Source organism: Arthrobacter sp. HMSC08H08, assembly GCF_001807575.1.
GTDB lineage: Bacteria > Actinomycetota > Actinomycetes > Actinomycetales > Micrococcaceae > Pseudoglutamicibacter > Pseudoglutamicibacter albus.
Genome location: NZ_KV789375.1, coordinates 1 through 108273, shown reverse-complemented (window position 1 = coordinate 108273; position 108273 = coordinate 1). Strand labels below are relative to the sequence as shown.

Below are 108273 nucleotides of genomic sequence, written 5' to 3'. Positions count from 1 at the left end.
TCAAACGGAACAAAACCTGGGACACCTCACGAGTACTGCCATACCGGCTATGCCTTGGTTGACGGGCGTATAGAGGCAGGTGAGGTTCGTGGTGGGTAGATATGTAGAGAAGATCCTCGGTACAAAGAGCCGATATCGCTTTGTGCTCGTGGTGCTAGCCGTTGTGGTAGGCATGCTGAGCTGGGTAGCGACAGCTGACCGACAAATGTCGATGAAGCCTGCCGATGATGCCCAGATGCAGTTTGGAGACAGGGTAGCGCTACTACAGATTCCTCTTTATGCAAATGCTGGAGAGAAGGAATCTGTGCGGTCGGCACTGAACCGGCCAGGGGATGGCGTGATTGCTGTAGCCACCTCTGGTGACCTGTATTTGGATACTGATCAAGAGCGTCGTAGGGCCATGAGCGAAGGAGATTGGCCCCACATTGGTCAGGAGTTCGGGTATAGCCTCACTTCTGGACGGTGGGCTGATAAACCCGGCGAGGTCGTAGTTGCCGGTGAATCCGATCTCTCGGAGGGTGAAACAGTAGTCGGGCTAGACGGAAATCTAAAGCTGACGGTTGTGGGTAAAGCCGAGCATAGATTCTATCCAAGATTAGAGACCCTTCTGGCGTTCCCTGGTACGTGGAACACGATTGATCCTGCATCATCGGAGACCAGTGCTGCAGCCATGTCGACAACGTTGTATTCCGGCACTATCACTGACCGCGAGGCACTGGAGGAGTATGTTTATTCGCATCTTGATGAGAAAACGGCGGCGCAGCTCGAGTCACTTGACGGTGTCACGTTGGGGGACGGGTTCCTAGAACGTTCTTTTGTTGAAGACCGCCCTCACCGTGCAATAGCCGATCAATACTCCTTTGTGTTTGGTGTATTCGCACTCCTTTTGCCGATGTCCCTTGTCGCTTTCTTATGGGCCTGGTCTAAGAAACTTCTAGCGCCAGTAAATAACCAGTTGTATACGCTGGGTGTGAATCCAGCGCCTTTGTGGAAAGCTACATTCAGAAAGATCGGGCTTGCTGTCGCCCTTGCATCTGTCCTGAGCATGGCGCTGGGGGTTGGCGTTGCTTGGATGGTAGCTCCGGCGCTGGCTGATCTCGTAGGTATTCAAGGCCCGGGACCGCAGGTCCCAACGAAGTGGTTGGCCGTCATCGCAGTTGGGGTGATCGTCAGTTACGTAGCGGGTGGCATCATTACGCGTCCGCGAGTAAGCCGCTCCGTTGCCGTGGGCACCTCCGCAGACAGAGCCCAACGGGTATTTTCTTCCAAGAAATTGCTCTGGGGTACGGGTGTCATAGCAGTGCTCACGCTGGTAGGCGTGGGTGCCGCATCGGTGCAACTGGGAATTGATGTCCTCGAAACGTGGGCGCCGCTACCGGTAGCTGTGTGGTCTTTGTTCTTGTCGTTGGCAATTACTGGTTATGTGAGCCGAAAATCCCCTATCAAACCACGGCCGCTCGCGCAACGACTAGCTGCGTACCACCGAGCCTTGACAGTTTTTGCTATCGCTCTGCTCAGTCTCGCTATCGGTAATCTCATGTTCAGCTCGACTTTTGCTCAAAGTATCACGGTTGCCCAGAATAAGTCATTGATCTCACCGTTGCCTGACGATCAATTTGGTGTTGAGCAGGAGCACCCGAACGGGCTTAAAGTTAGCGAGAAGACAGTCAACGACCTCGCGCATAAGCTCGGGCTCAAGGAGCCGGTGGCAGTGACAATCGCAGGAGGTCAGTTCGACATCATAGAAGGCGTCTATGGGTCGTACGGTATCAGCGCTGTTGATGATGCGGACGATCTCGGGAGGATTCTTGGTCGCGAGCTAAGCAGTGAGGAAGCCGCCACCTTAGATAAGGGCGGTCTGCTTGTGCGTGATTCGGCGTTTCTAGACGGATCTGAAGCTCGTATATTTTCAGAGAACCTTCCAGATGGTGAGCTACTCCCCGCTGTGCAGGCAGATTTCGGCGAGCACTGGGAAGCAAACGCAGCTGCATTCATGCTTACTAAGACAGCTAAAGAGCACCGGTTGTCGCTTGAAGGTTTGAGGTGGGTCTTCACTGACCTGTCCGAATCGCAGCAGAAAGAGCTGCTGGCAGGGGCGTTAGAGAGCCGGATTTCCCGCGATCTCTTGCAGGTTCCTCTCAAGCAAGAAGCGAGTACGCCAAGCAACGTCTATTTCAGCTTGGCGTCAGCGTTGATCGGCTCCTGTGTGATCGTGATCATGGTGAGTCGCACTAACGCGAAGAGCTTGGAAGCATTGAAATCAACGTTCTGGACGCTGGGCCTGCCGGCCTCGTGGCAACGCTGGGTGCTCAGATGGAGCATCGGCAGTATTGCGGTCAAAGCGTTCGTGCTGGGGCTGATTGCAGGCCTTGGGCCCGCAGCCTTGATCTCACAACTCATGGGTGAAGTGCTGCCTTTCGCCATTGACTGGATGACCATCCTGTATGCTGCGGCAGTGCTCGTTCTCGGATCGGTTGTCGGCCTACTCATTGTGGGGCTATCGAGTCGGAAGAACAACGCTCACGCCTAGAAAAGGTATCTAAAATGGGCTGGCGGACACCCTGAAAAGGGGCGTCCGCCAGCCTATTTATTGTGACGCGTTTATTGTGCAGTGGTTCTAGCGGCGGTAGAGGCTCATTCGCTTGTAGTCCCGGACTGCCCGGTACCAGCCGCCAGCCACCGACCAGCAGATAATCGAGATAAGTGGCAGAACAGCCGTCAGCATGCCTCGGGACGGCCCGCTCAGCGAGCCGATGAGCGTCAAAGCCATAGTTATCGAGGCTCCGACGATACCGAAAATGCGCCAACCGTTACTGCCCCTGAACGCCAGGATTCCCGCGATCAGAGCGAAAACGCCCACAACAGCCAGGAACACGCCAATGAGAGGCACCATGATTCTGACAGAGCTGATGAACTGTTCCTCGCTAAGGCCCTGCTTTGCTGCCTCCATAAACACTTCAGGTCCCAGCGCCTGCCGCAGATCCTGGTCGCTTACTGCGCCGATAGCCGCCATGGCGACGATCGCACCAACGATCGTGAGGGCAGCCCACAACCAGGCCGCGATTGAAGCGAACACAACACTTGCTGGTCGCTTGGGTGGGGTTGTCGGAATCGAGTCGGCCGAATAGTTACCCCAGCCAGCAGCCTGTGCGCTATAGGTGTTCGGGGCGGCCTGAGGAGGCTGCGGATTTGGGCCGTCCCAGCCGAAGCTCTGCGGCTCCTGCGCAGGCGGTTGCTGAGAAGCCGGTGGTTGCGTGCTTGGCTGATTCTGGTCGTACGGTTCCGGTGCGTTAGGCGGGTGAGGGGTGTTCGTCATGTTTCCTCAATCGTCGGTTGTGAAGGGAAAGTGTTCTGCTTAGCGGCGGGCACGCTTGAGTTGTACTTGTTGCCGAAGCCACGCGTTTGTTGCCGGGGTAGTCCACCCAACAACCATGATGACGGTCGCCGCGAGCCACAGGATGGCCACAAGCGGATTTTCTGTGAAGCCGAAAAGAGCCAAGACTCCAGCTGCTGCAGCCAAGATCACCCCGACGATGCGCCACGCGTTCGAGCCAGTGATAATGAAAATCGCGGCAACAGAAAGCAGCGCGCAAAACACGAGGAGCCCGATGCCCAATCCGCGCATCAGCCCTGACAAGGCATCGAAGCCACCCATACTGTCCACACTGCGGTGGAACTCATCAATCAGCTCCGCCGGCATCTCCTCAACGAGGACGCGTTCAAGCTGTTGCGGCGAGAGGTTCGAAACCATCAACAGGCCGAAACTTGAAAGAAGACCGAGCGCGGACAAAACCCACGCGAGTACACAACCGGCGATCATGAGTCCGGGCCGGCGCATCGGCTGCTGCTGTTGTTGCCAAGAGTTGTTGACCGGCCAGCCGTTCTGGTCATAACCGGAAGCTGGTTGCCCCCAGCCAGGTTGCGGATTCGAATCCCAGCCGTTCATAGCGTTGTAGTTACCCTGCCGCGGCTCAGACGCACTCTGCTCAGGCATAGGCTGCTGCGGATTCACCGGTGGGGGATAACTGCCCGGAGGGAGATCCTCGCGCCGGACTCCGTAGCGAGGCTCATCCGGGGTGCCGCCAGCGGGTCCCTCAGGATTGCTACTGCGGTTAACGTCAGGGGTTTCGCTCATACCTCCATGCTACTGGTATGAGCGAAACCCCTTGAACCTTCCGTAACTCTTGAGGCAAAGCGCCGCAGTTACGGCATATGCGCAGCTGTTGGACTATGCGTTGTCCTTAATGAACTCCGCATCGATCTGTAGGCGGACCTTGTCTCCAACCATGACGCCGCCGGTTTCGAGCGCGGCATTCCAGGTCAACCCGAATTCCTTACGGCTCAGCTCCGCGGTCGCCTCGCCACCGCATCGGGTAGCGCCCATCGGATCAGTTACCACGCCGGCGAAATCAACTTCAAGAGTCAAAGGCTTGGTGGTGCCGCGGAGGGTGAACTCGCCTTCAACGGTTAAGGCGCTACCCTCGCCGCTGATCTTCGTGGAAACGAAGTGAGCCTTGGGGTGGGTTTCCGTGTCGAAGAAGTCGGCTGAGCGCAAGTGTTCATCACGGCCCTGGTTTGACGTGTTAACAGAAGCGACATTGAGGGTTACCTCTAGCTTGGTGTCATCCAAGGTCTCACCCACGGTCAGCACACCGGAATCGGCGGTGAAGCGGCCACGCGTGCGGGCGATTGCCGCGTGGCGAACCGAGAAACCAATCTCAGTGTGTGCAGCATCCAGATTCCAGGTGCCAGGTGTCAGGTTCAATGGAAGTGCGCTCATGGCGGTCTCTCCTTCATAAGATTGAGCTCAGAAGACCGAAAACAAACTTGATAGATCAACTGTTGATATATCAACTACTTTGGCTGAGCGAGGCTCACCTGTCCACCTAGAAGGAGCGGTTCAAGCCCTGGAGAGCTAAGAAAAACAACCTGAGCGTTCCCTGAATCTCCACCTGAGCGTTCCCTCTGAGACAATGAGAATTATGTCCCAAGCTGTTGTCCACCTTGTCCGCCATGGTGAAGTCGAAAACCCTCACCGCGTGCTCTACGGGCGCCTGCCCGGATACGAACTTTCACAACGCGGCCACAACATGGCCCGCCTGGTCGCCGAACACTTCGCGGAACAAAAAGAACACGGAACCAACCTCGTCTCGCTCATCAGCTCACCACTGATCCGTGCGCAACAAACCGCGGCCCCCATCGCACAAGCACTCGGCCTACCCATCACAACCGAACCAGGAGTCATCGAAGCCGAATCCCAACTCGAGGGATACAGCAACATTAAGGACACCCTGCTCTCAACGCCACGCCTCTGGCCGCTCGTACGTAACCCACTGACACCATCGTGGGGAGAGCCTTACGCCCACCAAGCCACCCGTATGGCCCAAGCCATCAGCAAACACCGTGACTATGCAATCCAACAACACGGGCCCGGCGCCAACATCGTGGTCGTATCCCACCAGCTACCCATCTGGGTCACCCGGCTAGCAACCGAAGGCCGCTCACTCGCGTTCAACGCATTCCGCCGCGAATGCACTCTGGCCTCGGTCACGTCCATCTCTTTCGACCGCAACGGTGCCGCCGTAGACCTCACCTATTCAGAGCCAGCAGCAGAACTCCTCCCAGGAACCATCAACGTTCCAGGGGCATAAACCATGAATCACACCGGAATGAACGCTCCACACACCCCGAACCCCCGCTACGGCCGCCGCGCAGTGCTCGGGCTCATGCTCGCAACAGCAGCCGCAGGGCTCGCCGCATGCTCGACCGAATCCAGCGACCTCGCCAACCAAAACAAAGAAGGAAGCGGGAAAGGCTATGTTGCTGGCGACGGCTCCGTGAGCGAATACGCCCCCGAAGACCGCAGCGAACCAGTCAAATTCACCGGCACAACCTTCAACGGAACAGACATCGACGCCGCAAGCTACGCGGAAGGCGACGTGCTGGTTTTGAACTTCTGGTACGCGGCGTGCTCCCCGTGTCGCGTGGAAGCCCCAGCACTGAAAGCCGTGGCAGACGAATTCAAGAACAAAGGCGTGACCTTCCTCGGCATCAACGTACGCGACGAAAAAGCCGCCGCAGAAGCGTTCGATAAAACCTTCAAAATCCCGTACGAATCCGTCCGCGACCTCGACGGCGGCGTACTGCTCGCGCTATCCCAATACGTTCCGCCGCAAGCGGTGCCCACAACACTCGTACTAGACCCAAACCGCCGCGTATCGGCACGGGTGCTGGGCGTTGTTGAAGAATCCACGCTGCGCGCCCTGATCAAAACCGCGCAAGAGACCCCCGCAGACGCCACATGATCAACACCGCACTGGCGGCAACAGCAGTCCCAGCAACCGCGGTCACGGCAACAACGGCCGCATCAACAGCAGGTAACCAAGCAGCCGCATCGATCGCCGACGGCTCGCTGCTGGTTGCGCTACCCATCGCCGCACTCGCAGGCCTCATCTCATTCCTTTCCCCGTGCGTGCTACCGCTTCTGCCCGGATACATGGGGTACGTGACCGGGCTGACCGGCATGGAACTCAACCAACACAAACGCGGCCGCGTCTTCGCAGGCATCGGCCTGTTCGTGCTGGGTTTCTCCGTAGTGTTCGTGCTAATCGGGGCGGTGTTCACGCGCGCCTACATCTGGATGATGCACGAAGGCCAATGGGTCACCCAAGCGCTCGGCGTTATTGTCGCCCTGCTGGGTGTTGTGTTCATGGGCGGCTTCGGCTTCATGCAACGCGAACGCCGCATCACCAAACGCCCACCCGCCGGGCTATGGGGTGCACCCCTTCTAGGGATGACGTTCGCACTCGGCTGGGCACCCTGCATGGGCCCCACCCTGGCTGCCGCACTAGCCCTGACAACCGGACCCAACGCGAACGTCCCCCGAGGCGCGCTGATCACATTCGTGTATTGCCTCGGGCTAGGCATCCCGTTCCTGCTCGTTGCGCTCGGCCTCACCAAAGTCACCCGTGCGGTGTCCTTCTTCCGCAAACACCAACTCGCCGTGATGCGTACCGGCGGCGTGATTCTGATACTCCTAGGGATAGTGATGGCCTCAGGCTTGTGGAACACGTGGATTACCGAACTGCAAAACTGGTTCGCTAACGAAGTGAGGTTGCCGCTGTGACCAAAAAGGATGCAGCGAAGAAAGCTGCGGCACACGAGACCGCCACGAAGAAAGCTAAGGCCAAGAAGAAAGCGAAGCAGCAGAAACAGCTGGCGCCAGCTCTCGGCCCGATCGGCATGATGCGGTGGGCATGGACCCAACTGACAACCATGCGCACCGCGATGGTCTTGCTGATGCTGCTCGCGGTAGCCGCGGTTCCAGGCTCCCTGTTCCCACAGCGCAACCAAGACCCACAGAGTGTGGCCCAGTACATCGCAGAGCACGAGGTCGCAGGCCCCATCCTGGACAAACTTCAGCTCTTCGATGTCTTCACATCCGTTTGGTTCTCAGCGATCTACCTGCTGCTGTTCGTTTCCCTCATCGGTTGCGTGATCCCACGCGCCCGCCAACACGCACGGGCAACGGTACGCCCGCCAGCACGCACACCAGTCCGTCTAAACCGGATGCCAGTCAACGGCGTCATCGAGCTGGAAGCCAACCAAGGCGATAGCGAAGAGATCGCGCAAACCCTGCGCAGCATCTTGCGTAAACGCCGCTACCGGACCTCCATAGAGGAAAACAAGGGGCAGGTCTCGGTTGCCGCTGAACGCGGCTACTTGCGCGAATGGGGCAACCTCACGTTCCACGTCTCGCTGATCGGCGTGCTGATCGCCGTGGCGGTAGGTGGCCTGTTCGGATACAACGGGCAACGCATCATCGTGCAAGGGGAGGGGTTCACGAACACGTTGATCGCCTACGACCAGTTCTCCCCCGGGCAACGGTTCAAAGCTGAAAACCTGCAACCGTTCCAGCTGAAACTCAAGGATTTCAAGATCCAGTTTGACCGCCAAGAACGAGCGGACGGCAAATACGGGCAACCGATCGACTATGAAGCGAACCTGGATGTTCGCCACAGCCCCGATGCCGAATGGGTCACCGAAAAGCTCAAAGTCAATGAGCCGCTCCGCGTAGCCGGAACGGACATTTACTTGCTCGGTAACGGTTACGCCCCGATGATCACCGTGACAGACGGGGAAGGCAACGTCGCATTCTCCGGCCCCGTGGTTGCCCAACCACAGGACCCGTCCTACATGTCGCTCGTGGTTTTGAAGGTCCCTGACGCCAAGCCAACCCAGCTGGGTTTCCAGGGTTTCTTCCTCCCAACAACGGTGATGGGCGAGAACGGGGTTGCCTATTCAGGCGACCCGGAAGCGCTCGCACCATCCCTGAACCTGGATTCCTACTATGGCGACCTCGGCCTTGAGACCGGCGCCCCGCAGAACGTGTATGTGCTCAAAACCGAGAAGATGACCCAGCTGAACTCCCGCAAACTAGAGGCCGGCGGCATCGTGCTGGGACTGAACCCGCAGAACCGCGAATATAAGCTGCCGGAAGGTAAAGGGACCATCCGGTTTGATGGGCTGAAGCGGTTCATCGGCATCGAGGTCCACCATGATCCGGGCAAGCCGTGGTTGCTCGGGTTCTCGATGCTCGCTGTCGCCGGTCTATTGGCCTCTCTGTTCATTCCGCGCCGTCGCGTATGGTTCAAGGTTTCAGACCCCGATGAGGCCGGCAAGCGTAGAATTGAGTATGCACTCCTAGCGCGCGGTGAAGACCCGCGCCTGCAGACTGAAGCGGAAGCGTTGGTGAAGGCTGTTTCCGGCCGGTACACGCTCGCTGAGTGAATGCAGTAGCTGAGGCATTTCAGCGGCTGAGTGAGGGTGCTGATCACCGAGAGAACGGATGACTGTGACGACTATGTTTTCTTATCTCCCCGCGTATACCCCTAAAGGGGAGTTGAACCTTTCTTTGGGTTCAACCTCCGAGCTGCTGATGCTTTTGGCGGCGATGGCATACTCGGTGACGTTCGTGGTGTTCGCCTACGACTTGGTGCGTTCCTCCCAGACGATTCAGGACATCGAGAAGTCCCTTGTTAAGCAGGAGAAGCGTGCCTTAGCCGCCGCGGCAGCAAACAAGGGATCCGCTGGGTCTGTCGCGCTCGCCGAACGTGAAGACAAGGAAGAAACCGGCCGTATCCGGCACCGCAACGCGACGGTGGATGGTCAGCTCGTCGATGACGACATGGACTATGACGAGAAAGCACCAACCCGTCGCTTGGCTCGGGTTGCTATCGCTTTGATGTGGCTTTCGTTCGCGATCCACGCCGCCGCTGTGGTGACGCGTTCGATCGCAGCGCAGCGCGTCCCGTGGGGCAACATGTACGAGTTCATGACCACGGGCGCACTCGTGGTCGTTGCGGTGTATTTGGTTGCGCTCATGATCAAAGACATCCGGTTCATGGGTGTGTTCATCTCTGGCTTGGTCGTTGCGATGATGTGCTCGGCCACCATGGCGTTTCCAACGCCCGTTCAGCACCTGCAGCCGGCGCTACAGTCGCCGTGGCTCATCATTCACGTTTCGATCGCGGTCCTGGCTTGCGCATTGTTCACGTTGACCTTCGCGATGGCTGTTCTGCAACTCATTCAGTCGCGCCGCCAGGCTGCTTTGATCGCTGGCCGTGAGGACAAGCTCCCGTGGCTGCGGTTGGTTCCTTCCGCCGTGACCCTTGAGAACCTCGCCTACCGCATCAACGCGGTCGCATTCGTGGCCTGGACCCTGACCTTGATCCTCGGGGCGGTGTGGGCTAACGAAGCGTGGGGCCGCCCGTGGGGGTGGGACACCAAGGAAGTCTGGACCTTCATCATCTGGGTTGTCTACGCAGGCTACCTGCACGCGCGAGCAACTCGCGGCTGGACCGGCGACCGCTCCGCATGGCTGAGCATCATCGGCTATGGGTGCATCATCTTCAACTTCACAGTGGTGAACACCGTGTTCGCGGGCCTGCACTCCTACGCAGGGATCTAGAAACCCTTCACCGCCCGCGGGCTGCTGACGCTACGCGCTTAGCTCGCACCAGTAACGACGTGTGGCCGGGGCTTCCGTACTGGAAGCTCCGGCCACACGTTTTGTGTATTGCGTGTTCTCTTGGGTTATGCAGAGTGAGGAATGGGCTTGCGCTTACGGACCACCACGATGCCGATGACCGCTAGTGATACCGCTAGAACGAGGTCCACAGGAGTGACGAAGTAGGCGTCATAGAGGACCTGTTCTGCAACGAAGAGTGCGCACCGCAGAACCGCCAGGACTGCCACGGTAGCCACAAGAGCCGGGGCGTAGCTGGTCTTATCGCGCGCCATGAGCGCTACCGCAATGAACGGGATAATCAGCGAGATACCCCAAAGGGTGAGCATGATGCCCCGCGGCGGAAGCGCAGAGCTCACAATGATAATCAGCAGGAACACGTGATACACAGCCGGCGCGAAAAGAAGCGCGGCCATCGTTTTAGAATTCACTTAGCTGCCGTCCCAGTTTGCGGTCGCAGTCAATACAGCTGACTGATAGATGTGGGTTGCCCCGTTGCAGTGACTTCTGCCTAGCGTGCCAGCGGGATAGAAGTATGCGCAGTTGGTCCGCAGGTTGGCGCCGAAACGATAGTCATGCATCCTTCGCTCATTACGCTTCTGCTCAAGGTTCATCGGCTTCTTCCTGGTTTCCTCGATCCCCAGGTCATGAATCGCGCAAGGGCCACGGAAGTCTGCTTTGAACCACTGATCAGGTGACCAGGTGCAATAGTCGTGAAGTGACTTCGGCTTGCACCAGTGTGGGCAGTACCTGTAGTGGCTAGGGACAGTCACGAGGTGGGCAGACGTGGTGCGAGGGTCCGGTCCCACCGATGAGCGCAGGCGCTCAGACGCCTTGGTGTTATCGAACGAGAATGACACGGAGCCAGACATTTCCTTGTTCGTCTTCCTGATGGAAGCTGACGCCTCTTTGATGATGAGCTCACTGTTGTCACTGATGACACCGGTGGCTAGCGCTTCGGCTTTCTCTGAAGCGTAGGTTAGGCCGAGACCTTCGGGAGTCGAGGTCAACGTCCACGGGATTTTGCTACCGTCAGCTCCCAGAACTATTGGTGCGAACTCTTTTGTTTCCCCATTGCATGTGAGTTTCACGCTACCGCTTTTCGCTGGAAGGTTCCCTTTCACGGTGCAGCCGTCGGGTAGATCGTACTGCAGGGAAACTTTCGCTTTAGGTTCGCTGACCATGGTCTCGAAGATCACCAGGTCTTCCGCGAGCCCGCTAGCATCTGTAGGGGCCAGGGTGATGATGTCCTCTTGTTGGACACTATTGGATGATTCTTGCTGAACACTATTGATTGGTTCCGCTTGATTAATGGGTTCCGCCTGAGCGGAAGGCAAGACCGCCAGAGAAGTGCTGAGCGCTGTAATAGATAGGACTGCCCAGACTCGAGAAGGTTTTTTCATGATGCCTCTTTAGTTTGGTAAGTAATCCACATCACCTGGTGGTGATGCAGATCACGCTACCGCTGGGCCTCAAAGGAAACCAGAGTTAGTCAGCAAGAATCGTGAAAACTATAGTTAATCAAAGCCAATTCTAAAATAGCTTAGATTCATAACGCCTAAAGATGTTGCTAGTCGGACAGGGCCATCGAATAACTAGCTGTCTGAGCTGCCGTGGTCGGTATGGTTTTTGCGTCGGAACTGTTCCTCGTATGGATTCTCCCGCGTCTCAAAGAACGGGGATTCCTCCATGTGCAGGCCCGCCTCTTTATCGCGTCGATCACCGCGCATCAGCCACACGATGAACGTCGCGAAAATCGCGATCAAAACCAGAACGCCCACAGCCCCCAAAATCACCGGCAACCACGTCGGCTGGCTATCGGTGACCGGCCCATCGTAATGGGTGGGATTGAACGGCAACCACACAGAAGGGAACAACACGGTAAGCGCGATCATGGCCGTTCACCGCCATCGGAATCCTCAACGTCGCCTGGCTGGCCGCTGCCCGGCTGGCCGTCGTCGTGCTGACCAGGGCCTGAACTATCACGGTGAGGGTTAACAGCTTCGGCGTTGCCGCGCTGGCGATCACGTTCGGCGGCCTGCTCCCGCTCACGCAACGCGGCCTCACGCGCTTCAAGTTCCTTCTCACGGCGCAACGCATCCTGCCGCATCTTCTTGCGGTCACGCTCAAGGTTCAACCGTTCAAGGAAAGCCGCATCATCATCCGGGCCCTGCCCGCGAGGAGTAGGCGCCGGCGCGGTCTTATCCGAACCCAACGTCAACCACAGCACCGCTCCAACCACCGGCAACACGATGATCGCAGCGATCCACACACCCTTCGGTAACGAACGCACACGATGCTGAGGCGTGCCGATCGCGTTGAACAACGCGTACAGAATGAAAACAAGAACCAGCGGAACGATGAAGACGAGCCAACGCATACCGTCCATTCTAGTTTGCGCCCAGTACGGGCACCCCGCTGCTCACCTATAGACTAGAGCGGTGAAGGTTTTTTGGATGGGTCTGATCCGCGCCGTCATCCTGATCGGCGTCTCGATGCTCGTGTACTATTTTTTCGCGTTCAACCGCTGGCCGGTCGGTGGGGCGATCGCGTCCGTAGTGGTAGGCGCGGTCTTCTCGTTCGCCGTGACGTTCCTCTTCATGAACAAAGCACAAGCTGAAGCGAGCCAACAATTCCGCCGCGCACTCAACCGGCGCAAAGCCGAAACCAAAACCGCCGGTGTAGCGCCTGAGGCGGACGCAGCAAGCGACGAACACGTTGAAGATGCATACCTCGACGCCCAAGAAGGCGGCGCCCAAGAAGACGATGGCGTGCGGGACAGTGACGGCGAAGAAGACGACGGCTTGCCAGAGAGTGCATCCCGCCAGAACAAGGCCGACACCACTGACCTCGCAGACCGCTGAACTACACGTATAAACAGCCTTAAACTGCGCGGCCGCGGCATCAACTCCTCGTTGATCCGCGGCCGTCGCCGTATTCAGCGGTTAGGTCATCAAAAGCTTATGCAACACGAGCGCAAGCGAGAACAGCACAGCGAAAACCACCTGGATCAGGCTCGTTTTAGCCAATGCAGGGATGAGGTCGCGGCGGTCTTCGGCAGTCAGGACCGCCGCACATGGCTTGAACGCAACCACGAACGTCAATAACACCATAAAGAACCACACGTTCGTGACAAACCCGAGTGCCACCGGCCCCACGATCGAAACAACGATCATCAGAACATAGACCAACCGCGCAAGACGATCCCCAAGACGCACCGCCAACGTCCGCTTCCCGGCAACACGGTCAGTCGGTAGGTCGCGGATGTTGTTGACCATCAGCAAGGCGGTCGCGATCAACCCAACCGAAATCGCGCCAAGCCAGGAATGCCCAGACAAATAACCCAACTGGGTGTAGGTTGTCCCGACGGTTGCTACGAGCCCAAAGAAAATGAAGACAAACAGCTCGCCTAAACCCAGGTAACCATACGGGTTCTTACCACCCGTATAACCCCACGCGGCCGCGATCGCGAGCGCCCCCACGATCAACAAAACCCACGTCTGTGTCATCCACACAAGCCCCAGGCCCGCCAGGGCCGCGAGCCCGAAGCATAGGAACGAGGCGTACTTGACCGCCCGCGGGCTCGCCGCACCAGACCCGGTGAGCCGGAACGGACCCACACGCTCGTTATCGGTGCCGCGCACGCCATCGGAATAGTCGTTGGCGTAATTCACACCGATCTGTAGCAGCAGCGAGACCACCAGGGCAAGCAACGCCGGAATCCACTTGACCGTACCCGAAGCCGCGAAACCAGCCGCGACACCCACCAGCACCGGTGAAACAGCCATCGGCAACGTCCGGAGGCGGGCGCCAGAGATCCATTGTGAGGCAGTGGCCACGAAGAACGAGGTCCTTTCGATAGGAGAGCGGGCGGACATACCCCGCCCGCTAGCTAGACTAGCGCGCTTAAACGCGAAACAGCGGTTTGACGGTCCGGTTTGTGATTACTTAAGCGTGGGACCGCATCAGTCTGGATCACGACGCGGGGCACAGCAACCGCTGAAACCTGCCGCCTCACAACCGTTGCGATCTCGTCCTCGGTTGCATCCCCGGAATAGATGAGCCCTACTGTTTGCCCCCACTCAGGATGGGGGACCGGAACCACGATGGCTTCACGAACCGACGGCATCGACTCGATCGCCGCGAGAATCCGAGCAGCAGACACCTTAACGCCGCCGGTGTTGATGACGTCATCGACCCGACCGCGGATCTGGAGCGTTCCACCAGGTAGCAACGTGCCGAGGTCATCCGTGGCATACCAACGCATCGGCTGGGCGTGCTTCAAACGAGGGTCAGGGGAGTAGGTCGCGAAATGCTGTTCGGTACGTTCAGGGTCCCCGATATACCCCGTGGCGACCTGCGGTCCACCAAGGCTCACCCGGCCCGCGGAATCGATCGAGATTGAAACACCCGGCAACGGCTTTCCGTCATACACGCATCCACCGCAGGTTTCTGCCGAACCGTACGTCAAAACGACCGGGACGCCCAACTCGCGTGCCCTTTGGAGCGTGGCCGGCGGGGTAGCGCCTCCACCCACCAGAACCGCTGTGTAGCGTTTGAGCGCCTCTACGCCCTGGGGTGATTCCAACAAGCGCCTCAGCTGGGTAGGTACGAGCGATGTCAACAGCGGCGGGTGCGAGGAAGAGGCGTTCGCGCCTGCTGAGCCTGTCGCTTGCGGGTGCGCCGGTTGGGAGCGCGCTGTTTGGGCAAGCCTTTCTGTCGCTTCGGCGAACGCCTCGACCGTGAAGCGCGAACGCAGGTCCATCGTCACCAACGCGGTGCCTGCGAGTACGGCACGCGAAACCACTGCAAGCCCAGCAACATAATGCAAAGGCAGAGCAAGCAACCAATGGCCCGAACCAATCCGCTGAGAAGTCGCGGCAGCCGAAGCCTTGAGTGCCTCAGCGCCTAAAGCGGTGCGCTTCGGCATCCCGGTAGAGCCCGATGTGCGGATCACCGCCGCCGTACCCTCCGGCGCATCTTCCGGATGCTCGACCACGAACGGGATACCGGCTTCCGTGCTTGTGCCAGCGGTGCCGGTAATGGAGCCAGCGGGCGCCTCAACGATCTCGACCGCAGGCCCAGTACCATCCAGCGCGGCGGCGAGCCTTGCACGCACATCCGCTACAGCATCTGCGAACGCATGCCCCGCATCGTCAGGCAAGACAGACACCGGATCAGAAATAGTACGGGTGAGCCGACCAGTCCGGGTCACGCTTCTCAAGGAACGCGTCCCGGCCCTCAACGGCCTCATCCGTCATATAGGCAAGGCGCGTGGCCTCGCCAGCGAAAACCTGCTGACCCGCGATGCCGTCATCGACCGCGTTGAACGCGAACTTCAACATGCGAATTGCCTGCGGGGACTGCCGCGCAATATCCGCGGCATACTCCAACGCGACCTTCTCAAGCTCGGCATGCGGAACCGCCGCGTTCACCGCGCCGGCATCCACCATGTCTTGAGCCGAATACTCGCGAGCCAAGAAGAAAATCTCGCGCGCCTTCTTCTGCCCAATCTGGCGCGCCAACAACGCCGAACCATAACCGGCATCAAACGAACCAACAGTGGCATCCGTCTGTTTGAACTTACCGTGCTCAGCCGAGGCGATCGTCAAATCCGCAACCACATGCAACGAATGACCACCACCAGCAGCCCAGCCGTTGACGACCGCGATCACGACCTTCGGCATCGTGCGGATCAGACGCTGAACCTCAAGAATATGCAGGCGGCCTGCGCGCGCAGGGTCGATCGTCTCCCGCGTCTCACCCGCGGCATAACGGTAACCATCACGGCCGCGAATACGCTGATCCCCACCCGAGCAGAACGAATGGCCACCGTCCTTAGGCGACGGGCCGTTACCCGTGAGCAGCACGGTCCCTACATCGCCTGTCATCCGAGCGTGATCCAACGCCCGGTACAACTCATCAACTGTCCCCGGACGGAACGCGTTACGCACCTCAGGACGGTCAAACGCAATCCGGACCGCACCCAGATCACGCACAATGCCGCCCTCGGCATCCCGCTCAACCTGGCGGTGATACGTGATGTCCTGGAAATCGAAACCCTCAACAACACGCCACGCGTTCGGGTCGAAAACGTCAGAAACCTTCTCAGGCAAAACGGAATCTTGATCAGTCACACGCCCAGTCTAGTTGACACAACACACAGCCGCCGGGCGCGCAGAAAAGCCGCAGAGGCTAGACTGTGACCCCAGACTGCAGTAGCGCCCACCACGCGAACCCGAAGATAGCGAGGTGATACGTGACCATCACAGCCACCGAGTTCGTTTGATCCCGGCTCACAAACTGCTTCCACCCCAGCAGTGCATCCGATACATAGAACAAAAGGGCCGCCCCGATAACCCACCAGCCACCAGGCTGACGAACATGCAGGGAAGCCGCCATAACCATCACTGAAATCAACACGATATAGAACGTGACCACCAGGCCCAGCCGGTCACGATGCGCGGCCCGAATCAACCGAATCCCCACAGCTAGGAAGCCAGCCACCACCACTACCGCGGCAACCCCCAGGCCAGTCCAGCCGCCCTCGGGGATCCCCGGGACAGAGTTCTGCTGAACCGGCCCAGCCCACGCACGCCACGCCAACGTCACCGCCAAAACGGTCTGCGCCCCCGCGAACGCCAACGCACCATACATGAAACGCCCGCGGTCCAACAGCAAAAGATCGCCCAGCAACGCGAAACACAGCGCACCCGCCACAAACGTTGCCGCCCACGCCGGATGCGGACGAGCCAACCCCGTCAACACCACGCTCGCCGTCAGCAACGCAGGAACCGAGGCCTTCGTGACCCAACGCCACGTATCATCAGTACGCGGAGTCAGAATCCAGTCCACAACCGCGACAACCCCGGCAAGGACGAAACAGACAATGGCTATAAGCGACATTCAGAACGCTCCTAGACGTCCAAAACGAACAGGCTCGACGTCGCGCTAGCCAGCAGCGTCCCGTCTTCTGCAAATAGCTTGCCAGTAGTCACCGCAACCGAGCGGCCAGACTTCTCCACCTCACCCACAACACGTAACACACCCGAGGCCAACGTGACAGGCCGAAGCATCCGCACATGCAGATCCATCGTCGTGAAAGCGTGCCCCGGTCGGGATACCGTATCCGCGGCCAGGCCGCACGCGTTATCCAAAAGACTCGAAATGAAACCGCCGTGCCCCGAACCGATCTTGTTCAGAAACTCTGGCTTCATCTGGCATGTCAGCTCCACTGCGCCCTCGCGGGCATCCACCAAACGCACCCCCAACAACTGGTTATACGGGGCCGGCTCGATATCACCATTGATCTGAGTGTGCAACACCTCAAGACCCGAACGAGTGATATGGAGATCGCGGTGTTTGGAATCTTCTAAAGCCATGAAACCTAGTTTAGGCGGCGCAGAGGCCTAGCTATTTCTCGGTGAACTACTACTCCTCGGCAGGGCATGGCTCAGCGACGGTTCACTGCTCCTCGACGAACTCCGGCTCCTCCACCGTTGCGTTGTCCGAGCGGTTACGCGCCAAACGGTCAACGATCATCGCGATGGCGCCATCGCCGGTCACATTCGCTGCCGTACCGAAGGAATCCAGCGCGATGTAGGTAGCGAACATCAACCCGATCTGGGCCTCGTTGAAGCCCAACATCGAACCCAACAAACCGGATGCGGCAGCGATCGCGCCACCGGGAACACCCGGGGCGGCGATCATCATGACACCCAACATCAAAACGAACGGCAAATACTGCCTGAACCCGGTGTCCACACCCGAAAGCATCATGACAGCCAACGAGAACAGAACGATCTTCACCATCGAACCCGAAAGGTGGATCGTTGCACACAACGGGATCACAAAGTTACACACCGGATCCGAAATCTTGTTCTTCTTAGCGGCTTCAATCGTGACCGGAATCGAGGCGGCACTCGAAGCCGTACCCAAAGCCGTCACATACGCCGACCGCATATTCCACAGCGAACGCAGCGGGCTGCGCCCCGCAACAGCACCAGCGATCAGATACTGAAGAACCAGAACCGCCAACGTCAAAACTAACGCGACCAAAGCAACCAGCAAGAAGTTTCTGACCACATCGCCCACAGCACCCGAAAGGGTCAGGTCCATGAAAATACCGAAAATGAACAACGGGAGACCAGGGATGATGATGTTGCGGATCAGCTTGTCCACAATCTTGCGGAAATCAATCGCCGCATCGAGCAAAGCATTCGACTTGATCGCCGTGAGCCCCAAACCCAGAATGAACGCCAAAACCAGCGCCGGCAAAACCTCAATAGCTGGCGGCAACACGATCTCCGGAACCACTGGCTCCTCGGAAGCCTGCTGAACAATCGCGAAATAAGGGTTGATGTCCGCGCTCGCCTCGCCGATCCTCGGGGCATCACCGCCCAAGAATAACGGGAACACCGAATGAGCCACCGCATAAGCCAACAAACCGGCAGCGATCGTGGAACCATAAGCGATCCCAGCCGTCATCCCCAAAAGCTTGCCCGCGCCACGACCCAACTCAGCGATCGCCGGTAACACCAGGCCCAGAATGATCAGAGGGATCGCGAACGTCAGAATCCCCGAAAACAGCGAGTTATACGTCATGAAAACCCGGGCAAGCCAGCCCGGCATAATCGAGGCCCGCTCAGCCCCCTCACCATAGGTCGGTAACGAAAACGCGATGCTCGCCGCAATAGCGAGCAACACCCACACCAGCAAAGGGATTCGACGCAACACAGACATGATTCCTTCTAACAATTGGAGCAACGAGCCGCCTGCGGTCAGCCTACTCACATTGATGCCGAATAGTCACAGATCTCCCACTGCGCCGCGGCTCGTGAAACACTTGAAGAAAACACCCATGACACCGTGGCAGTGAATCCTCTACCCAAGGTGTGAACCCTCTACTAAAGGAGAACCATGACTGAAGCGATGCTGGTGGGCGGCGTACGTACTCCCGTTGGACGCTACGGAGGTGCACTGTCCTCTGTCCGTCCCGACGATATGGCAGCCCTCGTCATCAAAGAAGCCATCGAGCGTGCAGGCATCGACCCAGAAGTAGTCGACGAAGTCATCCTCGGCAACGCCAACGGTGCAGGCGAAGAAAACCGCAACGTAGCCCGCATGGCATGGCTGCTCAACGGCTATCCAGACTCCGTGCCAGGCATCACCGTCAACCGCCTGTGCGCATCGGGCATGTCCGCGATCGCGATGGCAACCCAGATGATCAAAGCCGGCGACGCCGACATCGTGGTTGCCGGCGGTGTTGAATCGATGTCGCGCGCCCCATGGGTCATGGAGAAACCAGCCAAGGCTTTCGCAACCCCAGGCAAGGTCCACGACACCTCGATCGGCTGGCGCTTCCCGAACCCTAAGTTCCTCTCCGGTGAACTCTCCCGCGACGGCAAATTCACCTACTCCATGCCAGAAACCGCGGAAGAAGTTGCACGCCAGTACAACATCTCCCGCGAAGACGCAGACGTATTCGCCTCCGCATCCCACGAAAAAGCGCTCGCCGCAATCGAAGCCGGCCGATTCAAGGACGAAATCGTCCCGGTCTCCGTATTCGACCGTAAGGGCAATGAAACCGTCGTGGACACCGACGAAGGCCCACGCCCAGGCTCGACCCCAGAGGTGCTCGCCAAGCTGCGCCCAGTCGTCAAGGGCGGGGAAGTCGTTACCGCAGGTAACGCCTCGAGCCTAAACGACGGCGCATCCGCGATCATCGTCGCCTCCGAAGAAGCCGTCAAGAAATACGGTCTCAAGGCACGCGCACGCGTCGTATCCAACGCCGCCGCCGGCCTCGCGCCGGAAATCATGGGTATGGGTCCAGTCCCATCCACCCGCAAGGCACTCAAAAAAGCCGGCCTTGAGATTTCCGACCTTAAAGCAGTCGAAATCAACGAAGCCTTCGCAAGCCAGTCGCTGGCCTCGATCCGTGAACTCGGCCTCGATCCAGAGATCGTCAACCGCGACGGCGGCGCGATCGCACTCGGCCACCCACTCGGATCCTCCGGCGCGCGCATCGTCATCACCCTCCTGGGGCGCATGGACCGCGAACTCGGCGAAACCGAAGGCCGCAAACTCGGCCTAGCAACCCTGTGCATCGGCGTAGGCCAGGGGCAAGCGATCATCGTGGAGGCCGTCTAAACCATGAGCTTCGACGCAACGGGCTTCACGGCCCTTGAGATCACCGAAAGCGAAGACCGCGTTGTAGCACGCATGAATCGCCCAGAGGTTCTCAACGCGATCGACCAAACCATGGTCGACGAGTTCCATACCCTGTGCGGATACCTCGAACGCACCCCGAAGATCCTCATCATCACCGGGGTAGAAGCCAACGAAGAAACCGGCCAGAGGGGTATCTTCGCATCCGGTGCCGACATCGCCCAGCTACGCGAACGCCGCCGCGAAGACGCCCTCGCCGGCATCAACTCGCAGATCTTCTCCCGCATCCACCGGCTCCCGATGCCAGTGATCGCAGCGATCGACGGTTTCGCACTCGGCGGCGGCGCCGAACTCGCCTACGCGGCCGACTTCCGCATCGCGACCCCTAAAGTCAAGATGGGGCAGCCAGAAACCAACCTCGGCATCACCGCGGCGGCGGGTGCGCTGTGGCGGCTCAAAGAACTCGTGGGCGAACCAACCGCGCTCGAACTGATCCTCGCAGGCCGCATCCTCAACGCAGAGGAAGCGCTCGAGCTCAAGCTCGTGACCGAACTCCACGAACCATCCGAACTCATGGCTGGCGCCCACGCGCTCGCCGACCGCATCGGAAAGCAAGACCCGCTCGCGGTCCGGATCTCCAAGCGCGTGTTCACGATGCCGCGGGACGCCCACCCTGCCGTCGATGAGCTCGCCCAAGCGATCCTGTTCGAATCCCAAGCGAAGTTCGACCGCATGCAAGCGTTCCTTGATCGCAAGAAGAAGTAGACCGCAAAAGAAGTAGAAGGTTGCAACGTAGATGAGCGATTTTCCAGCACAAGTTGGTGTGATCGGTGGCGGCCGTATGGGGGCCGGCATCGCGCATGGTTTCTTGACCTCCGGCAGCGAGGTCATCGTCATCGAAGCGAATGACGATGCGGCCAAGGCGGCAACTGAACGCGTCGCTACCTCGGTCCAGAAGTCGATCGACCGCGGCCTGGACGGCAGCGTTGATGACTGGATGGCTAAGTTCAGCGTCTCCACGGACAAGGCTGACCTTGCAGGCCTCGAGCTCGTCGTTGAGGCTGTTCCGGAGATCTGGGATCTGAAGGTCCAGACTCTCCAGGACGCCGAGAAGAACATGGACGAGACCGCGGTTTTGGCCTCGAACACGTCCTCGCTCTCGATCGACGGGCTCGCTAAGGAACTGGTCCGCCCAGGCCGTTTCCTGGGCCTGCACTTCTTCAACCCCGTTCCAGCGTCCAAGCTGATCGAGGTTGTTGTAGGCCAGCAGACTGACGAAGAGCTCGTGGACGCGGCACGCGGCTGGACCGAAGGGCTCGGCAAGACCGCGGTTGTGGTCAAGGACGCCCCAGGTTTTGCGTCCTCGCGCCTCGGTGTCGCCTTAGCGCTCGAAGCGATGCGCATGGTCGAGGCCGGCGTGGCATCCGCCGAGGACATCGACAACGCGATGGTGCTCGGCTACGGGCACGCATCCGGCCCGCTCAAGACCACCGACATCGTGGGCCTGGACGTGCGGCTTGGTATCGCCGAATACCTCGAAGAAACCCTAGGCGAGCGTTTCGCTCCGCCGCAGATCATGCGTGACATGGTTGAGCGCGGTGAACTCGGCATGAAGTCCGGCAAGGGCTTCTACGACTGGGGCAAGAAATAAACGAACGCTCTCGGCTGGCACGTGAGGCACGTGTTAGCTACTAACTGATCAACGATGCGGGTCCGGTAGTAACCGGGCCCGCATCGTTGATTAACGGCGCTGTGACGGTGCGTTTGCGCCGCCAAAGAAGTTTCGCCTTGTGAGTGATCTGCGACTCATGCGCTGGTAGTCTGGTAAGGAAAACTGACCGATCGTTCAGGAAAGGGATGTTGCATCCTTATGAGCACTTCCACGGTGACCGACGTTCTGCCAAGTTACGCGTGCGACGAATGGTGGACCCCGGCTGCTGAAGCCAAAGCAACCCCGGTATATGATGCATCGACCGGTGAGGCTATTGGCTCCGTCTCCGCAGAGGGCCTCGACCTTGAAGCCATGATCAACCATGCCCGCACAGTGGGGCAGAAGAACCTCTCCGAGCTGACGCTGCACGAACGTGCACTGATTCTGAAGCAGCTCGCCCAGTACCTTCAGGCCAACCGTGAAGAAATGGACCGCCTGAACCTCACGACGGGTGCCACCGCTCGTGACGGCATGATCGATATCGACGGCGGTATCGGTACGCTCTACACGTTCTCATCCAAAGGCCGCCGCGAGCTCCCGAACTCGAACGTGATCGAAGAAGGCCCCGTCGAGGTCCTCTCGCGTGACGGCTCCTTCCTTGGTACCCACATCATGCAGGCCCTGCCGGGCGTGGTGGTGCAGATCAACGCGTTCAACTTCCCGGTGTGGGGCTTCCTTGAGAAGTTCGCTCCGGCCTTCGTTGCGGGCATGCCGACCATCGTGAAGCCAGCAACCCCGTCGGCTCAGCTGACCGTTGAGGTCGTGCGCCAGATGATCAACTCTGGCCTGCTCCCGAAGGGCTCGCTCCAGCTCATCACGGGATCGGCACGCACCGTGATCGATCACCTCGACTACCGCGACATCGTCGCGTTCACGGGCTCGGCCAGCACCGCCCACGCGTTGCGTGAACACCCGAATGTGACCCGCGGCGGCGTCCGCTTCACCGCGGAAACTGACTCGCTCAACGCAGCGATCCTCGGCACTGACGCGACCGAAGGCTCCCCTGAGTTTGAGGCTTTCGTCAAGGCCGTTGCCGTTGAGATGACCGCTAAGGCCGGCCAGAAGTGCACCGCTGTACGCCGCATCTTCGTTCCGAAGGGCCTCAAGGGCGCAGTTGTGAAGGCGCTTGGCGCTGAGCTGGATAAGCGCGGCAAGGTCGGCGATCCGCGCGTTGAGGAAACCCGCATGGGTGCCCTGGTTTCGATGGATCAGCTCAAGGACGTCCGTGGCGCGGTCCAGAAGCTCATCGACGCCGGCGCGAAGGTCGCCTACGGAACCCCGGAAAGCGCTGACGATGCGTTGGTTGCCGAAGGCGGCAAGGTTGAGGACGGCGCGTTCATGTCGCCAGTCATCCTCGACTTCGAGGACGCCGAGACCCCTGAGCTCCACTCGGTTGAGGCTTTCGGCCCGGTCTCCTCGATCGCCGAATACGAAGACGCAGCTTCCGCGGTACGTTTGGCCGCGATGGGCGAGGGCTCCCTGGTCGCGACCGTGTGCTCGAACGACCCGGAGATCGTCGCCGAGGTTTCCAAGGGCATCGCTGGCCACCACGGCCGTGTGCACGTGCTCAACCGTGACACGATGAAGACCTCGACCGGCCACGGCTCTCCGGTTCCACACTTGATCCACGGCGGCCCGGGCCGCGCTGGTGGCGGCGAAGAGCTCGGTGGCGTGCGCGCTATCAAGCACCACATGTCCCGCACCGCACTGCAGGGATCCCCAGACATGCTGACCGCCGTGACCGGCGTGTGGCACACCGGGGCGGAACAGCGCCTGGCTGGCGACCCAGAGTTCGGCGGCTCGGACAAGTACCGCCACCCATTCCGCATCCCGCTCAACGAACTTCGTGTGGGGGATGGCTTCGCATCCGGTCTGCGTAAGGCAACCCGCCAGGAGATCACCGACTTCGCGAACACGACCGGTGACACCTTCTACGCGCACACCAACGACGAGGCAGCGGAAGCCAACCCGTTCTTCCCGGGCATCGTCGCTCACGGCTACCTCTTGGTCTCTTGGGCGGCGGGCCTGTTCGTGGAGCCTAAGCCGGGCCCAGTGCTGGCTAACTACGGCCTCGAGAACCTCCGCTTCATCACCCCGGTGGGCATCGATGACTCGGTGCGTGTGACCCTGACCGCCAAGCGCATCACCCCACGCGTGACCGACGAATACGGCGAGGTCGCATGGGATGCCGTGCTACACAACCAGAACGGTGACATCGTGGCAACCTACGATGTGCTGACCCTGGTCGAGAAGGAAAACACGACCTATAAAGACTGGAAGTAACCTTCCATAGACACACGTAAGGGGCGTGCCAGCCAGCTAGCTGGCACGCCCCTTCAACGTTCAAGTCCGCTTAGTAGGCACCGTGGCTTTGCCGCTTAGTAGGCGCGACGGCTTCGCCGCTTAGTAAGCCTTGTGGCGCTGCGGGACCTTGAGGTGGATCAGCGCGAACTGCCCGCCTTCAACGGTTTCCACGGCGTTCTTGACGGCCTCTGGGAGCTGGTCGTTGGTTTCAACGAGGAACCCCTTACCGCCGAAAGCATCCGCCATTTTCGCGAAGTTCGGGTTCTTCAACTGGGTACCGGATACACGCTCTGGGTATTGGCGTTCCTGGTGGGTGCGGATGGTGCCGTATTCGGCGTTGTCCATCACCACCACGAGGATCGCGGCGTTGTACTGGGCGGCAGTTGCGAGCTCTTGGCCGTTCATGAGGAACTCGCCGTCACCTGCGATGGTCACGACGAAACGCTCTGGTTTATCCAGTTTGGCGGCCACCGCGGACGGGATCGAATACCCCATCGAGCCGTTGCGTGCGGAGATCATCGCGGTATAGAACTCGGTAGGGAAGTAGCGGTGCGCCCAGTTGGTGTGCTCGCCAGCGCCGAGGGTCACCATAGCGTTCTCCGGCAGTGCAGGGACCAGGTGCGCCATGAGGGCATCCATCGTGGCTTGTTCGTTGCGGGTCGAGGCCTCTGGAAGGGTAGCGAACTTCTCTTGTTCGCCGCGCATGCGCTGGGTGAACGCCTTCCATTCAGGCTTCACATCCAGATCCATGCGGACGAGGTCGCGCACGAACGTGTCTGGCTTAGCGACGATCTGGTGGGTCACTGGGCCGGAGCGGCCGCGCAGCGACGGGTCGATTGAGACGATGAAGTTCTTCTGCTCCCAATTCTGGCGGATGTTGAACCCGTCAGTGATGACGTCGCCCGGCACGGTTCCGACGAACACGAGCAGGTCGGTCTCTTCGAGGAGGTCATAGGTGGGGCGTGGACGTCCGTAGCCGATCGGGCCAACATAGGACGGGGAAGAGAACGGCACGAGGCCTTCGCAGCGCCATTCAGCGGCCGCTGCGAGCTGGTGGTCTTCAAGCCATGCGGTGAAGGTCTTAGCGCCTTCCTCGCTCCAGTCGTTACCGCCGAACACGAACAGCGGCTTCTCCGATTCCAGCAGCGCGGACTTCAGCGACTTCCAGTCCTCAACCGTCATACCTCCGGTTGCCACCGGGATCGGTGGGTGCACCGGAACGGAGACTTTCTCGCGGATCACGTCTTCCGGAAGACCAACGACGACCGGGCCGGGTCGGCCAGAAACCGCGGCGAACATCGCCTCGGCTACGATCTCCGAGGCACGCTCCGGGTGGTCGAGGACCATGACGCGCTTGGCGCCGGTACCGAACCACGCCTTAGGGTCGAATTCCTGGAACGCTTCGCGGTCCCGGTGCTGGAACGGGATCAAACCAACGAACAATACGAGCGGGGTCGAGTCCTGCCATGCGGTATGCAGGCCGACGTGTGCGTTAGCTGCGCCCGGCCCGCGGGTCACCATCGCGACACCGGGGACCTGGTTGAGCTTGCCTTCCGCCTCAGCCATGTAGGTTGCCCCACCCTCGTGGCGGCACACGATGCTTTCGATGCCGGAGTTGTAGAGCCCGTCGAGCACATCGAGGTAGCTTTCACCCGGGACCACGTAGGTGCGTTCTACACCGTGGGCCTTGAGCGATTCGACGATGAGGTGGCCAGCAGATTGCTCAACTGCCTGCGGCTTGGACATAGAGACCTCCCACTAGGTGTTCCTGCCACCGGCCCACATGGCACAGGTGGTTCTTGCGTTACAGACACTTTTGCAGGTTTTGAGGCAAAAAGGTGAAATCGTGTCTTGTGTGACGAGGTTTAACTTGTAGAGATTTCTAATCGTGCAATAAATATTGCCAACAAGCCGCGCTACAGGAACAAGCTAGGTCGTGAGAGCAGGCCATGCTGCAGAGACCGACTAGCGGCGAAGGCCGCTTTAGTCTTCGTCGTCTTCGTCTTCCGGCTGCGGGAGGGGTTCTGGGGTTGGGCGGAACCACATGAGCCACGCATAGATCGCGCTGATGGTCACCAAGACCATACCGAACAGTTGGCTCAGCAGCGGCTGCGGCCCACCGGTCAGGTGTGGCAGCAGTGCGGAGGCCACGGTCATGCCGATGCCGCCGATCGCGGTGAGCGACCACGCCCATCGTGATCCGAAAGCGACACCGAGCAAGCCCGCCATGATGAGGGCGTTGAGACCAAAGTTCAGCCACGCGATGTGCATGGTTTCGGAGAAGATCAGTTGCGGATAGGCAAGGTCTGGGCCGAACTGCAGAAGCGCTACCACGCCCGTGTAGATGAGCAGCATGATCGCGCCCATAATCGAGAAGTTCGCGACCGGTACCGAGCGGGTGAACTTACCTGCCAGCGGATGCTTAGCCCACAAAGCAAGACCCACCGCGCCAACGGCGAACAGCGGCACCGCGCCGAGCAAGAGCATCCAGTTGGCGCTACCCGGGTAGAGGGCCACCGAGATGAAACCGAAGAACGTTCCGAGCATGCTGAACCACCAACCGAGTTCGTTGCGGTGAGCAAGCATGAGGTTGCCGATCGCGACGAAGACGAGGAAACCGATGTTCAGCAGGGTCAAGTTGGAGGACACGCTACCGGCGGGCGCGCCGGAAAGCTCAGAAATCAGGTGATCCACAAGGGTCCATTCTATCGAGTGGGCTATTGCAGGGTTGGACGGGAGGTTTCGAGGCCTTCGAATAGCAGTGAGATAACGCCGCGTTTGGCGCTTTCGGTGGACATCGAGTCATCCACACGCAGCCATTCCACGAGCGAGTTGATGGTACCGAACATGTAGCGGGCAACGTTGCCGGGGTTCAGGTCGCCTCGGATGCTGCCTTCGGCGATGGCTTGCTCGACGATGGTTGCGGTGAGCCGGTCGAGCTTGCGGCGGCGCTGCATCGCTGCGACTTCGATCTCGGAATTGCCGCGCAACCGTAGCAGGAGCAGGACGTAGGGGCGGCGCTCGATGAGGACCTCGATGGTTTCGGCCATGAGCGCTCGCAGCGTCGCTAGCGCTGTGGGTTCGGGGTTGGCCAGATGCTGCTGGAACGCTTCTTCGAGCGGATCGAGCGCGGCGTCGAGGGCTTGGCGGAGGATGTCGAGTTTGGATGGCACGTGGTGGTAGATCGCTGACTTGGAGATGCCGAGCCGTTCGGCGAGCATCCCCATGCTGGTTGCGTCGTAGCCGTGTTTGGTGAACATGTCGACGCATATGCGCAGCACCGTTGCGGTGTCGTAGCCGGGGCGTCCGCGGCGCGCGCCGGTTCCCGCCGCTGGCTCTGAAGGGAGTTCGGAGCGGGGGTCAGAGCGGGGGTCAGTTCCGGGGGTGCTCGTCATATGTGTGCTGTCCTTGATCTTTAGCCCGTGTGGGTGGTAGCCGTGGGCTTTAAGCGTGTTGGGGTGGCTTCCGTCGTTGGAACGGAAGCCACCCCTCCTCTGTGACCTACCTTAGCGGGTAGGGCAGGGTTTTACTGGTTGCGCAGGTCGTAGATGCGCTTGAGCTTACCCATCGAACGTTCCAGGGTGGCTGGATCGACGACGTCGATGCGGCAGGAAGACCCGATGTGGATCTTGATGAGCCGCTGCAGTTCCTTGCCGGCTTCCTCGGCGCGGTCGCTCGTACAGTCGTCGCGGCGTTCGACCTTGACGGTGAGTTCGTCCATGCGCTTTGGTCGGGTGATCTCGAGCTGGAAGTGAGGGGAGAGGCCCTCGACCTTGAAGATGAGCTCTTCGATCTGGGACGGGAACAGGTTCACACCGCGCAGGATGATCATGTCGTCGGAGCGGCCGGAGATGCGGCCGATGCGGCGGTGGCCTTCGCGTGCGGTACCCGGCAGCAGACGTGTGAGGTCGTGCGTGCGGTAGCGGATGACCGGGAGGGCCTCCTTGGTGAGGGTCGTGAAGACGAGTTCGCCTTCTTCGCCGTCTGCGAGCTGGCGGCGCTCATCGAATGGGTCGATGATTTCTGGGGCGAAGTGGTCTTCCCAAATGTGGGAGCCGTCCTGCAGTTCGTAGTTTTCGCCGGCGACGCCTGGGCCCATGACTTCGGAGAGGCCGTAGATGTCGGATGCCTTGAGATCGAACATGTCCTCAAGCTCGTCGCGCATTTCCTGGGTCCACGGCTCAGCGCCGAGGATCGCGTAGCGCAGCGAGGTTTTGCGTGGGTCGAGGCCCTTCTTCTGCATCGCGTCACCGATGGTCAGCAGGTAGGTTGGGGTCGATGCGATCGCGTCTGGCTTGAAGTCTTCGATCAGGGTGATCTGCTTGTCGGTCTGGCCGCCAGACATAGGGATGACGGTTGCGCCGACCGCTTCGATCGCGGCGTGTGCGCCGAGGCCGCCGGTGAACAGGCCATAGCCGTAGGCGTTGTGGACCTTCATGCCTGGGCGGACACCAGCCATACGGAAGCAGCGTGCACCCAGGCGTGCCCACGTGTCGAGGTCGTTCTTGGTGTAGCCGACCACGGTTGCTCGGCCGGTGGTTCCGGAGGAGGCGTGGATGCGGGAGACTTGCTCCATCGGTACAGCGAACATACCGAACGGGTAGGTGATGCGGAGGTCTTCCTTGGTTGTGTACGGGAACTTCGCGAGGTCGGACAGTTCCTTGAAGTCGTCAGGGTGTACGCCCTGGTCATCGAACTTCTTGGTGTACAGCGGAACGTTTTCGTACGCGTACTTGAGGATCTTGGCGGTGCGTTCGGTCTGGAGTTCGCGGATCTGATCCGCGCTCATTTTCTCTTCTGGGTCCAGCTGACCCTGATCGGAGAGAGCGATCTTTGACATGGTGTCCTCCTGGCGGGGAGATAGGGGCGTCTTCTAGGTCTGTAAAAGTCTGTGGTGGGGCGGGCTGGCGCGGGTTGGTTAGCGCACGGTTGGTGGGGCTGCGTTGATGGTGCGGGAGCGGCCCCGGAACTCGAGGATGGTTTCGGTTGAACCGTCGGCACGCTGTTGGGTCACGGTGATGTCGTAGAGCCCGGAGCGGCCGGCTTGGTTCACGACGCGGGCGACGGCTCGCAGCGGGAGGTCGGGTAAGCCTGGCTTGAGGAAGTTCACGTCAACACCCTGGGCGACGGTGTAGCTGGTTTCGGAGCCTGCTGGTTCGTTGCAGGCCATAGCGAACGCGACGTCGGCGAAGGTGAAGAGCATTCCGCCTTGAACGATGCCGAAACCGTTGAGCATCTCTTTGCGGGGCGTCATCTCGACTTCTGCGTAGCCGGGCTCAACTTTGATTGGCTCGATCCCCATCCAGTGGGTGCAGTGATCGAATTCGAGGATCTTGTGGTGCTTAGCCAGACGCGAGCCGAGCTCGGTGTTCGTTTCTGTCATCGACGCACTCTTTCACATCGGTATACATTCAAGCGCTGGTTCGGCAACGCTGGATGTTGGATCGGTGTACGGAATCGGTGTGCGCCGGCGGGCGGCGCGTAGGCTATCCCGGCCGTGTTCGGGGTGGGTTTAAGGCAAGCTCATTCATCCAGCCTGAACGAACGGTCGGTTATTCGATCTTAAGACTGGCCCGGCAACGTGTCAAAAATCACGTTGCCGGGCCAGACATATATCAGCGGGCTGAGCTCACTTGGCGCGCATCGTGCCTATTGCGTGATGCCGATCGCGCTGAGCATGAACGCGTACTCCCACGAACGGTCCTTCCACAGCTCGTAACGCCCGGAGGCCCCACCGTGTCCACCGTGCATTTCACACGTGAATAGCACTGGCTTGTCGGAGGTCGTGTGCTCGCGCAAACGCTGAACCCACTTGGCTGGCTCAACGTAGAGAACGCGCGTGTCATGCAGCGATGTGCGGGCCGCGATGAGCGGGTAGTCCTGCTTCGTAATGTTCTCGTAAGGGGAGTAGCCGAGCATGTAGCGGTAGACCTCTTCGTCCTCGATCGGGTTGCCCCACTCTTCCCATTCGAGTGCTGAAAGAGGAAGGTCTGGGTCCAGGATCGAGGTCAGCGGGTCAACGAACGGAACCGCTGCCAAGACCGCCTGGTAGAGCTCCGGCGCCTGGTTCAGCACAGCCCCCATGAGTAGGCCGCCCGCCGAACCGCCGAATGCGGCGATGCGCTTTGGATCAGCCCATCCGGCCTCGATGAGCCAGCGGGTCGCGTCCACGAAGTCATTGAAGGAGTTCTCCTTCTTGAGCTTCTTGCCATCGAGGTACCAGTGCCGGCCGCGCTCGCCGCCGCCGCGGATGTGCGCGGTCACGAACACGACGCCGCGGTCCAACAGGCTCGGGACCATGTAGCCGAAGCGGGGGTCGTTCGAGATTTCGTAGGAGCCGTAGCCGTACACGATCGTCGGAGCCGTGCCGTCAGCTTTCACATCGCGGCGCCGCAAGACCGTGAGCGGGATCTGCTCGCCATCGCGGGCGGTGGCCCACTCGCGGGTCGCAACATAGTCTTCCGGTGAGTAGTTGTTGACCGGCCCGGTGTGCAGAAGCCGGCATTCGCGAGTGGCTGGGTCCGCATCGTAGGTCTGATTTGGGGTGGTGTCGCTTGCCTTCTGCAAGCGGATCACGGGTGCTTCGAAGCTGTTCGAGCTCGCTTCGACCGCAACCGGGGCATCGCCCGCGTCTTCAATAAGCGGCTCCCAGAACTCCAGCTCTGTACCAGAGGCGAGAGCTTCATCGCTGAGCGCGGTCAGCGGGAAGATGCGGATGCGTGGGGTCGTCTCAGCGCGGACCGAAAGCACAGCGTGGGTGCTGGTTGTTTCTAGACTGTTGAGCTTGGTCTCGGGGTGCTCGGCGATCACCGGACGCCACGTGGAGCGGTCCGTGACCGTTGCGAGGTCCGCGATGTCGAGGCGGCCGTTCGGAGCCTCCGCATCGTGGAGGATGAGGGCCTGGCGGCGGCCATCGACCGTCACCGGGGCCACGCTGTTGAGGATGCGCTCTTCGCGTGAAACCAGAAGACGCGGCTCGGTTCCAGCCTCCATGCCTTCCCAGATCCAGGTCTCAGCGTATTCGGAGTTACCGGCTACGATCACGAGGTCCTGCTCATCATCGCTCGGTGCCGCACCGAGCCACATCTGGGCGTCATCCTCTTGATACAAGACCGTGTCTTCGGCCGTATCCGTGCCGATCGTGTGGACCTTGATCTGGTGCGGGCGCCACGTCTCATCCACCACCGTGTAGACGATGCGTTGCCCGTCCGGGGTGAAAACCGGCTCATAGAACGCGCCCTCGATGCGGTCGGCAAGCAACTGCCCCGTCGTGAGGTCCTTAACAAACACAGTAAAGCGTTCATCGCCTGTGAAGTCCGCGGCATAAACCAGCTTGGTGCCGTCGAGGGACACATCGAGCCCGCCAAGCGCGAAGAACGTGTGGCCTTCGGCGAGCGCGTTGCCGTCCACGAGGATCTCTTCGCCCTCGACTGGCTCGCCTGGCTTGAGGGCTGGCGGAGTCCAGTCCGCGGCTAGGTTCCCGGTGTCCGCGGCCTTGACGCGTGCGTGGATCGGATACGCCGATCCCTCAACCGTCCGAGCGTAGTACCACCAGCCGCGCGAACGCTTCGGGACCGCAACATCCGTCTGTACGACGCGTGCCGCGATCTCTTCATAGATTGCGTCTCGCAGAGGCTTCTGCGCAGCGGTGACGGCATCGGCGTATGCGTTCTCAGCCTCGAGATGCTCGATGACCTTAGGGTCTTCCGAGTTCCGCAACCATTCGTATTCATCCGTGCGAGTATGGCCGTGATGCGTGACCGAAACGGGCCGCTTCTCAGCTACAGGTGGCTGCGAAGCGCTTTCCGTTGCAGCGGTGGCTTCCGGCGCGGTGGTGGCTTCCGGCGTAGAAGATTCAGAATTCGTAGTCATAGGACTTATCTAATAAAGAAGCCCTCGCAAGCGTCAACCAACTCCGCTCACGGCATAGCGCGCGGCTACACGAGAGTCAGGAGACCCACGATGCATGAAGCCGAGAGCGCAACCACGCCCACAGCCCCGCCGATGAGTGCACGCTTGCGCCGCCGCCTACCCTGCGCGGCGTGCGCGCGGGCGGCAACGACCGCATCGGGCGCTGGGCCCTTCAACCGCGGGGCGCGGGCGAAGACCTTATCCAGGTCCTCGCGCAACTGGCCATGGAAGGCCTCCGGAGAGCACACAACAGGCCGCATCGCAGCATCGAACCACGTATGCGGGCCAGACTCATCCTCGATCACAGCACCCGGGAGTTTGATGGACAAACCGTGCAACGACTCAACCTCAGACGTACTGCCGGGCTCCATGCGGGCCACCGCGAACGTGTCCTCGCCGATGGTCGCGAGCACATCCGTGTCCCATCCCCGGTATTCAGTAGGGAACTCGTCGATGTGCAGCGGCGGCACAATCCACTCTAAAGACCCGACCCGCCACTCTAAAGACCTGACCCAGTCCCGGCCTTCCGGGGCAGTGGTGCTACTGAACGGCAGATGGACGGTCTTGCGAGCCATCCCCACAACCTTCGCAACAGCATCCGCGTTGACTACTGGCTCAAACGGCCGCGAACTGAACGCCCGCTCAGGTGAGAAAGGCGGGCCGGAGAACGCACCGCGCTCGCCGGCGGCTGCGGTGGCCCCGGTGTGCCCGGCTTCGGCGGCCCCGGTGTGCACGGCTGCGGCTTCGGCGGCTAGGTCCTCGGATGGATTCGCGAAGGCGTGCTCAAGCAGTGCGGCGCGTTCCGCATCCGCTACCGGGGCGGGCGTGAGTGCGGTGACGCCGAGGGTGTCGCCGAGCGCGGTGAGTTCGAATTCGGCCTGGCCCGTGGCCTGTTGTGCTAGATGGGCGTTGAGCTGGGTGCGGATCACGTGGGCGGCGGCGAACCCGGTCTCGGAGTGGGGTAGTAGCGCTGTGAATGCTACCTTCGTGGGTTTCATCGCGAATAGCCCTGCCCGCTGGAGGTTTCCAGAAGTGCTAGTCGTACTGGATCCGCCGCGCAAAACCGACCCCGTAGCCGCATCATCTGCATGGGTGGTGGCGGGGCTGCTGAGGCTCACGAGGTTGTGCTCCTCGGGCGCATCGTGTCCCGTGAACGTGCACAGGCGAGCGACGCCGGGGCCGAAAAGTTCGGTCACCACGGAGGTTGACGGGGCGGTGCCCCGTTGCGGTTCGACGACCGGGAGGGCCTGCACCGTCCATTCCGTGAAGCCCGTGCGGATCGTTGCATCGGCGACCCAGTGCTGCGGGCAATGATGCGTGAGCGAGACCTGCTGAAGGGTAGCCTCGGTTGCGGCCTCGACCTCAGCATCTCCGGAAGCTAACCGAACGAGCCGTGCCCAAGCTGTCTCCACCTCCGATGCTGGCCCCGTGAAAGAGACGCGGTTATGCGTCGCGTGCACATCGACGTGCACATCGACCTGCGCATCGGCCTTGCCGGCAATGCACCAGGAGGCAATCGCGATCAAATTGTTGCAAAGCGAATCTTGCTCCTGGACCCGATAATGCGCAGAACCACGAGCGAACCACACGGAAGCTTGAATATTACGAGGCTCGATGACGCAAGAATTGCTAGCAGGCGTTAAGAGCCACCCTCCATGCAGTGCTGCATCCCACGGATTTCCTGGCATCGGACCTCTTCTCTCGAGCCTCAATACGGTGTCAAATCGACCGACAATGGACGGCTAGAAAACCGGTATAACCATCATCTCAAGTGGATTGAGAGCCTCAGAGCCGCTAGGCTTGCATCCTTGTGACCTTCCTCACCCACGGGTGAATGCCGTTGGTTCGTCATCGCCTCGGGTGTAGGGCCGCCGCGCTTTAGCGACGGATCGAACTTGAGACAAAAGAAACGGACCCGATATGAGTTACTCGCACTCTTATGCAACCGGGGCACAGAGTCAGGAAGGCAAGCTCCCGCTGACGCGGATGACCATCTGGGCGATGCTTGTCGCTCTAGTAGCAGCCATCCTGGTGCCAGCCGCAACAGCTCGCGCCGCCACTGGACTCCAGCCATCGGCAACCGTGCCGGCCACCGCATCGCCTGCTGAAAAACAAGGCGAAGACTCCGTGGAAGGCAAGACCTTCACGATTGCAACCGACACCACCTTCGCGCCATTCGTGTTCCGCGAACCAGGAACCGGCGAGATGATCGGTATCGACATGGAGCTGCTGGATGCGATCGCTCAAGACCAAGGCTTCAAAGTCAATCTCAAATCGCTTGGTTTCCAGGCCGCGGTCTCATCTCTGACCTCCGGCCAGGCCGACGGCGTCATCGCCGGTATGGGTGTCACGGACGAACGTAAGAAGATCTTCGACTTCTCGGATGCTTACTACGAGTCCGGCTCTGTGATGGCGATCAATGAAGACGATGACGAAACCAAGGGGTATGAAGACCTCAAAGGTAAGACCGTTGTCGCCAAGGGCGGCTCCGAAGGTGAACGCGCCGCCAAGAAGCTCGCTAAAGAATACGGCTTCAAAATCAAGCCTCTCGACCAGTCCGCCGCGATGGTCCAGTCCGTCAAGAACGGCTCCGCAGTAGGTGTCTTCGATGACGACCCGGTGCTGCGTTACGGCATCACCCAGGGCTCCGGCCTGAAAATCGTGACCCCAAAGATCCCAGGCGGCGACTACGCTTTCGCGGTCAAGAAAGGTCAGAATCAGGACCTGCTGAAGGCCTTCAACCGCGGCCTTGCCAACCTCAAGGCTTCTGGCGAATACCAGAAGATCATGAGCAAGTACCTCGACCCACAGGAAGCTGAAAACGCCGGCAACATCATCGGCCTGCTCAAGCAGTCCTGGCCAGCGCTTCAGAAGGGCCTCATCAACACCCTGGTCATCACCGGCGTCTCGTTTGTGATCGCGATGGTGCTGGGCCTCATCTTCGGGTTCATGCGCATCTCCGGCAGTATCGTGCTACGCGGCATCGCACGCGCCTACGTCGCGATCTTCCGCGGAACCCCGCTGCTTGTGTGGGCGTTCCTGTTCTACTTCGGTGTGCCACAGCTCTTCGACGTCAAGGGCGACGTCTTCGTTGCCGGTGTCGCAACGCTGGCCCTCAACGCGGGCGCCTACCTCACAGAGATTGTTCGCGGTGGCCTCCAAGCCGTGGACCCAGGCCAGATGGAAGCTGCGCGTTCCCTCGGCATGGGATGGGGTAAGTCGATGCGCCGGGTCGTAGTCCCGCAGGCAGTCAAGATCTCGACCCCATCGATCATCAACCAGTTCGTGATCACGCTCAAAGACTCCTCGCTGCTACTGACCATCGGTTTCGCAGAACTGCTCTACCAGGCGCAACAGATCTACGCAGCGAACTACCGCGTGACCGAAACCCTCATCATCGTCGGCATTATGTACTTTGTGGTCATCACCATCCTCACGTGGATTGCTGACCTCGTGGATAAGAAGGTGAACAAGTGAGTACCCAATCACACGGCAATGAAGCAACCGAGAAAAAAGTAGACGAGGCAGCCGCGCAGGATGCAGCGGCACAGGATGCGGCGGCGGAGGCAGCCGCGCTGGAGCCAACTGTGTCCGATGCGGCGGCCGAAACCGTCATCGAGGTCACCGACCTGCGCAAAGCCTTCGGCAAGAACGAAGTGCTTAAGGGGATGAACCTCAACGTCAAGCGCGGCGAAGTCATCTCGATGATCGGCCCATCGGGTTCCGGTAAGTCCACGTTCCTGCGTTGCCTCAACCGGCTTGAGGAAACCACGGGCGGGACCGTCAAGGTGCTCGGTCGAGACATCACCAGCCCCAAGGTCAACATCAACAAGGTTCGTCAGAACATCGGTATGGTGTTCCAGCACTTCAACCTGTTCCCGAACATGACAGTTGAAGAGAACGTGATGCTCGCCCCGGTTGAGCTGGGACGAGTGAATAAGCAGGAGGGTCGCAAAAAAGCCGCGGCACTGCTTGAGCGCGTAGGGCTTGGGGACAAAGCGAAGGCCCGCCCGCAGGAACTCTCCGGTGGCCAGAAGCAGCGCGTAGCGATCGCCCGCGCGCTCGCTATGGAACCGCAGATCATGTTGTTCGACGAAGCGACCAGCGCACTCGACCCTGAAATGGTCGGGGAAGTGCTCCAGGTGATCCGCGAACTCGCGCAAGAAGGCATGACCATGATCCTGGTGACCCACGAGATGGGCTTCGCCCGCGAAGTCTCCGACCGCGTGCTCTTCCTCTCCGACGGCGTCATTTGCGAAGAAGGCCCGCCAGAGGAGCTGTTCGGTAACCCGCAACAGGAACGCACCCAGAGCTTCCTCGCCAAGGTCCTCTAACAAGGTCCGCGACAAGCGGCCCACATGACGATGCGGTGGCCGGCACACCTAGCGTGTGCCGGCCACCGCATCGTTGTTTATAAGGCCACCGCATGGTTTACAAGGCCCACGCTAGGCGGCGATTATTAACAGTGTTAGCACCGCCTGAGCACAGCGAAATAACTTGCCTTGTGAGAGTGCTATCACATATCCTGAACGAACGGTCAGTAAATCTAACTGGCCCCTCATACCCTTATTCATCGGAAGCAGGAGCTGATCATGAGCACCACCGTGACCGAGCAAACCGGCCAGGACTTTGATCCGCAAGCCGAGTTTGAGGCCCTGATCGCACAAGACGGACGTGTAGAACCGCGCGACTGGATGCCCGAGGCCTACCGCAAGACGCTGGTGCGCCAGATCTCCCAGCACGCACACTCCGAAATCATCGGGATGCAGCCTGAAGGCAACTGGATTACCCGCGCACCAAGCCTCAAGCGCAAATCCATCCTGATCGCCAAGGTCCAGGACGAAGCCGGCCACGGCCTCTACCTGTACTCGGCAGCAGAAACCCTCGGTACTCCACGCGATGAGCTCGTTGAGCAGTTGCTCGACGGCACCGCGAAGTACTCCTCGATCTTCAACTATCCAGCCAAGTACTGGGGCGACATCGGCGCTATCGGCTGGCTCGTGGACGGCGCGGCGATCGCCAACCAGGTTCCACTGTGCCGCTGCTCCTACGCTCCATACGGCCGCGCGATGGTCCGCGTCTGCAAGGAAGAGTCCTTCCACCAGCGCCAGGGCTTCGAAGCCCTGCTTGCGCTCGCCCGCGGAACCGAAGAGCAGAAGCAGATGGCCCAGGACGCCATCAACCGCTTCTACGAGCCAGCACTGTGCATGTTCGGCCCACCAGATGCTGACTCGAAGCACTCCAAGCAGTCCATGGCCTGGAACATCAAGCGCTTCTCCAACGACGACCTGCGCCAGCGCTTCGTCGGCATGATCGCAGAACAGGTCAAGTTCCTGGGCCTAACCCTGCCAGACCCAGACCTGCACTACGACGAAGAAGCCGGCAAGTGGATCCACAAGGAACTCAACTGGGACGAGTTCTGGCGCGTCGTTAAGGGCGGTGGCCCAGCTAACGCCCAGCGCCTCGAGCACCGTCGCCAGGCACACGAGAACGGGGCCTGGGTACGTGAGGCCGCCGCAGCATACGCACGTAAGCAGCAGGAAAAAGTGAGGAAGGCAGCCTGATGAGCGCAGAGAACCCAACGAACGCAACCGGCGCATCGCTCGCAGACACCAACGAATGGCCTCTCTGGGAGGTCTTCGTCCGTTCGTCACGTGGCCTCTCCCACGTGCACGCCGGATCCCTGCACGCACCGGATGCCGATATGGCGGTCCGCAACGCACGCGACCTCTACACCCGCCGCAACGAAGGCGTATCCCTGTGGGTTGTTCAGTCCGACGACATCATTGCCTCGGACCCGCAGGACAAGGGCGCGTTCTTTGAATCGCCAAAGGGCAAGGACTACCGCCACGCCATGTACTACACCGAGTCTGAAGGGGTGAAGCACCTGTGAAGTCTGAGGAACTCGATGAGCAACTGGCTGGCTACGGCGACTCCGTCGCCTCCGCTACTCGCGTCACCCCAGGCCACGCTCTGCGCCCGGAAGACATCGCGTTCAAGGAAGCCCCAAGCTCCGAAGACGTCGCCGAATACGCGCTCTGGCTTGGCGATGATGCGCTTATCCTCTCGCAACGCCTGCAGAAGTGGGTCTCCAACGCCCCAGAAATGGAAGAGGACATCGCCCTAGCCAACATCGCGTTGGACCTGTTGGGCCATGCCCGCTCCTTCCTGACCTTCGCAGGTAAGTTCTGGGACAAGGACGAAGACGAGCTCGCATACTTCCGTGACGAAGACGACTTCCGTAACCTCGTCATGGTTGAACAACCCAACGGTCACTTCGGCGTGACCATCGCACGCCAGCTGCTGTTCTCGGTCTACCTTGAACTGCTGTACTCGCGGCTGGTGAACTCCGAAGACGAGCTGATCGCGGCGATCGCTGATAAGTCCCTGCGCGAAGTCCAGTACCACGTGGACCACGCCCAACAGTGGACCCTGCGCCTTGGCCTGGGAACCGAAGAATCACACGAGAAAATGGTCCACGCGTTCCGCGTACTGTGGCCACACGTCGAAGAGATCTTCATCGACCATCCACTGCAGGAACGCCTCGCCGAAAAGGGCATCGCCGTACTGCCATCAACCCTCCGCGAAGAGTGGGACACCCGTATCAAGGCCGTCCTCGAAGAAGCCTCGCTCGAGGTCCCAGAGGAGCCCGGTGCCCTGGTTGACGGCCGTTCCGGCAACCACTCTGAACACTTGGGCTACATCCTGATGGAAATGCAGGTGTTGGCCCGCCGACACCCAGGAGTTAAGTGGTGACAACTGATCGACGTAGCGCGCCGGCAACCGAGCAAGACACGGTAGCCGACAAGGACACGCTCTGGAACATCGCATCCAGCGTGAACGACCCGGAAATCCCGGTGCTCAGCATCCATGACCTCGGTATCCTGCGTGACGTTGAGCTCGACGGCGACACCGCCGTCGTGACCATCACGCCAACCTACTCCGGTTGCCCGGCCATGGATACGATCGCCGATGACCTGCGCCTCGCGTTCCGCGAAGCAGGCTATGCCGGCGCGCGCGTCGAACTCACGCTGAGCCCAGCGTGGACCACCGACTGGATGACCGAAGAAGGCAAGAAGAAACTCGCTGAATACGGTATCGCTCCACCAGCCGGGTTATCGAAAGATGGCGGCAAAGTGATGCTCGGGCTGAGCGTCAAATGCCCACGCTGCCACTCACTGAACACCCGCGAACTTACTCGTTTTGCTTCGACGGCATGCAAGGCGCTGTACCAGTGCAATGACTGCCACGAACCGTTCGACTACTTCAAGGTGCACTGACATGACTGAAGCTGCTTCCACTACACGTAAACGTGCCCGTTTTCATACGCTCAAGGTTTCTGAGATCCGCCGCCTGACGGCCAACGCTGTTGAAGTCACCTTCGATGTTCCAGAGGAAATCGCAGATGAGTTCGACTACGCGCCCGGCCAGTATGTAGCGTTGCGCGCCATGGTCCCGTCCTATGACGGCACCCCCGTCGAGCTGCGCCGCTCCTACTCGATCTCCCAGGCCCCTGTGCGCGGGGAGATCAAGGTGGGTATCAAGAAGGACCAGGGCGGCCTGTTCTCTACGTGGGCCAACGAAACACTGGCTGTGGGTGACGAAATTGACGTCATGAGCCCGCAGGGTACGTTCGTGTCCAAGAAGGATCTGGTCCGTCCAGGCGAGGCCCAGCACCTTGTAGCGATCGCGGCGGGCTCCGGCATCACCCCTGTGATGGCTATTACCCGCTCGGTTTTGGAAGCAGACGACCGTTCCCAGGTTGACCTCGTGTACGCGAACCGTTCCTCCTCAGACGTGATGTTCGTTGAGGAACTGGCTGACCTGAAGGATAAATACCCGTCCCGCCTGGCGGTGCACCACGTGCTCTCCCGTGAACAGAGGATCTCGCCGCTACTGACCGGCCGCCTGGACCAGGAGAAGCTTGAACTGCTGCTCAACAAGGTTCTGCGCACCGACTTGGCAGACGAGTGGTTCTTGTGCGGCCCGATGGAACTGGTTCAGATGGTCCGCGACAACCTCGCAGAGCAGGGAGTCGAGGCCGAACGCGTCCGCTTCGAACTGTTCACGACCGGCCAGGTGGGCGACCCAACCGGCCAGCACGGCAAGCCAGTCAAGATCGAAGAAGGCGAGCCGACCCGTGAGATCGAGTTCCAGGTCGACGGCCTCAAAGGCACCGTGGAATCGCCGATCGAAGCGCGCGAAACGATCCTCAACGCGGCACTGCGTGCCCGCCCGGACGTCCCGTTCGCTTGCTCGGGTGGCGTGTGCGGTACGTGCCGCGCCAAGCTTGTCAGCGGCAACGTGGACATGGCCGAGAACTACGCGCTTGAACAAGACGAACTGGATGCCGGCTACATCCTGACCTGCCAGTCCGTCCCAACGACCGATAAGGTCGCCGTCGACTTCGACGCCTAATCAACCTAGACGGCCCGCCCACCCGGCGGGCCGTCCGCTTTCCACCCGTGTTTTCATAACCGAAAGGTCCACTACACGACATGTCGATGATTCGCACCGAGAGCAACCAGCAAGGTGTTCTCGAGATTGTTCTGGATGCCCCGAAGAAGCTGAACTCGATCGACGAGGCCGGTCTTGAAGAACTCAAGACCACGCTCGCCTCGGTCTCCGAGCAGGTCAGCTCCGGTTCGGTGCAGGCCGTGATCCTTCGCGGTGAGGGCCGCGCGTTCTGCGCAGGCCGCGACATTTCCCAGGTTGATCCGCTCAAAGACGACGTCAACCACTACCTGGGTGAGCTCACCGCCCCAGTCATGGACGCGATCCACGAGCTACAGGTCCCGACGTTCGCCGTCGTCACAGGCGCATGCCTCGGTGTTGGCTTGGGACTCGCGGCATCCTGCGACGTCGTCTACGTCGCTGAGGACGCGAAAATCGGTTCCCCGTTCGCTAACCTCGGTGCCTTGCTTGATTCGGGCGGCCACCACTTGTTCGTGACTCGCTTGGGCACGCATCGTGCCCTGGACCTGATCTACACGGGCGAGCTGATCTCCGGTGAGCAGGCCGTGCGCGAAGGCTTGTTCTCCCGGTCCTTGCCGGCCGATGAGGTGCTCGAATTCACGCGCAAGACCGCCGGGCGTGTGGCCCGGGGTGCGCTGGATTCCTACCGTGCATCCAAGCAGCTCGTGTTCCAGATCCGGGACGAAGACCTCGGCTTCAACGCATCCGTTGCCGAAGAGGCCCGCTTGCAGGAAGTTCTGCGCACCACCGATAACTACCAGGAAGGCTTCAAATCCTTCCAGGAGAAACGCAAGCCGGAGTTCAAGCCGACGCCGCCACGCGAGAGCTGGTAGCCAGCAAGGACGCTAGCTAGATACTTCGAGGCTCTGGCCGGAGCATGAGCTCTGGCCAGAGCCTCGGCGTTTAGCAGCGCCGGTGTTAGCCGCTGGTTGCGTCCGGGTCGGTTTCGTCCCAGTGGCGTTGGCTTGCCTCCAAGATGAGCTCGATGGCGCCCAACACCTGCTGCGCTTGTTCAGCGGTGAGGCTCGCGGCTACTTCAGCGGCCCATTCCGCTTGGGCGGCTTGCGCGGCTTGAACCGCGGCGCGGCCTTTCTTGGTTGGCGCCAAGAGAGAAGCGCGGGCGTGCTTAGGGTTGGTGCGGTAGGCCGCCAGCCCTAGCTTGACCGCATCGTCGGCTACGCGCTGGACGGACTGGCGCGTGAGCCCGAGCACCCGGGCGATCTGAGAGACAGTCGCTGGGGTCTGGGCCGCGGCGGAGATCACCTGCCAGCGGGCGGGAGTGAGGTCATTGTGGGAGGCCACAACCTCGGCGGAATACACGAACTCGGAGTGCGCTTGAGAGACAGCAGAAATGAGCGCCCCGAAATCTTCAGGGTTCATAGGCTGAGTGGTCATGTGGCGGGAGTCTCGGGTTCGTGGTCTTCGAAGATCAAGTGGGTTTGGGTGTCCATGACCTCAGGCATCGGCTGGAGCACCTCGAAAATAAATCGCCGCAGCGCCTCGTTATCGGCCGCGCGCACCAGAAGCATCACATCGAACGTTCCGCCCACGAGGGCCACATGGTGGACCTCCGGGATCTGGCGGAGCTGCTCTTGCAGGGTGCGCCACGAATGCTGACGCAACTTGAGGGATACGTAAGCGGAAGAGCGCAGACCCATCGCGGCATGGTTCACGGTTGCCGTATACCCGGTGATCACGCCGCGTTCACGCAGGCCTGCGATCCGTTGATACGCGTGCGCCCGTGAGATGTGCACATTGCTTGCGATAGCGGAAACCGAGGCCCGACCGTCTTTGAGCAGTTCGGAGACGATAGCTGCATCCACCGCGTCTAAAGCGGGAGCAAACGCTGGGTTTTTAGCCACTGCACACAGCTCCTTGAAGCACTAGACAAAATGACAACAACCGCCAAGTTGCGTAGACAAATTTCTGAGCACGCACTGCGGAGCGACAAATCCTCTGATCATTTTCGCACACATGGCGACGAAAAGCTCAAGCAGGCATCATATAGACCATGACTGATCATGTGAGCCAAACCACAAGCTCGGGGGCTGAGGTGACTCAGCCGCTCGATGAAACGCGCGTAGGGGACTCGGTCTCCCGCGCATCGGACTCCTTCGGTATTTCCGTTGAAGACTACCTTTTGCCCACGCGCGGCCGCGTCCAGATGGTGGACGAGCAGGGGCGGTTGCGCCCGGTAGAGGAACAAGGGATCGCCCCGGGCCACGAATACCCACTGCCGGATGGTGCCCGGTTGCTTGACGCGTATGAAAAGCTCGTCATCGGCCGCCGCATCAACGATCAGAACGCGGCCCTTGTGCGGCAGGGCCGGATGGCGGTCTATCCTTCCAGCCACGGCCAGGAAGCGTGCCAGGTTGCAGTCGCGGTAGCCCTTGAGGAGCGCGACTGGCTGTTCCCGACCTACCGTGACACGGTCGCCGTGATTTCTCGCGGCGTTGTCCCGGAGGAAGTCATGACGGGCTTCCGCGGTGAATGGCATCAGGGCTATAACCCGTATGACCACAACACCGCTGTTCAGTCCACCCCTCTCACAACCCAGCTGCTGCACGCCGTGGGTGTTGCTCACGCGGCACGCATGCGAGGTGAAGACACGGTCGTGATCGCGCTGTGCGGTGACGGCGCGACCTCGGAAGGTGATTTCCACGAGGCGCTGAACTTCGCGGCCGTGTACAACCTGCCTGTGATCTTCTTTGTCCAGAACAACGGTTACGCGATCTCGGTTCCGCTCTCACAACAGTCCGTAGCGCCGTCGCTTGCCCACAAGGCTGTCGGTTATGGCATGGCAGGGGAACGCGTGGACGGCAATGACCTCGCCGCTGTTTTGGCTGTGCTGGACCGTGCCGTCACGATCGCCCGCGAAGGCTCCGGCCCGCTGCTGATCGAGGCGGAGACCTACCGCATGCAGGCGCACACCAACGCCGATGATGACACGCGCTACCGCGAATCAGACGAGGTCCAGGAGTGGCTAGCGAAAGACCCCGTGGTCCGTATGGAAGCGTACCTGCGTAACGAGGGCCTGCTCGATGACGAAAAAGCCGAGCAGATCAAGGCTCACGCCGAGCAGGTAGCCAAAGAGCTTCGCGACGCGATGAACCGCGAGATCACACCTGACCCGAAGGATCTCTTCACATACGTCTACGTTGAGCAGACCCCACAGCTCGCCGAGCAAGCCGCAATGCTCGCCGAAGAGCTGGAACGTGACTCTGCTTCCCAGGAAGGTGAGGCCAAGTGAGCCCCAAGCAAATGTCCCCTGAGGAAAAGCAGGCGGAATTCGGTGGTGTAGCGGATTCGGTGCGTGGCAAGGACGAGCCGGCGGTCCCGCCAGCCCGCGACCCGCGCCCGGCTGGCCCCACATCGTTCGCAGCGGCCTTGAACACCGCGCTCGCTGATGCGATGGAAGCAGACGATGCGGTGCTGATGTTCGGTGAAGACGTCGGTAAGCTCGGCGGCGTTTTCCGCATTACCGATGGCCTGCAGGAGCGTTTCGGCAATAAACGCTGCTTTGACACACCGCTAGCTGAATCCGGCATTGCCGGTATGGCGGTGGGCATGGCGATGAACGGTATGCGCCCAGTGATCGAGATGCAGTTCGACGCGTTCGCATACCCGGCACTCGAGCAGATTCTGAGCCACATCGCGAAGATGCACAACCGTACCCGCGGCCACGTGCGCCTGCCGCTGGTCATCCGCGTACCGCACGCAGGTGGCGTGGGTGGTGTAGAGCACCACTGCGACTCCTCGGAGTCCCTGTATGCGCACACACCGGGTTTGAAGGTTTTCATCCCGTCCGGTGTTGAAGACGCCTACCTCATGTTGCGTGAGGCGATCGACTCGGATGACCCAGTGGTGTTCTTCGAACCGAAGAAGCTCTACTTCGGCCGTGAACAAGCCGACCTAGAGGCCCTCAAGAAGGAATACGAAACGAAGAAAGCAGAGCGCCGCAACGGGACCGCGCGCGTGCTACGCGAAGGTAAGGACGCGACCATCGTGACCTACGGCGCTTCCGTTTCAACCGCGATGAAGGCCGCGGAAGCAGCCGTTGAGGAGGGCTTCGACCTCGAAGTCATCGACGTGCGCACCATCGTTCCCTACGACGACGCAACCGTGGACGCGTCGGTCCGTAAGACAGGCCGTGCGCTGGTGGTCGCTGAAACACCGGGCTTCGCATCGATCGCATCCGAACTTGTGGCGCGCATCCAGGAGCGGAACTTCTTCTCGCTCGCCTCGCCAGTCAAGCGCGTCACGGGCTTCGACATCCCGTTCCCATCACCGATGCTGGAGAAATATCAGCTGCCAAGCGTAGACCGCATCCTTGATGCCGTCGATGAGATGACGTGGGAGGACTAATGGCACAGACGTTCACTCTCCCGGACCTCGGGGAAGGACTCACCGAAGCTGACCTGGTGGCCTGGCACGTCGCCGAAGGCGACACGGTCGAGATCGACCAGATTGTCGCCGAAGTCGAGACAGCTAAATCCGTTGTTGAGATCCCGTGCCCGTTCGAAGGCACAGTCCTGAAACTCTATGGAGAACCTGGCGAGACGATGGTCGTGGGCGATTCGCTCATCACCGTAGGCGAGCAGGGTGAAACCACGGACGGCGGCGCTGATGACGACGGCGTCGGTTCTAGTAGCGGCGGCGCTGATGCCGGCGCGGCTTCCGGCGTTGAGGTGTTGCGTGAAGGTGCGCAGTCCTACCGCGAAGAAGAACGCGCCGGAACGGGTTCCGGAAACGTACTGATCGGCTACGGAACGAGCGAAGACGAAGGTGGCGCTCGCCGCCGCCGTCGCGGCCGTCACCGCGCCGAGGTTCCGGTTGCTACGGGCCAAAGCTCGGAACCTGTCAACCAAGGCACGGCACCTGTGAGCCAGGACTCGGCGCCTGTGAGCCAAAGCTCGGCTCCGGCACAGGACCACACCGAGCCCCAGCCAACACAGTCCCAGGTAACACAGCGTGAGCGGTTGGCGCCGCGAGTCATCAACCCGCTGGTGCGTAAGTTGGCTCGCGACAACGGCGTGGACATCGCCGCGCTGGAAGGCTCTGGGGCCGACGGTCTGATCATGCGCGCAGACGTTCAGGCAGCGATCGACGGCGGGGCACAGTCCGCACCTGGCGCGCAGTCCGCACCGCACACATCGGGCGCTATCCTGGGCGCCGCTGTACCGAGCAACGAAAAGGCACCGGCCGCATCGGAGGGTGCTGGCGCCGGCGAGGTCGATGCGCGTACCGGTTTGACGGTCGAGTCCCGCACCCCGATGACCGGGGTCCGGAAGGTTGTTGCGGAGACGATGTCGCGTTCGCGCCGTGAGATTCCGGAAGCGACCGTGTGGGTCGATGTGGACGCAACCGAGCTGCTTGAGTGGCGCAAGAAGCTCAAACCGAACGCGGAAGGCCGCGTTCCGGGTGTGCTCTCGCTGATCGGGCGTTTCGTCACGGCTGGGTTGATGCAGGTTCCAGAACTCAACGCCCGCATCGATGAGGCGGAAGACGGCACCTCGGAGATCGTTCGTTTCAAGGGCGTGAACCTGGGTATCGCTGCGCAGACGGACCGTGGGCTTGTGGTGCCAGCGGTGGCTGATGCGCAGAAGCTTTCGGCACGCGAACTGGATGCCGCGATCGGTGAGCTGGTCGCGACCGCGCGCGATGGCAAGTGCACCCCGAACGAGTTGATGCGTGGCACGTTCACCCTCAACAACTACGGCGTGTTCAACGTGGACGGTTCCGCGGCGATCATCAACCATCCGCAGGTCGCGATCATGGGCCTGGGTCGAATCAAGGAGCGCCCGTGGGTAGTTGACGGTGAGATCACGGTCCGCTCGATCATGGAGCTAACCCTGGCATTTGACCACCGCGTATGCGATGGCGGTGCCGCGAGCGCGTTCCTCCGCTACGTTGCCGACGCGATCGAGAACCCGGCGGAGGCCCTGGCAAGCCTCTAGCCGCTACGGTGCTTGAGCATCGAAGAGACGACTGCGGGTCCTGACACCTCATGTGTCAGGACCCGCAGTTCTACAGGACCCGCAGTTTTACAGGGCCTGCAGTTTTATGTGTGAGCGTACTGCCGGCTTCAGCGGGCAGTGCGGGCGGGCATCGCGAGCCGTTCGATAACACCGAAGAGTGCGAGCGCGGTGCCTACGATGAGGCCCACCGCGAGCAGGGTGAACAGTTGGCTGGCCATAGCCGCGGCGTCGTCGGCTGTTGTGGTGAGCGGGCGGGACTGGGCCACGTTCACGAACTCCGGCAACAACATGGCCGCAGCAGTCAGCGCGGCAAGCCCCATCCCCGTCACGGTGCATGCGATCGCGGAGAATGTGACGGCGGGGCGGTCGTTGTCGATCCACCCGATGATGCCCGCGGCGAGGATCGCGAAGAAGCCCACCACAAGGTAGGAGCCCACAATGTCTGCTGGCCGGTGCCAGGACATGATGAAGGTCACGGAGCCACCAGCAGCGGCGATGAGGGCGCCGATGATGCTGAACCATGTGCGTGAACGTGCCCGCATCGACAGCAAAGCAGCGAACATCCCGCCGATTGCGAGTGCTGAATGCCCGGAGGGAAAGCTATTGATGTATGCCTCGGAGACGCCGGTGAATGGTCGTTCGAGGAGGGTCTGTTTGAGGATCCGCACGCATACGATCCCGAAGCCTGCCGACGTCAGTGCGATCGCTGGGATGATCACGGAACGGCGGATGAATACTTGGGCGATGGCTACTGCAACCCCACCGATAGCGATCGCGAGGGGGATATAGGTGAACCACCCGAGTTCGTTGTGGAGCGCGGGGGTTTCTTGAACGAAGCGGCGCGCACCGAGTAGAGCGCGTTCGTCGAGCCATTGACCGCGGACTGTCTTGATGAAAAGCCAGTATGTGAGCGAGAAAAGCCCTAGGGTTCCGAGGCTGAGCACGGTGGTTGCTAGGGCGCGTGGCCAAAGCCTCGATTGTGACACGGCACGAATATGTGCGGTGTCTGTCGAGAGGTTAGGCATGTTCCTAGAGTGTCACGTTCTTCTGGGTGGAAGCTGATGCCGCGCCGGGTGTTGCATGCCTTGCGGGTGTGAGTTTGGATAGAGTGCGCCGGGCGAGCCATCGCCGCCGGATATCGTGTTTTTTATGAGTGAGTTTCGGGGGGAATAACATGCCGTGGGGTGCGAAAGTGGGGTTTCCTTCGCTGGAAGAGCTGAAGGACGCGGCGGTGGTGGTGCGGTTGCCGATGAATGTGCGTTTCCGCGGGGTCGTGGAGCGTGAGGTGTTGTTGTTTGAAGGGCCTGCAGGCTGGGGTGAGTTCTCGCCGTTCCTCGAATATGGGCCGGCGGAAGCATCCCGCTGGCTTGCTGCCGCGATCGAGGCCGCGTGGTGTGGTTGGCCCGATCCGGTGCGTGATGTGGTGCCGGTCAACGGGACCGTTCCTGCGGTTGAGGCGGGCCGGGTGCCTGAGGTTCTAGCGCGTTTCGACGGTGTGGGCACGGTCAAGGTCAAGGTCGCCGAGCGCGGGCAGTCAGTCGATGAGGATGTTGCCCGGGTTGCCGCGGTTGCCCGTGAGCTTCCGGGGGCCCGAATTCGGGTGGACGCGAATCAGGGGTGGGATCATCACACCGCGGTGGATGCGTTGACCCGGCTCGCGGAGTTCGATCTTGAGTATGCGGAGCAACCCGTCGAGGGGATCGAGGGGTTAGCCCAGTTGCGGGAGGCGCTGGACGCCCGGGGCGTGGACGTGCGGTTGGCCGCGGACGAGGCGGTGCGTAAGTCCGATGACCCGTTGAAGGTTGCGCGCATGGGCGCAGCTGAGGTGATTATCGTCAAGGCTCAGCCGCTGGGTGGTGTGCGTGCCGCGCTTTCGATCGTGGAGCAGGCCGGCCTGGATGCTGTGGTGTCTTCCGCTTTGGATTCCTCGGTGGGTTTAGCTGGTGGGATCGCTCTGGCGGCAGCGTTGCCGGAGTTGAAGTATGCGTGCGGGCTGGGTACAGGAGCGCTCTTTGCCGACGACGTGCTCACGCCTGGTCTGAAACCTCGCGGCGGTGTTCTGCCGGTGGGGCCGGTAGTTCCGGATCGTGGGAAACTGGAGGCCCTGGCAGTCGACGCGCATCGGCGCGCGTGGTGGATGGATCGGCTAGAGGCCTGCTATGCGCAGCTAATGATCTAGCGCTGGTGAGCGTTGATGAGGGTCTCGTTACCGCACACGAAAGCGGGATAAAATCGAGCTATGACTTCCCCGACCATCTGGATTGATTGGCCCGCCCCGGTCCCGAACGCCGCGGACTATGCGAAACGCCGCCGCATGATCACTTCACCGGTTACCACAGCGCTCCTTGTGGTGGTCACGGTCCCGGTGCTTGTCATCGGTGTTCTCAGACTTGCCGGAGTGGGGCTTTCGGGGGTCTGGATGGTCATCATGATCCTGTGCGGGCTTGTGGGCGGGTTCTTCGTTGCTCCACGGCACCGTACCCTGCATTTTTGCGGCAACGAATTGCATTTCACCGGCGGGGCACCTTTGGGTGCCAAGCTGCCGTGGCGTGACCTCGACCAGGTGGTGCTCTGGCTGGTCCAGGATCGCGAGCCAAACGGAGCGCCACGTGGCGACGGAACCTGGATGTTGAACATCTACGATCAGCATGGCCGGCTTCGTTATTCCCTCACCGAAGGGCCTCTGGTGCCTGCGAAAATGCTGTTTGATGCGATGGATGCCTTCCCCAGTCCGCGGCGTAGGCTGTTCTTGATCCCGATGCGGCCCGGGCTGGAAGGCATTGCGCCGCCGGGGTCCCACCCCGAGTGGGAAGCGATCGCCCGCATGGAGCCGACACCGCGGAAAGTCCAGGAGCTGCTGGCCCAGAAACAGGCACCTGGAGTGCCTCCGCACGCCTAACCCCGCTCATACACTGGGGTTATGCCTTCTATGTCTGTTGGGCCGTCTGTGCCTGCTGTTGAGTCTGCGCGGCTGGTCGTCCAGGGATGTGTCTCCGCCGGGATGCGGCATGTTGTGGTGGCGCCTGGGTCGCGTTCGGCGCCGTTGGCGTATGCGCTCGCCGAGGCCGAGCGCGACGGTGTGCTGTCGGTGCATGCGCGGCTCGATGAGCGTGAGGCGGGGTTCCTCGCGCTCGGGCTTTCTTTGGCCTCCAACGCGCCGGTTGCGGTTGTCACGACGTCCGGTTCCGCTGTAGCGAATCTGTTCCCGGCGTTGATGGAGGCTACGCACGCGGGCGTCAAGCTCGTGCTGTTGACAGCCGACCGGCCCGAACGTTTGCACGGTACGGGCGCATCACAAACTACCCAACAGGCCGGTATCTTCGCGCACCACACGCGTTCAAGCGTGCACATTCCGGCGGGCGAGGACCCTACAGCCGCAGTCGCTGAAGCCTTGGTGGCGACGCTTGGCAACAAGCAGCACGCTCCGGGCCCGGTACACATCAACTGTGCATTCGAAGACCCGCTCTACCCGCCGAATGACGCGATGATCACCGCCGCGGAACAACCCGCCGAGCGTGCCGCCCGCCAATACCCCGAACTCAGTGATGTTGAGCTACTCGAGATCGATGCGCTCGCAGCCGCAGTACCGGTCCCGCGCGCCCTATCCTGCGAAACACTCAGGGAAGCCGCGGCACGGCGTACGGAACACGGCGCTGAACACGGTACGGAACACTGCGCGGAAGGGACCACAGCACGCGGCACGGAAGAGAGCGCGGTACACCGCACAGGCAGCGAGCGCCCCGATGTTCACCGCAGGACTGTTGTGGTTGCAGGCCACGATGCGGGGGAGGAAGCCGCGCATTTCGCTCACGCTTTAGACCTGCCGCTTTTAGCGGAGCCCTCTTCGAATGCACGCCACGGCGAGAACGCGTTGACGGCGTATCAGTTCACGCTGGCGGCGTTCGCGGACCAGATCGAGGCGGTGGTCTTGTTTGGCCGCCCGACTCTCTCACGGCCAATCAACGCTCTACTTGCCCGTGATGACATCGACTCGGCGATCTATGCTCCGGGTCCGCTCGCGTGGTGCGAACTGTCCAAACGCCCGGAGACGCCCGTGCGTAGTTTCGCTCAAGCCGCCCAGTTCGCGGGTGTAGGCCCGCAAGGCTGGGTCGAGGCGTGGCGTGAGGCCGACGAACGTGTCGTGGCGGCCGTGAGCATGGTGGTCGCGGAACGCGAACACGTCACGGGTAGGCTCACGGGTCCATCGCTGGCAGCCGACGTGTGGTCCGGGCTATCCGGGCCAGCCGTGATCGGGTCATCCCGGCCAGTGCGAGACATGGACATCGCAGCAACCCCGCGGCGGGGCCGCGGCCCGCGCGTGTATGCGAACCGTGGGCTCGCTGGCATTGATGGCACTATCTCCACCGCCGCAGGGATCGCGCTCGCCGAACGCCGCCGCACGCTCGCGTTCATGGGGGACGTCACGTTCCTTTATGGGGCGGCGGGAATGCTGGTGCCCTCGCTCGAAGCGGTTCCCCAGCTCGACGTTGTGGTCGCCGACGACGGCGGAGGCACCATCTTCTCAACCCTGGAACACGGCACTGTCGCGGCCCGCGGCGGCTACCAGGAAGCCGTCGACAGGTTCTTCCGTGTCCCACACGGCCTCGACGCGGTCGAGCTAGCGCTCGCCTACGGTTGGGACGCGCAACGGGTCAGCTCACACGAACACGTGCGTGAATGGCTCGACGCCGGACGCACGGCGCACGGCTGCCGGCTGCTGGTAGTGGATACGGAACGCGAAAAGCCACGCGAACTACACCGCGCGCTCGCCGCGGCCGCGGCTGAAGCCCTCGCCTAGTTGCGGGCGGGGGGCGGCTACGCCGAGTGCTTGGAGCATCGGCCGCATCTTCGCCCATGTCTCCTGCAGTTCGGCGGCGGGCTCGGAATCCGCGACGATCCCGCAGCCGGCCCACAAACGGATCCGCTCCGGAACCGGCTCGCCAGTTTCACCATCGCCGGGGCGTGTCAGTGTCACCTCGGTCGGGAACGTGCCCTGGCCGACGTGCGCGGCCGTCGGCTCGGTGGGGCCGTAGCCTTCCAGGACCCCGCATCGCAAAGCGATACCGAATTCGCCGTTGCCGCGGGCGTCAACCCACCCGACGGGGCCGGCATACGCTCCGCGGTCAAGATGCTCGATCTCACGGATGATACGCCCCGCATGCAAACGCGGAGTCCCGCACACCGCCGCGGTAGGGTGCACGGCACGCAGCAGGTCCAGCACACTGTAGGGGCCGGTTTCGCTCGCGCCGATGCGTGCCCGCACGTCCGAGGCGAGGTGCCACACGTTCGGTAGCGTCAACACGAACGGGGCGGCGGGGGAATGTAGTTCGGTCACGAACGGTTCAAGTTCTTCGACGAGCGAGTCGATCGCGTACTGGTGCTCTTCAATCTGTTTCTGGTCGTTCGCCAGCTGGAACGCGCCGTCTTCGCCGTGGTTGGCGCGGTCGAGCGTCCCGGCGAGCACGCGGGCGCGCGCGATGCCCTCGTGTGCTTCGATCAGCATCTCCGGGGTCGCACCGATGATGCCGTCCACTGAATACACCCAGCAGTCGGTGTAGCGCGCCGCGAGCGCCTGCAGCGTGGGCACCACCTGCACGCCACCTGGCACGTCCACGGTGACATCGCGGGAGAGCACCGCTTTCGCTAACTCACCGGAACGGATCCTCTGGATCGCTTCGCGGACTCCGGCTTGGAAGCGGGCTTCGCTCGTGTGCGCATCATCGGCGATGCGGGCGCCGGCCCTGTCAGCTACCTCTCCGCCAGATGCCCCGCCGCCAGCCGCTTCGCCGCGCACCTGTGCGGCGTAGGCTTCGAGGTCGTCGCGGCTCGGGTCCGGCCCGAGCGCGTCGGCTTCTTCAGGGTCGAGGATGACCGTGATCCAGGCGAGGTCCCCGTTGCGGCCCCACACCACACGCGGGACAATCAGCACTGAGTCGCGGCCTGATGCGCGGGAGAAAGCCACCGAGGAGAATGCGGCGAGGCCCGTGCCGGAGGTCGCGACCGCATCGTCCACTGTGGCGGCGGAGCTCAAGGCGCGCCACGCGGATGCCAACGCATCGATGCGGCCATCCCCGCGGGCCTGCAGGCGAAGAACCTCGCCGGCGCCGACCATCGAGGTTTCGCCACGGGCCCACACGTGATCCCACGGGCCTGCAACATCGGCGAGGGTTGCTGGGGCGGCCATCGCCGGATGGGTGCCGCGGGCGCGGGTGATCACGCGCAAGTGGGGGAGGGACGGCAGGCTGAACGCAGGCTCGTCAGTGTTCACGGAAGTAGTCATGTCGGCACTCATTGTATTAGCCCGCCACAATCGAGCTGGATGTTCTTTGCCGCCGCACCCCATCTTTGGTGCTATCACAGGGGTTGTGTGGTGTGAACGTTCAGCTAGTTTCGGGCTAACGCACCGGGCCGATGGTTTCGACTGCGTGCGAGTCGTAAGAGACAATAGCTAGCGTGATGAGAGCTACTCTGCAGAAAAACCCGGATGACGTCGCCCGCATGTTCGATGGCGTGGCCGAACGCTACGACCTCACTAACGATGTGCTCACGTTCGGGCTGACCCCGTACTGGCGCCGTGTTGTGGTGCGCGCCGTGGATGCCAAGCAGGGGGAGAAGGTCCTTGACCTCGCTGCAGGTACCGGCACGAGCTCGGAACCGTACGCGGATGCCGGCATCGATGTTGTGGCATCGGACTTCTCGGAAGGGATGCTCGCGGTGGGGCGCCGCCGCCGCCCGGACATCAACTTTGTTCAGGCTGACGCGATGAACCTGCCGTTTGAGGACAACACGTTCGATGTTGTCACGATCTCTTATGGCATCCGCAACATCCATGACCCGCACAAGGCCCTCCGTGAGATGCTGCGTGTGGCTAAACCGGGTGGCCGCCTTGTGATCGCGGAGTTCTCTGACCCGACGTTCACCCCGTTCCGTGTGGTGTATAAGGAATACCTCATGAAGGCTCTGCCATGGGTTGCCTCCAAGGTGTCCTCGAACGCTGAGGCGTACCAGTACTTGGCGGAGTCGATCCGTGACTGGCCGGCTCAGGACGAATTCGCGCACTGGATTGAGGATGCAGGCTGGCAGAAGGTTCAGTACCGCAACATGACCGGCGGTATTGTGGCGATCCACCGCGGGTTTAAGGCTGCCCAAGATTCATGACCCTCAATGTTGTGATCGCAGGTGGTGGTCCGGCAGGTGCCACGGCCGCCACGTATTTGGCTCGCGCCGGGCATCGCGTCACGGTTTTGGAGAAGACGCGTTATCCGCGTGAGAAGGTCTGCGGGGATGGCCTGACCCCTCGTGCGGTGCGGGAGATGAACTACCTTGGCATGGCTCACGATGAGGCCGACGGCTGGCAGCGCACCCGAGGCCTGCGCTTCGTGGCTGGTGGGCGCGCATCGACGGTTTCGTTTGAGGGGTTCAGCTCGGACATCCCGTCTTATGGTTTGACGCGTACCCGCGCCGATTTCGATCAGCAGTTGGCGCGCATGGCGGCCGCGGCTGGGGCTGAGGTCCTGGAGGGCCACACCGTGCGCGGCGCGGTCCGGGATGACGCGGGCCGCGTTGTCGGCGTCACTGTTCAGCGAACCACACCTGAAGGTAGGCGTGCTGGTGAGCCGTTCACGGTCGCCGCCGATGTGGTGGTGGCCGCGGACGGTAACTCTTCCCCTGTCGCGAAGTCGCTGGGGATCCTGCCACGGTCCGACCGCCCGATGGGTGTGGCTCAGCGCGTGTACTACACCTCGCCGATGTCCTATTCACCGTGGATGGAGACCTGGCTTCAGCTACCGGACCGTAACGGGGATTTGATGCCTGGCTACGGTTGGGTTTTCGGTGTGGGGGATGGCACCGCGAATGTTGGCTTGGGGATTTTGGATACCGCTAAGGATTTCCGTAGCATCGACTTGCGCTCGACGTTGAGCGAGTGGGTCGATGTCATGCAGGAACACGAGCCGACCCGCGGTTTTGTCCCGGAGAACCAGGTGGGTGTGGTGCGCGGGGCGGCACTTCCGATGGCGTTCAACCGCACCCCGCACGTGGTTCCGGGGGCTGTGTTGCTGGGGGATGCGGCAGGTTTGGTTTCCCCGTTCAACGGTGAGGGGATCGATGCGGCGATGGAGTCGGCTCGGATCGCAGCTGATGTGATTGATGACGCGGTGATCGCGGCCCGCTACCGTGGCGGAACACCGGCTCAGGTGCGCGCCGCGTTCGATGCCGGGCTTCAGCGGTATCCTGAGCTGATTCAGCAGCACTTTGGTGCACATTATGGTGCGGGCAAGGTTTTCGCTCACATGGTGGGTAACCCGAAGATCATGCGTACCGCGGTCCGGTTGGGGATGGGCTCGAATGCGTTGATGCGTTTTGTTGTACGCGCCATGGGTAACTTGTCTGACCGGAATTCACCGGCTTTGGTGGATAGAGTAGTTCAAGCATTAGAACGTGTTGTGCCTCCCGTGCGCAATACTGTGAGCACTCCGGGGCGGAACTCGGGGAAGCACTCGGCGAAATTCTCTCCGGAAGAAGTAAGGCTGAAAGTATCGTGACAGAATCCTCTTGGACGTCTGCTGGCCATGACGTCGAGAAGTCGGTTGACTTGGATCCGCAGACCCAGGCTCTTGCTACGACTATCCAGTTGCCGCAGGGTTTCCGTGCTGTAGCGGATGATGTCGAGTTCGCGCCGCAGGTTTTCGAGGCTCTCGCGCGGGTCGAGAAGATGCTGTTGAACGCGGTCGCGAATTCTGATCCGATTATTGACCGTGCTTCGCGCCACCTCGCTGAGGCGGGCGGTAAGCGTGTGCGCCCGCTTTTGGTGGTTTTGTCTTCCCTCTTGGGGGAGCGGGGGATCACGGATGAGGTCGTTAAGGCCGCCTGCATTGTTGAGATGACGCACCTTGCGACCCTGTATCACGATGACGTCATGGATGATGCCCCGATGCGCCGCGGTGCCCCGACGGCGCAGCATGTGTGGGGGAATTCGGTTGCGATCCTCACCGGGGATCTGATTCTTGCGCGGGCTTCGGTGCTCGCGGCTCAGCTTGGTCCGGGCGCTGTTGAGGTTCAGGCCCGCACGTTTGAGCGTTTGTGCTTAGGTCAGTTGCACGAGTTCGCTGGCGTGCGCGAGGGGGAGGACCCCATCGCGCACTACATCCAGGTTTTGTCCGATAAGACGGCGTCCTTGATCGCGTGCGCCGGCTATTACGGCACGTTCTATGGTGGCGCGAGTGACGAGCTGCGCGATGTGCTGGTCGATTACGGCGAGAAGGTTGGCATTGCGTTCCAGCTGGCTGATGACGTCATCGACATCATGGGTCAAGAGAAGGCATCGGGGAAGATCAACGGTACGGACCTGCGTGAGGGCGTGGATACACTCCCGGTCCTGTATGCGCGCCAAGATGCCGCTGCCGGCGATGCGGAAGCTCAGCGGGTTGTTGAACTGGTCGATGGCGACCTCACTAGCGATCAGGACCTCAAGACCGCGGTTACCGCGCTGGCTGCTCACCCGGCAACGCAACGGGCGTGGGATGAGGCCCGCGCTTGGTCGCGTAAAGCAATCGAGGCGCTTGCCCCGCTACCGCACGGGACGGTGCGTTCGGCGCTTGAGGCGTTCGCTGACGCGGTGGTGACCCGCGAAGGCTAGCCTCACTATAGCCTCACTATGGCTCATGTCGTGAGGGCCTATCGCCGCGAAAACTACCGCGTTTAGCCCGTGATGATTCCGTTGCTGTCGCGGCCTTCTTCGTTGAGGACTTCGCGTAACGCGGCGGCGAGTTCGCGGGCTTTGAGCGCCCGGAAGTCAACCGGCAACCGGCGGCGTAACTGCCGGTACAAGTCATCTGCGGCCCAACGCGGAAACACGTGCTGGTGGTAGTGCCACACGTGCTGATTACCGGACGGCTCGTTGTGTTGGCGCGTTGAAATCCCTTCGGGGGCCCACGCGCGCTTCATCGCGACCGCTACCAGGCGGGTCATGACAGCTAAGGCCGCGTTCACATCGTCGGGTAAGTCATACAGCGCCTCATAGTGGCCCGAAGGGATCACCATCGCGTGCCCGGCGTGCTCACCGAAACCATCACAACCGATGATGACCGAGACCACCTCATCCCGGTACACCAAATCACTCGGCACACACAGGTTACCTTCCGAAAACGGCCGCACGCCGCCAACGATCTCGCAGAACGGGCACGCGTAATCGGCTGGAGCGTGCGAGGCCCATACCCGCGCGGAACCATGTGGAGTAGCGGTCACAGGTCTTCTTCCACCGCCGGCTCAACCTCGGTGAACACCCACTCGAAATAATCCAGGAGGTACTCGGAGATGGTCGCCCCGGTTTCAGCCCAGGAGTCTTTAGCGTTGAAACGCCGGAACACCAGCGGGTCAGGGACACTCAACGATTCGACGGGGAAACCCCACGTGTAACGGTCGTCTTCATCTTCCATGAAGCACACGTAACCGTCCTGGATCTCGAGCTCATCGGGATCCCACACGAAATAGTAGGCCTCCATGATGTCCTCGACAGCGCCCACGGAACGGTAAAACTGCTCCAACGCGGCAGGCAACACAGAGACATCAGATTCAGCCAAAGCGTCTGCGTATTCTTGCTCGCTCAGGCCGTCATCTGGTTCCCATTCACCTTCGAAATGGTCGGTCACAAGGTTCCGGTAGGACTGCGAAAACAGCTCAGACATACTTCCAGTTTGTCACGTTACGGGCACGCGTGGGGCACGAATGACGAAAAGAATCTCAGACAGCGCCACCGCAGAGAAACAGCGAAATAGAGCGTCGTTTAGTAGAACACCGCGTGGAATCGTCATAATGTATGGCGCATGTCGCAAGCAAGCACCAGTCCCGCTTCAGGTATGGCGGGGAGCAAAGGTAAAGCAGGGAACAAACGCACCAAGCGTGAAGCGTTCGGTTCCCGCAACGTCTTCATCCTGTCCGCGATCGGCTCCGCCGTGGGGCTGGGCAACATTTGGCGTTTCCCATCGGTCGCGTACGAATCCGGTGGCGGCGCGTTCCTCATCCCATACCTATGCGCGCTACTGACTGCGGGTATCCCGTTGCTGTTCTTCGATTACGCGATCGGGCACAAATACCGTGGCTCGGCGCCGCTTGCGATGCGCCGGCTCAACAAACGCACTGAAGCGCTCGGCTGGTGGCAGGTCCTGATTTGCGTGATCATCGGCATCTATTACGCCGCGATCGTCGCGTGGGCTGCCGTCTATACCGTCTACTCGGCGCGGCTAGCATGGGGTAAAGGTAGCGAACAAGAGTTCTTCCTCGAGAAATACCTGCAGATGGAAGCCCCGGAAGCTGGCCTTTCCACCTCGTTCCCTATGGGCGTGCTGATCCCGATGATCCTCGTGTGGGTTTTCATCATCATCGTGATGAGCGCCGGCATTCGTAAGGGCATCGGTCGAGCCAACAACATCTTCATGCCGCTGTTGACCGTGATGTTCATTCTGTTGGTCATCCAGTCGCTCATGCTCCCGGGGGCTGCAACCGGGCTCAACGAGTTCTTCACACCCAACTGGGAAGCACTCAAAGACACGAGCGTGTGGATCACCGCCTACGGCCACATCTTCTTCTCGCTGTCGATCGCGTTCGGCATCATGGTCACCTACTCGTCCTACCTCAAACGTAAGACGGATCTGACCGGTTCCGGCCTGGTGGTCGCCTTCGCGAACTCGTCCTTCGAAATCCTTGCCGGGATCGGTGTCTTCGCGGCCCTCGGGTTCATGGCCCAAGCGCAAGGGGTGAGCGTGAGCGAAGCCGTCACGAGCGGCCCGATCCTCGCGTTCGTAGCGTTCCCAACCATCGCATCCAACGCGTTCATGGGCCCAGTTTTGGGTGTGCTGTTCTTCGGCTCCCTGACCTTCGCGGGCGTGACCTCGATGGTCTCGATCCTCGAAGTCATCGTCTCCGCGTTCCAAGACAAGCTCGGTTGGGGCCGCGTCCAGACCACGCTGGCCGTGCTGCTTCCGCTGTCGATCGCATCGACCCTGCTGTTCGCCTCCACCACGGGCCTGCCGCTACTGGATGTTGTCGATAAGTTCGTCAACAGCTTCGGCATCACATTCGTCGCCGCCGTAACCCTGATCGCGGTTGCGTGGTTCTCCCGCAAGCTGCCGGTGCTTGCCGAACACCTCAACCACCGTTCCTCGTTCAAGGTCGGTAAGTTCTGGATGTTCCTCGTTGGCGGCCTGCTGCCGATCCTTCTGACCTACCTGTTGGCTTCCGAATTCGTGAAGCTCATCCGCAATTCGTATGCCGAAGCCAACGGATACCCTGAATGGTTCGTCTACGTGTTCGGTTGGGGCATGGCGGGTGCATTGGTCGTGGCCGCCATCCTGCTCAGCCTCATCCCGTGGTCGGCTAAGTCCAAGGACAAATTCGATCCAGAGTTCGAAGAGTACACTCGCCGCGACGCCGCAGAAAAAGACGCCGGCGACGAAGGTGCTGCAGGCAAAGACGACGCTGGAAAGGACGCTGTTGACAACGGCGACCAGAAAGGGGCAACAGCATGACACCGGCAGCTATCGGTTTTCTGATTCTTTCGATCGTGACAGTGTGGGGCGGGCTCGCGGCCGCCATCGTGAACCTCATGGTTCGCCCTGATGAAGCCAAAGAAGACGACCTCTAGCCTGGGCGGGATCAGTCCGTGCCCGATGCGCGCTGGGCTGCGGGGGACGGACCGCATCGGGCAGTTGCACCCCCAACGGCTGGGATGGATCGTTCCGTGAGGCCCGCCCATTAGAATAGTGCGCGGATGTTTTCCCCTCCCTCACCCCGCGCATCACGCGTGCGCGCCGGTTCGCAAGAGCGCGCTACAGAACGCAACGCTGTGGACCGCAGCTTTGTAGAACGTAGCAAGACGAGCCGCAACAAGCGTGCCCGCCAACCCGGTGCGCGGCACGAGGGACATTGCCGAAAGGATTGACGTTGAAGCAACACCTCAGCCAGCGTCCACTGCGTGTGGCGATTATCGGTGCCGGCCCGGCCGGTGTCTATGCCGCGGATATCCTCACCAAAGCGGAACGCGATTTTGAGGTCAGCATCGACTTATTCGACCAGCATCCGGCACCGTTCGGGCTGATCCGCTACGGTGTGGCACCTGACCATCCACGCATCAAGGGCATCATCAACGCCCTGCATAAGGTCCTGGACCGCGGCGATATCCGATTCATCGGGGACGTGACCTATGGCCGTGACTTGACCCTTTCTGACATTCGCGACCTGTATGACGCGGTGATTTTCGCCACCGGCGCCAATGACGATGCCGCTCTCGACATCCCGGGCATCGACCTCGAGGGTTCTTTCGGCGCCTCGCGCGTGGTCTCGTGGTACGACGGCCACCCTGACGTGCCACGCGACTGGCCGCTGGATGCCAAGGAAATCGCCGTGATCGGTAACGGCAACGTGGCTCTCGATGTGGCGCGTGTGCTCTCCAAGCACGCCGATGACCTCTTGGTTACGGAGATCGCAGACAACGTGCACGCGGGCCTGAAGAAGTCCCCGGTCACCGACGTGCATATTTTTGGCCGCCGCGGCCCGGCCCAAGTCAAGTTCACTCCGCTCGAGTTGCGTGAGTTGTCCCATTCCCGTGACGTGGACGTTGTCCTGTACCCGGAGGACTTCGAATTCGATGACGCATCGGACGAGGCGATCCGGACCAACAACCAGGTCAAGACTATGGTCAACACGCTGACGAACTGGGTTGTTGAGCAGGAAGAGGAAGAGCAGACCGCATCGCGGCGCCTGCACCTGCACTTCTTGCAGGCTCCTGTTGAGATCCTGGGGGAGGACGGCAAGGTCGTAGGTATCCGCATGGAACGCCAGGAGCTCGATGGCACGGGTAACGTGCGCGGCACCGGCGAGATGATCGACTATCCAGTCCAGGCCGTCTACCGGGCGGTGGGGTACTTCGGCACCGAAATCCCAGAGGTTGCGTTCGATGAGAAACGCGGCGTGATCCGCAACGAAGGCGGCCGCGTGCTGGACGAGGACGGCGCCGTGGTCCCCGGCGTTTACACGACCGGATGGATCAAGCGCGGCCCGGTCGGCTTGATCGGCCACACAAAAGGTGACGCCCTGGAGACGATCGGCAACCTGCTGGAGGATCACGAGAACCTGGCCCCGGCATCGAACCCTTCCGAAGACGCCGTGGTGGATTTGCTGCGTGAGCGTGGCGTTGAGTTCACCACGTGGGAAGGCTGGCTGGCCCTCGATGCGCACGAACGCAAACTCGGTGAAGAGTGGGCGGCCGCAGGTAAGGGGGACCGCGAGCGGATCAAGGTTGTTCCACGCGAAGAGATGGTTGAGATCGCACGCAAGGGGCAGTCGCTCAAATAGACCTCAGCCGCTTCTACGGCTCGTCATCGGATCTTCCCAGCTTTCATTCAGGTTTTTGGGAACGTTTTTGAACATTGATGCGTTGTAATGATTACAGCCGGGTTAAACCGCGTGAGCGGAACCCGGGTGTAACCGGTAACAAGATTGCCGGTATAACACTGCAACGATCGAAAGTTTTAGCGTGAAGTCCTCGTTCAACGGCTTGAAAACGGCTCTCCTCATCGGAGGCATGTTTGGTCTTTTGCTGATGATTGGCGGCTTGATTAGCGCCGGTACCGGCAATTCGGTGTGGCTGTTTGGGTTCGCGGCTTTCGGTGTGGTGAGCACAGCGATCGGTTACTGGAATTCGGATAAGATCGCGATCCGCGCGATGCAGGCCCGCCCGGTTTCGGAGGCGGAGCAGCCTGAGATGTATGCGATTGTGCGTGAGCTGTCTCAACGTGCGGGTAAACCGATGCCGCGGCTGTATGTTTCGCCCACTATGAACCCGAACGCGTTCGCGACGGGCCGTAACCCGGAGAACGCGGCGGTGTGCTGCACTGAGGGTATTTTGACGTTGTTGAACCGCCGCGAGTTGCGTGGCGTTTTGGGGCACGAGTTGATGCACGTCTATAACCGCGACATTCTGATTTCTTCGGTCGCGGCCGCTATTGCGGGTGTCATCACATCGATTGCGCAGTTCCTCATGTTCTTTGGCGGCAATAGCCGTAACCGTGATGGTGGCAATATTCTGGCGATGCTCGCTATGGCGTTCCTCGCCCCAATCGCGGCTTCGATTATCCAGATGTCTGTTTCACGGACCCGCGAATATGATGCGGACGCGACCGGCGCGGAGCTGACGGGGGACCCGGCGGCTTTGGCTTCCGCGCTTTTCAAGATTTCACAGGGCATCCAGGATGCCCCGTTGCAGGAGACTCCCCGTACGGAGTCTGCTGCGCACATGATGTTTGCCAACCCATTTGGCAAGATCAAAGGTTTGTTCAGCACCCACCCACCAACGCGTGACCGCATAGAGCGTTTGCGTGCACAAGCGGAGGAAATGGGGCAACCCTGGGGATGAACAAAACATCTGTGTGATTAGTCACACGAATGATGCGGTGGGAACATTGACGCGGTTTCTGCCGTTATGCCAGACAGGCATGGAGTGAAGTGACTCAAGGAGGTCTATCAGCCATGAATCGTCAGGAGCGAGCGGAGTACGACGCAGCGGTTGTTGAGGACGTTGAATTCCTGTTGGATACCCATGCGGAGCCGGATACGATCCCGGAACGTTCGGGTTACCCTTACAGCTTCAGCGCATTGTATTCGCTGTTGCGCCGCAATGGCCGCCCGGAACTGGCTACACGTCTGATGAACAGCCGCCAGGAAGCCCGCAACGCCGCCTAAGGCCCGGTTATTGTCAGACGCCCGCGTCGCCTTCATGGTGGACGTGTTCCGTGTAGTGTTTGTGGCGTTAAACATCGGGGTGAGGTCGCCTCGTGATCCTCTCGGGATCGCTTGGCTACCTCACCCCGGTTTCGTTTAATCCATGTTTAGCGCATGTTGACGAATTGGAGGTCTGCGTCTTCGAAGTTCTTCAACAGCGCGATGGTGGCCTGCAGGTCGTCGCGGGACTTCGAGGAGACACGGAGTTCGTCGCCCTGGATGGTGGCTTTGACGGATTTAGGGGCTTCGTCGCGGATGAGTTTGGAGATCTTCTTGGTGGTCGCTTGATCGATGCCTTCCTTGATGCTCGCGTCGATGCGGACCTCCTTGCCGGACGCGTAGGGGTCGCCAACCTCGAGCGACTTCAGCGAGATGCCGCGTTTGACGAGTTTGGATTGGAAAACATCCAGAACTGCCTTGGCGCGTTCTTCAGCGTTGGCCTTGATGAGGAGCTTGCCCTCGCCAGCGAAATCGATTTCGGCGCCGACGTCGCGGAAGTCGTAGCGCTGCGCGATTTCTTTCTGCGCCTGGTTGAGTGCGTTGCTGACTTCCTGCTTATCGACCTTGCTGACAACATCGAACGTTGAGTCTTTAGCCATCGTGGCCTCCTCGGGTGAATTAGTTGAGCCAGCTGAAGCTGGGCTGGATGGTTATGCCAGCTGAAGCTGGGCTGTGTTATTGAGTAGGTGTTTGCTTTCAAGCCTAGCTGGGGCCGGTGCTGCCGCGGGTTCCACCACGGCCGGCCGGTGGCGGCTGCTGGTTGGGGTTGGCCCCGAATTGGTGGGGGCTGGGATGGTTTGGTATGGTTATGAATCGTTCGCTTGAACAGCCCATGAACGGGCGGGCAAGCGAAATAAATGAATATGGCAGATTACCCAAGCGGCCAACGGGGGCTGACTGTAAATCAGCTGGCACTGCCTTCGGGGGTTCGAATCCCTCATCTGCCACTTTGTAATGTGGTCGGGACATCGTTCACACGATGTCCCGACATTTTTATGCCCAAAAGGCGTTGATACGACTGTGGCGACGCGTCGCGGAGGGCGTGCTTCAACCTGGTGTTGAGAAGCCATATGAGAGCATCTCGTACGTTCGTGTGACGCGGTAGGCAGGTAAGGTTTTGTTCTTCTATGGTGGTTTTGAGTGCGCTTGGCTACTTTAGGTTCTAAACATAAACACATGTCTAAGGTGCGCCATCATGACAAACCTGAAACGAAGCTCCATCGCCACAGCAATGACTCTGGCTCTTGCCTCCGGTCTGGCGAGTTGTGGAGCAAATGACGATGCGAAGCCCGCCGAAGCGGTACCGTCAGCGAGCTCGAGCGATAAGGAAGCGAAAGACGAAAACACTTCCGGTAGCGGCAAAGAATCTGCGAAACCCAAACCTTCGGCCAGCCCCTCACCAAAACGGCCGTATAAGCCCGCGACCCCGAAACGACCTGCTCGGAATGTGCCGGCCCCCGGACCCTTGCCTGAGGTAGCGAAAGAGGGAAGCAAGGCAGGGCAGATTGCTTTCGTTGGGCATACGCTACGAAAACATCCACGCCCCGAATGAGGAGCTTGACGCCGGAAACTTCTTCGTCACGTTCTCTGCCTACGAAGACAAACGCTCCTACTTCGGTCCGGGGAGTTCGAAAGCCATTCAGACAGTGGACTCTAATTCAACCGACGACGGCATGCTGGTCTTGGAACGAAAAGACAACGGCTAAGACTCTCAACCGCACAGCTATCCTGCCGGGCCAAAGCAAACCCTGTAAAAACGACGTGCAGGCTCAGCAGGCCCCGCTCACTATCACCGCCGCCTGGACCATCTTCAAACCCCGCCAAACACGCTAACCCAAACACACGCAGCGGCACCTCATAAAACAGGCTAATTCCCACATGAATGACCGCGGTCAAGTTTCTTGTTACTCTATCTTCATGAGTTCGAGTGATCGTGTCGCCCGTCGTAAAGAGGCGACCCGGAAACGGATCGTCGAAGCTGCAATGCAGCTGTTTCTGAAGCAAGGATTCGAGCAAACCTCGGTTTCCCAGATTTCAGAAGCCGCAGACATAGGTAAAGGCACGTTCTTTACCTACTTCGCAACCAAGCAGGATGTCTTGTCATTCTTGGGTGAACAAGTGATGGCGGCCATGACAGATGCTGACACTCCAGGCGCCGGTGCCGCGGTTCGTTTGCAACGAGTGTTTAGCGCCGCCGGTGAGTGGTACGTAGAGAATGAGGCACCCGCGCGGCAAATGTGCATAGCTCGGATCTCATCCTTGAATCAAGCAGATGTGTCCTCCTCACGTGAACCCTTGATGGCTTTGCTGCGATCGATCGTCAGCGAAGGTCTCGCCTCAGGCGAGTTTCGTCCCGTGGACAGGGAGGCCGCGGTGATAATGCTTGCATCGGCGTACTTCGCGCCCGTGGCGCAGTGGACGTGGCAGCAAGACGGACCGGCGCTACCGGAGCGACTCACACAACAGCTGGAACTCGCACTCGTTGCAATGGTGGATACTTCTTCAGCAAGGGAAGCCTCATGATTATCCCGTTCACTGAAGCGACCCTGGCCACTGGCGGTGGTAAAGCAGTGAACCTCGGTGTGTTGGAACGAGCGGGACTGCCCGTCCCGGAAGGTTTCGTTCTGTCTGCAGACACATACCGCGAAGCAACCGCCGACCTAAATATAGATGCGCTTCTCTCACAAGGACCAGGCGCCGTCCGGGCAGCAGTAGAAGGTCAAAACGTGCCAGACGCCATCGCTCGGGAAATCGGCAACCAGTTGAGCACGTGGGGTGAGAACGTAGCGGTGGCTGTGCGATCTTCGGCAACCGCAGAGGACCTCCCCGAAGCATCTTTCGCTGGTCAGCAGGACACCTTTCTTGGGATTTTCGGCACAGACGACGTATTGGATGCGGTCCGTAAATGTTGGGGATCGCTCTGGACCGCTCGAGCCGTTGACTATCGACGCCGTCACGGTATTGAGCATCATGACGTTGCTCTAGCTGTGGTTGTTCAGAAGCTCGTCGACGCCGACACTGCAGGAGTCTTATTCACCTGCGACCCAGTCAGCGGCGGAGAAGAAACACTCATCAACGCCTCCTGGGGACTAGGGGAGAGCGTGGTCTCAGGAGCAGTGACCCCAGACGAATACCGTGCAACGAGCAGCAGTGTTCTGGAGCGGCGACTCGGGGCAAAACAGACCCGCATCGACCGCCATGGTTCTTCCGCCCGCATCGCTGACGTTCCCCAAGATGACCGGCACCGCCTCTGTCTCACTGATGACCAAGTGCTTGAGCTCGCCCGGCTCGGGGAAACCGTGCAAGAGCTTTACGGTGCAGGCATGGACCTCGAATGGGCTTACACAGACACCACTTTGTGGCTACTTCAAGCTCGACCTATCACCACTACTGCGAGCACCGAGACGGCTACACAACAGGTTCCACAACGAACCGTCTCTGGCCGACGGATCGGTAGGGCATCCCGTGTATTCCACACTGACCTCGTCGAACACTACCCGGGGCCGTACCCCCTCGACCTTTGCGCGATCCTTCCTATGCATCGGCAACTGCAGGCCGGGATGGCGAACATCGGTATCACTGCGACCCCCATCGAGCAGCTCCTTGAAATGAAACCCGATGGAACTATCACAGCTGCCTACCCCGACATCCGTGTGGGTTGGCGGCTGGTCCGCCTCCTTGGATACCGATCCCCAGACCCGGCTGACTGGCCCACCGTGGAAGCTGATTACCGCAGGAAACTAGATAGCTCTCTGCCCTCGGAACTCGCCCCGGTTGCAGACCAAGAACTCCTGGCACTCCTCGAGAAGATTTTGGGTCTGGTCAGTGACATAGCGCGGGTGAGATTTCTCGACTACGTCGGGCCTGCACAACTCACAGCGCTCAAACTCGGCTACTACTTGGCTCTGGCCAGGAGACGAGACCTCGATGCATACGACCTACTCGGGGACCTCGACTACACTACGGTGGTGATCGACAAGGAACTCCATAAGCTCGCAAGCCTCGAGCCAAATTCCTCTACCTATCGCGACATGCGGCGGCGTTTCCTCGACGAGTATGGCGCCCGAACTGCACAGCTGTACCTGCCCTTTTCTCATAGGTCTTGGAGAGAAGACCCCGCTAGCCTTGATGCAACGCTGGACGCTGTGCGCCGTTCGCCGCGTGGCCTTGCTGATAAACCTTCCCATCAAGAACTCGTCGAGGAAATCAAGGGCCGGTTACCGGCCCTTGCCCGCCGCGGGTTCGCCCGTACCCTGAAGGCCTGGCGGAACGGTCACGTCGCTCGTGAAGCATCGGTATACCTCATTGAGGAGGCGTACGTGATCGCGCGTCGTGTGACCGATGAGATCGCAAACCGACTGCACCGGCGTGAAGCCCTCGAAACTGTCGAGCAGTTGAAGTACCTTACGTTGACCGAAATCCAGGACACACTGGTCAGGGACGCGTCCGCTCATCAGACGCGACTGATCGCCAGCCAACGCGAAGCCGCACGGCCACATGCCGCCGCAGCGTGGTGGACCCACGCCGATCAAACCAAAGCGTCGAAGCTTGCCGGGACAGCAGGAAGTCCCGGACTGGCCACGGGCCCTGTACGGGTCATCACAGGGCCTGAAGACTTCAACCAACTCCAGCCGGGAGACATCCTGGTGTGCCACTACACGGATCCATCCTGGACGCCATTGTTCGGCCTGGCGGCCGCTGTCATAGCCGATACTGGAGGTCGCCTCTCCCACGCTGCCATCGTTGCTCGTGAATACGGCATTCCCGCCGTGATGGGCGCGAGCGGAGCGACCAGCGCACTGAAGAATGGACAGATGATCACTGTCAATGGGACCCAGGGCACCATTACGGGTTGAGGGCGTACAACCGGCCGGCTACCGGTTGAAAAGCTAGCGCTGCCCGCCACCAGAGCCGCCCGCCACCAGCGTCGGTCGGGTCTAGTGCCAGCGGTGATCGTTCGCGTGGAGCCGGGGTCCCATGCGTTGTTTGGTTGCGCCGCCTTCCGCTAGCAACCGCACAACCCGTTGCCGGTGCCCAGTCCACGGGGCCAGAAGTTGTTCCATCTCCCGGTCGGTGACTCGGCGGCCGGTCAACGCCCACCCCACGTTGTGTGCCACATGGTAGTCCCCGAAAGACACGTGATCGCCTGAACCGTGGCTGCGTTGCAGAACCTCCGCGGCCGTCCACACACCAACCCCCGGGATGCTGCGTAACGCAGACTCGATCCGCAGTAGACCACTGTTCGGCCCACCCGCCGGGACGCTGGCTTGCAGACGCCGCAGTGCCGACTCACGTTCAAGAGCGCGCACCAGAGTATTGCGCCGTTTACTATCCACGCGCGCCTGATGCCACTCCCACGACGGGATTCGCCTCCACCCAGCCCCGGTGGGAGGAACGAACAGTTCACCGGTTCGGCCCATCGGCCCAGGGGAAGGGTCCCCAAAACGAGTCACAAGTCGTAACCACGCCCCGAAAGCCTCGTGCGCTGTGACCTTCTGCGCCAAGATCGCCGCCGCGAGATGCTCAGGCAACGCACCAGAAGAACCCAACAACAAGCCCGGACGCTCGGAACGCATCCGCTGAACCAAGGCAGGGAGGTCAGGCAAAGAATCGAACTCGGTCCAGTCATCACTGCGCCCCAGCCAGTCGGGAGCATCCTGCAGGGCTTCTACCGCACCAGGGCCCCACGCCTGAAACCTGACCTGACGTGCCAACGGCCCACCCATACCGCGGGCGGCACCCCGGTTCGCTTGCGCCGACCGCGCGCGCTCCGCCCCGCCAGCAACCGCGGACGCACTCACACCTTCCGGCACAATCCTGACCTCAGCGATCCCGGACGGATAACGCACAGCCCGCCACGCATCGTGCGCAGTGATCCGCAACGATGGGTCACGCCGCCCATGCTGAAAAGCGGACACCACGGCACGCCACTCCAACGGGACCGGCGGAACCCAGCTGGCCTCAGCATCGGGGGTCATACCCTCACCGGATACAGGAACGCTCATATAGATACTGTTGCATGCACCCCTGACAGTTTCGCGGCAAGCGTGAGGCGCCGGTACCGTGGACTTATGCGTTACGCGAATTCCGTATTGGACCTCATTGGCGGCACCCCGCTGGTCAAGCTCAACTCGGTCACGGACGGCATTAAAGCGACCGTGCTCGCCAAGCTCGAGTTCTTGAATCCGGGCGGTTCGATCAAAGACCGTATTGCGTTGAAAATGATCGAACAAGCCGAGGAAGCCGGGAAACTCACAGCCGGTGGAACGATCGTTGAGCCGACCTCCGGCAACACTGGCGTGGGGCTTGCGATGGTGGGGCAGCTGAAGGGGTACCGGACGGTATTCGTGACCCCGGAGAAGGTCGCGGAAGAGAAACGCTCCGTTTTGAAGGCCTACGGGGCAGAGGTTGTGGTCACTCCGAACGGTGTGGCACCTGATTCACCGGAGTCCTACTACGGGGTTTCGGACCGTCTTGAACGCGAGATCGACGGCGCCTATAAGCCGGACCAGTTCTCTAATCCTGCCGCCCCGGAGTCACATTACGAAACTACCGGCCCCGAAATCTGGGCTGATACCGAAGGCCGCGTCACCCACGTGGTCATGGGTGCGGGTACCGGCGGCACAGTCACGGGTACGGGCCGATACCTCAAAGAAGTGTCCGATGGCGCAGTCCAGGTGATCGTCGCTGACCCGGATGGCTCGGTGTATTCCGGCGGCACGGGCCGCCCGTACGCGGTCGAAGGTGTGGGCGATGACATGTGGCCGGGCAACTATGATCCCGAGATACCCGATGCGGTCGAAGCTGTGAGCGATGCTGAAGCGTTTGCGATGGCGCGCCGCCTGGCTAAGGAAGAAGGCCTGCTGGTGGGTGGGTCCTCCGGGCTCGCCGTGGTCACCGCGCTGAATGCGGCCCGTGATCTCCCCGAGGACGCCGTCGTGGTTGTAGTGCTTCCGGATTCCGGCCGCGGCTACATGGGTAAGTTCTTCAATGACGCCTGGATGCTCGCCAACGGCTACAGCATCCAGGTGCCCGATGAGGCATCCACTGTTGGCGCGCAACAACAGCTGCCAGGGGTGCGCGGCGTGGACGAAGGCGTTACGCTCGCTGAAGCGAAGGAAGCGCTGGATGCCGCGGGTGTGAACGTTTTGCCTGTTGTTAGGGGCGGGCATTGGCCGGCTCGCGTAGGGGAGTTGGTGGGGTCGGTCACGCGTGAATCGGTGCGCTCCGCGCTGGATGCGGGCTCATCCCCGGAAACCTTGATTGATGCCGCGCACGCGGTGGGGCAGCACATGCCCACGATCGGGTGGTGTCAACCAGTCGAATGTTTGCACGAGCTGTTACGCGTCAACTCTGGCGTGGTGCTCTTACGCGATGGGGAAGCCATCGACGTCCTAAGCTGAATTGAAACTTTGAGATTGCATGGAGCGTGGAATGAGCGAGAACAAAAAAGACCACAACAACGAACACAAGACCACCGACCACAAGCACACTGAGCAAAACGCCACGGAGCAGGGTTTGGGTTTCTCGACCCGCGCCGTGCACGCAGGCCAAGAGTTTGATCCGATCACGGGCGCGGTAATCCCGCCGCTGCACATGTCCACGACGTACCATCCTCACTCGGTGGGTAACCTGCGTTTGGGCTACGACTATTCGCGCGGCACTAACCCGACCCGCGATAACTGGCAGGAGCAGATCGCCGCCCTGGAAGGTGGCGCTTACGGTATTTCTTTCGCCTCGGGCTTGGGTGCTGAGGACGCGATCATCCGGAGCTTGCTTTCGCCGCGGGACCGCATCGTGATGGGTAACGATGTTTATGGCGGCACGCATCGTTTGATCGATAAGATCCACGGCCCTAACGGCATCCGCCACACCCCCGTGGACATGACGGACACGGCAGCCGCTGTGCAGGCGATCCGTGAGGATGCGACTGCGATGGTGTGGATTGAGACGCCATCGAACCCGCTCATGAAGATCGCGGACATCGAGGCGTTGACAGCTGCTGGGCATGAGGCTGGTGCGATCGTTGTGGTGGATAACACGTTCGCTTCCCCGTACCTGCAGTCCCCGCTCGCACTCGGGGCGGACTTGGTGGTTCACTCGACCACTAAGTACCTTGGCGGGCATTCCGATGTGGTGGGCGGCGCAGTCGTCACGAACTCGGAGGAGCTGGCGGATAAGGTCCGGTTCATCCAGTTCGCTGCGGGCAACCAGTCCTCACCGTTCGATGCGTACATGACCACGCGTGGCGCGAAGACACTCGCGGTGCGGATGGAACGTCACTGCGATAACGCTGAAGCGGTAGTGAAATGGTTGCGGGGCCGTAAGGAAGTCACGAAGGTTCTGTATCCGGGACTTGCGGATCATCCGGGGCATCATGTTGCGGCACGCCAGATGAAGCGTTTTGGCGGCATGGTTTCCTTCCGGCTGGCAGGCGGTGCGGATGCGGCACGGGCTGTCGCGGAGAGCACGGAACTGTTCAGGCTCGCGGAATCGCTGGGCGGGATCGAATCCCTCATGAACTATCCGGCTGAGATGACCCACGCTTCCGTCAAGGGAACCGAACTAGAAGTGCCGGACGATCTGCTGCGGCTATCGGTCGGTATCGAGGACGCTGAAGACCTCATCGCAGACCTCGAACAGGCCTTCGCGCGGCTATAAGCCAGCACCCGGTGCGCGCCGCCGGTGAAAGTATCCGGTGCGCGCTGCCCGGGAACGCTGCCCGGTGAACGCTTGCCCGGTGAGCGCGGCCGAATCGTTATCTAAAACCGCTTGTGGGTGGTAGGCGGGCGCATTACTGTTCTCGCTATAGCTGTTGAAACGGGCAGTGGAGGTTCTTTAATGGCTTATTCAGCGAACGCAAGGAAACTACTCGCGAGTACTGGTGTGCTCCTTGCTGTTGGGGCAGGGCTGACCGGGTGTGATGCGTTTGGAAACGGTTGCGGTAAAGGTGCAGCTTCGCCTGAGGAAGCCGTTGAGGAATTCATTTCAGCTGCAGTGGCTGACGACGCGAAGAAAGCGTGCTCAGTCGGCGAAGAGGTCGCGACCACTGAGAACATCCAGCCGGTCATGGCGAAATACCGCGAAAAATACGCGGACCGTGACCTCAGCAAACTGACCTTCGAAAACCTCCCCGACCTACGAATGGGAAGCTCATTCGTTGTGAAGGTCGCTGAGAATGGGCGCGAGATCGAACGCATCAACGTCGCAGCCTATAAGGACAAGTACCAGTTCCCGACCAACCCGTCAGAAGACGGGGAGGACCAGAGTTCTCCCGCAGATTCAGAGCGGCCACCCGCATCAACGGAACCGGCAACATCTAAGGAAGCATCAGAGGATAAATAAACCAGCCGGAGGCGGGACTCTTGTGAGTCCCGCCTCCTTTATGGGTTCCGCGGCAGGCTGCGGGGTAGACTGGATTATCCGCCGATATCCGGCTTTCCCTCTATTAAATGCATGCCCCTTCGAACGGGGTCTATTCGCATGTGGTTTGTGTGCCTCGCCCGATGCGCGGCACTGTGTGTCGTGGAGGGAGTGAGCCGGTCACGGGCGTAACGCCCGCGTCCCGCGCACCCCACGAGTGCACGGTTGACGCCTCCCGCAGAAACAGGAGGCCACCGAGATGGCTCAAACTGACATGGCTGAAACCCACGAAACCACCAGCACCGAAACCAAGCCGGAGGGCCCGACGTTCGCTGAGCTGAACATCGAACCCCGCGTTCTGGCAGCGGTGGAAGACCTCGGCTACGAACGTCCCTCACCTATCCAAGCCGCGACCATCCCGACCCTGCTTGAAGGCCGCGACGTCGTGGGACTCGCACAGACCGGAACCGGTAAGACCGCGGCGTTCGCGATCCCCGCGCTCACCAAGATCGCGGAAATCAACGACGTCAACGGGCCAGCCGAAACCCCGCAGATCCTCGTGCTCGCACCAACCCGCGAACTCGCGCTCCAGGTAGCGGAAGCGTTCTCCTCCTACGCACGCTACTTCGACGACCTCACGATCCTGCCCGTCTACGGCGGCTCCCCATACGGTCCACAGCTCAAAGCGCTGCGCCGCGGGGCGCAGGTTGTGGTGGGCACCCCAGGCCGCGTTATCGACCACATCGAACGCGGATCACTCGACCTCTCCAACCTCCTCTACGTGGTCCTCGACGAAGCCGACGAAATGCTACGCATGGGCTTCGCCGAAGCCGTGGACACGATCCTCGAATCCACGCCGGAAGACAAGCAGGTCGCGCTGTTCTCCGCGACCATGCCTAAGCAGATCCGCCGCATCGCCGACACCTACCTCCGCGACCCCGAGCACATCGCAGTGGACACCGCATCGACCCCTGGCGCGAACATCCGTCAGCGCTACATCCAGGTCATGCACCAGTACAAGCTCGATGTCATGACGCGCCTGCTGGAAACCGAAGACACCGACGGCGTGATCGCTTTCGTGCGCACCCGCCAGGCGACTGAAGACGTCGCAACCAAGCTCAAGGCCCGTGGCTTCCGTGCCGCGGCGATCAACGGCGATGTCCCGCAGGTCCAGCGCGAGAAGACGGTGGATCAGCTCCGCGACGGCGTGATCGACATCCTCGTTGCGACCGACGTTGCCGCACGCGGCCTCGACGTTGAACGCATCTCGCACGTGTTCAACTACGACATCCCGCACGACACCGAATCCTATGTCCACCGCATCGGCCGCACAGGCCGCGCAGGGCGTACCGGGGACGCGATCCTGTTCATGACCCCGCGGGAACGCTACCTGCTCAAGCACATCGAACGCGCAACTGGCGGGACCGTCGAAGAAGCACAGATCCCGGGGATCGAAGCCGTCAACTCGTCCCGTCTGGGCCGGCTCGCTGAGCGCCTCACGCCTGCGCTCGAGCAAGAAGACCTCACCCCGTACCGCGAACTCGTGACCGAATACGTTGCCGAGAACGACGTTGACGCCGTGCAGGTTGCTGCTGCGTTCGCTTTTCTCGCTCAGGGCGGCAAGCCGCTGCTGACCGAGGAAATACCGACGACCCCGCCGGCGAAGAAAAAACGCACCAAACGCGAACGCGCACAGCACGATGCGGTGGCGGGCGAGCGCGGTGCCGCCGAGTCCCGTGGTCGCGGTAGCCGTGGAAGTCGCGACGACAGCGACAAGGTCACCTATAAACTCGCCGTGGGCCGCCGCAATCGCGCCATGCCTGGCGCTATCGTGGGCGCGCTCGCCAACGAAGGTGGGCTCGTGTCCAGCGACATCGGCCACATCGACATTCGTGAAAACTTCACACTCGTGGACCTGCCAGCGGATATGCCGGACTCAACCCTGGAGTTGCTGGCAGACACCCGGGTGGCCGGGCGCCGCATCGACATCCAGCTTGATCACGGCGGGCCATCCCGCGCACTACGCGGTGGGGGCCGCCCACACGCTGAGCGTCGTGGCGGGTCCCGCGATGAGCACCGCGAAGACCGGGGCGGCCACGGAGGGAAGTATGGCGGCCGTGAGAATCGTCACGCTTCCGGTTCCCGCGGTAAAAAGTCCTGGGACCGTGACGACCGCAAGGGCAGTTTCAAGCACAAGAAGAAGGACTCTGCTTCCCGTAAATTCAAGGATTCCAAAGACAAAGGCGCGCCTAAGTGGAAGCGCCGCGGCCGGTAACTGTCCGGCTACAGGTGAAGAGTTCGATGCGTTTTGGCGTTGGGAATAAACCCTGGTAGAGTCTTCATCTGTTGCCCCCTTAGCTCAGTGGTAGAGCGCAGTCTTGGTAAGACTGAGGTCATGGGATCGATTCCCATAGGGGGCTCTGAATGAGAATCCCGCAAGGCCCCCTCCGGATCGGGTCGGGGCCGGCGGGATTTTCTCATTCGTGGCGGTGTAGCTCAGCTGGTTAGAGCGCACGACTCATAATCGTGAGGTCGCGGGATCGAGTCCCGCCACCGCTACCAAGGAAAAGCCCCGGAATCCGTTGAGATTCCGGGGCTTTTCGCTTCCCTAGTGACTGTAGCCAGAGTGTAGCCAAAGCAGCGGGTGTAGCCAGCCGCGTAGCCAAGGCCCGAATGTCCAGCCTGCTGAGACAGATTCTCCAGGAGCGATTCTCCCGAGATTCGACCCTCACCACCCTGGCTCCAGCTTGGCCAAATCTGGCGTCCAAGGCTCCGTCTGCACCACCCGGACGTCGCCCAAGACGACAACGTCTCCCTCGACACGCCAGCGCTCCGGCGACGTTCCGGCAGAGATGCGCCCTTCACCAACAACCTCCCCGCTGCCGAAGAGTGTAGTCCCCTCAGCCAGCCGCGGGCCCACCAGGCGAACGCTGCCGCACAGTCGGGCGTTCCGCTCCAAGACCGTCCCCGCGCACGCGTACGACGCCCCCGTCAGCAGCGCACGGTCGTCCAAGCCAACGGTCCAGTCTGCCCATGCAAACAGACCAACCTGGCCGGGGAAGAACACCGTCGGCCCGGGCTCATCGGGCTTCACTAGGTGCCCGCCAGCAACGCGCAGCTCAACGTTCACGGTCGGTGACGGCGTCGAGCGGAACGGCACCCAGTTCGCGCTCACAAGCATCTGCACCGGGTAGTCCGGCTGCGCGCGCCAGACGAATCTGCCGTTGACGATCTCGAAGCCCGGGCGCTGGTAGTAGCCGTCGTCCAACGGGCCGAAGCCACCGCGGTTCTTGTGCGAGCTCACGCGGCCGCCTGCGGGCTCAGAACGGTGCCGGCGGGCATTGGCGCGGGAAGAGATGCGAACGCCTCGTACGAGGCCAGCAGGGCGTTCTTGGGCGGCAGCGACAGTACGCTGTCCTGCAGCAGCGCTTCGCGCACCGTCGGCATCGGCGGCACGGGGGAATGCATCCCCATTGTGTCCAGCGCGGCCGAGAGGACGATGTCCTCATTGATGTTGAGCCCAGCCGACAGTGCAGTCACGACGTCGCGTGAGAGCAGCTCCAGGGGCTTGCGCGCCATGCGCTGGATCGCCGAATGAGAGAGCGGCAAGCCAGCCTCGGCAGCGCGCGGCGACAGTTCGGAACGCGATTCTCTGCACGCGCATCGCGTCGAGGATGAGTTCTCCGAGCGGGTTCTCGGTCATGGTTTGGCCTCCTTAGAGTCGGCACTTGATGTCTCGCCCGGCCGCGCTCGGCGGCGCGTCGGTTTGTACTCAGAACTGTGCTCGAAGGGTGTGACAGAACGTGGCTGGCGGTCCGTTTCTGGGGCCGAGATCGCTGTCGCGGACCAACCGCGGCCTGGCTCCGCCGCCGCGGTCGTCCGCTCGGCGATCTTGGTCCTGGACGTGCACTATGGCTGCGCCGCCGTGCGGACGCATGGGAGCTGGTGACGCAAATCCAAGTGCAGGCAACTTCCGATCCTGTGGAATTGATTAGATCGTTCTGCGACGAAAGGGATGATTCCCCACACAAGTTCGCAGGCGGCCGTCTAACGGCTTGGACCTACACGCGTGGGTGGGGTGGCCATCTGGATGCACGAAGGGCCCCTGTGGGGTTGAACTGGTCAGCTACTTCGGTCTGCAAGAGCGTGTAGCGGCGCATGATCTCCTGCATGAGCTGATCCGTCGAGAACTGCTCCAGCAGCGGCAATTTGTCCTGCTGCGATCCGCTGGCAAGGACCTCTGCGGTGATCTCGCCGCCATACTTCATGGCGTACCAGATTGAACCGGGAGCAAGCTCCAACGCCTGCCCCCGGCACGCATTTCTCTCTCAGGTCTTGACGACATCTTCCTGTATGGGCAACTACAGCTAGTCCCGGAGTGCTTCATCCGGTTCCATATTGGCCGCCTTTGCAGCTGGCAGGAAGGCCCCAAGGAGCATACCAACAGTAGGCAGAATGGCCACCAATACTAATGCACCAACACTTGGAAATGACCAAGGGCTAACAGACATGTTCAGTGCATCTTGTGAGGACACAACGGCTGTTAAAATCGGCGACAGAACGCAGCTTATGGCAACGGCCAGCAGCCCGACTGAAACTCCGACCAATGCCAACGCTCCCATGATGAGCCGGAAAATCGTCATCTTCTCGTACCCAAGGGCGCGCAAGAGACCTATGTCCCGGCGGCGAAGTTTCGTCCATGACGAAGCCAATGACAAACCAACTCCAAGCGCAACGGCAACCGTCAGGTACGTCAGCAAGGTAGAGCCGAGCGCGAGAATATCTAGTGTTGACGAAAGCTCAGGGGTTTGTGTTGCCAGGGCAGATACATCGAAACCCATTTGTGATAGGTTCGCTTGAACGCCTGCGACTTCGTCTACGGAACCTACCTGGACATACGCCGTCACCGGCGGTTCGAGTTTTGTTCCCGGAGGTGATGTTAGCTCCAAAAATGTATTCAGGGTTTTCTGCGAGACATAAGCAGGAGTCGGACCAGATTTGTCGGGAACCGAGTTATCAGCAACGGCCGTTACTTGGAGGGGAAAATAGCCGGGTTCGCCTGTACCTACGGAAACAACCCGGGTGTACTCAAGTCGGACCGTCGTTCCGACGGTTTGTTCCAGTGATCCTCCCATAACTTGTTGGGGAAGTACGATCTGACCATCCCCGATTGTTTCGATGGCGTCGTCATCTCCGACTATAACTTTGCTTGTCAGTCCCGGTACCACCGGCGTCAAGCTAATTACTCCGGGATTCAGCTGACTGTCGGGCCAATCACTCTCATCCGCAAGCAAGACGCTAACTTGTCTCCACGGGTACACGGATGTCACATTGTCGAGTGTCTCTATTTTCTCTAGGGTAGCCTCGTCAAGGACTGCTGTGGTGTGCTCGGCTTCGGCAGATACTTCGATTAAGGTTAGCGCTGAACCTGTCTGTAGTCGTTCAACCGCTTTAGATACCCCTGCTTCGACGACTGCGCTCGATAGCAACGACGCAATCGATGCCAGTAACACCATCGTTAAAGCGAGCGAAGACGACAAAAGAATCCTGCGAACGTCCGCTCTCAACATGACGGAGAATCCGCTATTCATTTTCGCACCTAACGAAAGTTTCGCGGTCTGCCACAGATCCCATGGATTCGTCGTGAGTAGCTACTACTACGGCAACTCCCTGCCCGCGCAGATCATCTAGCATCGAATACACAGCCTCCCGCTGAGTCGAGTCCAAGCCCGATGTAGGTTCGTCAGCCAACACTAATGAAGGGCGGTTGACCAAAGCTCTACAAATTCCAACACGCTGCATTTCCCCACCTGACAGATGAACGGCACGTTCATTCAGGAGTTTCTCGAGACCGAATGGTTCCAGAAGCCGTCTGATAGCAGAAGTAGTAAGACCGCCATTGGAAGCAACCCTCAAGTTCTCGGCGACTGATAAATGCTCGAAGAGGTTCGAATTCTGGAAAATCACACCAATCTCGGAACGTCGAAGTATAGAAGTCTGTTCATTAGACGGGGATTTTCCATTGAATAGAACTCGCCCACTCGTTGGATTCGAGAGAAACGACCCCAACCGAATGGCCGTTGATTTCCCGCTTCCGGAATTTCCGCGGAACCATGCAATCTCTCCGGCATGAACATCGAAGTCGAAATTGCGTAAAACAGTGCGTCTGCCATATTTCTTGCTGACATCCACGAACTGCAATAATGGATAATTTGAAGGTGTCAAATTAAACAGCTTTCTGCGCGATTACAGTCATGTTGAGAGAACAACCAAGATCTTGAGTCTTCGAAACTAAGACGAATCCGGGATAGCCGGGGCATTTCTTCCAAGAATCTTTCTCACGTGAGATACTTTTCAAGTCGTCCTGTGTCAGTTGGACGACGCTAGAATTCGGTAATGCCGCAGCAGCGTACATAAACTGGTCGACACTTTTGGCCTTGCCCCGAATCCACGTTAACATCTCGGCTTGAAGCCTCGGGAACATCCCTGAAACCTCTTCTTGATTAGCGAATAGGTGCACGTCAACCAAAGCTGAAGCAGCAATCTTTTGGTCAACTGGGTTGCTACCTGGATCGAAGCTGATCAATTTAGCTAAACTTATGCCAGGTTCGATGATCGTGGCAGCTGATGCATCATTCAGATAGTCAGGAAGTGTATCCAGCGTGACTTTGCTTCCATATTCGTTCATGGCTTGCCTTGCCAAGTCTCTTTGCGCTTGTGATGGGTTCTCACCAGCAAGTACAAGTGCTGCCGCTGCATTTAGACGTACCGATATTGGTAGCTCAATTTCGTTGAACGAGGTTTGCAAGTTCTCGATGGTCTGGTCGGTAAAGACCTCGCGAGTTCGTTCCCCAAGTAGATTTGCGAACAGGAGTGCGGTGTCGATGCGGCTAACTGTGGTCACCTGGGCGCCCGCGGTAATTTGCTCTGGATTCAGCAACCATCCATCATCATCCATAAAAGCCCGTGAAGAAGCAACCAGTTCGTCACTGACTCTGGTGCGCTGTTCAGCTGATTCCGACGGGGGCCAGTACTTTACGACAAATACGATTCCAACTATAATAATCAGGGATAAGATAGCGGCAACGCCAGCACCGGCCCAGATTTTCTTCATTTAATTTCCTTCGGGTTTCAACGCATGTTGGCTTCACTTGCGCGAAACCAACATGCGTCTGCTTGCGAACGGTTGCTTCTAAAGGCGGACGTGAATATTGCGGTGAGTACCGTATTGGAGTGCTCCGCCGTGCAAATCTAGTCCAACGTAGAGAGCTCCCCAGCCTCCGCACACACTTCCGCTCAAATATGCACCCTTTGCCCCATTAGTGTTCTTCTAGTACAGAGATTTGTTTCCCCGGGTAGAACCCGCCGTTGCACCCTTAATCGAGATGCTTCCGAGTCCAATTTGATAGAAAGCGGTTTCATTATCGATCCATTTCGGCTTCTTTGAGATTACAACGGATGTTTGGAACTTGCCGCACCCTCCCTTAGCTACGGTAGAGATCCATGCGTTTCCTGTGATCTTTGCACCGTTCGGGTAGTGGTTTGAGTCGGAACCCTTTGTGGCATTGGCGACTGGGGCCGTTACAAGCGTTGATCCGATGATCGAAAGTACTGCCAGTCCGGCGACTGACATTCTCTTCAGGTATTCCGATTTCATCTTTCCCCTTTTCTTGTTGAATGGCGCGAAGTGCGCAATTGCAAGTTTACGCTGATCGATAGTAATTGGCGATAGTACTTATCGAATTCTCTAGCCTTCAATCAGGAGCTTATATAGTATATGTTACTTATACTGGTAGCCCTTTTTCTGGAACCGACCTGGCTTCGTTTCCTTTGGAAGTCTTGTGACGGAGGTGTGCCGCATCAGCTTCTTAGTCGGCTGTGCGTGATCGCTTGACCCTGGTCAGGAAGTGTGAGAGTGGTTCAAGGGCGGATGATCGCCATTCTGTAAGTTCGGGAGGCCTAGGAAGTGGTGCGGTCCTCGAATCCGCACCGTGGCAGCATGATTACAGTGATGACCTTCCCGCTGGCAGTCCGGGCGTGGGCGACACGATGGAGCAGTTCGACGTAGGCTTCGGTAGTGTCGATACCTCCCCGATCTGGGGGGCTCAAGCGGTCCGGAGTTCGGGTAGGGACCTATTTTTGCATCACGCGCGGACGCTGCGGAAGTGTGGACGTCACGCTACGTAATTCTCGTTCCGGAGTCAGAGAATGAGGCGCTGCGTAAAGCCATCGCATACACGTTCCCAGCGAACCCGAGCCTCGGGGTATCTCAAAAAGGACTGTCCGCTCGTCAGCGACCGCACAGGGACTGGGGTCTCTGTGACCTTAGCCTGCTGGATTCTGGAGTTGGGGGTCAGCGGAATTGCCAAGCTCTCGTAGTCCCGTCCAAGGCTGGCGAGCAAAGCAGAGCGTTTTGTTGGAACACCCCGACCGACACTCACTCCAGGTTCGGCGCTTTCGGGTGCGGGCGCCTGCGCGACAGGGCCGCAAGAATTGGCGCGAGCAGTCGGTGTTACAGCGTGAGGTTGTGGTCCGGTCCACCGGTCTGATTTTCGCGTTGCAGTGCCCACGGGTCATGGGTGGGTAAGTGTGGCTGGGCCGCTGGTGTTCGGCGGCCTTATCGATCGGGAATTCACCGGGGATGTGCCGGAAAGGGGGTGGCTCACCTGTTGTACCGAGTAGCTCCCGAACACCGTCAAATGCTATGCCTGTTCGATTCAGGGTGCATACTCGAACACATTTGTCGGCTACTCCATTGCCTGCGTGATGACCGCTATACCGGCTTCAGGTGCCTTGAAGTCAGCATCTACCCCTCTGTGGAGGTGAAGCCGAGGGGTGTAGACGGCACACCCATCGGTGCTCATAGTTCCGGCCCCGGGAAATGGAGCACGTACTCGTCCGGCACTGCATGGTTGGCTCAATGGGGTTCAGCCGCCGCGTCGACGATTGACTCGGCGGCCGCGCCCCACCGAACATGAGTACAAGCCCGGCTTTGCCCTGGTTCTCGACGGCCAGGCCATAGCCGTCACCAACGCCTGCCCGCGCCACGCATTTCTCTAGAATTCGCAAATCGGCTGGGGGCCTTTCCTGTTAAGCTGACGAATTAACCAGACGAGATAAACAGACGATTCCAAGGGGTGCTTCCATGCTTCCGCTGCACGGTTATAAGGATGCGGTCCTAGAGTGGCTTTCAAAACGCGGGTGTGGCAGTTTATCGCCCCAGGTTTGCGCGGTTTTTTCTGAATCATCTTTTGAGCCGGGCCAGGCTGGTCTTGCTGACTATTTTGACTCCGGAGCGCATATCTCTTGGCTCGCCGGTCCAGGAATCTCGGGGATCGACTGGCCTAGAAACACATCTGGAGAGATGTTGGCTCACGTCGCTACTTTTTGCTTATCCGACGCCCAACTTCATCCGGAAACAAGAGCTTCTTGGGGGGACGACTTAGATCTACCAAGCGGGTTTCTAGAGATCTACCATGACTTACAAACCTATGGTGATGACCCAGCTGATCGGAACGAACGGGGCTGGCTGGTGAGATATATCCCAGATGTGACCGGCTTGCATCTGGTCAATGAAGCTGTCGGTCTGGACCCTGTTAGCGGTGATGAGTGTCAGCAGGGGCTCATGATGCCGGGCTTCACGTTGCCGACGTTTGAAGATCTGCCAACCAACTCCGCAGTTACTTTTGATCAGTGGGAGTCGTGTTTCGAGGAACTAGAGGCAGAATGGCATCTGCAGCGGTTCGGGGTTAACGCTGACTCTCAGATTCCCTATAGCCATCTAGGCGGCCACTCCGCGCACGGGAAGTCTGCTGTTTTTGCCCTGCTACATGAAGTACTGCCACTAGGTGACGGCGATGAGCATTATTTGCTTGCTTCGTTCGAGTCGTGGACAACGCTCAACGGCTGGTTCGGCGATGCGGGCACCTTAGAAGTATGGATAAGAAAGCAAGATCTCGCCCAGCAGCGCTTCGATGAGGCTTGGTGCCTGATACGTAACGACTAGCAACTCGTCAGTTAAACCCCACCTCTTGAATAAATAACATAAAATACTATAATTATTAGTAGATACAAATAGATATTGCTCTAGTTAGATATTGCTCTAGTGTTTATTGTTTTAGATGCTTGGCGCGCGCCGAGCGCTAACTCACAAGCAGCACTTCAGGGACAGGGAGGGGTTTCCATGACTCAGGCTCAAACCAGCCAGGCTCAAGCCAACAACACGCCCCAGCTCGCTGGCGGCCAGCTTCTGAACATCAAAGCGAAAGAAACGATGAGCCGGGAACAGCTCGCCGATCTCCTCGAAGGGCTCGCGCAGCGCATCCGCACAGGCGAAGCCACCGTCTCCGACGGCGTGACCGCAGAAACCCTGCAGCTCCCGCACACCCTCAAAGTAGAGCTCGAAGCCAAAGATGTAACCCGCCGCAGCGGCCGCATCAAACGCGAATTCGAACTCGAAATGGAATGGTACGTCGACGCCCACGGGCAGCCAGAGCAAGGCACCAAGCCCACCGGCATCTTGATCAGCTAAACCCGAGCATCGGCCACTAGACTGGTAACCATGCTCAACTGGGACTCCGCCTCTACACTCACGAAGGCCATGCTGATCGCGACCATCGCCGCGGTCCTCATCGGCCTCGTGCTCCTCATCATGGGCGCCATCCAAGACAACACCGGTCTGTTCACCGCCGCATCCGTGTTCCTGATGATCGGCATCATCGCCCACGTCATCGGATTCGGTTCCCGCATGCGGGACGGCCGCCGAGCACTCAAACAGAAAATGAACAGCGCCGGACCGCGGCGCGGAAGGTGAGCCACATGGGCGTGAATGCAGACCTGCAGGGCCACACTTACCCTGCCGCCGCACCATATTCGGTCGGACGAGAAGCAATCCGCGACTTCGCACGCGCAGTCAAAGCAACCCATCCACACCACTACGATGTGAAAGCCGCGCAAGCCGCCGGCCACGCTGACCTAGTCGCCCCGCCAACCTTCGCGGTCGTGATCGCCCAGCGCGCTGAAGCCGCCTACATCACCGACCCGAACTCCGGCATCGACTTCTCCCGCGTCGTCCACGCAGACGAACGCTTCACCCACGTCCGCCCGCTCGTCGCCGGCGACGAAATCACCGCCACCGTGACCGTGGACCGCGCCCGCGCCGTCGGAACCGGCGGGATGGTCACCACATCAACCGTGCTCACAGACGCCAACGGCGAAACCGTGTGCACCGTACGCTCAACCCTCATGATCCGCGGGGAGGACGACTAAGAATGGCTGCCTTCGAAACGGGCCAAGAACTCGGCCGCACACAGATCGAACTGACCCGCGCCGACCTCGTCCGCTACGCTGGCGCATCAGGCGACTTCAACCCGATCCACTGGAACGACCGCTTCGCAACCGAAGTAGGGCTACCCGGGGTGATCGCGCACGGGATGCTCACGATGGGCGCTGCCGTCCAACTTGTAACCGACTGGGCAGGGTGCCCCGGCAGAATCGAGGACTACCAGACCCGCTTCACCGGCATGGTCCCAGTAGCCGATGGGGCCGGCACGAACCCCGCTGAAGCCGTCGGCGCAACCCTCGATGTGGTTGCCACGGTCGGCAAGGTCGTGGACGAAGACCGCATCCGCGTGGACCTCGAAGTGACCCTGGACGGCGAGAAAGTACTCAACCGCGCGCAAGCGATCGTGAATGTCTCCGGACGCTCCGAGGCCGCATGAGCAAGCAGGTGCAACAGGGACAGCAGCAGGGCCAGCAAGAACCAGAGGGCCAGCGGAATCTCAGCGAGATCACGACGCTCAGTGACATCACAACGATGGGCGTGGGCGGGCCAGCCGACCGCTTCATCGTGGCCCGCACGCGTGACGAGATCCTCGAAGGAGTCCAAGAGGCTGACGCCGCCGGAACCCCGCTGCTGATTGTTGGCGGCGGCTCCAACCTGGTGATCGCTGACGAAGGCTACCGGGGGACCGTCCTGCAGATCGCAACCCGCGGCATCACCGTGGGCGAAGAAGATCAACCGGGTCAAGACGCCGCTGTCGGTGGTGAAGGGGCTGGCGCTGCTGATGCCACCCAAGCCGCCGCCGGGGATGGCATTGTTCCGGTGACGATCGAAGCAGGGCATCCGTGGGACGAGGCCGTCGCGTGGACCGTTGAACACGAGCTCGGAGGGCTTGAAGCTCTTTCCGGTATCCCTGGTGCGGCAGGCGCGACCCCGGTTCAGAACGTGGGCGCATACGGTGCCGACGTCTCCAACACGCTGCTCTCGATCGAGGCGTGGGACCGGCACGAAGGCAAGCTCGTGACCCTGCAGGCCTCCGAGCTGGACTTGACCTACCGGAACTCCGTTCTGAAGCGCGCAACCCAGAACGGTTCGCCTCGCTGGGTTGTGTTGGCCGTGACGTTCGGGCTCAAACGAGGCGAAGCGTTGCCTGTCGCTTATGATCAGCTCGCTCGCGCCCTCAACGTCGGGCTCGGGACCCGGGTCTCGCTGGCTGAAGTCCGTACCGCCGTGCTGGGTTTGCGCCGCTCTAAAGGCATGGTCCTGGAGGCGGGGGACCCAGACACGAACTCGTGCGGTTCATTCTTCATGAACCCGATTGTCGAGGAATCGCTCACTGCCGCGTTGCCAGCGGATGCTCCGCGCTATCCGGCGGGCAAAGACGGCTACGTCAAACTGTCTGCGGCGTGGCTGATCGACCACGCGGGCTACCACAAGGGCTTCGGAATGAAAGGCCAGCCGGGCGAGGAGATCGCTGGCGGCCGCGCATCGTTGTCCTCTAAGCACACACTCGCCGTCACCAACCAGGGTGGTGCCTCGTGCGCCGACGTCGTGGCGCTCGCCAGTGCGGTACGCGACGGAGTCAAGGAAGCATGGGGGATCGAACTCCACCATGAGCCCTTGCTCATCGGAACCTCGCTCGACGCCTGAAACGCGACGCCTGAAACGCGAGGCCCGCACAGGCCCCGCATAAAGCGTTAAATGTGTGAGCGCTCAGCCACAACGGCTGAGCGCTCACACATTTAAAGACGGCCACGATCGCCGCAGAAAGGCCTTACAGGTTGCCGAGCGCGATCTGGAGCATGCGGCGCAGCGGCTCGGCTGCGCCCCACAGCAGCTGGTCGCCGACCGTGAACGCGGAAATGTACTGCGGGCCCATCTCCAACTGACGCAAGCGACCCACCGGGATGTTCAGCGTTCCGGATGCCGCGACCGGGGTCAGCTGATGCATGGTCGCTTCCTTCTCGTTCGGAACAACCGTGGCCCACTCGTTATCGGAGTCGATCAGGCGGGCGACCTCGTCGAGGCCCACGTCTTCACGCAATTTGATCGTGAGCGCCTGCGAGTGGGACCGCATCGCGCCGATGCGCACGCATAGGCCATCGACCATGATGTGGTTCTCAGCCGTGGTGCCCAGGACCTTGTTGGTCTCCACACCGGCTTTCCACTCTTCGCGGGACTGGCCGTTGCCGAGGTCGGAATCGATCCACGGGATGAGGTTGCCCGCCAGTGGCACACCGAACTGGGTTGCGTCGAGCTCACCGGAACGCTGTTTACGCAGAACGTCGGTGTCGATCTGGGTGATCGCGGACGCCGGATCATCCAGTAGCTCCTTGACGGATGCGTTGATATCGCCGAACTGGGTCAGCAACTCACGCATGTGGCGCGCGCCGCCACCCGAGGCTGCTTGGTAGGTCATCGAGGTCGCCCATTCGACCAGGCCGTTGCGGAACAGGCCGCCTAGGCCCATGAGCATGCAGGACACAGTGCAGTTACCGCCCACAAAATCCTTGACGCCGGTCTCAAGGCCGCGGTCGATCACGTTCCGGTTGACCGGATCCAGCACGATGATCGAGTCCTCTTCCATCCGCAGCGTGCTCGCCGCATCGATCCAGATGCCGTCCCAGCCTGCCGCGCGCAGCTTGCCGTGCACAGCGCTCGTGTAGTCGCCGCCTTGCGCGGTGACGATGATCGGCAGCTTGGCGAGCTCATCGATATCGTGAGCATCCTTGAGCGCTGGCGCACCCTCAGCGAACGTTGGGGCGGCCGCGCCAGCCTGGGACGTCGAGAAGAACACCGGGTCAATACCGGCGAAATCCCCTTCATCTTGCATACGATGCATGAGGACCGAACCCACCATGCCGCGGTAACCGACAAAACCTACAGCCTTAGAAGTCATAGCTTCAAGGCTACGCGAGAACGCCGGCGCTAAGCCCGAATCTTTCGCATTATGATCCCGGCAGGCGTTAGGCTCGCCAGGGCAGGTCAGAGCCTCGCTGCTGCAGGAACTCCCACAGCATCTCAGATGCCTTGATGAGGTTCGCGGTGAACTCCTCGGGTTTCTCCGCGGTATCCACATTCCACGAGACACAGAACTCGGTGGCTTCCGGCAACGGAGTGTAGGAGATGCCGAAACCCTCCGGCCGGGTGGGTACAAAGCAGTAACGCACAATCTGCTCGGGGCCACCCACCGAGGTCGTGGAGAGGAAGTCCCGGCGCGCTGCCAGCACGGCGTCATCGGTGAAGAACGGATCGCTGGCATCGATCGTCGCCATCATTTGGATGTGGCGGTCGAAACCGTTACCGGACTTGCAGCGCTTGACCCAGCCGCGGTGTGCGTTGACGGCCGCGAGTAGATCCTCATGAGTCGCGGTGCCCGCAACGAGTTTGCGAGCGAAAGCAACGGCCTCGCCGGTAGCGGAACGCAGACATTCGGTGCGGCCAGCACGGTATTCACGCATATCCACGGCCTCATAGACCGCGCGGATGCGACCATAAGTGAGCTGCTGCGCGATGTGCATGGTCAGCTGAGCTACCGCGTCACGGCTGATCTTGAACGGCATGTGCGCAGGTGGTCGATGCGGCGCGGTGACGATCTGCACCGTGAACTTCGAGGCCAGCTCCGTGTAGGCGGCAACCCGCTCACGGAGCTGCGCCGTGGTCGCCTCATCGAGCGTCCACACAAGCTCCTCGGCATCGAGCCGTGTGAGTTCTTCTGAGGTTTCCGCCGGCAACTGCACGGTCTGGAGGCGTTTCATGGCGGTGACCAGCGTGGCGCCGTCGATGCAGGAGTGCTCCACATGCACCGCGGCCCACTCGTCGGGAAGACTCACCTGATAGCTCAACGGCTTATACGCCCATGCCCCGCGCGGGGTGAAGGTTGCCTCACGGATGCGCTGGGTATCTGTGGCGCCGCCGTCGGTCAATAGCTCAACGGTGAAGAGCATGTCGGCTAGACGGTCATACACCAGATGGTTGCCGCTGTGCTCCAGCATGTCTGGAAGCAGATCGTCAAGAACACCGGAACCCAGCAGGGAAGGGGCGTTGAAATCGAGCTCTGGGGGTTTCGTTGTCGCTGCTTGAATGTTCTCCAACGCGGCCCGCAGCGCTTCGGCGCAAGCCGGCTTGCCGGCACTGTCAGTGATAGGTACGGCGAAGAGGCGACCGTTGACGAAAACGCCGATCTCCCGGTTCGCCTCATCTAGCGTGCATGGGAAGACCTGATCTTCCCCCTCTAACGGGAGGCGTATTGAGCCACCGTAGACGAACCATTGATTCAACGTGATGCGGTTGCCGCGGGCGTCCACATCCTCCGGCAGATTCCCAGAGGCCACCTGCAGGTGCACCATAGCTGCGCGCTGAATGAACTCAACCGCTCCATCTAAGCCTAGAGATGTGTGCTCGCGGGGGCGAGCGAGCTGGAAGCAGACATTGGTGCTCAGAGGCAGCGGCTCACGGACGGTGAGGTAGCTGGAATACCATTCCTCGTGCAACCAGTTGGTGCCTTCAGCGGCGAGGGCCTCGGCGCGCTCACGCAGAGCGGCATCGAGCTTAGGGCCGGTGCCCGTGCGGAATTTCTCGACGATTTCGTGAGCGTGTTCCAGTTCAGCGCCTTCGAGCACTGCGCGGAGCGCATGTTCATACGCATCGAGAGTGCCGTCCAACGGCGGGACCTCGAGCGGCTTCAGATCCAGTGTTGCAGGATGCGGGATGATCCCGGGATGCCTGGTCATGCTTCGAAGCCTCCTACAGCTAGATCTTCGCTACAGCACTGTGCTGAATCCTTATGGAACGCGGCCCCTAACAAACCCGGGACCTTAGGAATCGCAGGACGTAAGAAGCCCGATCCCTTAGGAATCGCGCTGTTTCTGCTCGGCCTGTTCTTGAGCCGCTTGTTTCTCTTCAGCTTGTGCGCGTTCGGTTTCGAGGCGCTCGGCTTCGCGCGCATGCCAACGGTCGATTGCTTCTTGACCGGTATAGAACTCCTCGACCGCTTCCATCCGTTCGGCAACGAGTTTCTTCCGGATACTGATGCTGCGCACAGCAGCCCACACGAACGCCTGGACCACAACCACTAACAGGATCACGCCCGCGATCTTGTTGCCAACGATCACAGCCCACACACCCGCCGCCGCGCTCGCGAGCGCGAGCACCGGGAACAACATGTAGCCCAGCAGGAAATGCAGCTCCGGGCGTGGAGTGCCCAGAACCAGATCCTCGCTAGCGTCAGCTTCTGCGCTCGCCGCGTCGTTGTTCACTGACGCGCTACCCGCTGGGCCTTCCGGGGTCGTGTTTTTCTCCGGGGTCGTATTCATGTCAGCCTTTTCGTTGGTACACATCCACGCGGTAGCGCAGCTGTTGTTTTTCGCTCTCGATCCAGCCCTCACCTGCCGGGCTTGAGGTCACGTGTTCCCACCCCACACCGAGCTCGGGAGCGAGCGTGTCGCCTTCAACCTGGGTGTCAACGGTTGTGACCACGGCGAGGTTCGCCATCGGCTCTAGGGCTTCATAGATCGCCCCGCCACCAACAATCCAGACCTGCTCGCTACCTTCGCTGTTATAGGCGATGTCGAGCGCTTCAGCGATCGAATCCACAGCGTGCCCGCCGGCGGCGGAAACCTGGTTGCGGGTTTCCGCCTGGGTTGTCAGCACGATGTTGGTGCGGTCAGAGAACGGACGGAACGCGGCCGGGATGGACTCCCAGGTTTTGCGTCCCATGATTACGGGATGGCCCTCGGTGACGTGTTTGAAGAACGCGAGGTCTTCGGGCAACCGCCACGGAATATCGCCGTCTACACCGATCACACGCTCAGCTGAATGAGCCCAGATCATACCGATTTGGCGTGCCGATTCGTGCGGGAGGAAGTCTTCAGAGAAATGGTGATGCATTGAAATGTGTGTTCAACGTCCTTGGAAACAGTCAGGTTTGGGAACTGTCCGGTAGTGTGCCCGTTCAGACCGCGATCGGCGCGGCAATACCTGGATGGTGCTGGTAGTTCTCCACGATGAAGTCCTCAAGCTCGTAGTCGAAGATAGACTCCGGCTTCCGTGCGAAACGCAGCGTTGGGTATTCGTAGGGCTCCCGCTCAAGCTGGGTTTTGACTTGCTCGATGTGGTTCTCATAGATATGAACGTCCCCGCCCGTCCACACGAACTCGCCAGGTTCCAAGCCCAGCTGCTGGGCCATCATGTGCACCAAGAGGGAATAGGAAGCGATGTTGAACGGCACGCCTAGGAACGTGTCAGCTGAACGCTGATACAGCTGGCACGAGAGCTTGCCGTTGGCGATATAGAACTGGAAGAACGCGTGGCACGGCGGCAGGGCCATGTTCTTGATCTCAGCGACGTTCCAGGCAGAGACGATGTGGCGGCGCGAATCAGGGTTATCGCGCAGCTGCTGCATGACCTCGGAGATCTGGTCGATGTGGCCGCCATCGGGGGTCGGCCACGAACGCCACTGGACGCCATAGACAGGGCCGAGCTCGCCGTTCTCATCAGCCCATTCATTCCAGATGCGCACGCCCCGTTCCTGCAGCCAGCGCACGTTCGAATCCCCACGCAAGAACCACAACAGTTCCAAAGCGACTGACTTGAAGTGCACGCGCTTGGTCGTGATCAGTGGGAGAGTGCCGTTGCTGAGGTCGTAACGGATCTGACGGCCAAAAACAGAGATTGTCCCGGTACCGGTCCGGTCAGATTTCGGGGTCCCGTTCTCCAGGACGTCCTTGAGCATGTCTTCATATGGCGTGGGGACGGTCATGAGACTCGATTCTACGCAGGGAGTAACCAAAAACACGGAAGGCTGTGGACAACGATACGCCCCATGCCTGGCTGTGGAAGCTGGGTTTAGCGGGCACGCAACACGGCGTACTGCGGGTGCTTCTCAAGGTAGTCGGCAGTGTAGGTGCACACTGGATCGACTTTGAGGCCCAACGCCCACAAGCGCTCCAGGACGATCGTGGTGAGCGCGCGTGCATAGCCGCGGCGGGAAAACTCTTCCCTGATGATCGTGTGGATGAAACTCAACACGTCGCCGTCTTGTTCGTACTGAATGAACCCGATGAAATCATCGCCATCGTACAGATTGAAACGAGACTGGACCTCGTCCTGCTCAACACGGAGCGTGTGCTGCTGAATCAGTGGAGGTTGCGGCATGGCAGGTTCCTTTCAACACGGCGCAAAACACGCCACGAACGCTGTGGGTGCTTCACCTCCGAGCCTACCAAGCACACGCTTGAAGCGATCGAGTCGCTCGAGCAGACACTCGTGAGCCGAATCAGTCTTCGAACGGCTTGTGGATCTCCACCGCAACGGCACGCCACCGGCGTTTAGCATCCAACGCCCGGTGCAAGATGATCGCTTCCCCCGGAGCCAGGTACGGGTTCTCTTGAGGCAAGAACTCCCGCAGTTCTTTAGGCGTCACCGTTTTCAGAGCCTTCAACAGGGTTGGCATCACGGGGCGATGCGAACACACCAACGTAGACTTCGGGTTGTTGAACTGCTTCAACAGGATCCGTTGAGCCTTATCCGGGTCACGGTCAGCGGCGTGCTCGGTCAAAGCGGTCTGCTTCTTGATGCTCATATCCATAGCCGCCGCATACGGCTGCACCGTCTGAACACATCGAGTCCAACGGCTTGAAACCAACCGTTCCGGCTGCCACACCGTCAGCATGCGAGCCAAGGCACGTGCCTGCGTGAAACCAGTTCGAGCCAATGTGCGCTCACCCTCGGAGCGGGTCCAGCTGTTGCGCGGCTTCGCTTTCGCGTGCCGCACCAAAAGGAACGGCGTCGTCTTCAAAAGCCCCTGCTCATACGCATCGACCACGGCCTTGATAGGGGCCTTGTCCGCATCGTTGGTGAGCTTCTTCAAAGCCTTCGACGGCGAATACCAGCGGGCAATATCGACCTCTTTGCCGTCGGGGCTAACCCGCCGCAGCTTCTCCACGTGAGCCGCCCAATAGTACACAACCTTCGATTTCTTGCCCACAAAGTAATGGGTGCACGGCAACGGGATCCCCAAAGTGACCTTGAGGTTGGCTTCCTCTTTAGCCTCACGGACCGCAGCCTCAGCGATCGTCTCGCCATCATCGACCTTGCCTTTCGGCAACGACCAATCCTTGTGCTTAGGCCTGTGAATCAACAAGACCTGCAAACCATCATCGGGGTCGATACGCCACGGCACAACACCAGCGGCAACGATATCGGGGTTGCTCTCGGCGATTTCGCCGATCGGTTCAGTAGAGCGCACAGGAAAAGAAATTGATGCTGACATTATGCGTTCGGTGTTCCTCGACGAGCTCGGGTCTTCAACAAGTATTCCTGAATATCCATCAGACGGTTGCCGTCGGCATCCTTATGAACACGGTTCCAGGTGCCGTCCTGCTGCTGATGCCACGATGACGTCTCATCAGACAAATACAGGTCCATCAACTCGATCAAGCCGCGCTTATCGTCCTCGTTCTTGATCGGGACCAGTGCCTCAACACGGCGATCAAGGTTGCGGTGCATCATGTCAGCCGAACCGATATAAACCACCGGGTCGCCATCGTCATGGAACGCAAACACACGGGAATGCTCCAAGAACCGGCCCAGAATCGAACGAACCCGGATGTTCTCCGACAAGCCCGGAACATTGGCGCGCAACGAACAGATACCACGCACAATCACATCGACCTGCACACCCGCCTGCGAGGCGCGGTAGAGCGCGTCGATGATCGTCTCATCCACCATCGAGTTGACCTTGATGGTCACACGAGCGTCCTTGCCCGCCTGCTTGTTCTTGATCTCTTGCTCGATACGCTCAAGCAAGCCAGAACGCAGCGAACGCGGAGCAACCAAGAGGCGATCGAACGTGGTACGCGGCGCGTAACCGGAGAGCTGATTGAACAAACGTGTCACGTCCTCACCCACGGCAGGATCACACGTCAACAAGCCAAGGTCCTCATAGAAACGAGCCGTGGACGGGTGATAGTTACCCGTACCGATGTGGCAGTAACGCACCAACTGATTACCCTCACGGCGCACCACGAGCGAAAGCTTCGAATGAGTCTTCAACCCCACGATCCCGTAGACCACGTGCACGCCCGCCTGCTCAAGTTTGCGGGCCCAAGAAATATTGGCCTGCTCATCGAAGCGCGCCTTGATCTCAACCATCGCAAGAACCTGCTTGCCGGCCTCCGCCGCATCGATCAGCGCATCCACGATCGGGGAGTCACCAGAGGTCCTATAGAGGGTCTGCTTGATCGCAACAACCTTCGGGTCTGCTGCCGCTTGGGACAAGAACGCCTGCACCGAGGTCGCGAAGGAATCGTACGGGTGGTGCAACAGGATGTCGCGTTCCTTGACGGCCTCAACCACGTTCGCTTCCATCGCGGTCTCGGCCTCGTTCAGGAATCGTGACGTGCGGCCGATAGCCCGCGGATAGCGAAGGTCCGGGCGCTGAACCTGGGACAGCGCGCCAAGCCCGCGCAGATCCAGCGGGGTGGGCAGAGCGAACACTTCAGAGTCCTCAACACCAAGCTCACGCACCAGCAAAGTGCGGACCTCATCGGACATCTCTTCATCGATCTCGAGGCGAACCGGCGGACCAAAACGGCGCCGCAACAGTTCCTTCTCGAGTGCTTTCAGAATGTTCTCCGCATCATCCTCTTCAACCTCGAGGTCCTCGTTACGGGTCACACGGAACGTGTAGTGCTCCATGATCTCCATGCCGGGGAAAAGCATGTCGAGCTGGGTTGCGATGATCTCCTCAAGCGGGACGAAACGCACCCCAGCCGAAGGGTCATGAGACGGCGGATCAACACGGACCAAGCGGGGTAGAACATCCGGGACTTTGACGCGAGCAAACAGGTGCTTGCCCGTCTGCGGGTTCCGCACCAAAACAGCGAGGTTGAGCGACAACCCGGAGATGTAGGGGAACGGGTGGGCCGGGTCCACCGCCAACGGAGTCAGAACAGGGAAAACCTGTTCAGTGAACCAGTCCCGCAAACGGTGATGTTCCGAATCGGTGAGTTCGTCCCACCGGATGATCGTGATCTTCTCTTTAGTCAGTTCCGGCCGAACCTGCTCAGTGAACACGCGCGCGTGCCGCTGCTGAAGCTCTTGAGCGCGCTCGAGGATGGTCTCGAGCTGGTCCTGTGGACTCAACCCGGTCATCGATGGGACAGCCATGCCGGCTGCGATGCGCCGTTTGAGGCCCGCAACACGCACCATGAAGAACTCATCAAGGTTGGAACCGAAGATCGAAAGGAAGTTGGTGCGCTCCAGCAGGAACAGGTCAGGGTCTTCGGCCAGTTCGAGCACGCGCAGGTTGAAATCCAGCCACGACATTTCCCGGTCCAGGAACCGCTCCAGGCCAAAATCACCGTCCGGAGTAGTGTGGACGGAGACCTCTGGGGCCTCTATCCGGTCAGCGGTCGGCTTGACACGCTTCGGTTTGCTCGCAGGTACGGTTCCGGCGTGATTCTCCACGCGATCCTCCTTGTGATGCCGGGCCTGTTCGACGCCGGGCATGGCATGGGTGTCGTGCAGTGATCGGCCCTGCTCTTCACGAGCCATATAGGCTCATGCAGAGCGGGTGGAATCACCTTCAGGATACCGCTCGTTTATCGGTGTTTTTCTCCAGAAGGGCGATATAGGTGAGATCTTGGGGCAGATGTCAGCCAACTGTTACCTGAAAGTAGTTTCTAGGCGTCTTTCGTATACATCACGTCTACGTCCCAGCGTTCAAAACCGAGGCTGTCATACAGGGCGACCGCCGGGGCGTTATCGGCGTCCACGTACAACATGATCGTCTGGTGTCCCTCGTCTTTGAGATGGTTCAAACCCGCGAGGGTGAGCGCCTTGCCCAGACCGCGGCCCTGCGCATCCGGTGAAACACCCACCACGTAGACCTCACCGACTGCAGGGTGTTCAGTCCCGCGCTCATCCGTGTGAGCCGCGTGCACCTTAGTCCAGTGGAAACCCAGCAGCTCATCGGACTCGTCATCGGTGGCCAACAGGAAACCTGCCGGGTCAAACCAGTCTTCAGCAAGCCGCTCATCCAAATCCGAACGTGTGAGCTTGCCCTGCTCCGGATGCGACGCGAACGCCGCCGCGTTCACGTCAAGCCAGGCATCGGCATCCTTGTTAGGGTCGAAAGCCCGGATGCTCACACCAGCAACCTCAGGGGTGGCAGGCAGCGACGCAGGGTCGCACAGCCGCATGCTCCACAACTCACGCACACGCTCCAAACCGACGCGTTCCGCTAGGGTGCGTGCCGCATAGTGGTCCCCGTGAGCCCACACGTTGACGGTGCGGCCCTCAAGCTGGGTCACCAGCATGTCCGCGAGGTCCTGGCCCATACCGAAACCGCGGTTGTTCGGATGCACGGCCATCTCAACGGTTGCGGGTTCGCTCGGTCCGCCGGTCACGATCGCGGCCGCCACCACGCTCTCACGCGGCTGGGACTCTGCATTCTCCGGGCCTGCTGCTTGATCGGTCGATGCTGCCTGGTCCGTTGAGACGATCACACCCCACACGTTCTCGCCCCGGCGCAGCTCAATGCGGGTCTGTTCGTTGAACGGTTCGTGACCATCGGCGTCCTCGGCCGCGCGAGCGACCGCGATGATGCCATCCAACACGGCATCAGACGGACGGCCATCAAAGCGGGACAGCGTCCACATCGTGGAATCGGTGTTGGTGGCGTCAGCGTCCTGTGCGGCAGGAGCCTGCTGGCCGGGTGCATCGTGCTGGTTGTTTGAGGCGTGCTGATCGTGTGCAGCGTGGGATTCATGCGTGCTCATAGTCATTACGCTAATCGAGTTGCGGCGCAATGAACATGCCTGTTCATGCCCAGCGAAGTCATCCCCAGCGGGTTCATGCCCGCCGTTTTGTGCTGGTTTAGCTCATTTGTGGTGGATTGACTGGGGCGGCGTGGTTCGATGCGGCATGATGGAAGGGTGCGTTATCCGTTGCTACTGATTCTGTCCGGGCTGGTGTGGGTCGTTCTTACGGCCCCGGTTTTGTTGAGCCTGGGGGCGGAGTCAGGCTCAACTCAGATGGAATCGAGCGCGGGTTTGTTCACGACCGCGTTGGTTTTGCTCGCGATGTGTGTTTTGTGGCCGCGCCGCCAGCATGCCGTGGGTGGTTCCACGGTCCGGATCGTGATGTTCGTGACGATGGCGGCTTCGCTGGGAATGATGCTGTTGCTTCCGGAGGAGCACGGGTTGGCGTGGTGGCCGATGGGCGCGGCAGTCGGTGTGTTGCTGAGTTTCGTGTTGCAACTGTTCTCTGTTGAGGAATCTCGCGAGAAGGTAGCGGTGCTCGCCGAATGCATTGGCGCCTCACTGGTCGTGGCGTTGGGTTCCGGCTGGTTTGTGTGGGTCCGGGAGATCCGCTTGGATGGTGCCTCGGTTTCGACAGCTTTGTGGGTTTCGGTTGCGCTCGCCGTGGTGGGTGTGGGGCTGGGTGTCTGGCTGATCACCTTGAGCCGGCCTAAGGCGTTGGGTCAGATCCCGATGTGGACATTCGCTATCGCTGGGGCGTGCGGCGTGGTCGTGATGGGTATGCCCACTGCGCTTGTGACCCGGTATTTGATCTATTAGAGCGGTCATAGTTGCGGACGGTTTCTGGCCTGGCGGGGGAACGGGGCTAGACTAGAGGCATGAACGATTACTTGGGTTATGAGATTTTCTTCTACGGCCTGATCGGTGCTGCCGGCTTGGGCATGTTGAGTTTCGCGATCGGCACCGTGCGTTACCTGTTCCGGGGTCAGAAGTAATTTATGGCGTTTGAGCTTCCCGTCGATCTCACGCCGGAGCTTGTCCCGTTTTCGTGGCTTTTGGGCCGCTGGGAAGGCTACGGGATGCTGGGAGAGGGTGCCGCTGATGATCAGCGGTTCTTCCAGCGCGTCACTTTTGAGCAGATTGGTTTGCCGGTTGTTGAATACCGTGCAGAGACGTGGCTAGCTGATGACGAGGGCCAGGTTATTCGCCCGATCGCCGTGGAGACCGGTTTCTGGCAGCTGGAACGTGAGCTGACTGAGTCGGATGGCGGGCCTGGCTTGATTCCGGGTGACGTGGTTCCGGCGTTGCGTAACGCGGAAGACGTCGAGAAGCTACGCACTGAACGGGACGGCCGGGAGGGCTTTGCCCTCAACGTGACGATCGCGCACCCCGGTGGGATCACCGAACAGTATTCGGGGCACATCGCTGGCCCGCAGGTGTTCCTCGAAACCGCAGGTGTGCAACGTTCGCAGTACGCGCATCCGTATGATCGGGCGACCCGCATTTACGGGTTGGTCAACGAGATGCTGTTCTGGCGTTGGGACGTCGCAGGCGATGCCGGTGAGGAGCTCGCGGCGCATGGTTCCGCCCAACTGAAGCGCGTTGCCCCGGGTGGCCGCCGACACGCCGCCGACAACAACGGCTCTAGCAACGGCGACGCTGCTGAGGGGACTGAGGAATCAGCTGGCGGCGAAGGCACTGACTAGGCCGAGTAGGCGTTGTTGCCGAGCTGGTGTAGAAGCTGAGTTTGTTGACATGCTGAGTTTGTGTAGATGCTAGACCCGCAGCCTATTGATCTTTCCGCGGTTGAGCCGACCCCGGATTCCGTGTTTTTGAGCCTTGAAGGCGCAGTGCGCGCCTCGGGTGTGGACGCCGGCATTGCTCTGCACTATGGCTCGCCTTTGCGTGAGGGCCGCGACGTGGATGAAGCCCGCGCGGTCGTTGATTTGTCCTCGTGGGATGTGGCCCGGGTGAGCGGCCCGGATCGTCTCACGTGGCTGAACTCGCTGGCTTCCCAAAAACTCGACACGCTGACACCGAGTGTGCCGACCCCGGACGAGTCCAACCAGGGCGTTGAGTCGGTTCAGAACGTGGCGGTGCGGGCCTTGTTCTTGAATCTTCAGGGCCGCATCGACTTTGATGTGCGTGTTCTCGATGACGGCGAAGCCACGTGGCTTCTCACCGAACCGGGCTATGTGGGTAGCTTGGTCGAGTGGCTGGGCAAGATGCGTTTCATGAGCCAGGTCGAGGTTGCTGATGTGACCGCCGAATGGGCCGTGGTGGGGGCGCGTTGTGTGTTGCGCGAACGGCTCGCCGATGCCGATGGACAGCAAGCCGGGGTGGTAGGACAGCTTGAGGACGCGTGGGGCCCGGTGTTGCGGGATCCGTGGCCGGATGTGTGCGTTGGTGGCTGGCCGTATGGTCCGGTCGGCGGTGAGCATCCTGGTTCTGATGGTGAATGGTTCTTCTCGCTGGTTCGGCGCTCCCGTATGCCGGAGGTATTGAGCGCGGTGCAGGACGCTGGGCTGCGTATCGGCGGTCTGATGGCGTATGAACAAGTCCGCATCGCGGCCTGGAATCCGAGTATCCGGACAGAAGTGGATTTTAAGACGATTCCTCACGAACTGGACCTTCTACGCGTGGCAACCCACCTGAACAAGGGTTGCTATAAGGGGCAAGAGACGGTGGCTCGCGTTCACAACTTGGGGCATCCGCCGCGCCGCATCGTGTTCTTGGACCTGGACGGTTCCGAACATACGCTGCCGGCGGCCGGCGCTGAAGTGAAGGCGGGTGAGCGCACGGTTGGTACGCTCACAAGCGCTGTTTTGCATCACGATGCCGGCCCGATTGCGCTGGCGGTGATCCGTCGGAACGTCGGTGTCGATACGGAGCTGACTGTGGTGGACGGCGAGCAGACCTATCAGGCGCTACAGACCGTGATTGTGCCCCCGAACGCTGGCAATGTGGTGGGCCGTCCGAAGGACGTGGGCCGGTTGGGTCCCGGCATGGGTAAGGATCTGCGCGGATAAGGCCTCCCCAGACGCCCGGCGCGCGCGTTAGTCTTATTCCTAACTGCCGCCGCACCGTCTTATGCGCTCGGCCCGTGTTTTTCGGCTTGCGCCCTTACGGTTCGTATCCTTTCGGCTCGTGCCCTTTCTGTTCTGGGAGGACTTCATGAAGGCCCTGTATAAGTCTGGCCCGCACGCCGGTTTCGAGTTCACTGACCGCCCCGTTCCTGCCCCGGGCGCGCACGATGTTCTGATTCGTGTTACGATGGCCGGGATTTGCGGTACAGACCTGCACATCGAGGCCTATGATCAGGCGGCCCAAGACATGATCGCCCCACCCATGATCCCGGGGCATGAGTTCTATGGCGAGGTCGTCCAGACCGGCGATTACGTGACCGATGTGAAGGTCGGGGACCGGGTTTCCGGTGAGGGGCACGTGGTGTGCGGTATGTGCCGCAATTGCCGTGCGGGGCGCCGCCACATGTGCATCAACACGCAGTCGGTTGGGGTGCAACGTGATGGCGCGTTCGCTGAGTATGTGGTGATTCCCGAATCGAATGTGTGGATTCACACGGATGATTTCGTGACCCCGGAGCTGGGCGCGATCTATGACCCGTTGGGCAACGCGACCCACACCGCGCTTCTGAATAACCTCGTAGGTGAGGACGTTCTGATCACGGGTGCTGGCCCGATCGGTTTGATGTCCGCCGCTATCGCCCGTCATGCTGGCGCGCGCAAGATTGTGGTCACTGACTTGAGCGAGGAACGCCTCAAACGTGTCGAGGGCATGGGAGCTGATGCAGGGGTTCTTGCAGGACGCGAGAAGATCGCCGATGTGCAGCGCAGCCTGGGGCTGGTTGAAGGCTTCGATGTCGGCTTGGAGATCTCAGGAGCCCAGCCGGCGCTTTCGGAAATGATCGAGAACATGAACCACGGCGGCCGCATTGCACTTTTGGGTTTGCCTAACGGCGCGTGGAGCGTGGATGGTGGCCGTATTGTGACGCGCATGCTCACGTTGCAGGGCGTGTATGGCCGCGAGATGTATGAGACCTGGTACGCAATGACCGCGATGCTGCAGAGCGATGAGCTGTTCAGGCAACGGATCGCTTCCGTGATCTCCGATGTGGTTCCGGCCTCCGAATGGCGTGAGGCTTTCGATATTGCCCGCTCGGGGCAACGCGGCAAGGTCTTGCTGGATTGGCGAAACGTTTAAGACACTCTACTTAGACACACTGCTTGGAAACGATGAGGTTGAGGGGAAGGGTTGAGGAATTATGACGAATGCACGTGAGGCGATGCTTGCTGATCTGCAGGCTGAACTGGATGAAATCGAGGCCTCGGGCCTGACCAAACGGGAGCGGACCATCACGACCCCGCAGTCAGCCCACATCACCGCAAGCGCGAACGGCCAAGCCCGTGAGGTGCTGAACTTTTGCGCCAACAACTACCTGGGTCTGGCCGATGATCCGCGGATCATCGACTCCGCACGTGAAGCCTTGACCGAACGCGGTTTCGGTCTGGCATCGGTGCGGTTCATCTGCGGAACCCAGGATCAACACCTTGAGCTCGAGGGCAAGCTCGCTGACTGGTTGGGAACCGATGACGCGATCCTGTTCTCTTCCTGCTTTGACGCCAACGGTGCCGTGTTCGCGCCGCTGTTCGGCGAACAGGACGCAATCATCTCGGACGCCCTGAACCACGCCTCGCTCATCGACGGGATCAGGCTCTCTAAAGCAGCCCGCTTCCGCTACGCCAACCGCGACATGGAAGATCTTAGAGCCCAACTCGAAGCGGCCAAGGCCCTCAACGATGGCGCGGGCGCTCGCCGCACCGTGATCGTGACCGATGGTGTGTTCTCGATGGACGGCTATCTTGCGCCGCTCGGTGAAATCTGCGACCTGGCCGACGAGTACGGCGCTTTGGTCATGGTCGATGATTCGCATGCGGTCGGTTTCATGGGGGAGACCGGCGCCGGAACTCCTGAACATGCGGGGGTTTCTGACCGCGTTGACATCTACACCGGAACGTTCGGCAAGGCCCTGGGTGGCGCATCGGGCGGTTATGTTGCGGCTCGTCAGCAGATTGTCGATATTTTGCGTCAGCAAGGCCGCCCGTATTTGTTCTCCAACTCGCTGGCCCCAGTGATCGTTGCCGCAACGATCACTGCCCTGGACTTGGTTTCGGGGGCAGCTGACTTGCGGGAGAAACTCTTCGAGAATGCCGCGCACTTCCGCCGCCGGATGGACGAGGAGGGCTTCGAGCTGCTTGAGGGCGAGCATGCGATCATCGCAGTCATGTTCCACGATGCCGCGCTCGCGGCCAAGATCGCCGACGAGATGCTCAGCCACGGCGTGTATGTCACGGCGTTCAGTTTCCCGGTGGTTCCGCGCGGTGAGGCCCGCATTCGCGTTCAGCTTTCAGCGGCGCACTCACCCGAGGACATCGAGGCGTGCGTGGACGCATTCGTGGCGGCCCGCACAGCGGTTGAGGCCGCCAGCTAGAAGGCTAGGCGCCGGCGCGAAAGCGCGGCATCTGCTCTTAAGCAGGTGCCGCGCTTTCTTATTCGCGTTGAGTTATTTCCGCACTTTATTGGCGCCCCAGTTCATGAGTTTTTCTAGCACCAACGGATCGTATTCTCGCGGCGGGATGGCGACGGTCTTGCGGCGTCGCGCAGCTCGCTCGGCGGCCTCGTCGCTGGCGCCCCACGGGATGAGGACCCACGCGATGAGGTAGGCAGGTAACGAGATGACCGGCAGGATCAACGCGATGAGCGTGATGAGCCGAACCATCCCGACGTCCCAACCGGTTTTGTGTGCGATGCCGCCACACACGCCACCCAGCATCCGGCGGGGGCCGCGGCGTATCGGCATGGCTCTAAGCCACCTGTAGATCGGATCCATGTGGAGCACTTCCTGAAAAGTCGGTTTCCTGAAAAGTCGGTTTCGTGAAAGGTTGCTGTCGTGTTCGGTGAAACTCGTGTCTGGCTGTGAAGCCGTTCCCAGAGACTAGGCAGCGCTGTTGATGAAGTCACGGACGCGGCGGAGGCCTTCGGCGAGGTCGTCGTCGCCGAGCGCGTAGGAGAGGCGCAGGAAGCCCGATGGCCCGAACGCTTCGCCTGGTACGAGCGCTACACCGGTTTCTTGAAGGATGAGTTCGGCGAGCTGGCTCGAGGTGGTGGGGGTTTGCCCGGCGTAGGTTTTGCCGAGGGCTTCGCGCACATCCACGTAAGCGTAGAACGCACCCTTTGGGGTAGGGCAGTGGAAGCCGTTGATCTGGTTGAGGGCTTCGACCATGGCTTTGCGTCGGCGATCGAAGCTTTCTCGCATCGTGTGGACCTCATCGAGCGTCCCGGAGACTGCCGCGATCGCTGCCCGCTGGGACACGTTGGCGACGTTACCGGTTGAATGCGACTGGAACGTTGAGACCACCTTGATGAGGTCGCTTGGTCCGATGAGCCAACCCACACGCCAACCGGTCATCGCGTAGGTTTTAGCTACACCGTTGAGGATGACAACCTTCTCAAGGCCTTCCGTTACAGCGGCGATGGATGTGAACTCGGCTTCGTCGTAGACGAGGTGTTCATAGATTTCGTCGGTGATAACCCAGATGTCGTTATCGCGGGCCCATTCGCCGATCGCTTTGGTTTCTTCCGGCGTGTAGACGGCACCGGTCGGGTTGGATGGGGAGACGAACAGGACCGCTTGGGTTGAATCGGTGCGCGCGGCTTCAAGCTGTTCGACCGTGACCTTATACCCGGCTTCAGGGCCAGCGAAGACCTCGACGGGCACCCCGCCTGCGAGCTTGACCGCCTCGGGATAGGTAGTCCAGTAGGGGGCGGGGATGATGACCTCATCACCGGGGTTCAGTAGGGCCTGGAACGTGTTGAACACCGCTTGTTTGCCGCCGTTGGTGACCACGATGTTGGCCGGATCAACCTCGAGCCCTGAATCACGCAGGGTCTTCGCGGCGATTGCTTCTCGCAGTTCGATGAGGCCGTTGGTTGCGGTGTAGCGGTGGTTCTTCGGGTCGCGGGCGGCAACAACTGCGGCCTCAACGATGTAGTCGGGAGTTGGGAAGTCCGGCTCGCCGGCACCGAATCCGATGACGTCCTCGCCTTGTGCTTTCATGTCCTTGGCGCGGTTGGTTACCGCGAGGGTTGCCGATGGTGCGATGGCGGAAAGTCTGGCTGAGAGACGAGCTGGCATGAACAGTCCTTCAATGATGCGGTTCGGGTTTGCGTTGGGGCGTTTCCGAGCCACCAGATAGAGATAATGTGGGGCGCTTCCATCCTAGCGAGGCGAGTGGGAAAATGAGGCATGCATTCAGAAATGACGCCTCAGTTTTACAGCCGCGAGAATCCTAGAACGCCGGGCGCGGCGCGGCGCCTTATTCCCGCGTGTGTGCTCGCATTGTCCCTATCGTTCGTAGCGGCATGCTCTAGCGGCCCTTCCCAGAACGAGGCTGAGCAGTCGGCTACCGAGTCGGCATCGCCCGCGGAAACAGGTTCGGCGGAGCCTTCAGCCAATGAGTCAACGCAGCCTTCAGCCAGCGAGTCAGAGGAGTCTACGACCATGCCCCCTTCATCTTCTACTTCGGGTGGTCCTCAGGACGGCCCGTCTTCGAGCAGGCTTCCTTCGATGCGCGGCCCAAAGAACGATCCTTCGCTGCGGCATCCTGGTCCGCCAGCGGTTGGTCGGGGGACTATTGACGGGTTGATCCTGCAAGTTAAGAAGGGTTCTGACCGCGACGAGGTGGATAAGAAGGTGGCTCGGGCCCTTGAGAAGTTCGATGTTGCGGCTAAGCCGGGGCTCACGATGTTCGATGGCTCGTTCGTCTACAGCTTGGAGCCTGGTTTCAAAGAGACCCGGTTGGATGAGGTGAGCGAGGCTTTGGAAAAGCTGCCGGAGGTCACCTCGGTTGAACCGGATTCGCAAGCACGCATGCAGTAGGCGGTGCCTGTAAGAGGAACGAACCGATAAAGATGCGGCCGGCCTGGAATGCTCCAGACCGGCCGCATCTTGCTCTCTTGTTTTATGGTGCTCTACCGCCTGCACGGTAGAGGGTCTCTTATTTGACGGTCACCTCTACGTCATCAAGGTTGAACGCGGTAGCGAAGAAGAGCCCTTCGCGGCCGATGAAGCGTAGCTTGATCTGCTGACCAGCGAACCGGGAGAGGTCGATGTGGTGCTGGCGGTAGCCTCCACCCTTCTCGGCATTGGAGTGAGCTTTCAGGGTGGTCCAGCGTTTGCCGTCCCACACCGAGACGGTGAGGGTGTCGCTCACCGCGGGCATCAGTTCGTTCGAACGCACCTTGAGCCAATAGCTCAAAACCGCATTGGATTTAGCGGGCACGGTCACGCTCTGTTCCAGCGTGTATCTCGAGGGGCGGCCGTTGCCGTTGAACATAGCCGAGTGGTCACCGGAGCGAGCATGAGTGCTGTTGCGGGCCAGGATGTTGCGAGCGTTGCTGGACCACGGCCCGAGGCCTTCCTCGAAGCCGCCGTTACGGATCAGCTGACGCCCAGGCTCAGGCTCAGGCTCAGGTGACTGCTCCGTTGTTGGTTTTGGACTTGGTGCCGTGGTTGGCGAGCTACTTGGCTCGGTGGTTGGCTCGGTGGTTGGCTCAGGGGTCGGCTGAGGGTTTGGTTCCGTGCTTGGTTCTGGGCTCGGCTGAGACGTTGGCTCCGTTGACGGTTTAGGGGTTGGCTTTGGAGCTGGCGCATTGTTTCCGGCCGCAGCCTTGACCGCACGCCCAGCATCGACGATCCCTGCGCCGCACGGACGCGGGCACTTGCCATTCGGTGCCTTCACGGTCTCTTTGAGGATCTTCTCGATACGAGCTGGGGAGATCTCTGGGTTCACGGACTTCATGAGTGCGGCAACACCTGCAACGTGCGGGGTAGCCATCGAGGTGCCCTGGTATTCCGAGTAGCTTGGGCCAACGGGACGGGTCTTGCCGGAGTTCACGGTGGAGAGGATTCCGCTACCGCGAGTATGGGTTTCACCGCCGGGTGCAGATACGTCCAGGGTGTCACCGAAGTTCGAGTAGTGGGCTGGCTTGCCTTGTTTATTGGTTGCACCAACGGTCACTACGTTTTGGCAGTTAGCTGGCTGGAAGTTCGCGGCGTTCGTGGTGTCGTTACCCGCAGCCACAACAACCACGGCTCCGCGGCTGTTAGCGAGGTCGATGGCACGCTGGTAGCTCGGCATGCAGGTTCCGCCACCACCTAGTGACATATTGATCACATCAGCTGGGTTCTGGTTTTTAGGGGCACCTTGCACGTCTACTCCGACTGACCAGGCGATAGCGTCAGCGAAGTCAGACAAGCGTCCGCCGCACTTACCGAGCACACGCACAGGCACGACCTTAGACTTTGGCGCTACGCCCACAACACCTTTCGAGTCTGCAACTGCCGCGATGGTGCCGGCTACGTGGGTTCCGTGCCAGGAGGAATCACGTCCGCGGGGCTCGCCGCATTCTCCAGCTACTTGCCAGTCACCGCTGTCGGTCGGGTCGCTATCGCGCCCGTCGCCATCGGTGGCTGTTTCTGGATCGGCGATGAAGTCATAGCCCGGCAGAATGTTGGCATCCAAGTCAGGGTGGCGGGTGATGCCGGAGTCCAATACGGCGACAACCGCACCCTCACCTTGCGTGTACTTCCACGCTTCCTGCGAATCCACTCCGTAGGTGCCGTGAAGACCCCACAGGCTGGACCAGTCCTGATCGCGAGGCTCAAGGCTCACCGGGTACAACCGGATATCCGGCTCAACGGATTCAACTGCAGGGTCAGCGGCGAGCTTGTCCATGAAGTTATCGGCCTTCTTACCTTTGAGGCGCTGATCCCCAAGATCGATCACGTGTGATCCGGTCGCGGTCTTGCGCACTTCCTCGGCGTTTACTCCGTAGGACTTACCGGCTTTCTCCCAGGCCTTGGAGCGCTTCGCCGCCTGATTGGTGGCACGAGCCGAGGACTTGTAGGTCACGATGAAGCGGTCATAGCCATCGGCGTTGAGCTTCTCGATCGCCTCCTGTTTGCGTTCAAGGTTCTTCTGAGCCTTTTGCGAATCCTCATGAGACTGCTTGTCGGTTTTAGCAACAATGACGCTTTGCGATTGCACGGATGCTTCAGGCTGCGATGCGACAGGGGCCGCGTGCGCCATCGTCGGGGGGATAGCCAGAGTCAGTGTCGCAACGCATGCGCCAAGAGTTCCAAGCAATCGAGTGCGCGACGTGCGACGGGCGTGGACCCGGCGAGGGCGCGGTGTGGATAAAGTCACTATGATCGTCTTTCGTGTTCGGGGAGGGAGCACTGTGGATCGCTCACGGTGCATCAACGGTAGACGTGAATAAATCTATTGGGAAGACCTAACTCGCACTTCTTATACGATCCTCAGTAACTGCATGAGGGGTGCATCGAGAGTGCACGGTGTACTCATAGGTAACTGTCTGTGGTGTGTACTGAGCGCATGAGTTCGACTTATCGCGCGTGTTCGGTATAGACTAGACATTCGGTGTTCACCGTTTGCAGATCAGCGCGCTTAGGTGGGTGGCTAAAATCGGTGGACACGGCTCATAGGGCAGTGGCGCAATTGGTAGCGCAACGGTCTCCAAAACCGTAGGTTGCAGGTTCGAGTCCTGTCTGCCCTGCGTTTGGGCAAACGCCCGACGATGACGGCGTGGACCCCGCACCCCAGGATCGGGGCCGCGGGGCCATGTTGTTTCAGCAAGAGATCTGAGTAAGGGATCTGAGCGAAGGATCTGACACGTGCAGATCGGAAGGTGAACCAGTGACGGAAACCACGGCACAACGCAAGAAGCGCGGCTTCTTCGGTGCGATCTCTCTGTTCTTTGCCCAGGTAATCCAGGAACTGCGCAAGGTTGTTTCACCAACCCGCAAGGAACTGGTGAACTACTGGTTTGTTGTACTCATGTTCGTTGTCATCGTCATGATCATGGTGGGTCTGCTGGATTTCGTGTTCGGTAAGGTCGCCGTCTGGTCGTTTACCCGATAACTACGCTCGAATGAGCCGCGCGCAACCGGGCGCGGTCAGCCGCAGAGCGCACCAAGCAGAAAGTAGGAGCGAGTGTCCGAGCAGGAACTGGAAGCTAACGAGTCAGAACCACGCACCGAGGTTGACTCGACCGTCGACGCCTCCGTCGACGCTGCCCAGGATGCGGACAGCGATGCTGCAGCCGAAACCGATGAGCTCACCGAACTGCGTCGCAAGTTCCGTTCGAAACTACGTCGGCAACCGGGCCACTGGTACGTCATCCACTCGTACGCAGGCTACGAGAACCGCGTGAAACTCAACCTGGAAACCCGTATTCAGACCCTGAATATGGAGGACTACATCTACGAGATCCAGGTTCCGATGGAAGAAGCCGTTGTCGTGAAGAACACGGTTTCTAAAAAAGTTCGTCGCGTCCGCATCCCGGGCTATGTGTTGGTCCGCATGGACTTGACGGATGAATCCTGGGGTGCTGTACGCCACACCCCAGGCGTGACCGGCTTTGTCGGAAACGCATATGACCCAACCCCGTTGAGCCTTGACGAGGTGTACTCGATGCTCGAGCACACCATCGAGGTTGAAGCGGAAGCCGAAGAGACCGGTAAAGAAGCAAAGGTTCCTGTCACAGAGGTCAAGGCAGACTTCGAGGTTGGCGAGGCCGTCATCGTCAACGACGGCCCCTTCGAATCGATGCCAGCAACCATCTCCGAGGTCAAGCTCGAAACCCGCCAGCTCGTGGTCCTGGTTTCCATTTTCGAGCGCGAAACCCCGGTCACGCTGCAGTTCAACCAGGTCACCAAAGTCAACTAGTCCAAGCTTAAGTAGCTCACGTTCGACTCGTTCCACAACACAAAAGTTTTCGTCGCCCCGGCTCGCTTAGCCGGGACCGACGATCCGGTCGCCGCGCCACGGCGACCAACCGGCCCTCGTACGCTCCTGTGCGAGGGTGAAGTTTGAGAGAGAAGGACCATACATGGCTCCGAAGAAAAAGGTCACTGGCCTGATCAAACTCCAGATTCAGGCAGGTCAGGCAAACCCGGCCCCACCAATCGGCCCGGCACTTGCCCAGCACCGTGTCAACATCATGGAGTTCTGCAAGGCTTACAACGCTGAGACCGAATCCCAGCGCGGTAACGTCATCCCAGTAGAGATCACGGTTTTTGAAGATGGCTCGTTCACCTTCATCACCAAGACTCCACCAGCGTCCCAGCTGATCAAGAAGGCAGCTGGCGTTGCTAAGGGCTCCGGCGTTCCACACACTGACAAGGTGGGTAAGCTCACCAAGGATCAGGTCAAGGAAATCGCTGAATACAAGATGAAGGACCTCAACGCTAACGACGTTGACGCTGCGTCCAAGATCATCGCAGGCACCGCCCGTTCGATGGGTATCGAGGTCGAGAAGTAATCGCGCTTCTCGCTACACGCCCTCGCGTGTGGCGCGCGGTTCAAACACGCGAACCAAACACATAGTGTGAGCGTGGACTGAACCCGTTACAGATATAAGCATCATGCCCCGTGAAGGGGAGTGGGAAGGGTCGAGCGCGGCCCGGGTACCACAACTGCACAAGGAGAAAAGACGCAGATGGCAAAGCGCAGCAAAGCATATTTGGAAGCAGCCGCCAAGATTGAAGACGGCAAGCTCTACCAGCCGAAAGAGGCTCTGGCTCTGATCAAGGAGACCACGAGCGCTTCGAAGGGTAACGCAACCGTTGAGGCTGTATTCCGCCTTTCGGTGGACCCTCGTAAGGCTGACCAGATGGTTCGCGGCACCGTGAACCTCCCACACGGCACCGGTAAGACCGCCCGCGTAGTGGTCTTCGCTGCTGGTCCGAACGCTGACGCAGCTCGTGAAGCTGGCGCAGACTTCGTTGGTTCCGATGACCTCATGGAGAAGATCCAGGGCGGTTGGACCGACTTCGACGCCGCAGTAGCCACCCCAGACATGATGGGTAAGGTCGGCCGCCTCGGTAAGATCCTCGGCCCGCGTAACCTCATGCCAAACCCTAAGACTGGCACCGTCACCATGGACGTTGCTAAGGCTGTTGGTGACATCAAGGGCGGTAAGATCGACTTCCGCGTTGATAAGCACTCCAACCTCCACTTCATCGTTGGTAAGGCTTCCTTCGACCAGAACGCTCTGGAAGAGAACTTCAAGGCTGCTGTTGAGGAAATCAACCGCCTGAAGCCATCCGCTTCCAAGGGCCGCTACATCAAGAAGGCCACCCTGGCTACGACCTTCGGTCCTGGCGTTCCACTGGACCCAGCAACCGTCACTGTCCGCAGCTAGCACCACGCGGCTAGTCGCCGACGAAACATAGCGTTGTCCCCGGTCATGCGAATGGCCGGGGACAATGTGTTTAATGCTGTGCCCCTCTAGCCTGAAGCTAGGGATACGGGCCCTGGTGGCGCATCGCGGGGAGCGCTGATCGGGAAGAGTGCTGGCTGGTTGCGCTACCGGCGTCTGCCGATCGTAGTGCCTCATGTCAAGTTGATCGCGTA

At 60.4% G+C, this 108273-nt stretch carries 104 protein-coding genes and 4 tRNA genes; 61 read left to right on the top strand and 47 right to left on the bottom strand.

What is annotated here, in order from left to right:
• Nucleotides 1-205 precede the first annotated feature (205 nt).
• Nucleotides 206-2530: an ABC transporter permease family protein gene (locus HMPREF3175_RS01355; RefSeq protein WP_141742435.1), complete on the top strand. Its 2325-nt coding sequence runs from the start codon at nucleotides 206-208 to the stop codon at nucleotides 2528-2530.
• An 87-nt stretch (nucleotides 2531-2617) separates the two neighbouring features.
• On the opposite strand, the gene HMPREF3175_RS01350 is transcribed toward HMPREF3175_RS01355, so the two are convergent.
• The 3 genes from HMPREF3175_RS01350 to HMPREF3175_RS01340 all read right to left on the bottom strand — a co-directional run bounded on the left by HMPREF3175_RS01350 (nucleotide 2618) and on the right by HMPREF3175_RS01340 (nucleotide 4780).
• Nucleotides 2618-3316: a hypothetical protein gene (locus HMPREF3175_RS01350; RefSeq protein WP_070490310.1), complete on the bottom strand. Its 699-nt coding sequence runs from the start codon at nucleotides 3314-3316 to the stop codon at nucleotides 2618-2620.
• Nucleotides 3317-3355: 39 nt separating this feature from the next.
• The gene (locus HMPREF3175_RS01345; protein WP_141742434.1) at nucleotides 3356-4135 is read right to left on the bottom strand and encodes a hypothetical protein; all 780 of its coding nucleotides are present in this window, start codon (nucleotides 4133-4135) and stop codon (nucleotides 3356-3358) included.
• Nucleotides 4136-4228: 93 nt separating this feature from the next.
• Nucleotides 4229-4780: a YceI family protein gene (locus HMPREF3175_RS01340; RefSeq protein ID WP_035757869.1), complete on the bottom strand. Its 552-nt coding sequence runs from the start codon at nucleotides 4778-4780 to the stop codon at nucleotides 4229-4231.
• A gap of 202 nt (nucleotides 4781-4982) precedes the next feature.
• Here HMPREF3175_RS01340 and HMPREF3175_RS01335 point away from each other — a divergent pair, with 202 nt between their 5' ends.
• From HMPREF3175_RS01335 to ccsB, 5 genes are read left to right on the top strand one after another with little or no spacing between them, the layout of a single operon-like run.
• Entirely contained in the window at nucleotides 4983-5651 is a 669-nt protein-coding gene (locus HMPREF3175_RS01335) for a histidine phosphatase family protein (RefSeq protein ID WP_035757872.1), read from the top strand.
• A gap of 3 nt (nucleotides 5652-5654) precedes the next feature.
• A complete protein-coding gene (locus HMPREF3175_RS01330) occupies nucleotides 5655-6305 on the top strand; it encodes a TlpA family protein disulfide reductase (RefSeq protein ID WP_083289338.1) in 651 nt (216 codons plus the stop codon).
• Nucleotides 6302-7126 carry a cytochrome c biogenesis CcdA family protein gene (locus tag HMPREF3175_RS01325; protein WP_083285447.1) on the top strand — a complete coding sequence of 275 codons (825 nt, stop codon included), beginning with the start codon at nucleotides 6302-6304 and terminating at the stop codon, nucleotides 7124-7126. Before HMPREF3175_RS01330 ends, HMPREF3175_RS01325 begins: the two co-directional genes overlap by 4 nt.
• Nucleotides 7123-8790: a cytochrome c biogenesis protein ResB gene (locus HMPREF3175_RS01320; protein ID WP_256276231.1), complete on the top strand. Its 1668-nt coding sequence runs from the start codon at nucleotides 7123-7125 to the stop codon at nucleotides 8788-8790. Before HMPREF3175_RS01325 ends, HMPREF3175_RS01320 begins: the two co-directional genes overlap by 4 nt.
• Before the next feature lie 58 nt (nucleotides 8791-8848).
• Nucleotides 8849-9970, top strand: coding sequence for a c-type cytochrome biogenesis protein CcsB (gene ccsB, locus HMPREF3175_RS01315; RefSeq protein WP_256276230.1), 1122 nt, complete (start codon nucleotides 8849-8851; stop codon nucleotides 9968-9970).
• 125 nt (nucleotides 9971-10095) lie between these two features.
• Here the strand turns inward: ccsB and HMPREF3175_RS01310 are convergent, their stop codons facing one another.
• The 4 genes from HMPREF3175_RS01310 to HMPREF3175_RS01295 all read right to left on the bottom strand — a co-directional run bounded on the left by HMPREF3175_RS01310 (nucleotide 10096) and on the right by HMPREF3175_RS01295 (nucleotide 12407).
• A complete protein-coding gene (locus HMPREF3175_RS01310) occupies nucleotides 10096-10443 on the bottom strand; it encodes a hypothetical protein (RefSeq protein ID WP_035757875.1) in 348 nt (115 codons plus the stop codon).
• Nucleotides 10444-10458: 15 nt separating this feature from the next.
• A complete protein-coding gene (locus HMPREF3175_RS01305; protein WP_070490305.1) occupies nucleotides 10459-11430 on the bottom strand; it encodes a phospholipase A2 in 972 nt (323 codons plus the stop codon).
• A gap of 192 nt (nucleotides 11431-11622) precedes the next feature.
• Nucleotides 11623-11922, bottom strand: a complete 300-nt coding sequence (locus HMPREF3175_RS01300) for a hypothetical protein (RefSeq protein ID WP_070490303.1) — start codon at nucleotides 11920-11922, stop codon at nucleotides 11623-11625.
• Entirely contained in the window at nucleotides 11919-12407 is a 489-nt protein-coding gene (locus HMPREF3175_RS01295) for a PLD nuclease N-terminal domain-containing protein (RefSeq protein ID WP_070490300.1), read from the bottom strand. Before HMPREF3175_RS01295 ends, HMPREF3175_RS01300 begins: the two co-directional genes overlap by 4 nt.
• Nucleotides 12408-12468: 61 nt before the next feature.
• On the opposite strand from HMPREF3175_RS01295, the gene HMPREF3175_RS01290 reads away from it, so the two are divergent.
• Nucleotides 12469-12891, top strand: a complete 423-nt coding sequence (locus tag HMPREF3175_RS01290; RefSeq protein ID WP_141742433.1) for a hypothetical protein — start codon at nucleotides 12469-12471, stop codon at nucleotides 12889-12891.
• A gap of 81 nt (nucleotides 12892-12972) precedes the next feature.
• On the opposite strand, the gene HMPREF3175_RS01285 is transcribed toward HMPREF3175_RS01290, so the two are convergent.
• The 6 genes from HMPREF3175_RS01285 to HMPREF3175_RS01260 all read right to left on the bottom strand — a co-directional run bounded on the left by HMPREF3175_RS01285 (nucleotide 12973) and on the right by HMPREF3175_RS01260 (nucleotide 18769).
• A complete protein-coding gene (locus tag HMPREF3175_RS01285) occupies nucleotides 12973-13866 on the bottom strand; it encodes a 1,4-dihydroxy-2-naphthoate polyprenyltransferase (protein WP_070490296.1) in 894 nt (297 codons plus the stop codon).
• A gap of 53 nt (nucleotides 13867-13919) precedes the next feature.
• Nucleotides 13920-15200 (bottom strand): AMP-binding protein, encoded by a 1281-nt coding sequence (locus HMPREF3175_RS01280; RefSeq protein ID WP_176745106.1) that lies wholly within the window; start codon nucleotides 15198-15200, stop codon nucleotides 13920-13922.
• A 4-nt stretch (nucleotides 15201-15204) separates the two neighbouring features.
• Nucleotides 15205-16164 (bottom strand): 1,4-dihydroxy-2-naphthoyl-CoA synthase, encoded by a 960-nt coding sequence (locus HMPREF3175_RS01275; protein WP_070490294.1) that lies wholly within the window; start codon nucleotides 16162-16164, stop codon nucleotides 15205-15207.
• A gap of 58 nt (nucleotides 16165-16222) precedes the next feature.
• Nucleotides 16223-16933, bottom strand: a complete 711-nt coding sequence (locus tag HMPREF3175_RS01270) for a lysoplasmalogenase family protein (RefSeq protein WP_070490292.1) — start codon at nucleotides 16931-16933, stop codon at nucleotides 16223-16225.
• 11 nt (nucleotides 16934-16944) lie between these two features.
• A complete protein-coding gene (locus HMPREF3175_RS01265) occupies nucleotides 16945-17409 on the bottom strand; it encodes a PaaI family thioesterase (RefSeq protein ID WP_070490288.1) in 465 nt (154 codons plus the stop codon).
• A gap of 82 nt (nucleotides 17410-17491) precedes the next feature.
• Nucleotides 17492-18769 (bottom strand): dicarboxylate/amino acid:cation symporter, encoded by a 1278-nt coding sequence (locus HMPREF3175_RS01260; RefSeq protein WP_070490286.1) that lies wholly within the window; start codon nucleotides 18767-18769, stop codon nucleotides 17492-17494.
• 177 nt (nucleotides 18770-18946) lie between these two features.
• Here HMPREF3175_RS01260 and HMPREF3175_RS01255 point away from each other — a divergent pair, with 177 nt between their 5' ends.
• The 4 genes from HMPREF3175_RS01255 to paaZ all read left to right on the top strand — a co-directional run bounded on the left by HMPREF3175_RS01255 (nucleotide 18947) and on the right by paaZ (nucleotide 24188).
• On the top strand, nucleotides 18947-20176 hold the full coding sequence (locus tag HMPREF3175_RS01255; protein WP_035757893.1) for a thiolase family protein: 1230 nt from the start codon (nucleotides 18947-18949) through the stop codon (nucleotides 20174-20176).
• 3 nt (nucleotides 20177-20179) lie between these two features.
• On the top strand, nucleotides 20180-20959 hold the full coding sequence (locus HMPREF3175_RS01250; RefSeq protein ID WP_035757895.1) for an enoyl-CoA hydratase/isomerase family protein: 780 nt from the start codon (nucleotides 20180-20182) through the stop codon (nucleotides 20957-20959).
• Nucleotides 20960-20990: 31 nt separating this feature from the next.
• Nucleotides 20991-21845: a 3-hydroxyacyl-CoA dehydrogenase family protein gene (locus HMPREF3175_RS01245; protein WP_070490285.1), complete on the top strand. Its 855-nt coding sequence runs from the start codon at nucleotides 20991-20993 to the stop codon at nucleotides 21843-21845.
• 219 nt (nucleotides 21846-22064) lie between these two features.
• On the top strand, nucleotides 22065-24188 hold the full coding sequence (gene paaZ / locus HMPREF3175_RS01240; protein ID WP_035757901.1) for a phenylacetic acid degradation bifunctional protein PaaZ: 2124 nt from the start codon (nucleotides 22065-22067) through the stop codon (nucleotides 24186-24188).
• 120 nt (nucleotides 24189-24308) lie between these two features.
• Here the strand turns inward: paaZ and HMPREF3175_RS01235 are convergent, their stop codons facing one another.
• The 7 genes from HMPREF3175_RS01235 to HMPREF3175_RS01205 all read right to left on the bottom strand — a co-directional run bounded on the left by HMPREF3175_RS01235 (nucleotide 24309) and on the right by HMPREF3175_RS01205 (nucleotide 33646).
• Complete coding sequence (locus HMPREF3175_RS01235) at nucleotides 24309-25955, bottom strand: thiamine pyrophosphate-dependent enzyme (RefSeq protein WP_070490283.1); 1647 nt, start codon at nucleotides 25953-25955, stop codon at nucleotides 24309-24311.
• A gap of 237 nt (nucleotides 25956-26192) precedes the next feature.
• On the bottom strand, nucleotides 26193-26903 hold the full coding sequence (locus HMPREF3175_RS01230; protein WP_070490281.1) for a hypothetical protein: 711 nt from the start codon (nucleotides 26901-26903) through the stop codon (nucleotides 26193-26195).
• A 23-nt stretch (nucleotides 26904-26926) separates the two neighbouring features.
• Nucleotides 26927-27604, bottom strand: coding sequence for a TetR/AcrR family transcriptional regulator (locus HMPREF3175_RS01225; RefSeq protein WP_070490280.1), 678 nt, complete (start codon nucleotides 27602-27604; stop codon nucleotides 26927-26929).
• A gap of 131 nt (nucleotides 27605-27735) precedes the next feature.
• On the bottom strand, nucleotides 27736-29049 hold the full coding sequence (locus HMPREF3175_RS01220) for an AMP-binding protein (protein WP_070490279.1): 1314 nt from the start codon (nucleotides 29047-29049) through the stop codon (nucleotides 27736-27738).
• 78 nt (nucleotides 29050-29127) lie between these two features.
• Nucleotides 29128-29592, bottom strand: a complete 465-nt coding sequence (locus HMPREF3175_RS01215) for a hotdog fold thioesterase (protein WP_070490278.1) — start codon at nucleotides 29590-29592, stop codon at nucleotides 29128-29130.
• A 266-nt stretch (nucleotides 29593-29858) separates the two neighbouring features.
• Complete coding sequence (locus tag HMPREF3175_RS01210; RefSeq protein WP_070490277.1) at nucleotides 29859-32081, bottom strand: S9 family peptidase; 2223 nt, start codon at nucleotides 32079-32081, stop codon at nucleotides 29859-29861.
• A 65-nt stretch (nucleotides 32082-32146) separates the two neighbouring features.
• Nucleotides 32147-33646, bottom strand: coding sequence for a hypothetical protein (locus HMPREF3175_RS01205; RefSeq protein WP_070490276.1), 1500 nt, complete (start codon nucleotides 33644-33646; stop codon nucleotides 32147-32149).
• A gap of 394 nt (nucleotides 33647-34040) precedes the next feature.
• Between HMPREF3175_RS01205 and HMPREF3175_RS01200 the strand changes: the two genes are divergently transcribed.
• From HMPREF3175_RS01200 to HMPREF3175_RS01165, 8 genes are all read left to right on the top strand, one after another.
• Entirely contained in the window at nucleotides 34041-35597 is a 1557-nt protein-coding gene (locus HMPREF3175_RS01200) for an ABC transporter substrate-binding protein/permease (protein ID WP_256173783.1), read from the top strand.
• A 110-nt stretch (nucleotides 35598-35707) separates the two neighbouring features.
• Entirely contained in the window at nucleotides 35708-36454 is a 747-nt protein-coding gene (locus HMPREF3175_RS01195; RefSeq protein ID WP_305366908.1) for an amino acid ABC transporter ATP-binding protein, read from the top strand.
• A 258-nt stretch (nucleotides 36455-36712) separates the two neighbouring features.
• Nucleotides 36713-37684: a 1,2-phenylacetyl-CoA epoxidase subunit PaaA gene (paaA, locus tag HMPREF3175_RS01190; protein ID WP_070490274.1), complete on the top strand. Its 972-nt coding sequence runs from the start codon at nucleotides 36713-36715 to the stop codon at nucleotides 37682-37684.
• The gene (gene paaB / locus HMPREF3175_RS01185; RefSeq protein ID WP_035757913.1) at nucleotides 37684-38013 is read left to right on the top strand and encodes a 1,2-phenylacetyl-CoA epoxidase subunit PaaB; all 330 of its coding nucleotides are present in this window, start codon (nucleotides 37684-37686) and stop codon (nucleotides 38011-38013) included. The genes paaA and paaB overlap by 1 nt, the downstream gene beginning before the upstream one ends.
• Complete coding sequence (gene paaC / locus HMPREF3175_RS01180; RefSeq protein WP_035757915.1) at nucleotides 38010-38876, top strand: 1,2-phenylacetyl-CoA epoxidase subunit PaaC; 867 nt, start codon at nucleotides 38010-38012, stop codon at nucleotides 38874-38876. The genes paaB and paaC overlap by 4 nt, the downstream gene beginning before the upstream one ends.
• Nucleotides 38873-39400, top strand: a complete 528-nt coding sequence (paaD, locus tag HMPREF3175_RS01175) for a 1,2-phenylacetyl-CoA epoxidase subunit PaaD (RefSeq protein ID WP_083285265.1) — start codon at nucleotides 38873-38875, stop codon at nucleotides 39398-39400. Before paaC ends, paaD begins: the two co-directional genes overlap by 4 nt.
• A gap of 1 nt (nucleotide 39401) precedes the next feature.
• Nucleotides 39402-40538 (top strand): 1,2-phenylacetyl-CoA epoxidase subunit PaaE, encoded by a 1137-nt coding sequence (gene paaE, locus HMPREF3175_RS01170; RefSeq protein WP_035757917.1) that lies wholly within the window; start codon nucleotides 39402-39404, stop codon nucleotides 40536-40538.
• Nucleotides 40539-40618: 80 nt separating this feature from the next.
• Nucleotides 40619-41428, top strand: a complete 810-nt coding sequence (locus HMPREF3175_RS01165) for an enoyl-CoA hydratase/isomerase family protein (RefSeq protein ID WP_370977347.1) — start codon at nucleotides 40619-40621, stop codon at nucleotides 41426-41428.
• A gap of 85 nt (nucleotides 41429-41513) precedes the next feature.
• Here HMPREF3175_RS01165 and HMPREF3175_RS01160 read toward each other — a convergent pair whose 3' ends face one another.
• Nucleotides 41514-41990 (bottom strand): MarR family winged helix-turn-helix transcriptional regulator, encoded by a 477-nt coding sequence (locus tag HMPREF3175_RS01160; protein ID WP_070490272.1) that lies wholly within the window; start codon nucleotides 41988-41990, stop codon nucleotides 41514-41516.
• Nucleotides 41987-42457 (bottom strand): Lrp/AsnC family transcriptional regulator, encoded by a 471-nt coding sequence (locus tag HMPREF3175_RS01155; protein WP_035757919.1) that lies wholly within the window; start codon nucleotides 42455-42457, stop codon nucleotides 41987-41989. Before HMPREF3175_RS01155 ends, HMPREF3175_RS01160 begins: the two co-directional genes overlap by 4 nt.
• 149 nt (nucleotides 42458-42606) lie before the next feature.
• On the opposite strand from HMPREF3175_RS01155, the gene pdhA reads away from it, so the two are divergent.
• From pdhA to HMPREF3175_RS01140, 3 genes are all read left to right on the top strand, one after another.
• Complete coding sequence (gene pdhA, locus HMPREF3175_RS01150) at nucleotides 42607-43845, top strand: pyruvate dehydrogenase (acetyl-transferring) E1 component subunit alpha (protein ID WP_070490270.1); 1239 nt, start codon at nucleotides 42607-42609, stop codon at nucleotides 43843-43845.
• 161 nt (nucleotides 43846-44006) lie between these two features.
• A complete protein-coding gene (locus tag HMPREF3175_RS01145) occupies nucleotides 44007-44960 on the top strand; it encodes an alpha-ketoacid dehydrogenase subunit beta (protein WP_370977351.1) in 954 nt (317 codons plus the stop codon).
• On the top strand, nucleotides 44960-46552 hold the full coding sequence (locus HMPREF3175_RS01140) for a dihydrolipoamide acetyltransferase family protein (RefSeq protein WP_070490268.1): 1593 nt from the start codon (nucleotides 44960-44962) through the stop codon (nucleotides 46550-46552). The genes HMPREF3175_RS01145 and HMPREF3175_RS01140 overlap by 1 nt, the downstream gene beginning before the upstream one ends.
• Before the next feature lie 128 nt (nucleotides 46553-46680).
• On the opposite strand, the gene HMPREF3175_RS01135 is transcribed toward HMPREF3175_RS01140, so the two are convergent.
• Nucleotides 46681-47559: a phosphatase PAP2 family protein gene (locus HMPREF3175_RS01135; protein WP_141739778.1), complete on the bottom strand. Its 879-nt coding sequence runs from the start codon at nucleotides 47557-47559 to the stop codon at nucleotides 46681-46683.
• 188 nt (nucleotides 47560-47747) lie between these two features.
• Here HMPREF3175_RS01135 and HMPREF3175_RS01130 point away from each other — a divergent pair, with 188 nt between their 5' ends.
• From HMPREF3175_RS01130 to menD, 3 genes are read left to right on the top strand one after another with little or no spacing between them, the layout of a single operon-like run.
• Entirely contained in the window at nucleotides 47748-48752 is a 1005-nt protein-coding gene (locus HMPREF3175_RS01130; protein ID WP_070490264.1) for an o-succinylbenzoate synthase, read from the top strand.
• Between the two features lie 60 nt (nucleotides 48753-48812).
• On the top strand, nucleotides 48813-49472 hold the full coding sequence (locus HMPREF3175_RS01125) for a hypothetical protein (RefSeq protein ID WP_070490263.1): 660 nt from the start codon (nucleotides 48813-48815) through the stop codon (nucleotides 49470-49472).
• 21 nt (nucleotides 49473-49493) lie between these two features.
• Complete coding sequence (gene menD, locus HMPREF3175_RS01120; protein ID WP_083289336.1) at nucleotides 49494-51371, top strand: 2-succinyl-5-enolpyruvyl-6-hydroxy-3-cyclohexene-1-carboxylic-acid synthase; 1878 nt, start codon at nucleotides 49494-49496, stop codon at nucleotides 51369-51371.
• Here the strand turns inward: menD and HMPREF3175_RS01115 are convergent.
• Nucleotides 51327-52853 carry an isochorismate synthase gene (locus tag HMPREF3175_RS01115; protein ID WP_176745105.1) on the bottom strand — a complete coding sequence of 509 codons (1527 nt, stop codon included), beginning with the start codon at nucleotides 52851-52853 and terminating at the stop codon, nucleotides 51327-51329. The two genes, menD and HMPREF3175_RS01115, sit on opposite strands and share 45 nt — an antisense overlap.
• Before the next feature lie 173 nt (nucleotides 52854-53026).
• Here HMPREF3175_RS01115 and HMPREF3175_RS01110 point away from each other — a divergent pair, with 173 nt between their 5' ends.
• Genes HMPREF3175_RS01110 through HMPREF3175_RS01100 form a run of 3 tightly spaced genes read left to right on the top strand, consistent with a single transcriptional unit; the run spans nucleotide 53027 to nucleotide 56210 of the window.
• A complete protein-coding gene (locus HMPREF3175_RS01110) occupies nucleotides 53027-53731 on the top strand; it encodes a demethylmenaquinone methyltransferase (protein ID WP_070490257.1) in 705 nt (234 codons plus the stop codon).
• Complete coding sequence (locus HMPREF3175_RS01105) at nucleotides 53728-55116, top strand: geranylgeranyl reductase family protein (protein WP_070490255.1); 1389 nt, start codon at nucleotides 53728-53730, stop codon at nucleotides 55114-55116. The genes HMPREF3175_RS01110 and HMPREF3175_RS01105 overlap by 4 nt, the downstream gene beginning before the upstream one ends.
• Entirely contained in the window at nucleotides 55113-56210 is a 1098-nt protein-coding gene (locus tag HMPREF3175_RS01100) for a polyprenyl synthetase family protein (RefSeq protein WP_035757941.1), read from the top strand. Before HMPREF3175_RS01105 ends, HMPREF3175_RS01100 begins: the two co-directional genes overlap by 4 nt.
• Nucleotides 56211-56272: 62 nt before the next feature.
• Here HMPREF3175_RS01100 and HMPREF3175_RS01095 read toward each other — a convergent pair whose 3' ends face one another.
• Nucleotides 56273-56818 carry an HIT family protein gene (locus HMPREF3175_RS01095; protein WP_070490254.1) on the bottom strand — a complete coding sequence of 182 codons (546 nt, stop codon included), beginning with the start codon at nucleotides 56816-56818 and terminating at the stop codon, nucleotides 56273-56275.
• Nucleotides 56815-57258: a hypothetical protein gene (locus HMPREF3175_RS01090; protein WP_035757947.1), complete on the bottom strand. Its 444-nt coding sequence runs from the start codon at nucleotides 57256-57258 to the stop codon at nucleotides 56815-56817. Before HMPREF3175_RS01090 ends, HMPREF3175_RS01095 begins: the two co-directional genes overlap by 4 nt.
• Nucleotides 57259-57429: 171 nt before the next feature.
• Here HMPREF3175_RS01090 and HMPREF3175_RS01085 point away from each other — a divergent pair, with 171 nt between their 5' ends.
• From HMPREF3175_RS01085 to HMPREF3175_RS01065, 5 genes are all read left to right on the top strand, one after another.
• Nucleotides 57430-59097: a sodium-dependent transporter gene (locus HMPREF3175_RS01085; protein WP_070490252.1), complete on the top strand. Its 1668-nt coding sequence runs from the start codon at nucleotides 57430-57432 to the stop codon at nucleotides 59095-59097.
• Nucleotides 59094-59213: a methionine/alanine import family NSS transporter small subunit gene (locus HMPREF3175_RS01080; protein WP_070490250.1), complete on the top strand. Its 120-nt coding sequence runs from the start codon at nucleotides 59094-59096 to the stop codon at nucleotides 59211-59213. Before HMPREF3175_RS01085 ends, HMPREF3175_RS01080 begins: the two co-directional genes overlap by 4 nt.
• A 299-nt stretch (nucleotides 59214-59512) precedes the next feature.
• A complete protein-coding gene (locus HMPREF3175_RS01075; RefSeq protein WP_176744675.1) occupies nucleotides 59513-60922 on the top strand; it encodes an FAD-dependent oxidoreductase in 1410 nt (469 codons plus the stop codon).
• 181 nt (nucleotides 60923-61103) lie between these two features.
• On the top strand, nucleotides 61104-61982 hold the full coding sequence (gene htpX / locus HMPREF3175_RS01070) for a zinc metalloprotease HtpX (protein ID WP_035757953.1): 879 nt from the start codon (nucleotides 61104-61106) through the stop codon (nucleotides 61980-61982).
• Between the two features lie 113 nt (nucleotides 61983-62095).
• Entirely contained in the window at nucleotides 62096-62308 is a 213-nt protein-coding gene (locus HMPREF3175_RS01065) for a hypothetical protein (protein ID WP_035757955.1), read from the top strand.
• A 146-nt stretch (nucleotides 62309-62454) separates the two neighbouring features.
• Here HMPREF3175_RS01065 and HMPREF3175_RS01060 read toward each other — a convergent pair whose 3' ends face one another.
• Entirely contained in the window at nucleotides 62455-62946 is a 492-nt protein-coding gene (locus HMPREF3175_RS01060) for a YajQ family cyclic di-GMP-binding protein (RefSeq protein ID WP_070490248.1), read from the bottom strand.
• Between the two features lie 266 nt (nucleotides 62947-63212).
• Here HMPREF3175_RS01060 and HMPREF3175_RS01055 point away from each other — a divergent pair.
• The 5 genes from HMPREF3175_RS01055 to HMPREF3175_RS01040 all read left to right on the top strand — a co-directional run bounded on the left by HMPREF3175_RS01055 (nucleotide 63213) and on the right by HMPREF3175_RS01040 (nucleotide 67203).
• Nucleotides 63213-63294, top strand: a tRNA-Tyr gene (locus tag HMPREF3175_RS01055).
• Nucleotides 63295-63542: 248 nt separating this feature from the next.
• Nucleotides 63543-63899, top strand: coding sequence for a DUF6318 family protein (locus HMPREF3175_RS10600; protein ID WP_370991799.1), 357 nt, complete (start codon nucleotides 63543-63545; stop codon nucleotides 63897-63899).
• Complete coding sequence (locus HMPREF3175_RS01050) at nucleotides 63862-64053, top strand: hypothetical protein (protein WP_141739776.1); 192 nt, start codon at nucleotides 63862-63864, stop codon at nucleotides 64051-64053. Before HMPREF3175_RS10600 ends, HMPREF3175_RS01050 begins: the two co-directional genes overlap by 38 nt.
• 211 nt (nucleotides 64054-64264) lie before the next feature.
• Nucleotides 64265-64870 carry a TetR/AcrR family transcriptional regulator gene (locus HMPREF3175_RS01045; RefSeq protein WP_070490328.1) on the top strand — a complete coding sequence of 202 codons (606 nt, stop codon included), beginning with the start codon at nucleotides 64265-64267 and terminating at the stop codon, nucleotides 64868-64870.
• The gene (locus tag HMPREF3175_RS01040) at nucleotides 64867-67203 is read left to right on the top strand and encodes a PEP/pyruvate-binding domain-containing protein (RefSeq protein ID WP_070490243.1); all 2337 of its coding nucleotides are present in this window, start codon (nucleotides 64867-64869) and stop codon (nucleotides 67201-67203) included. The genes HMPREF3175_RS01045 and HMPREF3175_RS01040 overlap by 4 nt, the downstream gene beginning before the upstream one ends.
• Before the next feature lie 81 nt (nucleotides 67204-67284).
• Here HMPREF3175_RS01040 and HMPREF3175_RS01035 read toward each other — a convergent pair whose 3' ends face one another.
• A complete protein-coding gene (locus tag HMPREF3175_RS01035) occupies nucleotides 67285-68352 on the bottom strand; it encodes a DNA-3-methyladenine glycosylase family protein (protein WP_141742431.1) in 1068 nt (355 codons plus the stop codon).
• Nucleotides 68353-68418: 66 nt separating this feature from the next.
• Here HMPREF3175_RS01035 and HMPREF3175_RS01030 point away from each other — a divergent pair, with 66 nt between their 5' ends.
• From HMPREF3175_RS01030 to HMPREF3175_RS01005, 6 genes are all read left to right on the top strand, one after another.
• Nucleotides 68419-69750, top strand: a complete 1332-nt coding sequence (locus HMPREF3175_RS01030; RefSeq protein WP_070490239.1) for a cystathionine beta-synthase — start codon at nucleotides 68419-68421, stop codon at nucleotides 69748-69750.
• Nucleotides 69751-69781: 31 nt separating this feature from the next.
• On the top strand, nucleotides 69782-71008 hold the full coding sequence (locus tag HMPREF3175_RS01025) for a cystathionine gamma-synthase (protein ID WP_083285250.1): 1227 nt from the start codon (nucleotides 69782-69784) through the stop codon (nucleotides 71006-71008).
• A gap of 180 nt (nucleotides 71009-71188) precedes the next feature.
• Nucleotides 71189-71692: a hypothetical protein gene (locus tag HMPREF3175_RS01020; protein ID WP_141739775.1), complete on the top strand. Its 504-nt coding sequence runs from the start codon at nucleotides 71189-71191 to the stop codon at nucleotides 71690-71692.
• A gap of 277 nt (nucleotides 71693-71969) precedes the next feature.
• Nucleotides 71970-73985 carry a DEAD/DEAH box helicase gene (locus HMPREF3175_RS01015; protein WP_070490235.1) on the top strand — a complete coding sequence of 672 codons (2016 nt, stop codon included), beginning with the start codon at nucleotides 71970-71972 and terminating at the stop codon, nucleotides 73983-73985.
• A 73-nt stretch (nucleotides 73986-74058) separates the two neighbouring features.
• Nucleotides 74059-74130 (top strand) — tRNA-Thr (locus HMPREF3175_RS01010).
• A 65-nt stretch (nucleotides 74131-74195) separates the two neighbouring features.
• Nucleotides 74196-74272 (top strand) — tRNA-Met (locus HMPREF3175_RS01005).
• Nucleotides 74273-74438: 166 nt separating this feature from the next.
• Here HMPREF3175_RS01005 and HMPREF3175_RS01000 read toward each other — a convergent pair.
• The 7 genes from HMPREF3175_RS01000 to HMPREF3175_RS00975 all read right to left on the bottom strand — a co-directional run bounded on the left by HMPREF3175_RS01000 (nucleotide 74439) and on the right by HMPREF3175_RS00975 (nucleotide 79367).
• Nucleotides 74439-75014: a hypothetical protein gene (locus HMPREF3175_RS01000; RefSeq protein WP_070490233.1), complete on the bottom strand. Its 576-nt coding sequence runs from the start codon at nucleotides 75012-75014 to the stop codon at nucleotides 74439-74441.
• On the bottom strand, nucleotides 75011-75319 hold the full coding sequence (locus HMPREF3175_RS00995) for a hypothetical protein (protein WP_141742430.1): 309 nt from the start codon (nucleotides 75317-75319) through the stop codon (nucleotides 75011-75013). Before HMPREF3175_RS00995 ends, HMPREF3175_RS01000 begins: the two co-directional genes overlap by 4 nt.
• Before the next feature lie 452 nt (nucleotides 75320-75771).
• Nucleotides 75772-75978, bottom strand: coding sequence for a hypothetical protein (locus tag HMPREF3175_RS00990; protein ID WP_070490229.1), 207 nt, complete (start codon nucleotides 75976-75978; stop codon nucleotides 75772-75774).
• A 99-nt stretch (nucleotides 75979-76077) separates the two neighbouring features.
• Nucleotides 76078-77301 carry an ABC transporter permease gene (locus tag HMPREF3175_RS00985; protein ID WP_070490227.1) on the bottom strand — a complete coding sequence of 408 codons (1224 nt, stop codon included), beginning with the start codon at nucleotides 77299-77301 and terminating at the stop codon, nucleotides 76078-76080.
• The gene (locus tag HMPREF3175_RS10595; protein WP_176745104.1) at nucleotides 77294-77902 is read right to left on the bottom strand and encodes an ABC transporter ATP-binding protein; all 609 of its coding nucleotides are present in this window, start codon (nucleotides 77900-77902) and stop codon (nucleotides 77294-77296) included. Before HMPREF3175_RS10595 ends, HMPREF3175_RS00985 begins: the two co-directional genes overlap by 8 nt.
• Before the next feature lie 34 nt (nucleotides 77903-77936).
• Complete coding sequence (locus HMPREF3175_RS00980; RefSeq protein WP_070490225.1) at nucleotides 77937-78824, bottom strand: hypothetical protein; 888 nt, start codon at nucleotides 78822-78824, stop codon at nucleotides 77937-77939.
• A gap of 216 nt (nucleotides 78825-79040) precedes the next feature.
• Nucleotides 79041-79367 carry a hypothetical protein gene (locus tag HMPREF3175_RS00975; protein ID WP_070490223.1) on the bottom strand — a complete coding sequence of 109 codons (327 nt, stop codon included), beginning with the start codon at nucleotides 79365-79367 and terminating at the stop codon, nucleotides 79041-79043.
• 1488 nt (nucleotides 79368-80855) lie between these two features.
• Between HMPREF3175_RS00975 and HMPREF3175_RS00970 the strand changes: the two genes are divergently transcribed.
• From HMPREF3175_RS00970 to HMPREF3175_RS00945, 6 genes are all read left to right on the top strand, one after another.
• Complete coding sequence (locus HMPREF3175_RS00970) at nucleotides 80856-81716, top strand: DUF1963 domain-containing protein (RefSeq protein WP_083289332.1); 861 nt, start codon at nucleotides 80856-80858, stop codon at nucleotides 81714-81716.
• Nucleotides 81717-81893: 177 nt separating this feature from the next.
• Nucleotides 81894-82241: an amphi-Trp domain-containing protein gene (locus HMPREF3175_RS00965; RefSeq protein ID WP_070490219.1), complete on the top strand. Its 348-nt coding sequence runs from the start codon at nucleotides 81894-81896 to the stop codon at nucleotides 82239-82241.
• Between the two features lie 30 nt (nucleotides 82242-82271).
• Nucleotides 82272-82523 carry a hypothetical protein gene (locus tag HMPREF3175_RS00960; protein ID WP_070490216.1) on the top strand — a complete coding sequence of 84 codons (252 nt, stop codon included), beginning with the start codon at nucleotides 82272-82274 and terminating at the stop codon, nucleotides 82521-82523.
• Between the two features lie 5 nt (nucleotides 82524-82528).
• Nucleotides 82529-82978, top strand: a complete 450-nt coding sequence (locus HMPREF3175_RS00955; RefSeq protein WP_070490214.1) for an FAS1-like dehydratase domain-containing protein — start codon at nucleotides 82529-82531, stop codon at nucleotides 82976-82978.
• A 2-nt stretch (nucleotides 82979-82980) separates the two neighbouring features.
• Nucleotides 82981-83430, top strand: coding sequence for a MaoC family dehydratase (locus HMPREF3175_RS00950; RefSeq protein WP_070490212.1), 450 nt, complete (start codon nucleotides 82981-82983; stop codon nucleotides 83428-83430).
• Nucleotides 83427-84641, top strand: coding sequence for a UDP-N-acetylmuramate dehydrogenase (locus HMPREF3175_RS00945; protein WP_083289331.1), 1215 nt, complete (start codon nucleotides 83427-83429; stop codon nucleotides 84639-84641). Before HMPREF3175_RS00950 ends, HMPREF3175_RS00945 begins: the two co-directional genes overlap by 4 nt.
• A 124-nt stretch (nucleotides 84642-84765) precedes the next feature.
• Here HMPREF3175_RS00945 and asd read toward each other — a convergent pair whose 3' ends face one another.
• The 9 genes from asd to mshD form a co-directional block, all read right to left on the bottom strand.
• Complete coding sequence (gene asd, locus HMPREF3175_RS00940; protein WP_083289330.1) at nucleotides 84766-85890, bottom strand: aspartate-semialdehyde dehydrogenase; 1125 nt, start codon at nucleotides 85888-85890, stop codon at nucleotides 84766-84768.
• 67 nt (nucleotides 85891-85957) lie between these two features.
• A complete protein-coding gene (locus HMPREF3175_RS00935) occupies nucleotides 85958-87724 on the bottom strand; it encodes a choline/carnitine O-acyltransferase (RefSeq protein ID WP_070490211.1) in 1767 nt (588 codons plus the stop codon).
• Nucleotides 87725-87841: 117 nt separating this feature from the next.
• Nucleotides 87842-88306, bottom strand: coding sequence for an NF038396 family protein (locus tag HMPREF3175_RS10590; protein ID WP_070490209.1), 465 nt, complete (start codon nucleotides 88304-88306; stop codon nucleotides 87842-87844).
• A gap of 1 nt (nucleotide 88307) precedes the next feature.
• Nucleotides 88308-88880 (bottom strand): dihydrofolate reductase, encoded by a 573-nt coding sequence (locus tag HMPREF3175_RS00925; RefSeq protein ID WP_070490207.1) that lies wholly within the window; start codon nucleotides 88878-88880, stop codon nucleotides 88308-88310.
• Between the two features lie 64 nt (nucleotides 88881-88944).
• Entirely contained in the window at nucleotides 88945-89751 is an 807-nt protein-coding gene (locus tag HMPREF3175_RS00920) for a thymidylate synthase (RefSeq protein ID WP_070490205.1), read from the bottom strand.
• 86 nt (nucleotides 89752-89837) lie between these two features.
• Nucleotides 89838-90146, bottom strand: a complete 309-nt coding sequence (locus HMPREF3175_RS00915; protein WP_035757991.1) for a GNAT family N-acetyltransferase — start codon at nucleotides 90144-90146, stop codon at nucleotides 89838-89840.
• A 121-nt stretch (nucleotides 90147-90267) separates the two neighbouring features.
• A complete protein-coding gene (locus HMPREF3175_RS00910; RefSeq protein WP_256173696.1) occupies nucleotides 90268-91239 on the bottom strand; it encodes an NUDIX hydrolase in 972 nt (323 codons plus the stop codon).
• Nucleotides 91240-91262: 23 nt separating this feature from the next.
• The gene (locus HMPREF3175_RS00905) at nucleotides 91263-93503 is read right to left on the bottom strand and encodes an RNA degradosome polyphosphate kinase (protein ID WP_070490318.1); all 2241 of its coding nucleotides are present in this window, start codon (nucleotides 93501-93503) and stop codon (nucleotides 91263-91265) included.
• A gap of 173 nt (nucleotides 93504-93676) precedes the next feature.
• Nucleotides 93677-94654 (bottom strand): mycothiol synthase, encoded by a 978-nt coding sequence (mshD, locus tag HMPREF3175_RS00900; RefSeq protein WP_370991801.1) that lies wholly within the window; start codon nucleotides 94652-94654, stop codon nucleotides 93677-93679.
• A 276-nt stretch (nucleotides 94655-94930) separates the two neighbouring features.
• Here mshD and HMPREF3175_RS00895 point away from each other — a divergent pair, with 276 nt between their 5' ends.
• From HMPREF3175_RS00895 to HMPREF3175_RS00875, 5 genes are all read left to right on the top strand, one after another.
• Complete coding sequence (locus HMPREF3175_RS00895; protein WP_070490201.1) at nucleotides 94931-95575, top strand: hypothetical protein; 645 nt, start codon at nucleotides 94931-94933, stop codon at nucleotides 95573-95575.
• 179 nt (nucleotides 95576-95754) lie between these two features.
• Nucleotides 95755-96462, top strand: a complete 708-nt coding sequence (locus HMPREF3175_RS00890) for a nitrobindin family protein (RefSeq protein ID WP_070490199.1) — start codon at nucleotides 95755-95757, stop codon at nucleotides 96460-96462.
• A gap of 66 nt (nucleotides 96463-96528) precedes the next feature.
• Nucleotides 96529-97785 (top strand): CAF17-like 4Fe-4S cluster assembly/insertion protein YgfZ, encoded by a 1257-nt coding sequence (locus HMPREF3175_RS00885; RefSeq protein WP_176745102.1) that lies wholly within the window; start codon nucleotides 96529-96531, stop codon nucleotides 97783-97785.
• 145 nt (nucleotides 97786-97930) lie between these two features.
• Nucleotides 97931-98977 (top strand): L-threonine 3-dehydrogenase, encoded by a 1047-nt coding sequence (gene tdh / locus HMPREF3175_RS00880; RefSeq protein ID WP_070490197.1) that lies wholly within the window; start codon nucleotides 97931-97933, stop codon nucleotides 98975-98977.
• A gap of 61 nt (nucleotides 98978-99038) precedes the next feature.
• Nucleotides 99039-100265, top strand: coding sequence for a glycine C-acetyltransferase (locus tag HMPREF3175_RS00875; RefSeq protein WP_370991798.1), 1227 nt, complete (start codon nucleotides 99039-99041; stop codon nucleotides 100263-100265).
• A 72-nt stretch (nucleotides 100266-100337) separates the two neighbouring features.
• On the opposite strand, the gene HMPREF3175_RS00870 is transcribed toward HMPREF3175_RS00875, so the two are convergent.
• Nucleotides 100338-100664, bottom strand: a complete 327-nt coding sequence (locus HMPREF3175_RS00870) for a PspC domain-containing protein (protein WP_083289329.1) — start codon at nucleotides 100662-100664, stop codon at nucleotides 100338-100340.
• A 105-nt stretch (nucleotides 100665-100769) separates the two neighbouring features.
• A complete protein-coding gene (locus HMPREF3175_RS00865; RefSeq protein ID WP_070490313.1) occupies nucleotides 100770-101969 on the bottom strand; it encodes a pyridoxal phosphate-dependent aminotransferase in 1200 nt (399 codons plus the stop codon).
• Between the two features lie 366 nt (nucleotides 101970-102335).
• Here HMPREF3175_RS00865 and HMPREF3175_RS00860 point away from each other — a divergent pair, with 366 nt between their 5' ends.
• Nucleotides 102336-102713: a hypothetical protein gene (locus tag HMPREF3175_RS00860; RefSeq protein WP_141739754.1), complete on the top strand. Its 378-nt coding sequence runs from the start codon at nucleotides 102336-102338 to the stop codon at nucleotides 102711-102713.
• A 118-nt stretch (nucleotides 102714-102831) separates the two neighbouring features.
• Here HMPREF3175_RS00860 and HMPREF3175_RS00855 read toward each other — a convergent pair whose 3' ends face one another.
• The gene (locus HMPREF3175_RS00855; RefSeq protein ID WP_176745101.1) at nucleotides 102832-104883 is read right to left on the bottom strand and encodes a S8 family peptidase; all 2052 of its coding nucleotides are present in this window, start codon (nucleotides 104881-104883) and stop codon (nucleotides 102832-102834) included.
• Nucleotides 104884-105339: 456 nt separating this feature from the next.
• On the opposite strand from HMPREF3175_RS00855, the gene HMPREF3175_RS00850 reads away from it, so the two are divergent.
• From HMPREF3175_RS00850 to rplA, 5 genes are all read left to right on the top strand, one after another.
• A tRNA-Trp gene (locus tag HMPREF3175_RS00850) sits at nucleotides 105340-105412 on the top strand.
• 140 nt (nucleotides 105413-105552) lie between these two features.
• Entirely contained in the window at nucleotides 105553-105777 is a 225-nt protein-coding gene (gene secE / locus HMPREF3175_RS00845; protein ID WP_035758003.1) for a preprotein translocase subunit SecE, read from the top strand.
• 72 nt (nucleotides 105778-105849) lie between these two features.
• Entirely contained in the window at nucleotides 105850-106584 is a 735-nt protein-coding gene (gene nusG, locus HMPREF3175_RS00840) for a transcription termination/antitermination protein NusG (RefSeq protein ID WP_070490189.1), read from the top strand.
• 163 nt (nucleotides 106585-106747) lie between these two features.
• Nucleotides 106748-107179: a 50S ribosomal protein L11 gene (gene rplK, locus HMPREF3175_RS00835; protein WP_035758007.1), complete on the top strand. Its 432-nt coding sequence runs from the start codon at nucleotides 106748-106750 to the stop codon at nucleotides 107177-107179.
• Nucleotides 107180-107356: 177 nt separating this feature from the next.
• Nucleotides 107357-108061: a 50S ribosomal protein L1 gene (gene rplA, locus HMPREF3175_RS00830; RefSeq protein ID WP_035758009.1), complete on the top strand. Its 705-nt coding sequence runs from the start codon at nucleotides 107357-107359 to the stop codon at nucleotides 108059-108061.
• The last annotated feature ends 212 nt before the right edge of the window (nucleotides 108062-108273 follow it).

Bases quoted from the DNA above. Each gene is read 5' to 3' on its own strand.
- HMPREF3175_RS01355 (WP_141742435.1), top strand. From the start codon at position 206: ATGTCGATGAAGCCTGCCGATGATGCCCAGATGCAGTTTGGAGACAGG.
- HMPREF3175_RS01350 (WP_070490310.1), bottom strand. From the start codon at position 3,316: ATGACGAACACCCCTCACCCGCCTAACGCACCGGAACCGTACGACCAG.
- HMPREF3175_RS01345 (WP_141742434.1), bottom strand. From the start codon at position 4,135: ATGAGCGAAACCCCTGACGTTAACCGCAGTAGCAATCCTGAGGGACCC.
- HMPREF3175_RS01340 (WP_035757869.1), bottom strand. From the start codon at position 4,780: ATGAGCGCACTTCCATTGAACCTGACACCTGGCACCTGGAATCTGGAT.
- HMPREF3175_RS01335 (WP_035757872.1), top strand. From the start codon at position 4,983: ATGTCCCAAGCTGTTGTCCACCTTGTCCGCCATGGTGAAGTCGAAAAC.
- HMPREF3175_RS01330 (WP_083289338.1), top strand. From the start codon at position 5,655: ATGAATCACACCGGAATGAACGCTCCACACACCCCGAACCCCCGCTAC.
- HMPREF3175_RS01325 (WP_083285447.1), top strand. From the start codon at position 6,302: ATGATCAACACCGCACTGGCGGCAACAGCAGTCCCAGCAACCGCGGTC.
- ccsB (WP_256276230.1), top strand. From the start codon at position 8,849: ATGACTGTGACGACTATGTTTTCTTATCTCCCCGCGTATACCCCTAAA.
- HMPREF3175_RS01310 (WP_035757875.1), bottom strand. From the start codon at position 10,443: ATGGCCGCGCTTCTTTTCGCGCCGGCTGTGTATCACGTGTTCCTGCTG.
- HMPREF3175_RS01305 (WP_070490305.1), bottom strand. From the start codon at position 11,430: ATGAAAAAACCTTCTCGAGTCTGGGCAGTCCTATCTATTACAGCGCTC.
- HMPREF3175_RS01300 (WP_070490303.1), bottom strand. From the start codon at position 11,922: ATGATCGCGCTTACCGTGTTGTTCCCTTCTGTGTGGTTGCCGTTCAAT.
- HMPREF3175_RS01295 (WP_070490300.1), bottom strand. From the start codon at position 12,407: ATGCGTTGGCTCGTCTTCATCGTTCCGCTGGTTCTTGTTTTCATTCTG.
- HMPREF3175_RS01270 (WP_070490292.1), bottom strand. From the start codon at position 16,933: ATGTCGCTTATAGCCATTGTCTGTTTCGTCCTTGCCGGGGTTGTCGCG.
- HMPREF3175_RS01265 (WP_070490288.1), bottom strand. From the start codon at position 17,409: ATGGCTTTAGAAGATTCCAAACACCGCGATCTCCATATCACTCGTTCG.
- HMPREF3175_RS01260 (WP_070490286.1), bottom strand. From the start codon at position 18,769: ATGTCTGTGTTGCGTCGAATCCCTTTGCTGGTGTGGGTGTTGCTCGCT.
- HMPREF3175_RS01255 (WP_035757893.1), top strand. From the start codon at position 18,947: ATGACTGAAGCGATGCTGGTGGGCGGCGTACGTACTCCCGTTGGACGC.
- HMPREF3175_RS01250 (WP_035757895.1), top strand. From the start codon at position 20,180: ATGAGCTTCGACGCAACGGGCTTCACGGCCCTTGAGATCACCGAAAGC.
- HMPREF3175_RS01245 (WP_070490285.1), top strand. From the start codon at position 20,991: ATGAGCGATTTTCCAGCACAAGTTGGTGTGATCGGTGGCGGCCGTATG.
- paaZ (WP_035757901.1), top strand. From the start codon at position 22,065: ATGAGCACTTCCACGGTGACCGACGTTCTGCCAAGTTACGCGTGCGAC.
- HMPREF3175_RS01235 (WP_070490283.1), bottom strand. From the start codon at position 25,955: ATGTCCAAGCCGCAGGCAGTTGAGCAATCTGCTGGCCACCTCATCGTC.
- HMPREF3175_RS01225 (WP_070490280.1), bottom strand. From the start codon at position 27,604: ATGACGAGCACCCCCGGAACTGACCCCCGCTCTGACCCCCGCTCCGAA.
- HMPREF3175_RS01220 (WP_070490279.1), bottom strand. From the start codon at position 29,049: ATGTCAAAGATCGCTCTCTCCGATCAGGGTCAGCTGGACCCAGAAGAG.
- HMPREF3175_RS01215 (WP_070490278.1), bottom strand. From the start codon at position 29,592: ATGACAGAAACGAACACCGAGCTCGGCTCGCGTCTGGCTAAGCACCAC.
- HMPREF3175_RS01210 (WP_070490277.1), bottom strand. From the start codon at position 32,081: ATGACTACGAATTCTGAATCTTCTACGCCGGAAGCCACCACCGCGCCG.
- HMPREF3175_RS01200 (WP_256173783.1), top strand. From the start codon at position 34,041: ATGAGTTACTCGCACTCTTATGCAACCGGGGCACAGAGTCAGGAAGGC.
- paaA (WP_070490274.1), top strand. From the start codon at position 36,713: ATGAGCACCACCGTGACCGAGCAAACCGGCCAGGACTTTGATCCGCAA.
- paaB (WP_035757913.1), top strand. From the start codon at position 37,684: ATGAGCGCAGAGAACCCAACGAACGCAACCGGCGCATCGCTCGCAGAC.
- paaE (WP_035757917.1), top strand. From the start codon at position 39,402: ATGACTGAAGCTGCTTCCACTACACGTAAACGTGCCCGTTTTCATACG.
- HMPREF3175_RS01165 (WP_370977347.1), top strand. From the start codon at position 40,619: ATGTCGATGATTCGCACCGAGAGCAACCAGCAAGGTGTTCTCGAGATT.
- HMPREF3175_RS01160 (WP_070490272.1), bottom strand. From the start codon at position 41,990: ATGACCACTCAGCCTATGAACCCTGAAGATTTCGGGGCGCTCATTTCT.
- pdhA (WP_070490270.1), top strand. From the start codon at position 42,607: ATGACTGATCATGTGAGCCAAACCACAAGCTCGGGGGCTGAGGTGACT.
- HMPREF3175_RS01145 (WP_370977351.1), top strand. From the start codon at position 44,007: ATGGAAGCAGACGATGCGGTGCTGATGTTCGGTGAAGACGTCGGTAAG.
- HMPREF3175_RS01140 (WP_070490268.1), top strand. From the start codon at position 44,960: ATGGCACAGACGTTCACTCTCCCGGACCTCGGGGAAGGACTCACCGAA.
- HMPREF3175_RS01130 (WP_070490264.1), top strand. From the start codon at position 47,748: ATGCCGTGGGGTGCGAAAGTGGGGTTTCCTTCGCTGGAAGAGCTGAAG.
- HMPREF3175_RS01125 (WP_070490263.1), top strand. From the start codon at position 48,813: ATGACTTCCCCGACCATCTGGATTGATTGGCCCGCCCCGGTCCCGAAC.
- menD (WP_083289336.1), top strand. From the start codon at position 49,494: ATGCCTTCTATGTCTGTTGGGCCGTCTGTGCCTGCTGTTGAGTCTGCG.
- HMPREF3175_RS01115 (WP_176745105.1), bottom strand. From the start codon at position 52,853: ATGACTACTTCCGTGAACACTGACGAGCCTGCGTTCAGCCTGCCGTCC.
- HMPREF3175_RS01105 (WP_070490255.1), top strand. From the start codon at position 53,728: ATGACCCTCAATGTTGTGATCGCAGGTGGTGGTCCGGCAGGTGCCACG.
- HMPREF3175_RS01090 (WP_035757947.1), bottom strand. From the start codon at position 57,258: ATGTCTGAGCTGTTTTCGCAGTCCTACCGGAACCTTGTGACCGACCAT.
- HMPREF3175_RS01085 (WP_070490252.1), top strand. From the start codon at position 57,430: ATGGCGGGGAGCAAAGGTAAAGCAGGGAACAAACGCACCAAGCGTGAA.
- HMPREF3175_RS01080 (WP_070490250.1), top strand. From the start codon at position 59,094: ATGACACCGGCAGCTATCGGTTTTCTGATTCTTTCGATCGTGACAGTG.
- HMPREF3175_RS01065 (WP_035757955.1), top strand. From the start codon at position 62,096: ATGAATCGTCAGGAGCGAGCGGAGTACGACGCAGCGGTTGTTGAGGAC.
- HMPREF3175_RS01060 (WP_070490248.1), bottom strand. From the start codon at position 62,946: ATGGCTAAAGACTCAACGTTCGATGTTGTCAGCAAGGTCGATAAGCAG.
- HMPREF3175_RS10600 (WP_370991799.1), top strand. From the start codon at position 63,543: ATGACAAACCTGAAACGAAGCTCCATCGCCACAGCAATGACTCTGGCT.
- HMPREF3175_RS01045 (WP_070490328.1), top strand. From the start codon at position 64,265: ATGAGTTCGAGTGATCGTGTCGCCCGTCGTAAAGAGGCGACCCGGAAA.
- HMPREF3175_RS01040 (WP_070490243.1), top strand. From the start codon at position 64,867: ATGATTATCCCGTTCACTGAAGCGACCCTGGCCACTGGCGGTGGTAAA.
- HMPREF3175_RS01035 (WP_141742431.1), bottom strand. From the start codon at position 68,352: ATGAGCGTTCCTGTATCCGGTGAGGGTATGACCCCCGATGCTGAGGCC.
- HMPREF3175_RS01030 (WP_070490239.1), top strand. From the start codon at position 68,419: ATGCGTTACGCGAATTCCGTATTGGACCTCATTGGCGGCACCCCGCTG.
- HMPREF3175_RS01025 (WP_083285250.1), top strand. From the start codon at position 69,782: ATGAGCGAGAACAAAAAAGACCACAACAACGAACACAAGACCACCGAC.
- HMPREF3175_RS01020 (WP_141739775.1), top strand. From the start codon at position 71,189: ATGGCTTATTCAGCGAACGCAAGGAAACTACTCGCGAGTACTGGTGTG.
- HMPREF3175_RS01015 (WP_070490235.1), top strand. From the start codon at position 71,970: ATGGCTCAAACTGACATGGCTGAAACCCACGAAACCACCAGCACCGAA.
- HMPREF3175_RS00990 (WP_070490229.1), bottom strand. From the start codon at position 75,978: ATGAAGTATGGCGGCGAGATCACCGCAGAGGTCCTTGCCAGCGGATCG.
- HMPREF3175_RS00985 (WP_070490227.1), bottom strand. From the start codon at position 77,301: ATGAATAGCGGATTCTCCGTCATGTTGAGAGCGGACGTTCGCAGGATT.
- HMPREF3175_RS00980 (WP_070490225.1), bottom strand. From the start codon at position 78,824: ATGAAGAAAATCTGGGCCGGTGCTGGCGTTGCCGCTATCTTATCCCTG.
- HMPREF3175_RS00975 (WP_070490223.1), bottom strand. From the start codon at position 79,367: ATGAAATCGGAATACCTGAAGAGAATGTCAGTCGCCGGACTGGCAGTA.
- HMPREF3175_RS00970 (WP_083289332.1), top strand. From the start codon at position 80,856: ATGCTTCCGCTGCACGGTTATAAGGATGCGGTCCTAGAGTGGCTTTCA.
- HMPREF3175_RS00965 (WP_070490219.1), top strand. From the start codon at position 81,894: ATGACTCAGGCTCAAACCAGCCAGGCTCAAGCCAACAACACGCCCCAG.
- HMPREF3175_RS00960 (WP_070490216.1), top strand. From the start codon at position 82,272: ATGCTCAACTGGGACTCCGCCTCTACACTCACGAAGGCCATGCTGATC.
- HMPREF3175_RS00955 (WP_070490214.1), top strand. From the start codon at position 82,529: ATGGGCGTGAATGCAGACCTGCAGGGCCACACTTACCCTGCCGCCGCA.
- HMPREF3175_RS00950 (WP_070490212.1), top strand. From the start codon at position 82,981: ATGGCTGCCTTCGAAACGGGCCAAGAACTCGGCCGCACACAGATCGAA.
- HMPREF3175_RS00945 (WP_083289331.1), top strand. From the start codon at position 83,427: ATGAGCAAGCAGGTGCAACAGGGACAGCAGCAGGGCCAGCAAGAACCA.
- asd (WP_083289330.1), bottom strand. From the start codon at position 85,890: ATGACTTCTAAGGCTGTAGGTTTTGTCGGTTACCGCGGCATGGTGGGT.
- HMPREF3175_RS00935 (WP_070490211.1), bottom strand. From the start codon at position 87,724: ATGACCAGGCATCCCGGGATCATCCCGCATCCTGCAACACTGGATCTG.
- HMPREF3175_RS10590 (WP_070490209.1), bottom strand. From the start codon at position 88,306: ATGAATACGACCCCGGAGAAAAACACGACCCCGGAAGGCCCAGCGGGT.
- HMPREF3175_RS00925 (WP_070490207.1), bottom strand. From the start codon at position 88,880: ATGCATCACCATTTCTCTGAAGACTTCCTCCCGCACGAATCGGCACGC.
- HMPREF3175_RS00920 (WP_070490205.1), bottom strand. From the start codon at position 89,751: ATGACCGTCCCCACGCCATATGAAGACATGCTCAAGGACGTCCTGGAG.
- HMPREF3175_RS00915 (WP_035757991.1), bottom strand. From the start codon at position 90,146: ATGCCGCAACCTCCACTGATTCAGCAGCACACGCTCCGTGTTGAGCAG.
- HMPREF3175_RS00905 (WP_070490318.1), bottom strand. From the start codon at position 93,503: ATGCCCGGCGTCGAACAGGCCCGGCATCACAAGGAGGATCGCGTGGAG.
- mshD (WP_370991801.1), bottom strand. From the start codon at position 94,654: ATGTGGACGCTGTCCCGCTTTGATGGCCGTCCGTCTGATGCCGTGTTG.
- HMPREF3175_RS00890 (WP_070490199.1), top strand. From the start codon at position 95,755: ATGGCGTTTGAGCTTCCCGTCGATCTCACGCCGGAGCTTGTCCCGTTT.
- HMPREF3175_RS00885 (WP_176745102.1), top strand. From the start codon at position 96,529: ATGCTAGACCCGCAGCCTATTGATCTTTCCGCGGTTGAGCCGACCCCG.
- tdh (WP_070490197.1), top strand. From the start codon at position 97,931: ATGAAGGCCCTGTATAAGTCTGGCCCGCACGCCGGTTTCGAGTTCACT.
- HMPREF3175_RS00875 (WP_370991798.1), top strand. From the start codon at position 99,039: ATGACGAATGCACGTGAGGCGATGCTTGCTGATCTGCAGGCTGAACTG.
- HMPREF3175_RS00870 (WP_083289329.1), bottom strand. From the start codon at position 100,664: ATGGATCCGATCTACAGGTGGCTTAGAGCCATGCCGATACGCCGCGGC.
- HMPREF3175_RS00865 (WP_070490313.1), bottom strand. From the start codon at position 101,969: ATGCCAGCTCGTCTCTCAGCCAGACTTTCCGCCATCGCACCATCGGCA.
- HMPREF3175_RS00860 (WP_141739754.1), top strand. From the start codon at position 102,336: ATGCCCCCTTCATCTTCTACTTCGGGTGGTCCTCAGGACGGCCCGTCT.
- rplK (WP_035758007.1), top strand. From the start codon at position 106,748: ATGGCTCCGAAGAAAAAGGTCACTGGCCTGATCAAACTCCAGATTCAG.
- rplA (WP_035758009.1), top strand. From the start codon at position 107,357: ATGGCAAAGCGCAGCAAAGCATATTTGGAAGCAGCCGCCAAGATTGAA.